At 41.0% G+C, this 115,343-nt stretch carries 116 protein-coding genes and 1 other RNA gene (2 of these 117 cut by a window edge); 64 read left to right on the top strand and 53 right to left on the bottom strand.

All coding sequences use genetic code 11. From position 1 onward, the window contains the following. A protein-coding gene (locus D7Z94_RS11185) for a hypothetical protein (RefSeq protein WP_120712031.1) crosses the window boundary here: on the top strand, positions 1 to 598 show its 3' portion. The gene continues 122 nt to the left of window position 1, outside the view; only the last 598 of its 720 coding nucleotides appear in the window; the start codon falls outside the window, past its left edge; the stop codon is at positions 596 to 598. 65 nt (positions 599 to 663) lie between these two features. On the opposite strand, the gene D7Z94_RS11190 is transcribed toward D7Z94_RS11185, so the two are convergent. Next, on the bottom strand, positions 664 to 1,809 hold the full coding sequence (locus D7Z94_RS11190) for a hypothetical protein (protein WP_120711632.1): 1,146 nt from the start codon (positions 1,807 to 1,809) through the stop codon (positions 664 to 666). A 26-nt stretch (positions 1,810 to 1,835) separates the two neighbouring features. After that, complete coding sequence (locus D7Z94_RS11195; RefSeq protein ID WP_120711633.1) at positions 1,836 to 3,464, bottom strand: ABC-F family ATP-binding cassette domain-containing protein; 1,629 nt, start codon at positions 3,462 to 3,464, stop codon at positions 1,836 to 1,838. A 181-nt stretch (positions 3,465 to 3,645) separates the two neighbouring features. On the opposite strand from D7Z94_RS11195, the gene D7Z94_RS11200 reads away from it, so the two are divergent. After that, the gene (locus D7Z94_RS11200; protein WP_120711634.1) at positions 3,646 to 5,031 is read left to right on the top strand and encodes a transaldolase; all 1,386 of its coding nucleotides are present in this window, start codon (positions 3,646 to 3,648) and stop codon (positions 5,029 to 5,031) included. A gap of 64 nt (positions 5,032 to 5,095) precedes the next feature. Here D7Z94_RS11200 and fsa read toward each other — a convergent pair whose 3' ends face one another. The 3 genes from fsa to ffs form a co-directional block, all read right to left on the bottom strand. After that, positions 5,096 to 5,749, bottom strand: coding sequence for a fructose-6-phosphate aldolase (fsa, locus tag D7Z94_RS11205; RefSeq protein WP_120711635.1), 654 nt, complete (start codon positions 5,747 to 5,749; stop codon positions 5,096 to 5,098). A gap of 64 nt (positions 5,750 to 5,813) precedes the next feature. Further along, a complete protein-coding gene (locus D7Z94_RS11210) occupies positions 5,814 to 6,623 on the bottom strand; it encodes an SDR family oxidoreductase (protein ID WP_120711636.1) in 810 nt (269 codons plus the stop codon). Positions 6,624 to 6,757: 134 nt separating this feature from the next. Further along, positions 6,758 to 6,856, bottom strand: an RNA gene (gene ffs / locus D7Z94_RS11215) — signal recognition particle sRNA small type. A gap of 202 nt (positions 6,857 to 7,058) precedes the next feature. Here ffs and D7Z94_RS11220 point away from each other — a divergent pair. The 8 genes from D7Z94_RS11220 (at position 7,059) to D7Z94_RS11250 (ending at position 14,927) form a co-directional block, all read left to right on the top strand. Then, positions 7,059 to 8,105, top strand: coding sequence for a glutaminyl-peptide cyclotransferase (locus D7Z94_RS11220; protein ID WP_120711637.1), 1,047 nt, complete (start codon positions 7,059 to 7,061; stop codon positions 8,103 to 8,105). Next, positions 8,102 to 8,494 (top strand): acyl-CoA thioesterase, encoded by a 393-nt coding sequence (locus D7Z94_RS11225; protein WP_120711638.1) that lies wholly within the window; start codon positions 8,102 to 8,104, stop codon positions 8,492 to 8,494. Before D7Z94_RS11220 ends, D7Z94_RS11225 begins: the two co-directional genes overlap by 4 nt. 70 nt (positions 8,495 to 8,564) lie before the next feature. Beyond that, positions 8,565 to 10,094 carry a choice-of-anchor Q domain-containing protein gene (locus D7Z94_RS26260; protein WP_245967182.1) on the top strand — a complete coding sequence of 510 codons (1,530 nt, stop codon included), beginning with the start codon at positions 8,565 to 8,567 and terminating at the stop codon, positions 10,092 to 10,094. Between the two features lie 148 nt (positions 10,095 to 10,242). Further along, the gene (locus D7Z94_RS11235; RefSeq protein ID WP_120711639.1) at positions 10,243 to 10,974 is read left to right on the top strand and encodes a LytR/AlgR family response regulator transcription factor; all 732 of its coding nucleotides are present in this window, start codon (positions 10,243 to 10,245) and stop codon (positions 10,972 to 10,974) included. Positions 10,975 to 11,113: 139 nt separating this feature from the next. Further along, positions 11,114 to 11,272, top strand: a complete 159-nt coding sequence (locus D7Z94_RS25645; RefSeq protein WP_158594624.1) for a hypothetical protein — start codon at positions 11,114 to 11,116, stop codon at positions 11,270 to 11,272. A 92-nt stretch (positions 11,273 to 11,364) separates the two neighbouring features. Further along, positions 11,365 to 13,452, top strand: a complete 2,088-nt coding sequence (locus tag D7Z94_RS11240; RefSeq protein WP_120711640.1) for a tetratricopeptide repeat-containing sensor histidine kinase — start codon at positions 11,365 to 11,367, stop codon at positions 13,450 to 13,452. Between the two features lie 5 nt (positions 13,453 to 13,457). Then, complete coding sequence (locus tag D7Z94_RS11245; RefSeq protein WP_120711641.1) at positions 13,458 to 14,126, top strand: response regulator; 669 nt, start codon at positions 13,458 to 13,460, stop codon at positions 14,124 to 14,126. A 243-nt stretch (positions 14,127 to 14,369) separates the two neighbouring features. Then, complete coding sequence (locus D7Z94_RS11250) at positions 14,370 to 14,927, top strand: hypothetical protein (RefSeq protein WP_147415876.1); 558 nt, start codon at positions 14,370 to 14,372, stop codon at positions 14,925 to 14,927. A 9-nt stretch (positions 14,928 to 14,936) separates the two neighbouring features. On the opposite strand, the gene glyA is transcribed toward D7Z94_RS11250, so the two are convergent. Beyond that, the gene (gene glyA, locus D7Z94_RS11255; protein ID WP_120711643.1) at positions 14,937 to 16,214 is read right to left on the bottom strand and encodes a serine hydroxymethyltransferase; all 1,278 of its coding nucleotides are present in this window, start codon (positions 16,212 to 16,214) and stop codon (positions 14,937 to 14,939) included. A gap of 111 nt (positions 16,215 to 16,325) precedes the next feature. Here glyA and fahA point away from each other — a divergent pair, with 111 nt between their 5' ends. Then, positions 16,326 to 17,615, top strand: coding sequence for a fumarylacetoacetase (fahA, locus tag D7Z94_RS11260; RefSeq protein ID WP_120711644.1), 1,290 nt, complete (start codon positions 16,326 to 16,328; stop codon positions 17,613 to 17,615). A 118-nt stretch (positions 17,616 to 17,733) separates the two neighbouring features. Next, positions 17,734 to 18,921, top strand: coding sequence for a hypothetical protein (locus tag D7Z94_RS11265; protein WP_120711645.1), 1,188 nt, complete (start codon positions 17,734 to 17,736; stop codon positions 18,919 to 18,921). Positions 18,922 to 18,953: 32 nt separating this feature from the next. Here D7Z94_RS11265 and ytxJ read toward each other — a convergent pair whose 3' ends face one another. Then, complete coding sequence (ytxJ, locus tag D7Z94_RS11270) at positions 18,954 to 19,349, bottom strand: bacillithiol system redox-active protein YtxJ (protein ID WP_120711646.1); 396 nt, start codon at positions 19,347 to 19,349, stop codon at positions 18,954 to 18,956. Positions 19,350 to 19,518: 169 nt separating this feature from the next. Between ytxJ and clpB the strand changes: the two genes are divergently transcribed. Then, positions 19,519 to 22,119: an ATP-dependent chaperone ClpB gene (clpB, locus tag D7Z94_RS11275; RefSeq protein ID WP_120711647.1), complete on the top strand. Its 2,601-nt coding sequence runs from the start codon at positions 19,519 to 19,521 to the stop codon at positions 22,117 to 22,119. A gap of 118 nt (positions 22,120 to 22,237) precedes the next feature. Next, positions 22,238 to 22,834, top strand: coding sequence for a TetR/AcrR family transcriptional regulator (locus D7Z94_RS11280; RefSeq protein ID WP_120711648.1), 597 nt, complete (start codon positions 22,238 to 22,240; stop codon positions 22,832 to 22,834). Between the two features lie 15 nt (positions 22,835 to 22,849). Here D7Z94_RS11280 and D7Z94_RS11285 read toward each other — a convergent pair whose 3' ends face one another. Continuing rightward, the gene (locus tag D7Z94_RS11285) at positions 22,850 to 24,562 is read right to left on the bottom strand and encodes a PorP/SprF family type IX secretion system membrane protein (protein ID WP_120711649.1); all 1,713 of its coding nucleotides are present in this window, start codon (positions 24,560 to 24,562) and stop codon (positions 22,850 to 22,852) included. Between the two features lie 203 nt (positions 24,563 to 24,765). Here D7Z94_RS11285 and D7Z94_RS11290 point away from each other — a divergent pair, with 203 nt between their 5' ends. After that, a complete protein-coding gene (locus D7Z94_RS11290; RefSeq protein ID WP_120711650.1) occupies positions 24,766 to 25,314 on the top strand; it encodes a SixA phosphatase family protein in 549 nt (182 codons plus the stop codon). On the opposite strand, the gene D7Z94_RS11295 is transcribed toward D7Z94_RS11290, so the two are convergent. Then, complete coding sequence (locus D7Z94_RS11295) at positions 25,286 to 26,038, bottom strand: DUF6503 family protein (protein WP_120711651.1); 753 nt, start codon at positions 26,036 to 26,038, stop codon at positions 25,286 to 25,288. The two genes, D7Z94_RS11290 and D7Z94_RS11295, sit on opposite strands and share 29 nt — an antisense overlap. 116 nt (positions 26,039 to 26,154) lie before the next feature. Between D7Z94_RS11295 and smpB the strand changes: the two genes are divergently transcribed. Further along, positions 26,155 to 26,616, top strand: a complete 462-nt coding sequence (gene smpB, locus D7Z94_RS11300) for an SsrA-binding protein SmpB (RefSeq protein ID WP_120711652.1) — start codon at positions 26,155 to 26,157, stop codon at positions 26,614 to 26,616. Positions 26,617 to 26,618: 2 nt separating this feature from the next. Here the strand turns inward: smpB and D7Z94_RS11305 are convergent, their stop codons facing one another. Continuing rightward, a complete protein-coding gene (locus D7Z94_RS11305; protein WP_120712033.1) occupies positions 26,619 to 27,260 on the bottom strand; it encodes a protein-L-isoaspartate(D-aspartate) O-methyltransferase in 642 nt (213 codons plus the stop codon). Positions 27,261 to 27,423: 163 nt separating this feature from the next. Here D7Z94_RS11305 and D7Z94_RS11310 point away from each other — a divergent pair, with 163 nt between their 5' ends. The 8 genes from D7Z94_RS11310 to D7Z94_RS11345 all read left to right on the top strand — a co-directional run bounded on the left by D7Z94_RS11310 (position 27,424) and on the right by D7Z94_RS11345 (position 34,944). Further along, a complete protein-coding gene (locus D7Z94_RS11310; RefSeq protein ID WP_120711653.1) occupies positions 27,424 to 28,383 on the top strand; it encodes a Gfo/Idh/MocA family oxidoreductase in 960 nt (319 codons plus the stop codon). Positions 28,384 to 28,457: 74 nt separating this feature from the next. Then, positions 28,458 to 29,345 carry a 3-hydroxyacyl-CoA dehydrogenase family protein gene (locus tag D7Z94_RS11315; RefSeq protein WP_120712034.1) on the top strand — a complete coding sequence of 296 codons (888 nt, stop codon included), beginning with the start codon at positions 28,458 to 28,460 and terminating at the stop codon, positions 29,343 to 29,345. Positions 29,346 to 29,352: 7 nt separating this feature from the next. After that, positions 29,353 to 30,588 (top strand): DUF1015 domain-containing protein, encoded by a 1,236-nt coding sequence (locus D7Z94_RS11320; protein WP_120711654.1) that lies wholly within the window; start codon positions 29,353 to 29,355, stop codon positions 30,586 to 30,588. 28 nt (positions 30,589 to 30,616) lie between these two features. Continuing rightward, positions 30,617 to 31,276, top strand: coding sequence for a YggS family pyridoxal phosphate-dependent enzyme (locus D7Z94_RS11325; protein WP_120711655.1), 660 nt, complete (start codon positions 30,617 to 30,619; stop codon positions 31,274 to 31,276). A 50-nt stretch (positions 31,277 to 31,326) separates the two neighbouring features. Continuing rightward, positions 31,327 to 32,694 (top strand): exonuclease domain-containing protein, encoded by a 1,368-nt coding sequence (locus tag D7Z94_RS11330; RefSeq protein WP_120711656.1) that lies wholly within the window; start codon positions 31,327 to 31,329, stop codon positions 32,692 to 32,694. A gap of 3 nt (positions 32,695 to 32,697) precedes the next feature. Next, positions 32,698 to 33,534: an ion transporter gene (locus tag D7Z94_RS11335; RefSeq protein ID WP_120711657.1), complete on the top strand. Its 837-nt coding sequence runs from the start codon at positions 32,698 to 32,700 to the stop codon at positions 33,532 to 33,534. Continuing rightward, positions 33,534 to 34,454 carry a tRNA (adenosine(37)-N6)-dimethylallyltransferase MiaA gene (gene miaA / locus D7Z94_RS11340; protein ID WP_120712035.1) on the top strand — a complete coding sequence of 307 codons (921 nt, stop codon included), beginning with the start codon at positions 33,534 to 33,536 and terminating at the stop codon, positions 34,452 to 34,454. Before D7Z94_RS11335 ends, miaA begins: the two co-directional genes overlap by 1 nt. Next, positions 34,447 to 34,944: a gluconokinase gene (locus D7Z94_RS11345; protein ID WP_120711658.1), complete on the top strand. Its 498-nt coding sequence runs from the start codon at positions 34,447 to 34,449 to the stop codon at positions 34,942 to 34,944. The genes miaA and D7Z94_RS11345 overlap by 8 nt, the downstream gene beginning before the upstream one ends. Before the next feature lie 56 nt (positions 34,945 to 35,000). On the opposite strand, the gene D7Z94_RS11350 is transcribed toward D7Z94_RS11345, so the two are convergent. The 13 genes from D7Z94_RS11350 to D7Z94_RS11410 form a co-directional block, all read right to left on the bottom strand. After that, complete coding sequence (locus tag D7Z94_RS11350; protein WP_120711659.1) at positions 35,001 to 35,711, bottom strand: response regulator transcription factor; 711 nt, start codon at positions 35,709 to 35,711, stop codon at positions 35,001 to 35,003. Positions 35,712 to 35,717: 6 nt separating this feature from the next. Continuing rightward, complete coding sequence (locus tag D7Z94_RS11355) at positions 35,718 to 37,298, bottom strand: sensor histidine kinase (RefSeq protein ID WP_120711660.1); 1,581 nt, start codon at positions 37,296 to 37,298, stop codon at positions 35,718 to 35,720. Between the two features lie 82 nt (positions 37,299 to 37,380). Beyond that, the gene (coaE, locus tag D7Z94_RS11360; protein WP_120711661.1) at positions 37,381 to 37,965 is read right to left on the bottom strand and encodes a dephospho-CoA kinase; all 585 of its coding nucleotides are present in this window, start codon (positions 37,963 to 37,965) and stop codon (positions 37,381 to 37,383) included. After that, positions 37,962 to 38,918, bottom strand: coding sequence for a CdaR family protein (locus D7Z94_RS11365; RefSeq protein WP_120711662.1), 957 nt, complete (start codon positions 38,916 to 38,918; stop codon positions 37,962 to 37,964). The genes coaE and D7Z94_RS11365 overlap by 4 nt, the downstream gene beginning before the upstream one ends. Positions 38,919 to 38,922: 4 nt before the next feature. After that, on the bottom strand, positions 38,923 to 39,930 hold the full coding sequence (locus tag D7Z94_RS11370; protein WP_120711663.1) for a glycosyltransferase: 1,008 nt from the start codon (positions 39,928 to 39,930) through the stop codon (positions 38,923 to 38,925). Positions 39,931 to 39,994: 64 nt separating this feature from the next. Then, positions 39,995 to 40,807 (bottom strand): enoyl-ACP reductase FabI, encoded by an 813-nt coding sequence (locus tag D7Z94_RS11375; protein WP_120711664.1) that lies wholly within the window; start codon positions 40,805 to 40,807, stop codon positions 39,995 to 39,997. 106 nt (positions 40,808 to 40,913) lie between these two features. Then, positions 40,914 to 42,566 (bottom strand): DNA repair protein RecN, encoded by a 1,653-nt coding sequence (recN, locus tag D7Z94_RS11380; protein WP_120711665.1) that lies wholly within the window; start codon positions 42,564 to 42,566, stop codon positions 40,914 to 40,916. A 59-nt stretch (positions 42,567 to 42,625) separates the two neighbouring features. After that, positions 42,626 to 43,513 carry a type IX secretion system protein PorD gene (gene porD, locus D7Z94_RS11385; RefSeq protein ID WP_120711666.1) on the bottom strand — a complete coding sequence of 296 codons (888 nt, stop codon included), beginning with the start codon at positions 43,511 to 43,513 and terminating at the stop codon, positions 42,626 to 42,628. Beyond that, positions 43,506 to 44,711, bottom strand: a complete 1,206-nt coding sequence (gene coaBC / locus D7Z94_RS11390) for a bifunctional phosphopantothenoylcysteine decarboxylase/phosphopantothenate--cysteine ligase CoaBC (protein ID WP_120711667.1) — start codon at positions 44,709 to 44,711, stop codon at positions 43,506 to 43,508. The genes porD and coaBC overlap by 8 nt, the downstream gene beginning before the upstream one ends. A 3-nt stretch (positions 44,712 to 44,714) precedes the next feature. Beyond that, positions 44,715 to 45,047 carry a DNA-directed RNA polymerase subunit omega gene (locus D7Z94_RS11395; RefSeq protein ID WP_211341777.1) on the bottom strand — a complete coding sequence of 111 codons (333 nt, stop codon included), beginning with the start codon at positions 45,045 to 45,047 and terminating at the stop codon, positions 44,715 to 44,717. 11 nt (positions 45,048 to 45,058) lie between these two features. Continuing rightward, positions 45,059 to 45,913, bottom strand: coding sequence for an outer membrane protein assembly factor BamD (locus tag D7Z94_RS11400; RefSeq protein WP_120711668.1), 855 nt, complete (start codon positions 45,911 to 45,913; stop codon positions 45,059 to 45,061). A gap of 119 nt (positions 45,914 to 46,032) precedes the next feature. Then, positions 46,033 to 46,923 (bottom strand): 4-hydroxy-tetrahydrodipicolinate synthase, encoded by an 891-nt coding sequence (gene dapA / locus D7Z94_RS11405; RefSeq protein ID WP_120712037.1) that lies wholly within the window; start codon positions 46,921 to 46,923, stop codon positions 46,033 to 46,035. Between the two features lie 2 nt (positions 46,924 to 46,925). Continuing rightward, positions 46,926 to 47,456: a DUF6913 domain-containing protein gene (locus D7Z94_RS11410; RefSeq protein ID WP_120711669.1), complete on the bottom strand. Its 531-nt coding sequence runs from the start codon at positions 47,454 to 47,456 to the stop codon at positions 46,926 to 46,928. 105 nt (positions 47,457 to 47,561) lie between these two features. On the opposite strand from D7Z94_RS11410, the gene D7Z94_RS11415 reads away from it, so the two are divergent. From D7Z94_RS11415 to D7Z94_RS11450, 8 genes are all read left to right on the top strand, one after another. After that, positions 47,562 to 48,326 carry a 5'-nucleotidase C-terminal domain-containing protein gene (locus D7Z94_RS11415; protein ID WP_120711670.1) on the top strand — a complete coding sequence of 255 codons (765 nt, stop codon included), beginning with the start codon at positions 47,562 to 47,564 and terminating at the stop codon, positions 48,324 to 48,326. Between the two features lie 180 nt (positions 48,327 to 48,506). Beyond that, on the top strand, positions 48,507 to 49,415 hold the full coding sequence (locus D7Z94_RS11420; protein ID WP_120711671.1) for a metallophosphatase: 909 nt from the start codon (positions 48,507 to 48,509) through the stop codon (positions 49,413 to 49,415). Positions 49,416 to 49,594: 179 nt separating this feature from the next. Next, a complete protein-coding gene (locus tag D7Z94_RS11425) occupies positions 49,595 to 50,578 on the top strand; it encodes a helix-turn-helix domain-containing protein (RefSeq protein WP_158594625.1) in 984 nt (327 codons plus the stop codon). Positions 50,579 to 50,681: 103 nt separating this feature from the next. Further along, positions 50,682 to 52,022: a carboxypeptidase-like regulatory domain-containing protein gene (locus tag D7Z94_RS11430; protein ID WP_120712038.1), complete on the top strand. Its 1,341-nt coding sequence runs from the start codon at positions 50,682 to 50,684 to the stop codon at positions 52,020 to 52,022. 82 nt (positions 52,023 to 52,104) lie between these two features. Then, on the top strand, positions 52,105 to 53,856 hold the full coding sequence (locus D7Z94_RS11435; protein ID WP_120711673.1) for a beta-alanine-activating enzyme beta-propeller domain-containing protein: 1,752 nt from the start codon (positions 52,105 to 52,107) through the stop codon (positions 53,854 to 53,856). A gap of 137 nt (positions 53,857 to 53,993) precedes the next feature. Then, positions 53,994 to 54,539, top strand: a complete 546-nt coding sequence (locus D7Z94_RS11440; RefSeq protein ID WP_120711674.1) for a PH domain-containing protein — start codon at positions 53,994 to 53,996, stop codon at positions 54,537 to 54,539. Beyond that, a complete protein-coding gene (locus D7Z94_RS11445) occupies positions 54,536 to 55,009 on the top strand; it encodes a GNAT family N-acetyltransferase (protein ID WP_120711675.1) in 474 nt (157 codons plus the stop codon). The genes D7Z94_RS11440 and D7Z94_RS11445 overlap by 4 nt, the downstream gene beginning before the upstream one ends. Further along, on the top strand, positions 55,006 to 55,773 hold the full coding sequence (locus tag D7Z94_RS11450) for an NIPSNAP family protein (RefSeq protein WP_120711676.1): 768 nt from the start codon (positions 55,006 to 55,008) through the stop codon (positions 55,771 to 55,773). Before D7Z94_RS11445 ends, D7Z94_RS11450 begins: the two co-directional genes overlap by 4 nt. A gap of 443 nt (positions 55,774 to 56,216) precedes the next feature. On the opposite strand, the gene D7Z94_RS11460 is transcribed toward D7Z94_RS11450, so the two are convergent. Next, complete coding sequence (locus tag D7Z94_RS11460; protein WP_245967183.1) at positions 56,217 to 56,609, bottom strand: hypothetical protein; 393 nt, start codon at positions 56,607 to 56,609, stop codon at positions 56,217 to 56,219. On the opposite strand from D7Z94_RS11460, the gene D7Z94_RS11465 reads away from it, so the two are divergent. Both D7Z94_RS11465 and D7Z94_RS11470 read left to right on the top strand, forming a co-directional pair. Beyond that, positions 56,590 to 57,816, top strand: a complete 1,227-nt coding sequence (locus tag D7Z94_RS11465; protein WP_147415878.1) for a hypothetical protein — start codon at positions 56,590 to 56,592, stop codon at positions 57,814 to 57,816. The two genes, D7Z94_RS11460 and D7Z94_RS11465, sit on opposite strands and share 20 nt — an antisense overlap. A gap of 170 nt (positions 57,817 to 57,986) precedes the next feature. Continuing rightward, positions 57,987 to 58,235: a hypothetical protein gene (locus D7Z94_RS11470; RefSeq protein ID WP_120711679.1), complete on the top strand. Its 249-nt coding sequence runs from the start codon at positions 57,987 to 57,989 to the stop codon at positions 58,233 to 58,235. Positions 58,236 to 58,393: 158 nt separating this feature from the next. Here the strand turns inward: D7Z94_RS11470 and ligA are convergent, their stop codons facing one another. From ligA to D7Z94_RS11485, 3 genes are all read right to left on the bottom strand, one after another. Next, positions 58,394 to 60,388 (bottom strand): NAD-dependent DNA ligase LigA, encoded by a 1,995-nt coding sequence (ligA, locus tag D7Z94_RS11475; protein WP_120711680.1) that lies wholly within the window; start codon positions 60,386 to 60,388, stop codon positions 58,394 to 58,396. Between the two features lie 361 nt (positions 60,389 to 60,749). Further along, a complete protein-coding gene (gene prmC / locus D7Z94_RS11480) occupies positions 60,750 to 61,667 on the bottom strand; it encodes a peptide chain release factor N(5)-glutamine methyltransferase (RefSeq protein WP_120711681.1) in 918 nt (305 codons plus the stop codon). 68 nt (positions 61,668 to 61,735) lie between these two features. Beyond that, the gene (locus tag D7Z94_RS11485) at positions 61,736 to 62,224 is read right to left on the bottom strand and encodes a GNAT family N-acetyltransferase (protein WP_120711682.1); all 489 of its coding nucleotides are present in this window, start codon (positions 62,222 to 62,224) and stop codon (positions 61,736 to 61,738) included. Between the two features lie 101 nt (positions 62,225 to 62,325). Here D7Z94_RS11485 and ribD point away from each other — a divergent pair, with 101 nt between their 5' ends. Genes ribD through D7Z94_RS11505 form a run of 4 tightly spaced genes read left to right on the top strand, consistent with a single transcriptional unit; the run spans position 62,326 to position 65,431 of the window. Next, positions 62,326 to 63,357, top strand: coding sequence for a bifunctional diaminohydroxyphosphoribosylaminopyrimidine deaminase/5-amino-6-(5-phosphoribosylamino)uracil reductase RibD (ribD, locus tag D7Z94_RS11490; protein WP_120712040.1), 1,032 nt, complete (start codon positions 62,326 to 62,328; stop codon positions 63,355 to 63,357). Beyond that, positions 63,350 to 63,973 (top strand): HAD family hydrolase, encoded by a 624-nt coding sequence (locus D7Z94_RS11495; protein ID WP_120711683.1) that lies wholly within the window; start codon positions 63,350 to 63,352, stop codon positions 63,971 to 63,973. The genes ribD and D7Z94_RS11495 overlap by 8 nt, the downstream gene beginning before the upstream one ends. Then, a complete protein-coding gene (locus D7Z94_RS11500; protein WP_120711684.1) occupies positions 63,954 to 64,817 on the top strand; it encodes a DMT family transporter in 864 nt (287 codons plus the stop codon). Before D7Z94_RS11495 ends, D7Z94_RS11500 begins: the two co-directional genes overlap by 20 nt. Then, positions 64,817 to 65,431, top strand: a complete 615-nt coding sequence (locus D7Z94_RS11505) for an IMPACT family protein (protein ID WP_120711685.1) — start codon at positions 64,817 to 64,819, stop codon at positions 65,429 to 65,431. Before D7Z94_RS11500 ends, D7Z94_RS11505 begins: the two co-directional genes overlap by 1 nt. On the opposite strand, the gene D7Z94_RS11510 is transcribed toward D7Z94_RS11505, so the two are convergent. Beyond that, on the bottom strand, positions 65,428 to 65,829 hold the full coding sequence (locus tag D7Z94_RS11510) for an acyl-CoA thioesterase (protein ID WP_120711686.1): 402 nt from the start codon (positions 65,827 to 65,829) through the stop codon (positions 65,428 to 65,430). The two genes, D7Z94_RS11505 and D7Z94_RS11510, sit on opposite strands and share 4 nt — an antisense overlap. Positions 65,830 to 66,036: 207 nt before the next feature. On the opposite strand from D7Z94_RS11510, the gene dnaA reads away from it, so the two are divergent. From dnaA to D7Z94_RS11525, 3 genes are read left to right on the top strand one after another with little or no spacing between them, the layout of a single operon-like run. Beyond that, positions 66,037 to 67,461: a chromosomal replication initiator protein DnaA gene (gene dnaA / locus D7Z94_RS11515; protein ID WP_120711687.1), complete on the top strand. Its 1,425-nt coding sequence runs from the start codon at positions 66,037 to 66,039 to the stop codon at positions 67,459 to 67,461. A 6-nt stretch (positions 67,462 to 67,467) separates the two neighbouring features. Then, on the top strand, positions 67,468 to 67,917 hold the full coding sequence (locus D7Z94_RS11520; RefSeq protein WP_120711688.1) for a low molecular weight protein-tyrosine-phosphatase: 450 nt from the start codon (positions 67,468 to 67,470) through the stop codon (positions 67,915 to 67,917). A gap of 19 nt (positions 67,918 to 67,936) precedes the next feature. Beyond that, positions 67,937 to 68,650 carry an SAM-dependent methyltransferase gene (locus D7Z94_RS11525; protein WP_120711689.1) on the top strand — a complete coding sequence of 238 codons (714 nt, stop codon included), beginning with the start codon at positions 67,937 to 67,939 and terminating at the stop codon, positions 68,648 to 68,650. Between the two features lie 58 nt (positions 68,651 to 68,708). On the opposite strand, the gene D7Z94_RS11530 is transcribed toward D7Z94_RS11525, so the two are convergent. The 4 genes from D7Z94_RS11530 to dapF all read right to left on the bottom strand — a co-directional run bounded on the left by D7Z94_RS11530 (position 68,709) and on the right by dapF (position 71,818). After that, positions 68,709 to 69,338 carry a hypothetical protein gene (locus D7Z94_RS11530; RefSeq protein ID WP_120711690.1) on the bottom strand — a complete coding sequence of 210 codons (630 nt, stop codon included), beginning with the start codon at positions 69,336 to 69,338 and terminating at the stop codon, positions 68,709 to 68,711. Positions 69,339 to 69,483: 145 nt separating this feature from the next. Next, a complete protein-coding gene (gene mltG, locus D7Z94_RS11535) occupies positions 69,484 to 70,527 on the bottom strand; it encodes an endolytic transglycosylase MltG (RefSeq protein WP_120711691.1) in 1,044 nt (347 codons plus the stop codon). After that, the gene (locus D7Z94_RS11540; protein ID WP_120711692.1) at positions 70,527 to 71,048 is read right to left on the bottom strand and encodes a GNAT family N-acetyltransferase; all 522 of its coding nucleotides are present in this window, start codon (positions 71,046 to 71,048) and stop codon (positions 70,527 to 70,529) included. The genes mltG and D7Z94_RS11540 overlap by 1 nt, the downstream gene beginning before the upstream one ends. Beyond that, positions 71,042 to 71,818, bottom strand: a complete 777-nt coding sequence (gene dapF, locus D7Z94_RS11545; RefSeq protein WP_120711693.1) for a diaminopimelate epimerase — start codon at positions 71,816 to 71,818, stop codon at positions 71,042 to 71,044. The genes D7Z94_RS11540 and dapF overlap by 7 nt, the downstream gene beginning before the upstream one ends. Before the next feature lie 135 nt (positions 71,819 to 71,953). On the opposite strand from dapF, the gene D7Z94_RS11550 reads away from it, so the two are divergent. The 9 genes from D7Z94_RS11550 (at position 71,954) to D7Z94_RS11590 (ending at position 83,761) form a co-directional block, all read left to right on the top strand. Continuing rightward, on the top strand, positions 71,954 to 73,354 hold the full coding sequence (locus D7Z94_RS11550) for a S1C family serine protease (protein ID WP_120711694.1): 1,401 nt from the start codon (positions 71,954 to 71,956) through the stop codon (positions 73,352 to 73,354). A gap of 123 nt (positions 73,355 to 73,477) precedes the next feature. Continuing rightward, on the top strand, positions 73,478 to 74,917 hold the full coding sequence (locus tag D7Z94_RS11555) for a glyceraldehyde-3-phosphate dehydrogenase (RefSeq protein WP_120712041.1): 1,440 nt from the start codon (positions 73,478 to 73,480) through the stop codon (positions 74,915 to 74,917). Positions 74,918 to 75,074: 157 nt separating this feature from the next. Next, positions 75,075 to 75,695 carry a tRNA (guanine-N1)-methyltransferase gene (locus D7Z94_RS11560; RefSeq protein ID WP_120711695.1) on the top strand — a complete coding sequence of 207 codons (621 nt, stop codon included), beginning with the start codon at positions 75,075 to 75,077 and terminating at the stop codon, positions 75,693 to 75,695. 52 nt (positions 75,696 to 75,747) lie between these two features. Next, positions 75,748 to 76,191, top strand: coding sequence for a GNAT family N-acetyltransferase (locus D7Z94_RS11565; RefSeq protein WP_120711696.1), 444 nt, complete (start codon positions 75,748 to 75,750; stop codon positions 76,189 to 76,191). Positions 76,192 to 76,211: 20 nt separating this feature from the next. Beyond that, entirely contained in the window at positions 76,212 to 76,886 is a 675-nt protein-coding gene (trmD, locus tag D7Z94_RS11570) for a tRNA (guanosine(37)-N1)-methyltransferase TrmD (protein ID WP_120711697.1), read from the top strand. 147 nt (positions 76,887 to 77,033) lie between these two features. Next, complete coding sequence (gene rplS / locus D7Z94_RS11575; RefSeq protein WP_120711698.1) at positions 77,034 to 77,384, top strand: 50S ribosomal protein L19; 351 nt, start codon at positions 77,034 to 77,036, stop codon at positions 77,382 to 77,384. 713 nt (positions 77,385 to 78,097) lie between these two features. Continuing rightward, complete coding sequence (locus D7Z94_RS11580; protein ID WP_120711699.1) at positions 78,098 to 80,317, top strand: NADP-dependent isocitrate dehydrogenase; 2,220 nt, start codon at positions 78,098 to 78,100, stop codon at positions 80,315 to 80,317. Positions 80,318 to 80,487: 170 nt separating this feature from the next. After that, entirely contained in the window at positions 80,488 to 82,863 is a 2,376-nt protein-coding gene (locus tag D7Z94_RS11585) for a TonB-dependent receptor (RefSeq protein WP_120711700.1), read from the top strand. Between the two features lie 4 nt (positions 82,864 to 82,867). Beyond that, on the top strand, positions 82,868 to 83,761 hold the full coding sequence (locus D7Z94_RS11590; protein ID WP_120711701.1) for a DUF4249 family protein: 894 nt from the start codon (positions 82,868 to 82,870) through the stop codon (positions 83,759 to 83,761). A 36-nt stretch (positions 83,762 to 83,797) separates the two neighbouring features. Here the strand turns inward: D7Z94_RS11590 and D7Z94_RS11595 are convergent, their stop codons facing one another. Next, positions 83,798 to 84,934 carry a glycerate kinase gene (locus D7Z94_RS11595; protein ID WP_120712042.1) on the bottom strand — a complete coding sequence of 379 codons (1,137 nt, stop codon included), beginning with the start codon at positions 84,932 to 84,934 and terminating at the stop codon, positions 83,798 to 83,800. Positions 84,935 to 85,001: 67 nt separating this feature from the next. Here D7Z94_RS11595 and D7Z94_RS11600 point away from each other — a divergent pair, with 67 nt between their 5' ends. Further along, positions 85,002 to 85,238, top strand: coding sequence for a DUF6095 family protein (locus D7Z94_RS11600; RefSeq protein WP_120711702.1), 237 nt, complete (start codon positions 85,002 to 85,004; stop codon positions 85,236 to 85,238). 30 nt (positions 85,239 to 85,268) lie between these two features. On the opposite strand, the gene D7Z94_RS11605 is transcribed toward D7Z94_RS11600, so the two are convergent. Beyond that, entirely contained in the window at positions 85,269 to 85,961 is a 693-nt protein-coding gene (locus D7Z94_RS11605) for a DUF4294 domain-containing protein (RefSeq protein WP_120711703.1), read from the bottom strand. A 103-nt stretch (positions 85,962 to 86,064) separates the two neighbouring features. Between D7Z94_RS11605 and D7Z94_RS11610 the strand changes: the two genes are divergently transcribed. Together D7Z94_RS11610 and D7Z94_RS11615 are read left to right on the top strand one after the other, a co-directional pair. Further along, positions 86,065 to 87,153 (top strand): M42 family metallopeptidase, encoded by a 1,089-nt coding sequence (locus D7Z94_RS11610; RefSeq protein WP_120711704.1) that lies wholly within the window; start codon positions 86,065 to 86,067, stop codon positions 87,151 to 87,153. 48 nt (positions 87,154 to 87,201) lie between these two features. Then, entirely contained in the window at positions 87,202 to 87,750 is a 549-nt protein-coding gene (locus D7Z94_RS11615; RefSeq protein WP_120711705.1) for an NUDIX hydrolase, read from the top strand. Here the strand turns inward: D7Z94_RS11615 and hisS are convergent. The 5 genes from hisS to rpsF all read right to left on the bottom strand — a co-directional run bounded on the left by hisS (position 87,745) and on the right by rpsF (position 90,959). Continuing rightward, a complete protein-coding gene (gene hisS / locus D7Z94_RS11620; RefSeq protein WP_120711706.1) occupies positions 87,745 to 89,121 on the bottom strand; it encodes a histidine--tRNA ligase in 1,377 nt (458 codons plus the stop codon). The two genes, D7Z94_RS11615 and hisS, sit on opposite strands and share 6 nt — an antisense overlap. Before the next feature lie 185 nt (positions 89,122 to 89,306). Further along, entirely contained in the window at positions 89,307 to 89,783 is a 477-nt protein-coding gene (locus tag D7Z94_RS11625) for a DUF6495 family protein (protein ID WP_120711707.1), read from the bottom strand. 69 nt (positions 89,784 to 89,852) lie between these two features. Continuing rightward, on the bottom strand, positions 89,853 to 90,305 hold the full coding sequence (gene rplI, locus D7Z94_RS11630) for a 50S ribosomal protein L9 (RefSeq protein ID WP_120711708.1): 453 nt from the start codon (positions 90,303 to 90,305) through the stop codon (positions 89,853 to 89,855). Positions 90,306 to 90,318: 13 nt separating this feature from the next. Then, complete coding sequence (gene rpsR / locus D7Z94_RS11635; protein WP_100868856.1) at positions 90,319 to 90,615, bottom strand: 30S ribosomal protein S18; 297 nt, start codon at positions 90,613 to 90,615, stop codon at positions 90,319 to 90,321. A 5-nt stretch (positions 90,616 to 90,620) separates the two neighbouring features. Then, positions 90,621 to 90,959 carry a 30S ribosomal protein S6 gene (rpsF, locus tag D7Z94_RS11640; RefSeq protein ID WP_120711709.1) on the bottom strand — a complete coding sequence of 113 codons (339 nt, stop codon included), beginning with the start codon at positions 90,957 to 90,959 and terminating at the stop codon, positions 90,621 to 90,623. A gap of 231 nt (positions 90,960 to 91,190) precedes the next feature. Between rpsF and D7Z94_RS11645 the strand changes: the two genes are divergently transcribed. Next, positions 91,191 to 91,883 (top strand): LytR/AlgR family response regulator transcription factor, encoded by a 693-nt coding sequence (locus D7Z94_RS11645; RefSeq protein WP_120711710.1) that lies wholly within the window; start codon positions 91,191 to 91,193, stop codon positions 91,881 to 91,883. Positions 91,884 to 92,042: 159 nt separating this feature from the next. Here the strand turns inward: D7Z94_RS11645 and priA are convergent, their stop codons facing one another. From priA to nadC, 4 genes are read right to left on the bottom strand one after another with little or no spacing between them, the layout of a single operon-like run. Next, positions 92,043 to 94,499, bottom strand: a complete 2,457-nt coding sequence (priA, locus tag D7Z94_RS11650; RefSeq protein ID WP_120711711.1) for a replication restart helicase PriA — start codon at positions 94,497 to 94,499, stop codon at positions 92,043 to 92,045. 14 nt (positions 94,500 to 94,513) lie between these two features. Further along, positions 94,514 to 94,951, bottom strand: coding sequence for a DUF2147 domain-containing protein (locus D7Z94_RS11655; protein WP_317125777.1), 438 nt, complete (start codon positions 94,949 to 94,951; stop codon positions 94,514 to 94,516). After that, on the bottom strand, positions 94,941 to 95,915 hold the full coding sequence (locus D7Z94_RS11660) for a YihY/virulence factor BrkB family protein (protein WP_120711713.1): 975 nt from the start codon (positions 95,913 to 95,915) through the stop codon (positions 94,941 to 94,943). Before D7Z94_RS11660 ends, D7Z94_RS11655 begins: the two co-directional genes overlap by 11 nt. Further along, positions 95,916 to 96,773, bottom strand: a complete 858-nt coding sequence (gene nadC, locus D7Z94_RS11665; protein WP_120711714.1) for a carboxylating nicotinate-nucleotide diphosphorylase — start codon at positions 96,771 to 96,773, stop codon at positions 95,916 to 95,918. A gap of 120 nt (positions 96,774 to 96,893) precedes the next feature. On the opposite strand from nadC, the gene rlmH reads away from it, so the two are divergent. Beyond that, positions 96,894 to 97,367 (top strand): 23S rRNA (pseudouridine(1915)-N(3))-methyltransferase RlmH, encoded by a 474-nt coding sequence (gene rlmH / locus D7Z94_RS11670; RefSeq protein ID WP_120711715.1) that lies wholly within the window; start codon positions 96,894 to 96,896, stop codon positions 97,365 to 97,367. Between the two features lie 7 nt (positions 97,368 to 97,374). On the opposite strand, the gene serA is transcribed toward rlmH, so the two are convergent. Continuing rightward, entirely contained in the window at positions 97,375 to 99,258 is a 1,884-nt protein-coding gene (gene serA, locus D7Z94_RS11675) for a phosphoglycerate dehydrogenase (RefSeq protein WP_120711716.1), read from the bottom strand. A 203-nt stretch (positions 99,259 to 99,461) separates the two neighbouring features. After that, positions 99,462 to 100,250 carry an NUDIX hydrolase gene (locus D7Z94_RS11680; RefSeq protein WP_120711717.1) on the bottom strand — a complete coding sequence of 263 codons (789 nt, stop codon included), beginning with the start codon at positions 100,248 to 100,250 and terminating at the stop codon, positions 99,462 to 99,464. An 89-nt stretch (positions 100,251 to 100,339) separates the two neighbouring features. Here D7Z94_RS11680 and D7Z94_RS11685 point away from each other — a divergent pair, with 89 nt between their 5' ends. Both D7Z94_RS11685 and D7Z94_RS11690 read left to right on the top strand, forming a co-directional pair. Next, positions 100,340 to 102,298, top strand: a complete 1,959-nt coding sequence (locus D7Z94_RS11685) for a glycoside hydrolase family 3 protein (protein ID WP_120711718.1) — start codon at positions 100,340 to 100,342, stop codon at positions 102,296 to 102,298. Positions 102,299 to 102,352: 54 nt separating this feature from the next. Continuing rightward, positions 102,353 to 102,739: a VOC family protein gene (locus D7Z94_RS11690; protein ID WP_120711719.1), complete on the top strand. Its 387-nt coding sequence runs from the start codon at positions 102,353 to 102,355 to the stop codon at positions 102,737 to 102,739. Positions 102,740 to 102,750: 11 nt separating this feature from the next. Here D7Z94_RS11690 and D7Z94_RS11695 read toward each other — a convergent pair whose 3' ends face one another. From D7Z94_RS11695 to D7Z94_RS11710, 4 genes are all read right to left on the bottom strand, one after another. Beyond that, positions 102,751 to 103,908: a glycoside hydrolase 5 family protein gene (locus D7Z94_RS11695; RefSeq protein ID WP_120711720.1), complete on the bottom strand. Its 1,158-nt coding sequence runs from the start codon at positions 103,906 to 103,908 to the stop codon at positions 102,751 to 102,753. A gap of 4 nt (positions 103,909 to 103,912) precedes the next feature. After that, positions 103,913 to 104,611, bottom strand: coding sequence for a DUF3307 domain-containing protein (locus D7Z94_RS11700; protein WP_120711721.1), 699 nt, complete (start codon positions 104,609 to 104,611; stop codon positions 103,913 to 103,915). Then, complete coding sequence (locus D7Z94_RS11705) at positions 104,608 to 105,219, bottom strand: SatD family protein (RefSeq protein WP_120711722.1); 612 nt, start codon at positions 105,217 to 105,219, stop codon at positions 104,608 to 104,610. Before D7Z94_RS11705 ends, D7Z94_RS11700 begins: the two co-directional genes overlap by 4 nt. 110 nt (positions 105,220 to 105,329) lie before the next feature. Then, positions 105,330 to 105,782 (bottom strand): methyltransferase family protein, encoded by a 453-nt coding sequence (locus D7Z94_RS11710; RefSeq protein WP_120711723.1) that lies wholly within the window; start codon positions 105,780 to 105,782, stop codon positions 105,330 to 105,332. Between the two features lie 43 nt (positions 105,783 to 105,825). Between D7Z94_RS11710 and D7Z94_RS11715 the strand changes: the two genes are divergently transcribed. From D7Z94_RS11715 to D7Z94_RS11730, 4 genes are all read left to right on the top strand, one after another. Further along, entirely contained in the window at positions 105,826 to 106,416 is a 591-nt protein-coding gene (locus D7Z94_RS11715) for a non-canonical purine NTP diphosphatase (protein WP_120711724.1), read from the top strand. A 239-nt stretch (positions 106,417 to 106,655) separates the two neighbouring features. Beyond that, positions 106,656 to 108,419 carry a DEAD/DEAH box helicase gene (locus D7Z94_RS11720; RefSeq protein ID WP_120711725.1) on the top strand — a complete coding sequence of 588 codons (1,764 nt, stop codon included), beginning with the start codon at positions 106,656 to 106,658 and terminating at the stop codon, positions 108,417 to 108,419. Between the two features lie 123 nt (positions 108,420 to 108,542). After that, on the top strand, positions 108,543 to 109,280 hold the full coding sequence (locus tag D7Z94_RS11725) for a carboxypeptidase-like regulatory domain-containing protein (protein ID WP_394347429.1): 738 nt from the start codon (positions 108,543 to 108,545) through the stop codon (positions 109,278 to 109,280). A 51-nt stretch (positions 109,281 to 109,331) separates the two neighbouring features. Continuing rightward, entirely contained in the window at positions 109,332 to 111,026 is a 1,695-nt protein-coding gene (locus tag D7Z94_RS11730) for an alpha-amylase family glycosyl hydrolase (protein WP_120712043.1), read from the top strand. 160 nt (positions 111,027 to 111,186) lie between these two features. Here the strand turns inward: D7Z94_RS11730 and D7Z94_RS11735 are convergent, their stop codons facing one another. From D7Z94_RS11735 to D7Z94_RS11745, 3 genes are read right to left on the bottom strand one after another with little or no spacing between them, the layout of a single operon-like run. Then, on the bottom strand, positions 111,187 to 111,573 hold the full coding sequence (locus tag D7Z94_RS11735; RefSeq protein WP_317125778.1) for a VOC family protein: 387 nt from the start codon (positions 111,571 to 111,573) through the stop codon (positions 111,187 to 111,189). Further along, positions 111,570 to 112,094 carry an SRPBCC family protein gene (locus tag D7Z94_RS11740; protein WP_120711727.1) on the bottom strand — a complete coding sequence of 175 codons (525 nt, stop codon included), beginning with the start codon at positions 112,092 to 112,094 and terminating at the stop codon, positions 111,570 to 111,572. The genes D7Z94_RS11735 and D7Z94_RS11740 overlap by 4 nt, the downstream gene beginning before the upstream one ends. 50 nt (positions 112,095 to 112,144) lie before the next feature. Next, positions 112,145 to 112,795: a TrmH family RNA methyltransferase gene (locus D7Z94_RS11745; protein WP_120711728.1), complete on the bottom strand. Its 651-nt coding sequence runs from the start codon at positions 112,793 to 112,795 to the stop codon at positions 112,145 to 112,147. A 35-nt stretch (positions 112,796 to 112,830) separates the two neighbouring features. On the opposite strand from D7Z94_RS11745, the gene D7Z94_RS11750 reads away from it, so the two are divergent. Continuing rightward, positions 112,831 to 113,526, top strand: coding sequence for an SIR2 family NAD-dependent protein deacylase (locus D7Z94_RS11750; RefSeq protein WP_120711729.1), 696 nt, complete (start codon positions 112,831 to 112,833; stop codon positions 113,524 to 113,526). Here D7Z94_RS11750 and D7Z94_RS11755 read toward each other — a convergent pair. Beyond that, entirely contained in the window at positions 113,489 to 113,962 is a 474-nt protein-coding gene (locus D7Z94_RS11755; protein ID WP_120711730.1) for a heme-binding domain-containing protein, read from the bottom strand. The genes D7Z94_RS11750 and D7Z94_RS11755 overlap by 38 nt on opposite strands. Positions 113,963 to 113,999: 37 nt before the next feature. Here D7Z94_RS11755 and D7Z94_RS11760 point away from each other — a divergent pair, with 37 nt between their 5' ends. Together D7Z94_RS11760 and purB are read left to right on the top strand one after the other, a co-directional pair. Then, positions 114,000 to 114,560, top strand: coding sequence for an adenylosuccinate lyase (locus tag D7Z94_RS11760; protein ID WP_120712045.1), 561 nt, complete (start codon positions 114,000 to 114,002; stop codon positions 114,558 to 114,560). Between the two features lie 164 nt (positions 114,561 to 114,724). Continuing rightward, positions 114,725 to 115,343, top strand: the 5' portion of a protein-coding gene (gene purB / locus D7Z94_RS11765) for an adenylosuccinate lyase (protein WP_120711731.1). It continues 725 nt past the right edge of the window; 619 of the gene's 1,344 nt are visible here — the first part of the coding sequence; its start codon is at positions 114,725 to 114,727; the stop codon falls past the right edge of the window.

Consider the following 115,343-nt stretch of genomic DNA (forward strand, 5'->3'; position numbering starts at 1 on the left):
GCGGATACAGCTAAGCTTATCCGGTGGTAAATCCAATATTATAAATCATTTCGATTTCGATTTGCTGGATACCCATAAAATTTACCACCTAGCGCAAATCAAGCAAATTTGTATCGACTACCGCTTGCGTTTTCTGGACTCAAAGTATTTCAAGGGCGAAATCCCCAATGAAGTGGTTGCCAAGATCAAAAAATTGGAAAAGGAGCACGGAATTGAAATTAAAGGGTACAAAATCATTGCCCCTTCGAAGCTTTTTAAATTGGCGGACAAGGACGACCCCCTGCTTTTGGTGCCCATAGGAAACAACTACTTTTACTTGATCCATAAATGGGGAAACGATCTACACCCCTTTAGGAAGTCACTTATGTGGCCATTTAAAAGTATTTTAAATCTTACCGCCCTTATTTTGGTTGCCAGTTATTTGGTAACCTTCTTGGTTCCCAATGGATTGTTTTCAAAGTCTAGTTCCAGCGCCGAATTTTGGATTATCTACTTTTTTATGTTCAAATCCATTGCAGCCGTTGTAATTTTTTACGGGTTCGCCTTAGGGAAGAACTTCAATCCGGCGATATGGAACAGTAAGTATTTTAATGCCTAGTTTTTGTTGAAAGAAGTACTAAAAATGCCCCTATTTAGGGGCATTTTCTTTTATATCTTAAGACTCTATTCTACGAATATTTGGATGGGTATTCCGTCCAGGTCTAAATTATCAATAAATTCCGGATTGGGTAAAGGTTTAATCCTTAGAAGGCCGCCTTTACTGTCACCCGAGGATTTCTTATACCCAATCAAAATTAACTCATTCTCCTCATCGTAACTTACCATGGAGGTACTTTCTATTTCAAATTCTACATTGCGCTGTGCTTCCGTCAAGAAATTTTCAAAGGCGTAAAGTACCGCCAGATTTTCATTAAAATCGTAAACTGCCGGAATTAAAGGGTAAATACTATTAGATTCTGATAGCATTTGGTAGTACATTTTTCCAGTGTTATCAAAATAATCAAAATCGGATTCCGTGAAATTGGGTTCTGTATCCTCCCCATATTGGGTATACTCAAATGACATGGTTGCACTATCCAATGTAGTATGCAATTCGTCATAACTTATAATAATATCCTTTTCCGGGGTTTTGAAAATACGGCGAACATCAAAGCCCAAGTCCATTTCATATATTAACAAATTGGTACTTGTATCCATGACGGATAGGCTATATTCATCGGTTATCTCCTCATCTAGGGTAAGTATAAACAACCGATTGTTCGCAATAACCATTTGTACCGGTTTTTTGTCTAGCTCAACATCCATAAATTCGGATTCCTCCGAATTCAAATCCCAGAACCGAACAAAATAAGTCGTCGCTTTGGAAGTGACCTCTAATTGGTAGGCCACAAAAAAAGTGTCTTCCGAACGAGCAATGGCATTGGCCGTAAGGTTGCAATCCCCCAAGTCCGAGAATACCTCCATTTCCTGTGATAGGTCTTCTTTGAAATCATAGGCCATAATTCTACCACTACAAGGAGTTTTTTTCTGATATAGGGCCATTAAAACTCCATCCGTATAGGTTAGCTGTGGAAATGTAATATCTGGGAAAGGGCTTTCCGAAGGGTTTAATGTTATCACCTCTGCCCCCGCATTCAATAAAGAACTTGTAAGCATTTCTTCTTTTTGAAGAAGTAGGGTGTAGTCTGCTTTTGTCTCTGGAGGATTGGGAGAGTTGTCCCCATCCAAAGCTCCTCCGTCTTCTGATTTGCTGCAGCCAAAAACGACCCAGCATGCCAATAGCACGTAAAAAATCTTGTAGGTCTTCATGATGTAGGAATTTGGGATGTACAAAACTAGACCGGAACCGCGTACATCTTTTCTCGCTGCTCCCGTATGGTCTTGTCCGACATATATTCATCAAACGTCAAATATCTGTCAATGTTGCCTTTAGGGGTCAATTCTATAACCCTATTGGCCACTGTTTGGGCAAATTCATGGTCATGGGTAGTAAAAATTACCGTTCCCTTAAAATTTTTGAGAGAATTATTGAACGTGGTAATACTTTCCAAGTCCAAATGATTGGTGGGTTCGTCCAAAAGTAGAACGTTGGCCCGGAGCATCATCATCCTACTGAGCATACACCTTACTTTTTCGCCTCCGGACAGCACCGTGCATTTCTTTAGGGCCTCTTCCCCACCGAATAACATTTTTCCTAAAAATCCGCGGATATACACTTCTTCCCGCTCCTCTTCGGTCTTGGCCCATTGCCGTAACCAATCTACTAAATTGATGTCTTCTTGGAAGTATTCCGAATTATCCGCCGGCAGATAGGATTGTGTAGTAGTAATACCCCATTGATATGTGCCATTTTGGGCCTTTCTCTTCCCGTTCAGGATTTCGTAAAACGCAGTGGTAGCCCTGGAGTCCTTTGAAATCAGTGCCACTTTATCTTGTTTGTCCAAGTTGATATTAACTTTCTCAAAAAGTATTTCGCCATCCTCCGAAGAGGCCTCCAAATCGTTAATATTCACTATCTGGTCACCCGCCTCACGTTCCCTTTCAAAAATAATGGCGGGGTACCTTCTACTAGAGGGTTTTATATCTTCTACCTTAAGCTTTGAAAGCATTTTTTTTCGGGAAGTAGCCTGCTTGCTCTTGGCTACATTGGCACTAAACCGCGCAATGAACTCCTGTAGCTCCTTGGCCTTTTCCTCCGCTTTTTTATTTTGTTGCGCTCGTTGGCGAGCGGCCAATTGACTACTTTCATACCAAAAGGTGTAATTCCCGGAATACAAGTTTATTTTGCCAAAATCTATATCTGCAATATGGGTACAAACCGCATCCAAAAAATGACGGTCATGGGATACCACGATGACCGTATTTTCGTAATCCGCCAAAAAGTTTTCCAGCCATTGTATGGTATCGTAGTCCAAATCATTGGTAGGTTCGTCCATAATCAATACATCGGGACTACCAAAGAGGGCCTGCGCCAAAAGGACGCGCACCTTTAATTTAGAATCCATTTCGGCCATTGTGGTGTAATGCAATTCTTCGGAGATTCCCAGATTGGACAACAAGGCGGCCGCATCGCTATCGGCGTTCCATCCGTTCATTTCTTCAAATTGAACCTGTAGTTCCCCTATTTTATCCGCATTTTCATCCGTATAGTTGGCGTATAGGGCATCTATTTCCTGTTTTATGGCAAAAAGGGGCTTATTGCCCATAACTACAGCTTCCAAAACGGTAAACTCATCATAGGCGTTATGGTCCTGCTCCAAAATGGACATACGCTTGCCAGGTTCCAATTGTACATGTCCGGATGTGGGCTCGCTTTGATTTGAGAGTATTCTAAGAAATGTGGATTTCCCTGCCCCATTGGCCCCAATGATCCCATAACAGTTTCCCTGTGTAAAGGCCACATTCACCTCATCGAACAATACTCTTTTTCCAAACTGCACCGATAAATTTGATACGGATAACATAAGTTGCTTTTAAAAAATTTTGTGCAAAAATAAAGAAATTAATGGGTCTGGGGCCAATCATCTTTTTAAACCTGTCGTTTATTGATGACCTTAACGCAACTGTCTAATTTTTAACTCGCTATTAACAGCCTTGCGCATACCGGTTTATTAATTTTGTTCGTTGCACAATAGATACTTTTATATGCATAAACATTTACTTTATCTATTTCTTTTCTTATTGGTGGGTTGCAGTGTGACCGAAAAAAAATCGGACAACGTCTTTTTTGCCGGAGAAGTTGTAAACCCTACAAGCAAATACATTATTCTCTACAAGGGCGAAAATCTTATCGATTCAGCTCAATTGGATGCAAATAATAGATTTTCCCTTCAACTGGACTCCCCTGAGAACGGTCTATATCATTTTAAACATAGTCCTGAATTTCAATATGTTTATTTGGAGAGGGGAGATAGTCTATTGATACGACTCAACACCATGGATTTTGATGAGTCCTTAGTATTTTCAGGTTCCGGTAGCGAAATCAACAACTTCCTTCTGGAGCTTTTTTTAGCCCGTGAGGCCGAGGAGTCCATGATTTATGCAATGTATAGATTGGCCCCCAAGGATTTCAATAAAAGAATCGACTCCTTAAAACAGTCAAAACTGGACGAATTGGAAATTTTGGTAGAGGAATCGGAATTATCCAAAAAGGAAAGAGAGATTGCAGAGGCCAGCATTGTTTATAACTATTATACCTACAAGGAGAAGTATCCTTTTAAGCATAAATCATATACAGGCAACAAAGTTGTTGACGAACTTCCTTCCAATTTCTATGATTATAGGAAAACTGTCACTTATCAAAACAAGGATTTTACATATTTAAGGCCTTACTACAACTTTATGATCAACCATTTTGGGAATCGCTCCTATATGAGCTGCTCCAAAAAATGTGGCATAAAAAACGATGTGGTCAAAAATCATTTGCATTTTAATATGCACAAACTTAACCTCATTGATAGCCTGGTAAAGGAGAAAGATCTAAAGGATAATTTATTTCGAAACGTGGCTTTTGACTACCTTTTACAAATACATGATACTGAAGAAAATAATGAAATTTTCATCAAGGAATTTCATAAACTTTCTGGGAATAACAAACATATTTCGGAAATCGACGAACTGTATAAAGGCATACTCAACATACAGCCGGATAAGGAGATTCCTAATATTAATGTTTTAAATGGTGAGGGAGAAAGGATTTCCCTGAAGGAAATTGCCAAAGATACCAAGACCGTCTTCTATTTTTGGTCCGGAACCGATAAAAGACATTTCGACAATATTACGCGCAGGGCGGACTACTTGTCCTCAAAAATGCCCGAGTATAGGTTTGTAGGTATAAATCTAAAAACAGATGATCTCAAGTGGAAGATCATGATAGAAACCAAAGATTTGGATAAGGAGAACCAATATAGGGCCGAGAATTTTGAGGAAGCCACAAAAGCCCTGGTCATCTATCCAATGAACAAGTGTATTATAACGGAAGATGCCAAAATTGTAGACGCCTTTTCCAACATGTATGCCTCCTCCTTCTAAAAATAAAAAACCTTTGGAAACCAAAATTCCCAAAGGTTTTATCAGATTTCCTTTTTGACCTATCTCAATTTCCTTTTTTGTAATCAGCTAGAAATTTTTCCAGACCACTATCGGTTAACGGATGCTTTAAAAGCCCTTCTATGGAGGATAAAGGTCCGGTCATAACATCCGCCCCAAGTTTGGCACAATCTATAACATGCATCGTATGCCGTACGGAGGCCGCTAAGATTTGTGTCTCAAAGCCATAATTGTCATAGATGTGACGGATTTCAGCAATCAAGTTGAGCCCATCCGTAGAAATATCATCCAATCTACCTATAAAAGGGGAAACATAGGTGGCTCCGGCCTTTGCGGCCAAGAGAGCTTGCCCCGGGGAGAAAACCAAAGTACAATTGGTACGTATGCCCTTATCCGAAAAATATTTCAATGCCTTTACGCCATCTCGTATCATCGGGACTTTTACAACAATCTGCTCATGTAGTTCGGCAAGCTCCTCGCCTTCCTTTATAATACTGTCAAAATCCGTAGAAATAACTTCAGCGGAAACATCGCCATCTACTATGGTACAAATGTCCACATAGTGCTTCAAGATATTGTTGCGTCCGGTTATGCCCTCCTTTGCCATCAGGGACGGATTTGTGGTTACACCATCCAAAACCCCTAATTCCTGGGCTTCCCGTATTTGGTCCAAGTTGGCCGTGTCTATAAAAAATTTCATTTGCGTCCTCGTTTTAGGGTTATAAAAATACCTTTTGAAATATTAAAATTATCAGAGGTTAAAATTACAACTTATAATGGTTAAGTAGCAACTTCTCGTATACTTTATCCGGTAATAATTTCTTCAGTATCAGGGAAAATTTTTGCATAAAAGAACCCACCTTATAATGCACTTTTGGCTTCTCTTTTTTAATAATTTCCCACACTTTTTGTGCAACTTCCATCGGGTTGCCTCCCTGCTCCACTCCTTCGTTCATCAACGTAAGGGTACGACTATAGGCCTCCTCGTAAGGTGAATTCTCCAATACAGGTGCATGATAACGGCCCGAAGCAATGTTCGTGGCATAGTCCCCAGGGGCCAAACTGGTGATTTTCACGCCAAAACCCCTCGTTTCCATACGCATCGCCTCCATTACAAGTTCCAGGGCTCCTTTTGTGGCTGAATAGACTCCTCTATAAGGAAGTCCCATGTAACCAGCTATAGAAGTAATATTTAGGATTAGTCCCGATTTCTGTCTCCGCATTTGGGGCAATACCGCCTTGGCCATATGTAAAGGACCGTTAAAATTGGTGTCAAATGCCTTTAGAATCTCTTCATGCGGTGTCTCCTCAACTGATCCGGTAATGCCTATCCCGGCATTATTCACCAAAATATCCAAACGTCCTTCCTTTTCAATAAGTGCTTTGAGGGCAACTTCAATGCTTTTTGGATCACGGACATCCAACTCCAGTAAATTAAAAGCCTTAAAATCCGGATACTTTTCCAAATTTCTTGTAGTACCATATACCTTTAATCCCTTTGATACCAAGTACGACCCTATTGATTTTCCGATACCAGATGAGCCCCCTGTTATAAGGACAATTTTTTGCTCCATAATAGTTGCAAATTAACAAATAAATATAGGGACCATGCAAGGAACTCAGGTTCGGTTATTGAAGCCAATCCTAAAATGAGTATCATGCTCGAAAAATCAAATGGGAAGCTAGCGACCTAAATTCAGCGCATAAAAAAAGGCAAGCTACCTACATCGCACCGCTACGACCGTATACCCTTGCTGCGTTCCCACCCTGGGGGATTCTACAGGAGCTGGTCGTGTAGGACTTGCCTAGCTGCAAATATACAACCTTTTAAACCTTTGCCAATTGTTTTATGCTCTTAAATTATTGGCCTAAATTGACCGGAATTCTAGGTTTGCTATTATTTTTGTCTAAATAAATCGAATATAAACAATGGGGTAACGGACATGAAACAATACATCGCTTTAATGTGATTACTGTTCCCCAAACTGAAATACAAGAAACATAACAGAATGAATATTCTCAAGTTTATAACAATTAATAGTTTTTGGCTGCTTTTCCTTGCCTGTGGAAGTGGCAACACCAAGCCTTCATCATTATTCGCCATTGAATTGGAGGGAAACAAAAACAAGTTCAAAAAAAATGAAACGATAACGGTAGGCCTAAAGAACAAAAAGGAAAAAACAATCCATAAAGTCACCTACTCCGTAGATGGGAAGGAAATGCCGATATCGGACAATGCCATCACCTTGGATATTCCCACTCTGGGCAATAAGTTGCTAAAGGCAACTGTAGACTATGACGAAAGTTCCGTAGAAATTACCAAAAAGATAAAAGTGCTGGCTTCCAAGGCTCCTGAAATTTACACCTATGACATTATAAACGAATATCCCCATGATATCAATGCCTATACGCAAGGTTTGGAATTCCATAACGATACACTCTATGAGAGTACCGGCCAACCGGGAACATCCTGGCTACGAAAGCTGGATTTTGAAACGGGGGAAATCCTACATCAAATAGATTTGGATGACACCTATTTTGGAGAAGGTATCACCATTTTAAACGGTAAGATCTATCAACTTACCTGGCGGGGTAGAATAGGCTTTGTCTATGACCTAAAGAGCCTAAAAAAGTTGGATAATTTTCAATACGGCAAAAGTAAGGAAGGCTGGGGGCTAACAAATGACGGTGAAAAAATATTCAAGAGCGATGGAACGGAAAAAATCTGGTTTCTAGATCCAGAAACCCTTACCGAAATCGGTAACATAGAAACGGTAACCGATAAATCAATCTTTAACATGGCCAACGAACTGGAATATGTTGATGGCAAGATTTACGCCAACGTATATCAAAAGGAGAGCATGATGATCATCGATGCCAGCAGCGGTGCCATTGAAGGCGTGGTCAATTTTGGTGGATTAAAGAAAAAGGTTACCCAGCATGAGAAGTTAAATGTGCTCAATGGGGTTGCCTATCATCCAAAAAGAAAAACTTTCTTTGTGACCGGGAAAAATTGGGATAAACTTTTTGAAGTCCAAATTGTAAAAAAACAATGAGGGCTTTTGAGAAAACCATTACCGTGGTTCCAGAAGATTTGGACGACCTGAACCATGTAAACAATGTACGCTTTGTCCAATGGATACAGGATGTTTCAAAGGAACATTGGCAAAAGGTAGCGACTCCGGTAATGCAAAAAGACGTGGTTTGGGTGGTTATGAATCATAATATTACCTACAAGAATGCGGCCAAATTGGACGATGTTGTTAGAATACGGACCCATATTGCCCAAAGCAGGGGCGCCACTTCGGTCCGAGCGGTTGAAATGTATAATGATAAAACAAATCAGCTTTTGCTCCGTTCAATTACCGAGTGGTGTTTATTGAATGGCATTACGCTTAGACCCATGCGAATATCCCAAGACATCATTCAACTATTTTCTGAATAAAGGAATATTCTTTTTATCTGTCTTTTCCACAATTGGATGGAAAACACAGAAATTGGAAACAAACCAAAGGATGCGTCCATACTTATACGTTATATCGCTACTCTGTGCTGTTGTTCTCTGGACTTCCTGTAGAAAGGATTTTGAATATGCCCCAAGTGCAGGAAACCTGGAATTTTCAAGGGATACTGTTTATTTGGATACCATTTTTTCAAATATCGGTAGCAGCACCTATTCCTTAAAGGTATATAACCCCACAAGGGATGATGTTTTGATTCCCTCGATCCGATTAGATCAAGGGCAGGAAAGCGGGTACCGTTTAAACGTGGACGGTATGGCCGGTAAAGAATTTAGGGATGTTTCCCTACTTGCTCAGGATAGTCTCTTCATCTTTATCGAAACCACATTGGATATTGCCAATACCAATGAAACCGCCTTTCTATATACGGACGCCATTTTATTTGATTCGGGAAGCTTTTTACAGGAGGTACAATTGGTCACTTTAGTGAAGGATGCCGTTTTTTTGTATCCTAATACCCTAACGGATGGTACCACGGAAACCATAACAGTAGGGCTTGATGGTGACGGAAGGGAGATAAGGGTCGAAGGTTTTTATCTTTCGGATAGTCAGCTCAACTTTACCAATGAGAAGCCTTACGTCGTTTATGGGTATGCCGCTGTTCCTCCGGACAAACAGCTAAGCATGGACCCGGGTACCCGTGCCCATTTTCATAAGGATTCGGGAATTTTTGTAACCGAGGGCGCTTCCATTCAAATCAACGGCGCACTAAGTACGGACCCCCTGTTGCTGGAAAACGAAGTTGTTTTTGAAGGGGACCGTTTGGAGCCTGAATTTTCAGATATCCCGGGGCAATGGGGCACTATTTGGATAAGTCCCGGAAGCGCCAACAATACTATTGAGTATTTAACCATCAAAAATGCCACCGTAGGGTTGTTGGTAGAAGGCAATAGAGAATTACAGTCCCCTACCCTTACCTTGAACAACTCGCAGATACATAATAGCTCTAGTGTTAATCTTTGGGCAAGGCATGCATCTATAGTATCCGAAAACTCAGTGTTGGGTACTGCGGGTAATACATCCCTCTATTGCAATGTTGGAGGTGACTATACTTTTACCCATGCCACCATTGCCAATTACTGGACCCAGGGGTTTAGGCAAGGGACCGCCCTACAGATCGACAATTTTTCACAATCAACATCGGAAGACCTCATCAATGCATCTTTTGTAAACTGTATTATCGATGGCAATATGGCTTTGGAGCTCTCACTGAACAGCAATGGTTCTAACGAATTCAATTATTCCTTTATCAATTGCCTATTAAAGTTCAGGGACAATAACGAAGACTTTTCCCAAAACCCATTATACGATTTTGGGAATACGGATATTTATGACCAAATACTCCTAAATCAGGAAGTTGATTTTATAAATACCAGTGACAATAATTTCAATATCGGACAATCATCCGCCGCTATAGATAATGCAAATTTTGAGGCCGCCCAAGCCGTTCCATTTGATATAAAGGGCATTAATCGCGCCACTGCCCCGGATATCGGTGCCTATGAAAACATTACTCCTGAATAATTTGTAGGGGCTCTCCGTCAAATGAAGGTCTTTTCTTTCAAAAAACTCATTTTCAGCGAATTATACACAAAAACCTCATTTTTTATAAGGTTTTTCTACGGTCGATTATGAACAACTATCACTAATTTGCATTAAATTATCTTGGCCCGTGGAGTATACCTATGCCATAATCGATTCTGATGCTACTTCCAATTTGCAGCTACAGCATTATTTGGACGAGTACGGTGATTTTAGCTGCACCGCTATGGCCAGAAATGACGATGAAGGGTTAAATGCCATCTTAAAATTCTCTCCGGATGTCGTTTTCATCAATCTCAATGAGAAGGCGCGTTCTTTCTTTAGAATGATTATGGAGTTGCATCAATATGTAGAGCAGATTCCTTTGCTTATCGGGATATCCAAGACTACGGATTACGCCTACGAGGCCATTAAGAACAGTTTTTTTGATTACTGGCTTCTGCCTTATAACGAGTTTGACATCCGTAAATCGCTGCTCCGGCTTAAAAAACGGATGCCGAAAGAGGCCGAGCCCCAGACCATTTGCCTAAAATCCTATTCCGATTTCCAATACCTAAATACGGATGATATCCTATACCTACAGGCCGACAACAACGCCACCGAGTTCATTATGAAGGATGGTTCGGTCACCAGTGCATTTAAGACCCTTAAAACCTTTGAAAACCAGTTGCCAAGGAATTTTGTTCGTATTCACCAAAGCTATATTGTAAACACCAATTACATCTCGCGTATCAATTATGGCAAGTCCATTTGTGCGCTTCGATCCGGGCAACAACAACTCCCTTTTTCCAAGTCTTACAAACAGAACATAGACGGCTTAAAAAAGCTGCTTTCAAAAAACACCATTTCTGCCCTGAATTAAAAAAATCCTCGCAGATTTCGGTCAAATACTTTCAAAACCCTGCTGTTCACTATCATTTAACGTTTCATCAGCTTCTTGCCTACTCACTTTATTAGTTTAGCAACATAATAATTATTTATAACCATTTAAAACTAAGAAGATGAAAAAGGCAGCAAGTATTTTAGCGATTGTGCTAATGGGAATGGGAATGGTTTCCTGTGAAAATGATAATGCGATGGAAGAGACACAGGCATTATACGAGACTTTGGAAGAAGATGCAACGGATGGAAACAGTACAAAAAGTGATCCACGGAATTAAATTGTTGTATTTATAAGAATTCGTGCCTCAAATGGAAACATTTGGGGCTTTTTTTTTACCTTGTATAGAGTAGGTTAAAGTGCCGCCAGATTATGATGTATAAGTATGTTTTAATATTAGGTTCGGTTTTCTTTATTTCCTTTACCAATCCACGGGATACTACTCCTGAGAAAAATTCGGCAGGTTCATCGACACAGGATAGCGTCCTTTTCTGGATACAGGGAGGACGAAACCCTACGAATTCCCAAGAAAAACGAGTGGACTTCCTTAGAAAAGCCCTTATCGCGGCTGAGGCCAATTCCAATGATTCCCTAAAGACCAAATACTTTTCACAACTTTCTTTGGCCTATCAACAATTACCAGATTCCCTGTTGTTTCGGAAAACCAATAGAAAAACATTGCTATTGGCTCGGGAAACCCAGGATTCCGTGGTCCAGGCCGAGGCAAACTGGGATTTGGCCATATTTTACAGAAGTATTGCCATTCCGGACAGTGCTTATTACCATTATGGGGAGGCTCTTAAATTATATGGTGCACTTAAAAATGATTTTAACACCGCCCGAATGTTGTACAACATGGCCGTGGTACAAGCCGATGTAAAGGACTATACGGGTAGTGAAATTACGACGATACGGGCCATAGAACTGCTAAAACCCTTGGATAAGTATCAACAGCTCTATAACTGTTACAATAATTTAGGAGTAATAACAAAAGAACTTCAAGAGTATGAAAGGGCAATTAGTTATTTTGACATGGCTTTGGATTACCTCTCAAAGCTCGATGAGGAAAACACATTGAATTACGAAATACTAAACAATATTGGGACGGTATATCAAGAACAAGGATTCCATAAAAAGGCCATCCCATATTTTCGGCAGGTCTTGGCTGCTGACAACCTCCATGAAAAGGATTCCCAGCTTTTTGCAAAGGCCATTAACAATCTGGCCTATAGCAAATTTAAAGCTGAAGATTACACAAATATACCTGGACTGTTCATTGAGGCGATAGAGATACAGGACAGCATTCGAGATATCGTTGGCATTTCAAGAAGTTATTACAGTCTAGCCGAATATTATTTGTCCCAAGGTGATACTGCCCAAGCCATGGGTCAGGCCCAAAAAGCCAAAACCTACGCGGAGCAGGGCAGTAACAACAAACGCTTGTTACAGACCCTACAGCTTATGGCTCGTTTGGAGCCGCAAAATGCCCTAGAACATACCCAGCGCTATATGGTCCTGAACGATAGCCTAATGCAAGAAGAACGTAAGGCCCGTAATAAATTTGCCCGTATCCGTTTTGAAACGGATGAGTTTATCGCGGAAAACGAAATTTTAACCCGTGAAAAACAACTCTGGGCAGGGATAGCTGTTGGGCTTCTTCTTTTGGGATTGGCCATTTATATTATTGTGGACCAACGCACAAAGAACCAAAAGTTGCGGTTTCAGCAGCAACAGCAGGCCAGCAACCAGGAGATATTCAATTTGATGCTTGCACAAAAGCAGAAAGTGGAGGAAGGCAAAAAAATAGAGCAAAAACGTATCTCAGAAGAATTGCATGACGGTGTCCTCGGTAAAATGCTCGGTGCACGCATGTTGCTTACCGGTCTTAATAAAAAAGCAGATGAGGCAGCCATAGCCCAAAGGGCCAGGGCCATCTCGGCCTTACAGGAAGTAGAAGGGGAAGTCCGATCAATTTCGCATGAATTAAGCCACGCTGCTTATCAAAAAATCCATAACTTTATACATTCCATTGAAGATTTGTTAAAATCTTTACAGGAAAACACCACCATAGCACATAGTTTTAGCTATGATGATACAATTGATTGGGACGGGCTAACGGGAGACATTAAGATAAATCTGTACCGTATGATTCAGGAAACACTCCAAAACAGTGTAAAGCATGCCCAATGTAAAAATGTATCCGTGGATTTTGCAAAGGAAGAAAATGACTTGTTGATTACCATTGCCGATGATGGTAGAGGTTTTAGTACCAAAAGAGGTAAAAAAGGCATCGGAATGCGTAACATAGCATCGCGTATGGCAAAATTGGGAGGATCCTGGGATGTTACAAGTACCCAGGGAAAAGGAACCACAGTATTGTTCAGGATTCCTATTAAAAAGCCTACCACCCCTGAATCGAACAATGGGCAACTGGAACTTGAAAAAGTAAAAACAGCATAGCTATCATGAAGTATGTTCGCATTTTGGCAATAGACGATCACGAGATGACACCCCTGGGTTATAAATACGTACTGGAAGACAAGGACTTGGGTGGTTTTCAAGTAAAAATGGATGTAGCTTCCAACTATGAGATGGGAGAGGAAAGCATTCGGTCCTCCGCCAGAGGGCTCAAATACGATATCATTTTATTGGATATTCGGTTGTTTCCCACCGAGTCCCATGAACCAAGGAGTGGGGAAGATCTGGGCATTTTGGCCCGTGAACTGGTCCCAGAGACCAAAATCGTGTTCATGTCCTCTTTTAGTGACAACTATAGAATCAATAGTATATTCGCCTCGGTCAATCCCGATGGGTACATGGTAAAATCGGAAATCGATGAAAAATCCTTGATTGCCATGGTACAAACGGTAGTCACAAACCCGCCTTATTATTCTGCCGGTGCGTTGTCCGCCATCCGAAGAAAAATGGCCAACGATGTTGTTTTGGACGAGCAGGATAAAAAAATACTCTATTACCTTTCCATAGGAACCCGCACCAAGGATATTGGTGAATTGATTTCAGCGGCCAATACTACGGTGGAATCCAGAAAGCGTCAGCTAAAGACCTTATTTGGCGTTGAAAATGGCAACGATTTGTCCTTAGTAGAGGAGGCAAAGAAAAGAGGTTTTTTATAAACCAAAAGATTCTTTAGATTATTTATTTTTTCAAGGTGTTGATTTTCAGTACCTTAATCAATTATTCTTTATTTTCTACGAAAACCTCTTTTTTTATAAGGTTTTTTTGTGGTCATAACCAATGGGTAAAAAGTAACTTTGATTGTATAAGCTTATTTTTTCCGATTGCATATGCCCTTCTATCTGGATAACTTCAAGGATAACCCTCATTTTAAATTCAATAAGGATTATAAAATTCGGGGGGTGGAATCATTTAAAAATGATTTGGAAAGACACTTTTTTGCAAAAGCAGGAGTATGTAACTATACTTCCGACAAAAACGAATCCTTACTGGCTATTGAATTGAACTGTAACCTGGCCTTGGTAGAACTTTTGTTTTATTTTAACCGGGGGGATTGGGGAAAGGACGGATTCCTTAGGACTCATTTGCAGGATTTGGTCAAAAATAATGGTGTGACGGTTGACATTGATGAACTTTCCATTCACCTAAAAGACACCTCAATTGTCATCAACAGGATTTACGATCAAAGTATAGCCCAACAATTTGAAAATGTCCTTACCGAGATAGCGCATCACTATGTGCATTTTACCAAGGGACTGTCCGAGGTACCTTATGAAATATTTGTTCCGGTCTTTGAAGAAACCAATACTTCGTTTCTGAATATGGCACATGGAAATAATACCAAGAACGATTATTTCAAATATTGGGGGGCGTACTACCTGTCCCAGAACGACCCTTCCATCTATGATCTGGATAGTTTGTCTTTGATTTCGGGAGACTTATATATGCTTAATCACTAAAAAGGATTTTTAGGAGGCATTGAACAGTGCTCTTCCTTGCATCAGCGCATGCACTTTTTCCTTTACTTTTTCTATTTTTTTCTCGTCTTCAGGGCTTGAAATAACCTCATCTATAAGATCTACAATAGTCGCCATATCACTTTCCTTTAGGCCTCTAGTAGTGATTGCCGCTGTACCAAAGCGTATTCCAGAGGTCACGAAAGGAGACTTGTCATCAAAAGGCACCATGTTCTTATTTGCAGTGATATCGGCCTGTACCAAAACTTTTTCTGCTTCTTTGCCGGTAATATTTTTATTGCGTAAATCAATGAGCATCATATGGTTGTCCGTTCCACCCGAAATAATATGATAGTCCTTGGCTACAAAAGCCTCCGCCATGGCAGCTGCATTTTTTTTGACTTGGAGCATATACTGCAAAAATGAATCGGATAGTGCTTCCCCAAAAGCAATAGCTTTCGCTGCTATGATATGCTCCAAAGGGCCTCCTTGATTTCCGGGAAATACTGCTAAATCCAAAAGGCCAGACATTTTCCTAAGATTTCCATTTTTTAATCGGATTCTAAAGGGGTTTTCAAAATCATGGCCCATAAGAATCAATCCACCTCTAGGTCCACGCAACGTTTTATGTGTGGTGGTGGTAACAATGTGGCAATGCGGAATGGGATCGTTCAAAATACCTTTGGCAATCAATCCCGCCGGATGCGCTATATCTGCCAATAAAAGGGCGTTTACACTATCCGCTATTTCCCTAAATCGCTTAAAATCCATATCCCTGGAATAAGCGGATGCCCCGGCAATGATCATCTTAGGTTTTTCTCGATCGGCTATTTCCTGTATTTGATCATAGTCCAATCTTCCGGTTTCTTTATCAACCCCATAAAACACAGGATTGTACAAACGACCCGAAAAATTCACCGGAGATCCATGGGTAAGATGTCCTCCATGTGAGAGATCAAAGCCTAATATGGTATCACCCGGTTTCAAGCAGGCATGATATACCGCAGCATTTGCCTGTGATCCGGAGTGTGGCTGAACATTGGCATATACCGCTCCAAAAAGTTCCTTGGCCCTTTCAATGGCCAATTGTTCAATTTGATCAACCACTTCGCAACCGCCGTAATAGCGTTTCCCGGGATATCCCTCGGCATACTTATTGGTCAATACGGATCCGGCCGCCTCCATGACCTGGGGGCTTGTAAAATTTTCCGAAGCGATTAGCTCAATCCCATTGAGTTGGCGTTCCTTTTCGGCTTGAATCAGCTTAAAAACCTGATCATCTCGTTGCATAGTAACCTCGTTTGTTAAATGAGGCGTAAAAATACAAATTGCCCCTTGTTCAAGTGCATAAAATAATATATTTGATACAAAATTTATTAAACGTGAATTAACAATTGAACTATGCCTGCTAAAACCAATGACCCCAACAAAAAGACCTGGCTTACCGTATCCGAGAACTCGGATTTCCCCATACAGAATATTCCTTTTGGTGTTTTTTTGACCAGGGACGATATTATTACCATAGGCACACGTATTGGAGATTATGCCATTGACCTTGGGGCCTTGCATCAGTTGGGGTATTTTGAAGGCATTCCATTAACTGATGATATTTTTTTGCAGGACACTCTCAATGATTTTATCTCTGACGGAAAAAAGACCTGGCGATCGGTGCGCAATCGTATCGGTGAAATCTTCGATATAAGGAATGATATCTTGCAAAATAACGAAGATCATAAAAAAGCAGTCCTTTTTTCCATGGAGGAAGTAGAGATGAAATTGCCTGTTCAGATCGGTGATTATACAGATTTCTACTCCAGCAAGGAACATGCCACCAATGTGGGGAGTATGTTCCGAGATCCGGAAAATGCGTTGCTGCCCAATTGGTTACACCTTCCCGTGGCCTATCACGGGAGAAGTTCTACTATTGTACCCAGCGGAACACCGGTGCGAAGACCCTTGGGACAGACCTATCCGAAGGGAGCAAATACTCCCCTTTTTGGCCCCTCAAAGTTGGTTGACTTTGAACTGGAAATGGCTTTTATTACCACGGATGCGAATGCATTGGGGGAACCTATTCCGCTAGAAGAAGCAGAAGATTACATATTTGGTTTGGTTTTATTCAACGATTGGAGTGCCCGGGACATTCAAAAATGGGAATATGTGCCATTGGGCCCATTCTTGGCCAAGAATTTTGCATCGACCATATCGCCATGGATCGTTACCTTGGATGCCTTGGAACCCTTTAGGGTACAAAGTCCAAAACAAGATCCAGAACCCCTGCCCTATCTGAGACAGTACGGCGAACATAGTTTTGATATTACCTTGGAGGTGGATCTTACCCCTAACAATGGAATACCCACTACGGTGACGCGATCTAACTTTAAGCATATGTATTGGACTATGGCACAACAGATGGCCCACCACACCATAAATGGTTGTAAGGTAAACAGTGGTGACATGATGGGTAGCGGTACGATCTCCGGACCTAGCCCGGATTCCTATGGATCCCTATTGGAATTGAGTTGGCAAGGAACAAAACCCGTTAAATTAAAGGATGGTTCCGAAAGAAAGTTCATTGAGGACAATGACACGGTTACGCTACGTGGTTATTGTCAAAAAGAAGGTATCAGAATCGGTTTTGGGGAAGCTTCTACCCAATTACTGCCCGCTTTAGAATACAAAAGGAAATGAAAGTATGATGAATAGGCTTTTGAACGGATCTATACGATAGTTCATCGTTTTACGTTAAAACTAAAAGCCGTTTTGGCACGGCTGTTGGACTTAACAAGAAAACGATAAAAACAAAGCCATGAAAAAATCCATACTATATTCTGCGATTTTGGTTCTATTCGTAGCCTGTGGTGGTGTTAAGAAGACACAAAAAGCTATCAATTCCGGCAACTACTACAACGCGATAAACAATTCTATCCAAAATTTGTCTCAGAACAAGACTAGGAAGAGCCATCAGCCCTATGTTATATTATTGGAAGAGGCCTTTCAAAAAAACACGGAGCGCGAATTGGAACATATCAACTTTCTAAAGAAAGAGGGTAATCCTGCAAATTATGAGGCCATTTATAAGGGATACAACAGGTTAAAGGACATCCAACAACGCATAAGACCTTTATTGCCTTTGGTAATCCTTGAAGAGAACAGGCAAGCCCAATTTTCCTTCGAAAACTATGATGATAAAATTATAGCAGCAAAAGAACAGTTATCGGACTATCTATATCACAATGCAACTACCCTCTTGTCCAATGCCACTCAAAAACAGGATTACCGAAATGCCTATGAGGATTTTAGCTATTTATCAGAAATAAATCCTGGATACAGAGACCATAAAGAGAAGATGGAAGAGGCCTATTCCAAAGGGCTAGACTATGTGAAAGTAGATATGGTAAACCATACCGATCAGATAATTCCGGCCAAATTAGAAGAAGAGCTACTCAACTTCAACACGTATGGCTTAAATAATCAATGGACAGAATACCACACCAATCATTTGCCACAAATACAATATGATTATATAATGGATGTGGCCTTACGGGAAATTAATATATCCCCCGAGCAGGTAAGCGAAAAACAGATTATCAAAGAAAAACAGATCAAGGATGGCCATGAATATGCGCTGGACCGAAATGGGAATGTGGTAAAGGATAGCTTGGGAAACAAAATAAAAATCGATAAATTCCGGACGGTACGCTGCAGTTTTTATCAATTTACGCAATTCAAGACCGCCCAGGTAGTCGGTATGGTAAGTTTTACGAATCTACATACCAAACAACAGGTGAATTCCTATCCCCTATCCAGTGAATTTGTATTTGAGCATGTTTACGCCAATTACGACGGAGACCGGAGAGCCTTGGAAAATGACCTGGTCGCATTACTTGATTTGGCAGCGGTGCCCTTTCCCACCAACGAACAAATGGTATACGATGCCGGCGAGGATTTAAAATCAAGACTAAAATTCATACTGACACAACAACGCTTCAATTAACAAAAAAGCCCGGCCATAGTGCCGGGCTTTTTTTATACAAATTTTTCCAAGTCCAATTCGTTAATGGCCCCATGGGAATCATGTGCCACGGTTATTCCATTTCGTATGACCAAAATTTGAGGTGATTGGTGCAACACCTGAAACCTATAACCTACCTCATCGGACACTTGCCGATACGCATGCAAATCGAGAAAGTAGAAATCCATTTGATGTTTCAAAGCATTCAAATTCCTCCCGAACATATTCAGTACCATTCGACTTATACCACATGTAGTTGAATGCTTAAAGATTACTTGGGCCTTTGTATGTGATTTTTCCTCTATTTCGTTCAATTGATCCAAAGAGGTAAGGGGAATCCACGGGATTGGGTCTTCCGTACCCTTTGTTTCCTTTTCCCCACTCCCAAATAAGTCCTTGAAAAATCCCATTCTAATGTGCTGTTTTTAAGAATTCGTTTGTTCCGGCAAAGCATAACGTCTGCCGAAATGTCTTGTGTTTATTGGTTTTTACCGTCATTTTGTCCGGCATAGACCATTGGTAAGGTTATTGACCTAAGGTTACCAAAAATAGGCATTAACTATAAAAATAGTACGCTATATGAACTTTAATAATTTCACTATAAAATCACAGGAAGCTCTTCAGCAGGCCCAACAATTGGCTCAGGCCAAGGGCCATCAACAAATAGAGAACGAACATATTTTCAAGGCTATTTCAGAAGTTGAAGAAAATGTATTGCCATTCATCTTGAAGAAACTGAATGTTAACGTTTCAATGCTAAATCAAATTCTTGACAAAGAATTGGAAAGCTTTCCGAAGGTATCCGGAGGTGATATCATGCTTTCCCGTGAGGCCGGAAAAACGGTAAACGAAGCAAGTATTATTGCGAAAAAAATGGAAGATGAATTTGTTTCGTTAGAGCATATGTTGTTGGCTATTTTTAAATCCAAAAGTAAAATTTCCCAAATCCTCAAAGATCAAGGGGTATCCGAAAAAGATTTGAAATCCGCCATAGAAGAACTTCGGAAAGGTGGGAAAGTCACCTCACAAAGTGCAGAGGACACTTATAATTCCCTGGACAAGTATGCCAGAAATCTTAACCAACTTGCGGACAACGGAAAACTAGACCCCGTAATTGGCAGAGATGAGGAAATTAGACGTATTCTACAGATTTTATCACGAAGAACAAAGAACAATCCTATGTTGGTGGGAGAACCTGGTACGGGTAAAACAGCCATAGCGGAAGGTCTTGCACACCGGATTATACAAGGCGATGTCCCCGAAAACTTGAAGGATAAGGTAATTTACTCCTTGGATATGGGTGCATTGATAGCGGGTGCCAAATACAAAGGTGAATTTGAGGAGCGCCTTAAATCCGTAATTAAGGAAGTGACCGCATCAGATGGTAATATCGTACTTTTTATTGATGAAATCCATACCCTTGTTGGTGCAGGTGGTGGACAAGGTGCCATGGATGCTGCCAATATCCTAAAACCAGCTTTGGCCAGAGGAGAACTAAGGGCCATTGGCGCCACAACCTTAGACGAGTATCAAAAATATTTTGAAAAGGACAAAGCCTTGGAACGAAGGTTCCAAAAGGTAATGGTATACGAACCAGATACGGAAAGTGCCATTTCCATTCTTCGCGGCATCAAGGAAAAATATGAAGCACACCACAAGGTACGCATCAAGGACGAAGCCGTTATTGCCGCAGTGGAACTTTCACAACGGTACATCACCAATCGGTTTTTGCCGGACAAGGCCATTGATTTAATAGACGAATCTGCCTCTAAACTCCGGATGGAAATTAATTCCAAGCCCGAAGAATTAGACGTGTTGGATCGAAAAATAATGCAACTGGAAATTGAGATAGAAGCTATAAAGCGGGAAAATGACAAGGCGAAATTAAAATCGTTAAATAGTGATCTGGCCAATCTGAAAGAGGACCGCAATGAAATCTTTGCCCAGTGGGAAAGTGAAAAAAGTGTAGTGGACAATATTCAGAAGACTAAAAAGGATATCGAGGATTATAAACTTGAGGCGGAGCGTGCAGAACGCAACGGCGACTACGGCAAAGTGGCGGAATTACGTTATGGAAAGATAAAGGAAGCTCAGGAAAGATTGGAAAAACTTCAAAACGAGCTGCAGGAGCAACAGCAATCGGATACCCTTATCAAAGAGGAGGTCACTCAAGAAGATATCGCCGAAGTTGTCGCCAAATGGACCGGGATTCCAGTAACCAAAATGCTCCAGAGCGAACGAGAGAAATTGTTGAAGTTGGAAAAAGTTCTTCACAAACGTGTGGTGGGACAAGAAGAGGCCATACAGGCCGTGTCCGATGCCATCCGTAGAAGTAGGGCCGGATTACAAGATGCCAAAAGACCCATAGGTTCGTTCCTGTTCTTGGGTACAACAGGGGTAGGAAAAACCGAGTTGGCCAAAACCTTGGCCGATTATCTGTTTGACGACGAGAACGCCATGACCCGAATTGATATGAGCGAATACCAGGAAAGGCATTCGGTAAGTCGATTGGTAGGTGCGCCTCCGGGCTATGTAGGCTACGATGAAGGAGGACAGTTGACAGAGGCTGTACGGCGCAGACCCTATTCGGTAATATTACTTGACGAAATAGAGAAAGCACATCCGGATACCTTTAACATATTACTACAGGTCCTTGATGAAGGAAGATTAACGGATAACAAAGGTCGTGTTGCAGATTTCAAAAACACGATCATCATCATGACCAGTAATATGGGAAGTCATATCATTCAGGAAAAGTTTGAGGACAATCCGGACATCTATAGTGCTACAGAAGCGGCCCGGGTGGAGGTTCTTGGACTGCTGCGTAAGACCATCCGTCCGGAATTTTTGAACCGTATAGATGATATCATCATGTTCACCCCACTGAACATGGAAAACATTGTTGAAATCGTAAGGCTTCAATTGAACTATTTAAAAAAGATGATTGCCAAGCAGCATATCACAATTGATGCCACGGACGAGGCCATTACCTATCTGGCCCAAAAGGGATACGACCCACAATATGGGGCAAGACCCATAAAGAGGATTATCCAGAAAGAAGTACTCAACAATCTGTCAAAGGAATTGTTAAGTGGGAAAATAAAGGCGGATAGCGTTGTTCTCATTGATTCATTTGACGATTCACTCGTTTTTAGAAACCAGGATCAGTTGGTAGAATAAAGTTTTATCCGTTAAAAAAGGGGCGGTTTCCGTGGTTCTTTGGAAACCGCCCCCTTTTTTATCAACATATATACCATACAGTATGTAGTTTTTTTATATTCGTATAAAATTGATTGCCATGACCACCAAAGCCGAAAGAACCACTGCCTACATCATAGAGACCGTTGCACCTATCTTTAACAAATTGGGCTATATAGGTACGAGCATGAGCGATCTTACCGAAGCTACAGGTCTCACAAAAGGAGCGCTCTATGGGAATTTTGAAAACAAGGAGGCACTGGCTTTGGCCGCTTTTGAATATAATCGTGGTAAATTACTTTCATCCGTGGAGCAGTATCTAAACATTGAAGGTACATCATTGGAAAAGATTTTCAACCTTCTAAAATTCTATAGGAATTATGATGTATATACTATGGATATGGGAGGGTGCCCGATTCTGAATGTTGGTGTGGATGCGCAGCATAACAATACCTTGTTGGCTGCTGCAGCAAAAGAAACCATAAAAGAAATTGAAGGAAAAATTGCTTTGGTCCTTGAAAATGGAATCAATGGAAATCAGTTGAATCTTCCAGTGACCCCGCTACAGTTCGCCAAACAATTATTTACGATGTTGCAAGGTGCCATTGCCATGTCCACCATAACCAATGACCGGAAATACCTGGTAAATACAGTAGCTTACCTGGAAGTTCTCATACAAAGGGAAATCAAAAAATAATTCCCTACTTCTACTTTAATTGCCCACTACCCTAAAAATCCAGGTTTTATCAAGATATTTCCCATTGAAATTACTGTCCCGGGCGTTTCGGGCCTCATTCATTGTATTATAACGTTCCAAATACACGTAGTTATAGTTGTTCTTGGCCCTAACAAATGATTTTGGAGCAAGACCTTGGTTTTGCAGATCCTTCATAAAAGCATCGTAGTACTTTTTGGTTCCAAATACGTTGGTAATAAGATAATAGCCGGGTTCCAAGTCCCCTTCAGCCTTGACTTCCTCATATTTTTCTCCGGCTTTTGGCTTATCCTGCTCTTCTTGTTGGGCCACCTGATCTTGTTCAATTTGTTTTTGGGCAGCTTCGGCTTCAGCAATTTTTATACTTTCCAAGGAATCCTTTTTCTTTTGCTGCCGAAGTTTTTGAGCCGCTGCCAATGCCTCTGCACGTCTAACGTCGTTTATTGAATCTAGTTTTCGTTGCTGCTCATCCTTTGCTTTGGCCAGGTCTTCTTCCTTCTTGGCTTGTTCAATAGCAGCTTTGTTACGTTCTTCTTCAAGTCTTGCCGCCTCCGCCAAGGCTTCTCTCTCCCCTTTAGCCGTAGCTATGGAATCGCGTCGTTTTTGTTTGGCCAATGCTTTTTCTTGTGCCGCCAGTTCTCTTGCTTCCTTCTTGGCCTGTTTTTGTTGGGCCCTTTCAGCGGCTTCCTCCTCTTCGGCAATTGCCTCTGCTTTCTCTATCTCCTCCTTGGTTTCTTCTTCGGTAATCAATTCTTCTTGCTTCGGTTCTTCTTCCTCCTCCAAGACACGTATTTTACGACGCTCCTCAGGCTTTCCAATGAAATAGGAGGCCACAATCTCAAAAGAAGGGTCTTCGGAACTAATGGCCGAGTTTGTTCCGAATTCCACCAAGGCCCCCACGGAAAATCTTTTGAAAAAAGTGCCTCCCCCGCCAAGGGAAATACCGTAAAAATTGTTGTACCCTATTTGCGCCCAATAGGTGGTCTTGCTAAGAAGTACATTAAGACCCACTTGGTTGTCAAGTTCAGGTATAGTACGTAAATACAACAACGGTCTAAGAAAAGCCGTAGGATCCCTACTAACACCTATGGGTATGTCATAAGAAACCATCCCCATATAAATCTTATCGGCTGGAACCGTATTTCTACCCTTGTCCGTGAAGTTATAATCAAAAAGATTTTCCGATGCCAGGCCAAAAGAAAAATTTTCGACCGACAACCGGACTCCCGGGGCCAATTGCAAGATAAAATCCGTCGAGGGTTGTAGTATAGGTATAGGGATATTCGGATCTATCTGAAACCGATCATCCGCCAGCTCTTGCTGAAACCCAAAAAGGTTAAACCCAAAACCAAGGCGTATAAGGGAATTCAACTTTATCTCCTGGGCGTAATTTAGAATTCCCCCGGTATTAAAAAAAATACCGGTATTATGCTGAAAAAATGCAACACTTGCTGCTGAGGATTCATTAATCTTTCGGGTATAATTCAAAAACAAGGTGGTAGGGTCGGCATCTATACTTTGCCATTGCCAACGTGTCCATAAAGAAACAGACTGGGGATTATTGCGGTCCAGAGAAAAGGCCGGATTAAAAAAACTGGAATTATACTCGGTTAAATTATGTTGCCTAAAATCCACGGGAAGAGAAACCTCCTGTGACCGGGCGAAAAAAAAGGTGGCGACAATAAGAAAAGGGGTACCAAATTTAACCATACGCAAAAAAACAAAAAACTAGCTGGTTTACATACTATTTAGCGGTAATTTTAGTTACAGTAAAAAGAAAATTCCCCACAAGGGGAAAACTCAATGTTTTTATCCAAAGGCGAAAATGGTAAAACTAGCAGGTGGCAACACGGACAAAATGAGGGTGTTATTTGCTGTTCTGGGGCAATCAAAATAAATAATCAAGCCAATTGATGAAATCGATAAAATTAGTATTAGCATTAGTTGTACTCTTCCTTTTTCAAGCTTGCAATGAAGATAAAAAACCGGAGGAGTCCTATTCGGATGGCGTATCTACTTTTTACTTTATCCGCCACGCGGAAAAGGATCGTTCAAATCCTGACAATGTAGATCCCGAGCTCAATCAAAAGGGGCTGGGGCGTGCTATGCATTGGGCGGAAATATTTGACGATGTACCTTTGGATGCCATTTACACTACGGATTACGAAAGAGCAACGATGACGGCCGCGCCAACATCTGTAAAGCAGGATATCTTAGTGCAATATTATGTTCCCGAAGAAATTGATATTGAGCAATTTAAGATGGACAACCTCAATAAAAAGGTTTTGGTCGTCGGGCACAGCAATACCACCCCACAATTTGTTAACCTAATGATAGGGGAAGATAAATATGGGCTTATGGACGATTACGATAACGGCAGTTTGTATATCGTACAAATGGTTAACGGTACGGTAACGGACATGCGATTACAATTTAATTGTAATTGCCCGGAAGGACGGTAATATTCTTCAATTCTATTTCTGACAGCAACTCCAATTGACCGGCCATAAATAGGCTATCCATTTTTTGAACCGCAATCGTCTGGTCAATAGGTTTGTAATTTTTGTAATCAACAAAACGTATTCCATTTACATAGCGCTCGTTATAGGCTTGCCTAAAACGCTTACCGCCTCCATCAACATGAAACTCGTAAGCAATATAATCAGGTTTTAGGGTGGTTACATCAAACCAGTACACGTAGATATCATCATAATCATCACCCCCGTCCTCTTTATCAAAAGTTACCTGTATCTCGTGATAATCCTTCCCTTTAATTCTTGATCTGCCTAAATATTTCTTATTTACTGCGGGATCATTAAGTCCATATGGCAAATAGGCAAAGTAATGTACGGAATTAACGGAATTGCCATACTTGTTTGCCATGGAATCCGGCAGATGCACCAAACTGTCGTTGACGAAACGTTGAAGTCCATTATGTTGTTTAACATCCAAAACTGTATTGGAGTCTATTTGGGAAATGCGTTTTAAAATTTTCCTGCCAGCCTTGCGTTCCATCACATACGATCTTCCTCTAAAGTCAAAGGAAAAGGTGTTTTTTTGGTATCCCTCACCCCCACTTATCTTAATGCTCTCATTTATAATGTCCTGGGCCGAAAGTTCCGTTTTGGCCTTTTGGCCACAGGCCAAGATTATACTAATACAAAATAAAACGATTGCCTTGTTCATACGATGACATTGTGCTATTATGGTACGCAAAAGTGCATTAATCTTACAAAATATCCGTGGTATATACTTTTTTAATGAATTGTTGTACGGATTATTGTTCCTATTTTTGTCGTCCCATGCAACAGAACATCAATATAAAAAATAAAAGAGCACGTTTTGAATACGAATTTTTGGATACCTATGTTGCTGGAATTGTGCTCTCAGGCACTGAGATAAAGTCCATTCGACAAAGTAAGGCTTCCATTTCCGAAAGCTTTTGTGAATTTAATGACCGGGGCGAACTCTTCGTAATCAATATGCAAATTGATGAATACTCGCATGCATCGCATTTTAATCATCGCCCAAAAGCGGAAAGAAAGCTTCTACTGAATAAGCGTGAACTCAAAAAATTGGAAAAGGAAGTAAAAACCTCCGGACTGACCATAATTCCCTTAAAACTTTTTCTAAATAATCGGGGGCTTGCCAAATTACAAATTGCCCTGGCCAAGGGTAAAAAGCTTTATGACAAGCGGGAAACCATTAAGGACAGGGATAACAAACGGGACCTTGACCGGATAAAAAAGAGTTTTAATCGTTGAACTTAATTTTTATCTTCCAATAAAGGAACAAACCGAAAAGAGCCATATTCCTTTTTTTCAAATTCCTTTTCGGATTTTCTTTGGTATACCGTCATAATCTGTTCATCGATTCCTACGGGTATAACCAATCTACCCCCAATCTTTAATTGGGACATGAGTGCCTTGGGAACTTCCGGAGCACCTGCTGTTACAATAATACCATCAAATGGAGCCTCTTCCGAAAGGCCTTTGTACCCATCACCAAAAATGAACTTCTTAGGGCGGTATCCCATTTTTTTGAAGAAAATATTGGTCTTTTTAAAAAGTGTCAATTGGCGTTCTATGGTAAAGACCTTTGTCTTAAGGTAGATGAGAATGGCGGTTTGGTATCCGCTCCCTGTGCCTATCTCCAAAATTTTTTGATTCGGTCTTATGTTCAACAATTCAGTCTGAAATGCGACGGTATAAGGCTGTGAAATGGTTTGTTCGGCCGCAATGGGAAAAGCCTTATCCTGATAGGCGTGCCCTTCAAAACTGCTATCCATAAATAAATGTCTGGGTATCGTACGGACGGCATCCAACACTTTTTGGTCTTTGATGCCCTTAGCGATTAATATATTCGCCAGTTGGTTGCGCATTCCCCGATGCTTTAAGGTATCCTTCAATGGTTTGGTTTTATACGACGAAGTTAGAACGGAAAATATCAAAATACAAGTTCCAAATTCCAATTCTCTTTCGAAACAAAAAATTCCAATATGGAACTACAAACAACATTCAACAAACCTTTAAACTCACAAACTATCCTTACTTTTGAAAAAATTAAAACGTATGCTCAAAGTCGGTGTTTTGGGAGCAGGACATTTAGGAAAAATACACCTGCGGTTACTTAATGAATCCTCGAAATATGAATTGATCGGTTTTTATGATCCAGATGCCATAAATGGGGAAAAAGTGGCCACGGAATTTGGTTATTCCTATTTCGAAAACATGAACTCTCTCATAGATGCCGTAGACGTTGTGGACATTGTTACCCCCACCCTTTCCCATTATGATTGTGCCAAAAAGGCAATGGAAAAGGGCAGGCATGTGTTTATTGAAAAACCGATTACCAACACCTTAAAGGAGGCCCAAGAACTGATAGCTCTGGAGGAAGAGTTCAATATAAAGGGACAGGTAGGACATGTAGAGCGTTTTAATCCGGCCTTCTCAGCAGTTAAGGATAAAATAAAGAATCCTATGTTCATTGAAACGCACCGGCTGGCCGAATTTAACCCTAGGGGTACGGACGTGCCTGTGGTGCTTGATTTAATGATACACGATATCGATGCCATTCTTAGTGTGGTGGACTCAAAAGTAAAACAGATAAATGCCAGCGGCGTATCGGTCATAAGTCACTCGCCGGATATTGCCAATGCGCGTATTGAGTTTGAAAATGGGTGTGTAGCCAACCTAACGGCTAGTAGGATTTCTTTGAAAAACATGAGGAAATCACGGTTTTTCCAAAGGGATGCCTACATTTCGGTTGACTTTCTGGAAAAAAAGGTCGAGGTCGTTAAGATGAAGGACGCACCCGAAAGCCCCGGACAATTTGATATGATTTTACAAAATGCCGAAGGAGAAAAAAAACAAATCTATTTTGAAAACCCTGAAATTCAGGTGAACAATGCCATTTTGGACGAGTTGGAAACCTTTGCAGAAGCCATAAATAAGGATACCGTTCCGGTAGTCACTTTGAAGCAGGGTACCCATGCGTTACAAGTAGCACTACAAGTAATCGAGTGCTTCTAGAAATACCTAAGGGGCAGAAGTAAAAAATCGAGGGCGACGGGAATAGAAGAAATCTTTAAATGTTTAACAACATTATGAGTAAGATAGCAGTCATAGGTTCTGGAACCATGGGAAATGGAATCGCCCATGTATTTGCCCAAAATGGAAGTAAGGTGAATCTAGTGGATATTTCCAGTGATGCCCTAAAGAAAGGGCTTGCTACCATCTCCAAAAACTTGGACCGCATGGTTGCCAAGGAAAAAATTGATGCGGAAACAAAAAGGGCCACCTTAGACAACATCAGTACCCACACTTCCCTTACCGATGGAATACAAGGTATTGACGTTGTAATCGAAGCCGCTACCGAGAACTTGGAAGTTAAGCTCGATATTTTTAGGAATCTTGATGAAAACTGCGGTCCAAATACGATTTTGGCAACCAATACATCCTCAATATCCATTACCCAAATCGCCGCAGTGACCGGTAGACCGGATAAGGTGATTGGGATGCACTTTATGAACCCTGTACCCATTATGCCCTTGATAGAAATAATCCGAGGATATAGTACTTCGGATGCAACTACGGATAGCATTATGAAACTTTCGGAAAAGTTGGGAAAAACACCCGTCGAGGTAAACGACTATCCGGGGTTTGTCGCCAACCGCATCCTAATGCCGATGATCAATGAGGCCATAGAGACCTTATTTAATGGAGTGGCCGGGGTAAGGGAAATCGATACGGTTATGAAGTTGGGAATGGCACACCCTATGGGTCCTTTGGAGCTTGCCGATTTCATCGGATTGGATGTTTGCCTGTCTATTCTCAACGTAATGTACGATGGTTTTAAAAATCCAAAATATGCGCCTTCTCCCCTATTGATAAACATGGTCACTGCAGGAAAATTGGGTGTAAAATCCGGAGAAGGGTTCTATTCTTATTCAGAATCACGAAAAGCGGAAAAAGTTTCTTCCCAATTCAAATGAATTTCAAATGGCAATAGTAAAACCCTTTAAGGCCATCCGCCCTGCCAAGGATAAGGTTCCTTTTGTGGCCTCTCGTTCATATCAGGAATATTCAAAAAAAGAGCTTGAAGCCGTATTGAGTTTTAATCCGTTTTCATTTTTGCATATTATCAATCCTGGATACAAGTTTGATAAAAGAGTTTCCGGGCCCAAGCGTTTCAAATTGGTTTACAATAGATATTTGGAATTCTTGGAAGACAACATCTTTTTAAAGGACGCTCAGGATAGTTTTTATTTGTACGAAGTCAAAAAGGACAATTTCCAATGTTGCGGACTCTTCTGCGCTACTAGTGTTGAAGATTACCAAAACAATATCATAAAAAAGCACGAGGATACCATCCGTCCACGGGAAGAATTATTCGCCCACTATTTGGAAACGGTGAAATTCAACGCAGAACCCGTTTTGATGACCTATAAGGATGATAAAACTATTTCGGGAATCATAGAAAGTGAAAGGCAGACCGATCCAGAATATCACTTCACCACTACGGATAAAGTTACCCATAAGTTGTGGATCATGTCAGAAAAGGAAATAGTGAATCAACTGGAAACCGCATTCACCAAATTAAAGGCCTTGTACATTGCCGATGGACATCATAGAAGTGCCTCATCAAATCTTTTGGCGGAAATATGCAAAAAAAACAATCCGGACCATACAGGAAGGGAGCCGTATAACCGTTTTATGAGTTACCTTATTCCTGAATCTGAAATTAAAATCTATGAATTCAATCGTATGGTCAAAGATTTGAACGGGTTGACCAAAAAGGAATTTCTCATACGGCTGGATGGTTCCTTTAGAATCGAAAACAAAGGAAACACCTTATACAAGCCTACAAAAAAGCATCATTTTAGCATGTATTTGGACGGGGAGTTTTATTCCCTCTATTTGCGAAAAAAGGTATATCGTTTTACCGATGCCCTTAGCAAATTGGATACCCAAATTCTTTTCAAAACTGTTTTGGGGCCTATTTTGAACATACAGGATCTACGCAATGATAAGCGTATCCAATATGGCTATGGAAAACATAATATTATCCATATGAAGGATGAAGTGGACCAAGGTAATTTTGCCGTAGGTTTTAGTCTCGTCCCTATTACCATGGACCAAATCAAGGCCATTGCCAATGCGGGATTGACCATGCCTCCCAAAAGCACCTATATAGAGCCAAAACTTAGAAGCGGGCTCACCATTTATGAATTATAACTAAAAATCCTTAATCCTTCGATAGCTTATGTCCATAACCGACAACCTCAAAAAAATAAAGAGTGCCCTGCCTGATGATGTTACCCTTGTAGCGGTCTCCAAGACCAAGTCCATTTCAGAAATTAGGGAAGCCTATGATACCGGCCATACAGTCTTTGGTGAGAATAAGGTCCAGGAGATGATCCAAAAATGGGAAAACATGCCCAAGGACATCCAATGGCATATGATTGGACACGTACAGCGCAACAAAGTCAAGTACATGGCAGGATTTGTCTCTTTGATACACGGAGTGGACAGTATCAAATTGCTGGGAGAAATAGACAAAAGGGCCCAACAAAATAACCGGGTAATAAACTGTCTTTTACAAATTCATATCGCAGAGGAGACTACCAAATTTGGATTAAGCGCCGATGAACTGGACGGACTAATCCATTCGGATGAATTTCATAATATGAAAAACATTGCTATTGTAGGCTTAATGGGCATGGCTACTTTTACGGACGATACAAATCAAATTAGAAGGGAGTTCAGGTTTTTGAAAACGCTTTTTGATTCTACCAAAAAAATAATTCCCGATATTTCCATTCTTTCCATGGGCATGAGTGGTGACTATGAAATAGCCATTGAAGAGGGCAGTACCATGGTACGTATAGGAAGTAGTATCTTTGGGGCAAGAAACCGAAATTAAAAACGTATCGGGATTAAACTTCTTTCGAATCCGGCAAAACAGCTTATTGCATGTATGCAGTTTTAGATATTGAGACAACAGGTGGCAAATACAATGAAGAGGGTATTACAGAGATTGCCATACATAAATTTGACGGCCATCAAGTAGTTGATAAGTTTATAAGTTTGGTAAACCCGGAAAGAGAAATACAACCCTTTGTCGTAAATCTTACGGGTATCAATAGTAAGATGTTGCGGACTGCCCCAAAATTTCATGAAGTGGCCAAACGCATTGTGGAAATTACGCAGGATAGTGTATTGGTGGCCCATAACGCACAATTCGATTACAGAATTCTCCGGACCGAATTCAGAAGGTTGGGGTATAACTTTGAACGTAAGACATTGTGCACCGTAGACTTGGCCAAAAAGCTAATTCCCGATGCTGAATCGCATAGCTTAGGTAAACTGGTGCGCTCATTGGGAATTCCCGTAAGCGATAGACATCGGGCCAATGGAGATGCACTGGCCACACTGAAACTCTTTAAGGTACTACTTTCAAAGGATTTGGATAAATCCATACTTAACCACATTGTACGTTCGGAAACATTGGGTGAGCTTTCTCCAAGACAATTGGATATTGTTGAGCAAATGCCTTCGGAAACCGGGGTTTACTATATGTACAACAAAGAGGGGGAGCTAATATTTCTAGGGAAATCCAACAATATTAAAAAAAGGGTAAACGAGCACTTCATTAAAAATGGTGAACGTGCAAGGCAAATTCAAAAAGAAACCAAAAAGGTAATTTTTGAAAAAACCGGGAGCGAATTGGTCGCCCTATTAAAAGAGAACGAGGAATTAAGACGTAATAAACCCAAGTATGCCCAACATAGGAGACAAAAGTTATTTTCCCATGCGGTTTATCAAGTTATGGATAATCGGGGTTATGTTACCCTAAAGGCAGCATCACATACTTTTTCTAAAGGGATGGTGACCACTTTCAATAGTTTTCAAGGAGCACGGAATTTTATTCATCAAATCACTGTCGAAAATGAATTGTGTGAAAAATTAAATGAGCTTGCCGAAGCTAAAAACAAATGCCCGGAATCCGAAGATGGCTGTTGTAAAGGAGCCCATAAGAACGGAGAAGATATTTTAGATTACAATAAAAGAGTTCTGGATGCCCTGGGAAAGTTTTCGCTGGCGAATAAAAATATGGTTATCGTGGACAAAGGAAGGGAAACAGGGGAATACAGCGCCATTCTTATAAAGAATGGAGTCTTTCAAGGGTTTGGATACTATGACCTGAACCATCAAATTAATAATATTCATATCTTAGAATCCGTTATAACACCTATGAAGGGTGATGCGAACACCACCCATATCTTGGAATCGTATCTCAGAAAAAAAAGGGTTATAAAGATTTTGGACTTAAATTCTTGATGTTTGGAAAGTCAAAACACGGATAAGAATTGGAGATATAAGCTTCATGCCATCATTTACGGAACTCATACCCGAACCGGTAAGTTATTCGATATAATCTTGCTGGTTGTAATTGTCTATAGCATTATAGTCGTTATGTTGGAAAGTGTTCCCCGTTTTGATGTGAAGTATCATAGATTTTTAGATATCTCGGAATGGGTAGTTACCATACTCTTTTCCATCGAATATATTTTGCGTATTGTTTGTATAAAAAAACCTAGTAAATACATTTTTAGCTTCTTTGGAATAATTGACCTACTCTCCACCATTCCAAAATACCTCTCTTTTTTCCTTGTAGGTTCGCAATACCTAACGGCTTTTAGAGCCCTCCGTCTGCTTCGAGTATTTCGAATATTGAAGTTGGTACGGTTTGTAGGGGAATCCAATAATCTCGTCAGGGCGTTAAAGGCCAGCCGTACAAAAATTTTCATCTTTGTCTTTTTTGTCCTTGTTATCTCCATTCTATTAGGCACCACCATGTATTTGATAGAGGGACCCCAGCATGGTTTTAACAGTATTCCCCACAGCGTTTACTGGACCATAGTAACATTAACCACTGTGGGTTATGGGGACATATCACCGGAAACGGGTTTGGGACAGGTAATTGCTACGCTGATAATGATTATTGGGTATGGAATTATTGCTGTACCCACCGGTATAGTCTCCGCAGAATATGCGTCTTCCAAAAAAAACCTTAAAAATGTAGATGAGGGCAGATGCTGCCAAAATTGTAGCTCAGAAATTATGAGAAGGGACGCACATTACTGCCGGGTATGCGGTCATAAACTAACGGATGATTGATGACCGACAAGTTCTTGATCAGCGTGGTTGGACCGACCGCTATAGGAAAGACCAAAATGGCCATTGCCCTAGCCCAATATTTTAATACGGAAATCATTTCGGCGGATTCCAGACAGTTCTACAAGGAAATGCAAATAGGAACTGCAGTACCTTCCATCGAAGAATTAAATGCAGTACCACATCATTTTATACAGTTTAAAAGTATTTTTAAACCGTATTCCGTAGGGGATTTTGAACAAGATGCCCTTTCCCGCTTAGAACGGCTTTTTGCCGAAAAAAATACAGCGCTTCTAGCAGGAGGGAGTGGATTGTATGTAAGTGCCATTACCAAAGGTCTGGATAAGTTTCCCAAGGTTGCTCCGGAAGTCCGTAAGGAATTAAACCAGCGCCTGGAGGTTGAAGGTATTGAAAGTCTCCAAAAACAGTTGGGACGACTGGATCCTATACATTACGGCAAAGTAGACCTTGAAAATCCACATCGCCTTGTGCGGGCGCTGGAGATTTGTCTTGGAACTGGAAAACCCTACTCCTCTTTTTTGAAAGGAAAAAGTCAAAAAAGATTTTTTTCTTCAATTACTGTGGGACTTGAAGCAGATAGAAAGGTGATTTATGACCGCATTGATAAGAGAGTAGACTCTATGATGGAAGAAGGGCTTTTGGAGGAGGCACGGTCATTACATCGCTATAAAAGGGAAAATGCACTACAAACGGTTGGATACAAGGAGCTTTTCAACTACTTTGAAGGCATTTGGGAGTTGGATTTTGCGATATCCGAAATAAAAAAAAATACCAGAAGGTTTGCCAAAAGACAGCTTACCTGGTTCCGAAAGGATGAATCCATCCTTTGGTTCCCTTATGACTGCGATGTACACCAAGTCGTTGAATCTATAAAAGATAAAATGAAAAGCGACAATGGTTAAAACTACTGTTTTCTTCATTATGGGCGTGTCCGGTTCAGGTAAATCTACCGTTGGCAAGCTATTGGCAGCAGAGCTTAATGTTCCCTTTTTTGACGGGGACGACTACCACCCAGATGAAAATGTGGCAAAAATGGCCGCTGGAAACCCTTTAAATGATACCGACAGAAAAGAGTGGTTATCTCGGTTAAATTCTTTGGTTTACGAAAATTTAGATTCAGGAGCCGTTATTGCTTGCTCAGCTTTAAAGGAAAGCTATCGTTCCCAACTCTCCGATGGTGTATTGGAAAAAATCAGGTTTGTACATCTAAAGGGTAGTTTCAAAGAGATTCGGGATAGAATGCAAAAAAGAAAGGGGCACTTTATGCCTGCGGCGTTGTTAAGGTCCCAATTTGATACTTTGGAGCCCCCGCAAAAGGCTATTTCGGTTTCGATAAAACAAAGTCCTTCATCCATTGTTCTGAAGATTCTTGAACATCTCAACCAAAATTAAAAAGGGGCGGATATTCAATATCCGCCCCTTTTTAATTGGTGATGTCAACGAGAAGGTTAGCTTTCGGTCTTCACGACCAACCTAAATCCTTCTCCATGAATATTCAATATTTCTACTGTATCATCCAGCTTCAAATATTTTCGCAGCTTGGCGATATATACATCCATACTGCGGGAAGTGAAGTAGTTGTCATCCCTCCAAATTTTTGTCAGGGCCAATTCCCTGGGCATCAAATCGTTTTCATGCAAAGCCAATAAACGCAATAATTCGTTTTCCTTAGGAGATAGCTTTATGGCCTCTTGATCCCTATATTTCAAAAATCTTAATTTTGAATTCAAATGAAAATTTCCAATTTGAAACTCAAATTTCTTGCTATCTGCCAACGAATTGGAGGCTTTTCTTTGAAGTATCGCTTTAAGTTTCATCAGAAGCACCTCCGAATCAAAAGGTTTGTTCAGATAATCGTCCGCACCCGCCTTATATCCCTTTAGGACATCTTCCTTCATGGTTTTTGCCGTAAGAAAGACTATAGGGACATTCTCGTTCTTTTCACGTATTTCCTTGGCAAGAGTGAATCCATCCTTATAGGGCATCATAACATCCAGGATGCAAACATCATAATTGTCCTTTTTAAATTTCTCAAATCCCTCCATCCCGTTTTTGGCCAAGGTCACGTCAAAATCGTTCATGGATAGGTAGTCCTTTAGAACAATCCCAAAATTCGGGTCGTCCTCAACCAAAAGTATTTTCTTATTTACTGTTTCCATAAGTTGTTAAATTAAAGGTAGTTTTATGTAGAAAATGCTTCCTTTTTCTTTTTCACTTTCTGCATAAACCTCTCCTTGATGATCTTCAATTATTTTTTTTACATAGGCTAGACCCAAGCCATGTCCTTTTATATTGTGTATGTCTCCTGTATGTTCCCTATAAAACTTCTCAAAAACCTTTTTTAATACCGCCTTGCCCATTCCCGCGCCTTGATCTTGAATTTTCACTATAATGAAGTTCTTGGCAACTTCAGAATACACATCGATTTTCGGTGCTTCGGGTGAATATTTAATGGCATTGTCCAAAATATTCACTATTACATTGGTAAAGTGCACATCATTGGCTAAAACCTCTGTTCTGTCGGCATCTAGGTGGGTCTTTATATATCCTCCACGATCAGCGACTATAAGTTTCACATGTGCAATAGCCCTTTGGATTATGTCGTGTACATCAACCCTGTCCTTACTGATATCCAATTGGTTTTTTTCCAGTTTGGAGATGCGAAGTACATTTTCCACTTGGGCGTGCATACGTTTATTCTCGTCCCGTATCATTTGCAGGTATCGCTGTACCTTTTCCTTATCATTGAATGCCTTAGGGTTTTTTATGGCCTCTACGGCCAAATTTATGGTAGCTATAGGCGTCTTGAACTCGTGGGTCATGTTGTTGATAAAATCCGATTTTATTTCGGAAATCTGCTTCTGTCGAATGAGTTGGTATATTGCACTTGAATAGGCCACTACAATAACCAAGGTGAACAAAAGCGATAAAGCCGCCATTCCCAAAACAGATTGCACCAAAAACCGCTTCTTTTTCGGAAAGGATATCAAAAGGGAAAAATTGGAATTGCCCTCGCTATCCTTAAAAATGGGACCTTCGTAAAATTTTCCCTCCTCAAATTTGAATTTTCTAGATTTTACTTTAGTAGGAAGTCCCTTGCTGTACACCCCATATTCGAAAACAATTTCCATCCCGCGGTTTCTTAGTTCGCGATCTAAAAGCAGTTCTATCTCCTGTTTGGAAACCCTTTTATGAATGGGCACTTGTTTTGCAAACTCACCGAAAACTTCCTGAAATTGAGCCTTTTCAATAGAGGAAAGCCCTCCTATCTTTTGCAATTTTTGTATAGGGTTAAGCTTATACTGTTTCCCGTCCAGACCAAAATCCTCCTTGAAAATGGTCTTTGTCCGCTTGCTGGTATAACTTTTAATTGTAGTGGTATCGTTTCCGCTACCATTGTCAAAGAACGTAGATGCTATATCGTAATCTTCTTCCAAGATACCATGGGAGTAAAAAAGTATCTCATTGGAATTTATATCACGGTCAATAAAAAAAATGTTTCTAAGGTGAGACCCTTGGAGCTCCCCAATACTATCTTTCTGATTAAGGTACCTGTCAAAATAATCCTTGGTTTCCCTTTCGGTTATTTTGTCCGTTACCTTGTTAAGTATCTCACCAATGGTATTGGAGAATTGTTCCTCCCTGTCCTCTACCGATTTTTTTATCCAAAATACTTGAACGAAGATTATCCCGATTAGAGATAGGCTCATTAGGATAACCAAAAGAACAAACAATCTCTTATTCATCTTCGGGTAAAATTAAATATTTAACAACTAGTATTTTGTACGTTTAACCTAACCTTAACAAAAATGTTAAAATGGCAAACTATCAGTTATTATCAAGGAGAAGGCTGTGTATTTCCCTAACTTTTAAACGCGTTTCATCTAAATTTTCGTTGTTTATCACGAAATCGGAAAGTGGAATTTTTTTCGAATCGGGCCATTGATTACCCATTCGTTCCAATATTCTTTCACGGGAGGAACCATCCCGTTTTAAAATCCTATCTATCCGCACTTCCTCTGGAGCGGTAACCAAAACAATTTTATCGTAAAAACCTTGGTTTTCATTTTCAAATATAATAGCCGCTTCTTGGATAACATAACAGAATTTTTGTCTGCTTGCCCAAGACTTAAAACTTTTTCTCACTAACGGGTGGACTATCTCGTTGAGTTTTTTTAGCAATTCCGCATCCCTAAAAACCTTCTTCGCTATATAGGAACGATTCAGTTTCTTGTTGGAATAGGCTTTCTCCCCCAATAATTCGCTTATCTTCTGCCTCGCCGTTTTGGAGGAAACCATCAACTTTTTGGCCCGTTCGTCCGAATTGTATACGGGCGCCCCCAACTCTTTGAACATCCTGGAAACGGTACTTTTACCGCTTCCTATCCCACCTGTTAGACCAATAATCCTCATTCCCGTTTCAATATGAATTCCACCTCGGCTTCCAAAAGATTGGCGCTGTAGATGTCCTTTGGACTTTTCGCTAATTTCAGGGAAAGTGTTTTTGCGTTATCTTCTTTTACCACCCCATAATCCGCTATAACTTGAAAATTGGATTTTTCCAAATTCCTTAGTTCCTTAATCTTGGCCTTGCACAAAATGGAGACGCTATCCGGGAAAGTTCTGATCTGGGTTCCTGCAGGTAGGTTTATCACCTCTATAGGAACTTGAATCACTTTTTCGGAAAAACGAGCAACCTTACCCTTTATGGAAACAGATTCGGAAGAAAACATGGTATGCTTTAATTGCTGAGGCCTAATAATCATTATTTTTCTAGAGAAGTCGCTAGTAAGTTCGCTCAATTGTAATTTGGAGCTTTTGACACTTCGGATGGTATCAATTTCCTCCTTGGGTCCTGTTATTGTTATTTTTTCAGGCTTTATCTCAAGGTCGCCATCCAACAAATAGTTCTGCACAAAATCCAGCTTTATCTGGGGGCTTACGGGAACTTCCTTGGATGAAAGTTTTAGGAAATCAAAGAAAAGAGTATCCCTGTCCATTTCCAGAAGGGTCATTGAGCCGGAAAGTTGTCTTTCAATCTGCCTGCGATAAACTTCTTGTGGGACATAAAACTTAGAATGGGCCATTTCAATCTGGGATAAATCGATCTTTACGGATTTATTCTTAAAATTGAAACCGAGAAATTGGAATCCAACCGCTCTCAATTTTACGTTTACCATATTCTTAGAGGCCTTATCCAACAAAAGGCTGTCCGGCACCTTCACATATTCCAAATTAAAAACCGCGTTACTCACATAATCCTCGGACAAATTACTGATAAACCAGGCCAACCCTGAGCAAAGCAAAAACAATAGGAATATTTTTACCTTTCGTTTCTTTAGGCTCCGCTTTATCTTGTTTATCACCTTATCAGTCTGTTTTAAAGAACAGTTTTGGGAAGAGTTCCCAAGGTTGCCGTTTGCTAAAATTAACCCAAATGGTCGACTTTAGAAAACCGTACCCATAACCGAAAAATTGTATGCACACCGCCAACAGGGAAAGAAAGGCCACTGACAAGTTTTTCGTTTTTAGCAACGCATCAAAAAAGAGTAGTAGGAAATAAATACCGTAACATAGGATGGGAAGAAATAATCCGACCATTATTAACAGTAAAGACATCAACAAACCCAAGCAAAAAAAAGTGGGGAACCAATAGGTCATTTTTGCAGTCTTGGGATGCCATTTGTTTAAAATTGGGCGAACCATTCCAAACTTGTTCACCTGTATATAAAATTTGTTCCAATCAATTCGGCGTTTGTGGTATACATAAGCTTCCGGAATCAATTTTGTCCTGTACCCCTTATCCCAAATACGGATGGTAAGATCGGGGTCTTCTCCTGGATGGATATTGCCAAATCCCCCAACATCCTCAAATGCTTTTTTGGAAATTCCCATGTTAAAGCTTCTGGGTTGAAATTTGCCCAGGCCCTTTTTGTTGCCGCGTATTCCTCCCGTGCTTAAAATAGAGGTCATGGCGTAATTGATCGCTTTTTGCACCAAACTAAATGATTCATGGGCAGCATCGGGTCCACCGAAGCAATGCACGAACTCCCGTCGAAGTGATTTTTCAACTTCCTCCAAATACCCTTGCGGCAAAATACAATCGGAGTCCAGTATTATGAAATAATCGCCTTTAGCTTTGCGCATGCCATAATTTCGAGAATCCCCAGGTCCTGAATTGACCTTTTCAAAATAGGAAATTGTAAGTCGGTCACTAAATTCCAAGACTACACTTTTAGAGTCCATTGTGGAACCGTCTTCAACAATTACAACTTCGTAAGGTTTGATATAGGTCTGTTGCGCCATACTCTCCAATAGCTCCTTTATTTCGTCCGGGCGATTATATACGGGGATTACAAAGGAAAATGAGAGGTTCATATGGGAATTCTAAAAAAGCAAAAGCCATGCACTAAGTGCACGGCTTTTAAAGGAACTATATGTTTTATTTTGAAAATGCATCAACAACTTCTTGACTCACGCCCGTATGGGAAAAGCCCCCGTCGTGAAAGAGGTTCTGCATGGTCACTTTTTTAGTAAGATCGGAAAATAACGATACCGTATAATCAGCACAATCATCGGCAGTAGCATTACCCAAGGGAGACATTTTTTCCGCATAACTGATGAATCCGTCAAACCCTTTAATTCCTTGCCCTGCCGTGGTAGCCGTGGGAGATTGGGAAATAGTATTTACCCTTACTTTTTTCTCCTTCCCGAAAAAATATCCAAAGCTGCGGGCTACAGATTCCAAATAGGCCTTGTTATCCGCCATATCATTGTAATCCGGAAAGCTCCGTTGTGCGGCAATATAGGTCAATGCCACAACACTCCCCCATTCATTCATAGCATCTGCCTTGTAGAGGCTTTGCATCACCTTGTGAAAGGAAAGTGCGGAAACGTCCCATCCCTTAGCGGTAAAATCATAGTTCTCATCTGTATACTGCCTGCCTTTACGGACATTAACGGACATCCCGATCGAATGCAGTACAAAATCCAATTTTCCGCCAAGGATTTCCATGGACTTGGATACCAAATTGTTCAAATCATCCTCGTTGGTGGCATCGGCCGGTACTATTTCCGAGCCTGTACTTTGGGCCAAGTCCTTAATTTGACCCATTCGCATGGCAATAGGTGCATTGGTCAGTACAAAGGTCCCGCCTTCCTCATGAACCCGTTGTGCGGTTTTCCATGCTATGGAATTGGCATCCAATGCGCCAAAAATAATTCCTTTTTTGCCTTTCAGTAAGTTATAAGCCATATATACGGTTTCTTAGGTTGATGCGCAAAGATATTAAAATTAACTACGGCTTTCGTTTGCGAAAACATGGAAAAAATTCAAATTCAAATGCGCTACCTTGCCATTTTTAATTTAAGAGTTGCCTGGCATGTGCCATGGCCGAATCCGTTAAATCCTTCCCCCCTAACATTTCAGCAAGTTCCACTACCCTATCGTCCAAATTCAACTTTTTCATTTGGGTACGGGTAGTTCCATTTTCTTCGGTTTTATAGACCTTAAAATGATGGTCGCCCTTTGAGGCTACTTGTGGTAAATGCGTAATTGAAAAGACCTGCATAGTTTTGCTCATGCCCTGCATAATATCCCCCATCTTATTGGAAATTTCCCCAGATACCCCTGTATCGATTTCATCGAACATGATGGTCGGCAAATTTTCGTATTGCGCCAAAACAGCCTTTATGGACAACATAATACGTGAAAGTTCACCGCCTGAAGCTACTTTTTTCAAGTCGCCGAAGTCCGTCCCCGCATTGGCCGAAAAAAGAAAAACCAAGTCGTTCTTTCCATTGACCTTAAAATTTTGCGAATCCTGTATCTCCAATTTAAAGGTTGCACTAGGCATGCCCAAAGAAGCCAAACTCTTTTCCAATTGCTGCTTTAATTCGGGGAGAACTTTCAATCTACGTTTTCCCAAAGTATCGGAAATTTGTACCAGAGCCTCTTTTTTAACTTCCAATTGTGCCTCTTTTTCTGCTATGGAAGCATCCAAATTTTCAGTAGCCGATACTTTTTGGTCCAATTCCGATTTGATAACCAAAAGCTCGGTTACGTCTTGGGCTCCATGCTTTTTCTGAAGGTCGTATAGCAATTGTAGCTTTGCACTTGTTTCTTCCAACAATTTTGGATTGGCTTCTACTTGCTCAAGATAGGATTCCAGTTCGGAACCGAGATCATCGATTTCTAAGTATATGGATTGTATCCGCTCGTCCAATTTGCCAAATTGATTACCAAAACTTGACAACTTGCCAGAAACTTGTTTTAATTCCAACAACAGATTAATGACCCCGACCTGCTCATCGTTCAACAGTTGATGTCCCTTTGAGAGTTGCTCCAAAATGGTCTCCACATTGCTCAACTGTTCGTATTGTTCTTCAAGCTTTTCCTGTATTCCAGTTTCTAAAGGCGCTGCTTCCAATTCCTGCAATAAAAAATTATTGTAGTCGTGTTCCTTTATGGCATTCTTCTGAAATTCTAAAAGCTGTTCCAGTTCTTTTGAAGTATTTTGATAGTCTCTCAACTTATCGGAGTACTCGGAAACGATTTTTTTGTTGTCTGCTAGGGCATCGATTACCTTTAGCTGGAAATCGTTTTCCGTGAGGCGTAAGGTCTGATGTTGCGAATGTACATCGATTAGGCGATCCCCCAACCGGGAAAGTATACCCAAAGTAACCGGAGTATCGTTGATAAAGGCCCTGGACTTGCCACTGGGCAAGATCTCACGACGTATAATAGTCTTGGGTTCATAGTCCAGGTCATTTTCCTCAAAAAGTGTTTTTAAATTGTATTTCTCAATTTCAAATTCTGCCTCGACGATACATTTTTTTTCCTCGTTCCTAAGAGAGGAAAGATCGGCGCGCTTACCCAGGACCAAGGACAATCCACCCAATAAAATGGATTTACCTGCTCCGGTTTCCCCGGTAATACAACTGAAACCTCGCGTGAAGGAAACGTTTATATCATCTATAAGGGCGTAATTTTTTATAAGAAGGTTGTTGAGCAAGGCACTGGTCTATTAGTGCAGCAAAGATAATTGATATTCCGATGAAAAAATGGGAAGGATCAGTATTTTATATCATTCCAAGTACTGGAATATAATGGAGCTATACGGTTAAGGGTTTCCTTTAACTTTACGATATCCACTTTTGGACCATCGGAAAATATATTTTGAATTTCCTCGGATTTAGCATCAAAAAAAGTCTGAATTAAAAACGCGTTGGGTCTACGTTTTACCATGGTCTCGAACAAATTCATGGTGCCCGCGATAACCTGTTTCCCGGTACTGTTATTATCGCCAAAAATATCCAGGCCCTTTCTGTGATAGTTGTACATCGCTACACGATATTCCCGATACGTGTTGGACAGCAGGTTGTCCACAAGTTCAAAACGGCTACGATTAGAGGATTGACTCCACCCTGCCGAATTACTTCCTTGCGCCTGGGTAACAATACCTTGGGCCGTTCTGTAGTATTCAGTTCCCCCCTCCAGTGAGAAGGTATCCGCATCCAACCCTAAAATAATATAGACGTAATACGAGATAACACTCACCAAGTTGGACTCATATACATTTTGGTTGAATACAAGGGGTTGAAATTCGATATATTCAAAATTAAATTGATCATCCTTGTAATTGAAGATCGGTGTTTCATAGGAGGTGTTGAATACGGGACGAGAGGACTGAATCTGTATATTGGCTTCAAATCGATTATTCTCAAAATTGGTTACCGTGATGAACATTTGGGCATTGACCCTTTCGTTTTCCTGATATGACCTATTCGTCCATTTGTTTTTGTTGATGAAATCGCTCAACGAGCGCTCCAAAGTCTTGAATATCTGCTGGTTGGTCTGCGAAACCTGATCTGAGTTAACCGTAACCGTACAGGTCAACTCTTGTGCCATTGCACTTGAAAAAAATACAACACAAAATAAAACTAGTAGAATATTACGCATAGATCCTATTAATAATTTCTTTGAGGATGTCTGAGGCCACTTCCGACTTCTCCTTTACATCAAACGCGGTTAAGTTTAAATTCTTGTCTATAAAGGTGATTTTATTGGTCGGTTTCCCAAAACCGGCCCCGGAATCGTTTAGGGAATTCAATACTATGGCATCCAAATTCTTTTTTTTCAGTTTTTTCTTTGCATTCTCAATTTCATTTTCGGTCTCCAATGCAAATCCCACCAAATACTGTTTTTGCTTTTGTTCTCCCAAGGACAACAAAATATCCTTGTTCTTGACCAATTCAATGGTCAGATCATTTTCTTTCTTTTTTATTTTTTGCTTGACCACTGTTTTTGGTCGATAGTCAGATACGGCTGCCGCAGAAATGACAATGTCCATTTCCGGGTAATGGGAATGCGCCACATCGTACATCTGTTCCGCGGAGACTACCTTGTGAAGATCTATCCCTGAATGGCTTATACTTAAATGCGAAGGTCCCGATATCAGAATTACCTGGGCGCCCAGATTGGCGGCCGCCTTTGCAATTTCATAACCCATAAGACCAGAAGAATGGTTTCCAATAAACCGCACAGGGTCAATAGCCTCATATGTGGGCCCTGCCGTAACTAGTACTTTTTTATTGTGCAACGGTAATCCTTGTACCAGATGCTCCTGTATAAAGGCAAGAATGTTCTCCGGCTCTGCCATTCGTCCTTCACCGTACAGTCCGCTGGCCAATTCTCCGGAAGTGGCCGGTATAAGTACATTGCCAAAAGATTGCAATTTATCGAAGGATGCCCTTGTGGTGGGATGTTGGTACATATCCAAATCCATGGCCGGGGCGAAGAAAACCGGACATTTTGCGGAAAGATATACCGCCAATAATAGGTTGTCGCAAACACCATTGGCCATTTTGGATAAGGTATTGGCAGTCGCCGGGGCTACTACCACTAGGTTTGCCCATAATCCAAGTTCTACATGATTGTTCCAGTCCGTTGTATGGTCTTCCTCTTTAACAAATGAGGTCAATACCGGATTCTTGGAAAGAGTGGCCAAGGTCAGGGGGGAAACAAAAGAGCTGGCCCTCTCCGTCAAAACAACTTTGACATTAGCACCAGCTTTAATCAATAAACGGACGAGAAAGGTGGTCTTATAAGCTGCAATCCCTCCGGTAATACCTAAGAGGATGTTTTTGCCGCTCAGCATGGTCTAAGCGTCTTTCTCCGTGTTTCTATGATATATTTTATCCTGTAGCCATTCGTCTATGGCCAGAGCGTGTGGTTTTGGTAGTTTCTCATAGAATTTGGACACCTCAATTTGTTCCTTGTTCTCAAAAACCTCTTCCAAACTATCACTATAGGTGGCGAATTCCTCCAGCTTTTCCAACAGTTCCTTTTTAATTTCAGAGTTTATCTGCACCGCTCTTTTGGCGGTTATGGAAATAGCCTCATAAATGTTATCTGTTTTTTCATCAAACTCGTTCTTGTTGATGGTAATGGTTGAGACTGGAGCCTTCGAATTTTTTAAATCATTCATATTCATCTGGAATAATGTTATTTAGCTTCCTTACTTGTATTTATTAGCCTACTGTTATTGAGTTCCTTTTCTATGGTCTCCAAAAGATCATCAGCTTTTTCTGCATATTTGGTTTCCGGATATTGCTTTTTCAGCGCGTTGTAAGCCGCCTTCGCAGTTTGCAATCGCTCAGATTTTAAGGATTCAAAGCTATTCAATGCCAAATTGGTGGTGGCTTCGACCTTAACATAAAAGGCCTCTTCACGATAAATGGAACCCGGAAAGTCCGAAACAAAATTGTCCAAGGAGGCAACAGCGGACTTCAGCATGTCATAGTTAAATTGACCCAATTTATTGTACTGCTTGGCAATCTCAAAAGCCTTTTTTTCCTTTTTCGTAGTAAGTTCCTGGGCCATGTCATTGGCCTGTCCAAAAAACTCAGAATCTGGATAGGCATTTATAAATGTCTGTAATTTTGCCAAAGCCTTGTCCGTGTCCGTCTGATCCAAGGAATATTCTGGAGATAGCTCATAATAGCTTTTGGCGCCCAAGAAAGAAGCCTCCGGAACTTTTTCACTTTTGGGGTAGGATTTTATGAACCGCTCAAACTGGTAGCCGGCCATGTTAAAATCCTCTCGTTGAAAATAGGTATTCGCCAAAAAGAACAGAACCCGTTCCCCCTGTGGCTTTCCTACATATTTGGGTGCAATTTGTTCGAAGAGACGATTGGCGCGTTTATAATCTTCCTCCTCATAGTACTTCTGGGCCAAATCATACTTTGGCTTCACTTCTTCGTTTTTAAGTACTTTTTGATATTCACTACAGGACTGAAGGGCAAATACAAAACTTGCTACCATCAAAAAACAGGAAAGTCTACCGATTTTCGAAAACATTTTGCAAAATTAGGGATTCTCAATGGATATAAAAAACAAATTATATAACGCTAAAATAACGCCTTGTTTTATGTTCTCTATATTTTTAGCTAAGATTTAACGTTCTGAATCCAAATGATTTAGGCATGGACCCTGCTAAGAGGCAAGACAAAATCCTTCAAAATTCGCTTTAATTGTGGCGTTGCCTCAACAAGTGGTAGACGGACGGTGGCGGCGCACAAACCTAATATCTCAAAAACTGCCTTGATACCCGCCGGGTTGCCTTCCTGAAAAATAAGGGACATTCCCTCTTGAAGTTTGTAATGTAGCGCATAGGCCTCGTCCGATCTGTTTTCAAGACCCAAGCGAATCATATTGGAGAATTCCCGTGGGATACCCTGTCCTAAAACAGAAATCACTCCAGATCCTCCCGCCAATACGGTTGGCAATGCGGTGATATCATCTCCAGATATCACCATAAAATTCTTAGGCTTGTTCCGTATAATGTCCATGACCTGGATCATATCGCCAGAGGCCTCCTTAATACCAACAATATTTTCAAAATCATTGGCCAACCTAAGCACCGTACTTGGCAACATATTACTGCCCGTTCTACCCGGGACATTATATAATATTATAGGCTTGTTCGTCACCTCGGAAATGGATTTGAAGTGCTGGTAAATCCCTTCTTGGGTAGGTTTGTTATAATACGGGGAGACTGAAAGTATTGCTTCAAAATGATCCGACTCAAAGGCCTTTACCTCATCAACGATCCGGTAGGTGCTATTTCCACCGATACCTAAAACCAAGGGTAGCCTACCTGCATTTGCAGAAATAACAGCCTCCATGACTATTTGTTTCTCGGCCTTGTTCAAGGTAACGGATTCACCGGTAGTACCCAACACTACCAAATAATCCACTCCCCCATCGACACAGTAGTCAACAATACGTTCCAGGGCTTTGGTGTCTATAGAAAAATCCTCATTAAACGGGGTCACCAATGCAACACCAGTACCTTTTATACTATCCATCATCAAATCTCGTTAAGTACACCCAAATACTTTTTCAGTTCCATCTTAAAAGTCTTAAAATCCTTCAGGGGTAAATTCAATATGATATCATTAAAACTTTGATCTACAGTTTTAAATCCCACCCTAACACGGGCCTTGGTCTTTATACTCATCAACTGGATGAGCAAATTCTCTTCATCAAAATAATTAATCAATAAATCATATTCCCTGCTCAAAAATTCAAGGGCATAACTGTTTTCAATATTTCCGTTCCAACCCAAATCCTTATCCGAAAAAACGGGTGTGGAATAGGGGGAATTTTTATCGTAATAGCTTTTGTATCCAATGATTTTTACCGCATTGGGCCTTAGCTTATACTCCTCTACAAGTTCAAAAAACATCTCGGCCTTATCAAATTTATCTAAATCTACGATACAGCCTACCGAGGTGATGCCACTGCTCCGATTTACGACCGGTGCAGGTTTGTCCATTTCTTCCTTTAGGAATTTAACGGCGGATTTATGCTTGAATTTATCTTTTATTCCCTTAAACATTTACTTTTACATTTTGTAGGTGTTCTAGTCCTTGGTTTAAAAAAACGGGGTTCTACAAATGTAAAGAATATCCACGCATATCCATTTGCTAAGATAGAAAGGTTTATGGTTTTAAGAATTAAACATTTTGTTGTATTCATAACAATTGGTTGTTTGTTTTCTTGCAATGAAAAGCAACCTAAACTATCTCAAATAGTAGCGAGTCAAGTACAGATTGATAGCTCCTTCGCTACTTCAGATTCCGTAGAGGCCTTTCTGCATCCATATAGTAAACGCCTGAACCGAGTGTTGGACAGTACCTTGGCCTATGCTCCGAAAAAAATTTCCAAAGGGGATGGCGAATACAATACTACAGCCGGAAATTTGTTGGCGGATATTATGCTATCTGAAACCCAACCCATTTTCGAATCACGCACTGGCAAGGATATCGATTTTGTTTTGTTCAATCATGGAGGTATCCGGTCTATCCTGTCCAAGGGCAAGGTATCAGCCAGGAATGCTTATGAAGTAATGCCCTTTGAAAATACAGTTGCGGTCGTAGCACTCAAAGGGTCCTCGGTCCATGGTCTGGTTTCCTATTTGGTGCGAACCAAACGCGCACATCCCATTTCCGGAATGCAGGTTATTTTGAACCGGAACGGAAGTCTTAAATCGGCCACAATCCAAGGAAAACCCATTGATGATAGCCGTGTCTATTATGTCGCAACATCCAATTATCTGGTTTCGGGCGGAGATAATATGATATTCTTTAAAGAAGCTCTTGAAGTCTTCGAAACGGATTACAAAATCCGTAATATGTTAATTGACTATTTTGGCAAAGTGGATACGCTAAATCCGAAAATAGATGACCGTTTTGTGAGGTTGAAATGAAAGTTCAAGTTCAAGCCCAAATACCGCTTCTCTTGAATGAAGTTGAGCAATTAATTAAAATAATGGCAACCATTATAAAACAAAAAGTAGTATTTCTCAATTGGGTTTAGTTCCAAGCTCAAAAGGCATCTAAGCTCGCATTTGAACTTGATACTTGAACTTGACACTTGAACTTTGAAAATGAACCGAAGAAATTTCATCGCAAAGACTACAGCATCCTCCCTGCTTATGGGTACGGGAGCATTCATTGTTGGTTCATGTTCCTCCCGGCAGAGGCATATCACCATTCTGCATACGAATGACTTACATAGCCATATTGAACCTTTTCCGAAAAGTCACTCGGATTATCCAAATCTGGGCGGGGTCGCCCGAAGAGCTGCATTGGTACAAAGTATTCGCAAAGAAAACCCGAATACGCTCTTGTTCGATGCAGGTGATGTTTTTCAGGGAACTCCTTATTTCAATTTTTATGGGGGCGAGCTGGAATTCAAGCTTATGAGTATGCTAAACTATGATGCCGCCACTATCGGGAACCATGATTTTGATAATGGTATCGAGGGTCTATTCGCACAACTACCCAACGCCAATTTCAAGTTGCTTTCAGCCAATTATGATTTTAGCAATACCTTAATGGATGGTCATGTAAAACCCTATGAAATCTATAAGGTGGACGGAATCAAGGTCGGGGTGTATGGCCTTGGGATAAAATTAGAAGGATTGGTTACCCAAAAACTCTACAAGGAAACCCGGTATCTAAACCCTTATGAGATAGCCTTGGATAATGAACGGATCTTAAAGGAGAACGAACAGTGTGATTTAGTCATTTGCCTATCTCACTTGGGATACAACTATAAAGACCAGCGTAGACCTAACGACTTGAAATTGGCCGCCTCTACCTTATACACCGATTTGATCATCGGCGGACATACCCATACATTTTTGGAAAAACCAGCCGTGGTCAAAAATCGTGACAATAAGGAAGTATTGGTAAACCAAGTAGGTTGTTTTGGTATTAATTTAGGCCGTATCGATTTTTATCTGGATACAACAAAGAACGTTGAGGCAAATGGAATATCCATAAAAGTTTAATGCTTACTTTTAAAGGCAAACCTTAACCATTTTTCCAATTACCCTTGAACTTCGACGGTTACGATATTATTCATATTCTTTCCATTTTTGTGCAAATTCCCTTATTAACCGTTTTATTGTACAAAGGAAAAAATAGGTTGTCCAATACATTGATGGCTTTCTTTTTCTTCGCCCAAATCATGGGTTCATTAGAGCAGCTCAGTAGATCACATTTTAACCTAACCTATGGCGTATATCCTTATCTGGCCTATATCACTATTCCCTTTTTTACAGTTTGGGGACCTACGATGTACCTTTATATAAAAGCGGAAACTTCCAACAACCTTAAGCTTTACCCTAAAGACCTTCTTCATTTCCTTCCATGGATACTCTTCACTCTGTATTTTTTGATGGTCTTCCATGTTCATTCCATAGAAGAAAAAAGACAGCTTTTGCTGTCCCATGAAATCGACCGATCTTTTAGAAAGGTTCTTGATATTTTTATCCCTGTCCAGGTATTCGTTTACAACATGCTCTCCATTGTTGCCGTAGAACGATTTGCAAAAAACAACAAGTCAAAACACCGCGAAGTCCTTAAAAAAATCAAATGGAACCGGTTTATTATTTATGGTTATTTCATTGCCTGTGTCTGCAATAATATTGCAAAAATATCGCTAATTCACGGCGAGAGTCCCAATATCAAGACCTACCTGTACACTTCTTCCCTGCTTTTTTTTCTTTACTTCTCCGTAATACTCGGCAATGCCTTGTTGGGCTCCCATTTTGGAGGAACGGTAAAAAAGACCCAAGGGTTGGAAATGGATAAAGATGAATTCAATGACCTGAACAATCGTTTGGAAACATTTATGAACCAACAAAAGCCATTTTTAAAGTTTAACTTAGCACTTTCCGAGCTGGCGGATGGCATAGGCCAAAAAAAGAGGTACCTATCCCGATTCATCAATACCTACCACAAACTAACATTTCAGGACTATGTGAACAGCTATAGGATCGAAGAGGCCAAAAGACTTATCGAAGAAAGTAGGGAAACCGGAAAGACCATATTGGAAATTGTCTACGAATCCGGATTCAATTCAAAAAGTGCCTTCAATTTTGCTTTCAAGAAACATACAAACACCACGCCTACTGCTTACAGGAAATCCTTTTCGAAAAAGGACAACTAATTCTTTTCGGCATATTTAAAAAAACGTCCTGTTTCATGATACCGGACATTTGCACCGGTCATATACCTTTAATTTGATGGGTAATCCAACAAATCATTCCATCATGGAACAATGTATTCAATTTTCTATCAAACAAGTTTCGGCCTTGCTGACCTTACTTATCTTCCTGATCGGAGGAAAAACAGAAATGCAGGCATCTGTTTTTTTTCAAGAAAACCTGCAAGCAACAATCACGGATTTTAATCAATTCAAGGGTAAGGTTTTGGACAACAACAATAAGGATCCTTTGATATTTGCTACCCTTTCCTTGGAGGGGACCAACATTAGTACGGTAACCAATACCGAGGGCGATTTTCTTCTAAAAGTTCCCAAAAGTGTATTGGAGGGCCAACTAATTGTGTCTTTTTTAGGTTATAAGACCAAATCGATACCACTAAACGATCTTAAGGCGAACAACAACTTTATAGTGCTTGAAGTATCCATAACCGAGCTTACGGGAGTAAACCTCAATGCGCCCAAAGATGCCAGGGCCTTGGTGGAAGAAACATTGGCCAAAAAAGGAGAGAATTACTTCGGGGATCACACCTTAATGACCGCTTTTTATCGAGAAACCATCAAAAAACGAAGAAGAAATGTGTCGTTGTCCGAAGCCGTATTCAACATACACAAGATGCCCTATACCTCGAGCCGGAAGGATGAGGTGCAATTGTACAAGTCAAGAAAGAGTACGGATTACAACAAATTGGATACCCTGGCCCTTAAACTCCAAGGAGGCCCTTTCAACACTCTTTTCTTGGACATCATGAAGTATCCGGAATTTATTTTTACCAAGGAAACTTTATCATACTATAGTTTTAATTTTCATAGTTCCACGCGGATTGATGACAGATTGATTTTCATAATAGAATTTCAACAGCGCCAAAACATAGATCAACCTCTTTACAGGGGAAGGCTTTATATAGATGCCGCACAAAAAACCCTTAGAAGTGCCGTTTATTCCCTTAACGTTGAAGATAGGCAAAAGGCTTCTAGACTCTTTGTTCAAAAAAAACCGGCAGGAGCCCGTGTTTGGCCCTTGGAGGTAGCCTACAGAGTAGATTATAGGGAGAAAAACGGTAAATGGTTTTATGGTTACAGCAATGTTTTAATGGCATTTAAAATCAATTGGGACAAAAGGCTTTTCAACTCCGTTTATAGAATGAACTGCGAAATGGCCGTGACGGATTGGAAAAAAAGCATCGCCCGGAAACCGGAGAAATACAAGAATAGACTGCGGCCATCCATAATACTCAGTGATGAGGCCATTGGTTTTTCAGATCCAGACTTTTGGGGCGAACACAATATTATAGAGCCGGAAAAATCAATTGAATCTGCCATCAAAAAAATTCAAAGGCAATTGAGAAAGTCTAAATCCAAATCCAGCGGTAGCGCATCGGCCCCTTAAGCTTTTCATTTTCTGGAAGTGACAAAAACCAATTCTGTTGCTCACAATAAGGGCAATACACCTATAATTCGTAATAGAAGGCATGCATAAGTTCCTATTTTTACTACTCATCGGTCTATCCAGCTTAGCCATGACCGGGCAAGATATTGACAACCCCAAAACAAAATGGAGGTTCAAAACGCAAGGGCCTATACGTGGTTCATCGGTAATAGTTGAAGACAAAATCTATTTTGGAAGTTCGGATGGTTTTGTCTATTGTCTTGACAAGGAAGAAGGTAATCTGATCTGGAAAAAGCAAACGAACGGGGCAATTACCACAGCCCCTACCATAGCCGGGTCTTCCCTCTATATTTCCAACAGGGATAATTCCGTCTGGGCCATGGATACCCAAACGGGTCGGATACTCTGGAAATTTAAAATGCAGCCCATTCTCACTGATCTTCATGCAGGATGGGAATACTTTATGGCCTCCCCGGTAGTGTTCGAGAATAGTGTATTCATTGGTTCCGGGGATGGCCATTTGTATGTATTGGATGGCAAAAATGGAAAACTAAAATGGAAATTCAAGACGAATGGAAGAATAAGGGCCTCTCCCCTTATCGATTCGGGAACAGTATATCAACCCAGTAACGATGGATATGTATATGTACTGGATGCAGGTAACGGAAATCTCCTTTGGAATTTCGAGACTCAGGGAGCGACTTATAACCCCAAAGATTTTAATTTTGATCGAAGTTCCATTTGTACCCAACCGCAGATTCGTAAAGGCATACTTTATTTTGGGTCCAGGGATGGCAATACCTATGCGGTGGATTTAAAAACGCGCAAAGAAAAATGGAACTTCTCCTATGGCCCTACCTGGGCCATGGCAACTACCATCTCCAATGATGCAATTTTTGTAGGATGGTCTACCAATAATCTCACTTGCGCCCTGGATTTGGAAAATGGTACTGAAAAGTGGCAATTTAAATCCGGAGGTCATGTCTATACTAAACCATTGGTATTGGATAATGGTGTCTATATCGGTTCCGCCGATGGAAAAGTATATCGTCTAGACAAGGATTCCGGGGAAAGGATATGGGAATATTCCGTAGGACGTGAGGTATATTCATCCATCATACACGATGCAAATACCATTTTCTTCGGGAGCGATAATGGGTTTTTCTATGCTTTTGAAGAAGGTGTTGAGCCCTATAAAGCTGTGTATCAACCTTCAAAAATCGAAGGCAATTCACAATTTGTAATAGTCGATAAAAAAATCGCACCTTATTTGACCAAAAAAGGGTTCGAACAACTGGACAGTGATGGATTGTCCCGGTTCATTTCAGAAAGAATAAAGGATGGAAGACCCAGTGTCGTAGTCTTTGCATTTCCAGTTGTGCCAAAAGATGTTATGGGGGACGAGCCGGAAAATGGACTGCTAAGACAGTACCTAAAAACTGGTGGTAAAATAGTTTGGCTAGGCGATGTACCCAATTTTTATGAATTGGACAATGCCGGGAATTTTAAAAGAGACCCGGCCCAAGGTGCCAACCTTCTTGAAATCGAATTTATAAACCCAACGGACTCCGGAAACTATTATGGTAAAGTTACACAACAGGGACTGAATTGGGGTTTGCCCACTTGGTTGAAAACAACGGGATCAATTATAAATCCTAAAACCACCATTCCCTTGGCATATGATGAATACGGTCGTGTCAATACTTGGCTAAAAAAATTCAATCCAAGACCCGGCTCCGGGTTTGTTTCCTGCCGTACATGGGCCTGGAATGTGGACATTAAGGAAAAAGACCTTCAGCTTATATACCAATTGGCCACTTATCAATTGGAGTAATACTTCTTTTTAAATACATTTAGGGCAAATTAAACAATATCCCCTTAACCTTAAACAAATTCGTTTAGGACAAATTCATGGAGGTTGGATATTGATCAGAAACAGGGTCTACCGAGCCCCCAAAAGAATAACGAATCATGTCCGTAACTGTGCCTATGGTGGAAGAAGCCGCCTTCAATCCAAAAATCAAGACCTATGTTCTACTCACAGTTGCTTTTTTCCTGACCATTTCCTTTGCCGGAATCCCTTTACTCCTGCCCTGGTTCCTAGGTTTGGGACAGGCCATATCCAAGCGGTATTATGAAAACCTAAAATGTTCGTTGAGCCAAAAACATTTGGAATTTAAAAAAGGCGTGTTGTTCAAGGTCGAAAAAACCATCCCATTGGAAAACATACAGGATCTTACCTTTATTGAAAATCCCTTATTAAAGTATCTGGACCTTCGGATCCTAAAAATAGAGACTGCCGGGAACAGTAATCCCAAGGGGAGCGACATGAAGTTGATAGGGATCGTTGGCGCATCGGATTTCAAAAAGCAGGTACTGTATCAAAGAGAACTGCTCGTCAACAAAAACAAAAGGCCTGAACATCAAAACGGGGAAGACACCCAAAAAGAAACCCTCAAGGTACTTGGGGAAATTCGAGATATTTTAGAAGATATGAGAAATACCAGTTCAAAATGATTCGACTAAAAAGGACGGATTGTGATAATCCGGATTTCATTAAACTCGTGGCCCTACTCGATGCAGACCTGGCGATTCGGGATGGGGAAGATCATTCCTTTTATGACCAATTTAACGGTATTACTGGCATTCGCCAAGCCGTTGTGGCCTATTCCGGAGAGGTACCTGTAGGTTGTGGGGGGATAAAGGAATTTGACGCGAATGCCATGGAAGTCAAACGCATGTATGTGGTTCCGGAAGCCCGTGGGCAAGGTCTTGCCGGTAAAGTGTTGCAGGAATTGGAACTATGGACCGCAGAACTCGGGTACACCTATTGTATTCTGGAAACCGGCAAACGGCAACCCGAGGCCATTGCATTGTACAACAAGCATGGGTATCAGGTAATCCCCAATTACGAGCCGTACACCGACATGATCAATAGTGTCTGTTTTAAAAAATCTGTATCTTTCACGAAAAACCAATACCCATGAAAAAAATAGGCCTTTTTGTAATTACCGTAATCTTTTCCCTTTCCCTACATGCCCAGGCCCGGGAATATTATCAGCTTAAAATTTATTCCTTTGAAACGGACGCGCAGCAACAAACTACGGATGATTATCTAAAGACTGCCTTCTTGCCTTCCCTTAAGCGTTTGGGTATTCAAAATGTAGGGGTCTTCAAGCCCCATCCGACAGATGAGGGAACGCCAAAGCAGACCTATGTACTGATTCCGTTTAAATCCATTGTTGAATTCGGGTTGCTGGATGATACCCTGGCTAAGGATAAGACCCACCAAGAGACCGGAAAAACCTATCTGGAAGCGGCACACGACAAAGCACCCTATACACGTATAGAATCCATTTTCATGAAGGCCTTTGTGGATATGCCGCAAATGGAACCCTCAAAATTGGAGGGCCCTCGTAAGGACCGTATCTACGAACTACGTAGCTACGAAGCCGCCACCGAGAACCTATATCGGAAAAAGGTTGATATGTTCAATGCAGGCGGCGAAGTAAACCTTTTTGACCAATTGGATTTCAATGCCGTATTTTATGCCGAAGTACTCTCCGGGGCCAATATGCCCAATTTGATATATATGACCACCCATGCCAATCGTGAAATCCGTGATAGCAATTGGAAGGCTTTTGTAGAATCCGCTGAATGGGAAAAATTAAAGGTGATGCCCAAATATCAAAATACTGTTTCCCGTAACGATACGCGACTGCTGTATCCTACGGAGTACTCGGATTATTAGTGACCCCTTCCGTCATTCCGATGGTGTGACACTTTCCCCTACTAGGAGAAGGATTAAACACGTGTGTTTTAGACCAGGTTTTTGATAGCAGCAATCTTATTGCCTACTTTTCAGTTTCGTTGGAAATCAAAGTGTTTTCAATTGGGAAGTGGGAAACCGTCCAAAGAGCATTTTGTGAAACAAAAGCGGTCTGGGCGGTGCGGTCTTGGAAACAGGCACGATTTCTAGAAACTGAAAATAAGCCTAGCGTTTCCTGCCTACCGGCAGGCAGGTTTCTTTCTTTTTTGGGCGATGCAAAAAAGAAAAGGTACACCAGCTTCTATTTCCTGGCTTGTGCAAAGAAATTAATCCCACCTGCCTGCAGGTCACCCCTTCCGTCACGCTCGCGGCGTGACACCTTCCCCTAGCAGGGGAAGGAACAAACATATCCTCATAAAAAAGTACTACGAATTCTGGACTACAAACTCAACAATCCCTTTAAGCTCTTCTTCCAAACTGACTTTAGGAAAAGGTTTCCCGGCCCTACGGTACCAATACCCAGCATTCCATTCGTCGCCCTCCTTGCGGTGGAGATAGCCATGGATCCAACTGCCCATATCCGTATGCATTTCTTGGGCGATATCATGGGAAGCCCCCCAATCACCCCTGGCATCGTACCAAAGGGCGGTAAGGGCCTCAGGCCAATCGGGTGTGGGTTGTGCCTGCGTTAGGGTGGTTAAAAAATCATCATAGTCTTCGGGCTTTGCCATGCTTTTTCGATTGCGTACAATTTCCATTCCCAAAATGCCTATTTTCACGGGAACAAAATCGTAGCGGTTGTTCCCAAAAGTAACCATACCACCTCAGTTTTCCAAAGGCCTGCCTTGGGTACTATCCTTCTTGTTTACATTGTTCATTTACAAAATCCATATGACCCCGAATGTGGACAGTATGTTGAACGAGAACAACGACCGACTTTCCCTGGTCTTCCTGAAATCCCAAATCCGATACCACCAGGAATTTGCCCCCTTTGCCCGGCGACCTTTAACGAGCAATCTTATTGAAACCACAGCACAAGTTTTTGATATCCCCTTGGGAAAGGCTTTTGTCTGGGTCAATTTCTTTTTTCTGTTCCTGAGTGGTGTTCTCCTCTATACCTTATCCAGGGCATTGCATGCCAGCCAGAAACAGGGATTAGGAAATATGGTAGTCTATTTTCTAAGCTTTTCGGTGCTGTTTAGCTTTTTCCCACCGGTATTTAGTTATGACGAACCTTTACAGTATTGTCTGATTCTATTGGCGTTATGGGCTTTTGTACAGCGGCGATGGCTACTCTATGTGCCCTGTTTTACCTTGGCCCTGATATGCCGGGAAACCTCGGTATTGCTGCTCCCGGCCCTCTTCTTTTTTTGTCCTGGATTACCGGATGAGAAGAAGCCATGGCATACCCGTCTGAAAAAGTATGCCCCCTTGTTTTTACCCTTGCTGTTCTATGGGTTATTTATTGGATACTATTTGGAAGCGAACGACTTATGGGGCGCTACCCAAAACGAAATGAGCTCCCGTTTTGGCTGTTTCCTGGAGAATTTTGAAAACACCAAAAACACGATAGAATCTCTGACCTCCCTATTCCTGAGCTTGGGGCCTTTTCTTTATCTGACCTATGTGGTCTTAAAAAGAAAAGCGGTTTCCGGCTTTGATAAAAAATGGCTCCATGCCTTTTTGTTGACCGTAGCCTTGAATACCCCTTTGGTGTTCCTGACTTCCTTTGCCCGGGAATCCCGACTCTTTGCCCTGCCCCTCTTTTTTCTCTGGCCGGTCTTTGTCCAGCTTTTTAGCAATGAACTGCGCTTGTTGACTAAATGGAAAACTTATATTCAACTCGCAAAAGATTATAGATACATTCTTCTCTTTTTGGGACTTACGCTTTTAAATTATCTCCTTTGCTTTAAGATGTATAAAAAATTGGGGTTGCGAGAAAACAATTACTTTACGGAATATCTATTTGTACTTCTACTTCTGCTAAGTGTGCATTTCATAGTAAGGCGGTTAAAAACTTTTTGACAATTCCCGGATTTAAACTTTATATTCTTTAGTATGTCTTAGGATTTATAGAGTGTCTTAGTTACTGCCTATCAGCCCTATATAGTTAATAGCTCTAACCTATGTTTAATGAATATTGTAACACACTTCTGAATTCGGAGACCAACAAAATGAACAAAAAAGCTGATTAGATGAGCAATGATTCGAAGGAAAGAAAGGCCGAAAAAATTGAAGAATTAAACTGGCAAAATGAGGCCGACTCTGAACTTAATTCTTCAGAATGGTTTGGTGCGATTATCAGATATTTTTGGCATCTTGGAAGAAGAAAATTTGATAGTTTTTATAACCAAAAAGAGTTAAAGAAAAATGCAATAATTGGATGGTTATTTAAAATGATTGTAATTTTTATACTCATCTATATTGGATATCGATATATATGAGTTTAACCTAAAAAGGCATCATAACAAGAAGCATAGCCCATTACCATTAAATTCCTTAGTAACACATTTTATAAGATTTACAATTTAGCAACTCATCGGGACGTTTCTTTCAAAAATTCAACAAAAAACCATTAACAAAATTGTATATAAGTTGCGCCCTACACCATCCCAAAAAACTCGGTCTCTGAAATAATAGGGACGCCCAGACCCTCGGCCTTGGTCCGTTTACTGGGGCCCATATTGGCTCCGGCCACCAAGTAGCTGGTCTTAGAAGATACCGAGGAGGCTACCTTGCCTCCATTGTCCTCGATCAGTTTTTTGAGTTCGTTTCGGCTTATCGTTTCAAAGACCCCCGAGACTACAAAAGTCTGTCCCTTTAAGGTGTCCGTTTGATTTTCCAACTGGGCCTCGGACAAGGAAAATTGGAGCCCATAGCTTTTGAGTCGGTCCACGATTTGCAGGTTTTCATCTTGGGCAAAGAACTCCACTACGCTTTGGGCAATACGCTCCCCAATTTCATCCACGGCCACCAGTTCCTCTTCCGAAGCGGTCATCAGGGCATCGATATGTTTATAGGCCCGGGCCAGTTTTTTGGCCACGGTCTCCCCCACATACCGTATTCCCAAACCGAACAATACCCGTTCAAAGGGAATCTGTTTGGAGGCGGTCACCCCGTTTACCAAATTCTCGGCGGATTTCTCCGCCATCCGTTCCAAGGGCATTACCTGTTCCTTGGTCAAGGTATAGAGGTCGGCATAGTTGGCAATCAGACCTTCTTTGAACAGCAGTTCCACGGTTTCGCTCCCCAAACCTTCAATGTCCATCGCCTTCCGGGAAATGAAATGTTGAATACGTCCTGTAATCTGGGGCGGGCAACCTGTATCATTGGGGCAAAAATGTTGGGCCTCGCCCTCCTTGCGTTCCAATGTAGTTCCACATTCGGGGCATTTGGTAATGTATTGCGTAGGCTGGGAATTTCCCGGACGCTTGGTAAAATCCACTCCCATAATCTTAGGGATAATCTCGCCCCCTTTTTCCACAAAAACGGTGTCTCCTTCACGGACGTCCAGCTTGGCAATCTGATCGGCATTGTGCAAGGAGGCTCGCTTTACGGTAGTCCCGGCCAACAAAACCGGTTGCAGATTGGCCACAGGGGTTATGGCCCCTGTACGGCCTACCTGATAGGTGATTTCGTTCAATACCGTAGAGACCTGTTCCGCCTTAAACTTATAGGCCAGGGCCCATCGTGGGGATTTGGCCGTATAACCTAACTCATCCTGATACCTGAGGCTATTTACCTTCACCACTACCCCATCCGTCTCATAGGGCAGTTCATGCCGTTGGATTTCCCAATACTCCACAAATTGCAAAACCTCGTCCGTGGTGTTGCACAATTTTGCAATGGCAGGTACCTTAAAACCCCATTCCCGGGCCTTTTCCAACATTTCGAATTGGGTGGTGATATTCAAATCTTTCCCGACGATACTATACAACAGACACTCCAACGGCCGTTGGGCCACCAGGGCACTGTCCTGTAGTTTTAAACTACCAGCCGCTGTATTTCGTGGGTTCATATAAGGTTCCTCTCCATTTTCTACCCGCTCGGCATTCATTTTGGCGAAGCCCTCAAAAGGCAACACGATTTCACCTCGAATATCGAATTTGGGCGCATAATCACCTTGTAACTGTAAGGGAACGGAACGGATGGTCTTTACATTGGTGGTCACATCATCACCTTGAAAACCATCTCCGCGGGTCACCGCTCTTACCAATTGGCCCTCCTCATAGGTAAGACTAATAGAGGCCCCATCATATTTGAGTTCACAAGTAAATTGGACTTCTACATCGCCCAAAATACGTTGGATACGCTTTTCCCAATCCATCAAATCTTCTTTGGAGTACGAATTGTCCAAAGAATACATGCGCTCATCATGGGTCACTGTTTCAAAATTCTTGGTGACCATGCCCCCTACCCGTAAGGTGGGCGAAGTTGGGTCATGGAATTCCGGATGTTGTTCCTCCAGGGCCTGAAGTTCCTTGAGCTTCATATCGAACTCATAATCGGATATTACTGGTTGATTCAACACATAGTAATTGTAATTGTGTTGGCGAAGCTCTTCGCGGAGGGTTGTTATTTTTTGTTGGGTGCTCATATGTGTGGTTGTTCGTTGATGGTTGTCAGGTTTAAGGTTTAAGGTTTAAGGTTTAAGGTTTAAGGTTTAAGGTTTAAGGTTTAAGGTTTAAGGTTTAAGGTTTAAGGTTTAAGGTTTAAGGTTTAAGGTAAATAAAGTATAATTTCTAAATCTTGCGTCCTTATCCCTTTAATCTCTAGTCTTACGTCTTACATCTTTTGACTGATGTCAGTTCTAAGTTTCTGGTTTCTAGTTCTAAGGTTTGAGTTAGCCAATACAAATTGTTTATTGTTAATTGGTTATTGTTCATGGAAAATTCTCACTTCGTACTTTTCTCCTTTCACTTTTTACTTCCCACTTCTTACTTCTTACCTCTTACTTCTTACTTCTTAAATCTTACGTCCAAAATCTTCCCTTTCAGCATTCGATCGTTCCCAAAAAGATCCTTTCGGAGTTCAATATCCGTAAAATTTTGGTCTTCCAAAAGTTGTTTTGTCTCCTGGGCCAGGTACTGGTTCACTTCAAAGTATAGACTACCACCTTCCTTCAAGCTGTTTTTTGCAAAACGGACAATCGATTTATAAAATAGCAACGGGTCGTTGTCTGGAACGAACAGGGCTTCCTTAGGCTCATAATCCGTTACATTGACCTTCATTTCCTTTTTCTCCAACTCCCGAACATAAGGCGGATTGGAAACGATAATATCAAAGGGTACGTCAAGCGTATCCAAAGTGAGGATATCCGCTTTTATAAAGTTGACTACTACTTCGTTTTGTTCGGCATTGCGTTGGGCCACTTCCAGGGCTCTAGCAGAGACATCCAAAGCGTACACTTGGGCTTCCGGATAGTTTTTGGCCAAGGCCAAGGCAATACACCCACTACCCGTGCCGATGTCCAGGATTGTTGTGCTTTGATTGCCACCTATGCTTCGACTGCCTGCCCGACGAACCCGTTCAGGCGGGCGCTCAGCATGACAGTCGGTTAAAATCCAGCGTACCAGTTCCTCGGTTTCCGGGCGGGGAATCAATACATGTTTATTGACGGTGAGTTCCAAATCCATAAAATGGGCCTTCCCCATAATATACTGTACCGGTCTTTGTAGCCGCAATTCGTTCAAGGCTTCAAACAAAGGTTGTTCCTCCTGCTTGGAGACAATAAAGTTAGGCTGTAGGGCCAGTACAAAACGTTCCAGCCCTAAATGGTGTTCTATAAGCAGGTAAAAAAAGCTATCCACCTCTTCCTTGGGATAGATGGTATCCAGTTCCTTGTGGAAAATGTTCTTGATCTCTTTTAACAACATCTGTTAAATTCAGTTGAGGGTTGGCGGTTGACGGTAAATAGTGTTATAGCACTTCTCACTGCTACAGCCTACTGAATACTTTTTAGCATCCAGACCGGACAGGAATAATGGCCAGTATCGCCCATGGGGGCATCTATATATTCAAATCCAGCTTTTTGATAAAGTTTTTGTGCGGCCTTCATGTAGGGCATGGTTTCCAGATAACAGCTTTCAAAACCAAAATCCTTGGCACGGTCGAGGCATACTTCCATCAATTGGGCACCCAATCCCCTTCCTCTAGCTTCTCCTAACAAGTACATCTTTTGCAGCTCGCATACATTGCCTTCATAGTTTTCCAATTGGGCGATTCCGGCACATCCGATAATCCGCCCTTGATCCTCTACTACAAAATACGCAGCCTTAGGTACATCATAGGTTTCGTACATACGGTCCAGGGCCGTATCTGCGTAAGCCGTTCCCACCTTGGGCACACCCATTTCTATTAAAATATCCCGGACAACGCGAGCCACTTCGGCATTGTCCTCTTTTTGGATTTCCCGTATGATCGCGGTTTCCATATTTTTTAAATCGGTCTGTTTTAAAGTTCTATTTTTGCGAGGTGAAGATACAGCAAAAGGATATATCCCAAAAGACAAATGCGGCTACCCATGAACGCTATATGCTGCGCTGTATCCAATTGGCGAAAAACGGTTTGGGCACTACCGCTCCCAACCCTACGGTAGGCTGTGTCATCGTTCATAACAACAAGATAATTGGTGAAGGTTTTACAAGTCCGTATGGCGGACCCCATGCCGAAGTGAATGCTATTGAAGCCGTACTAGATAAATCACTTTTACGGGAAGCCACACTCTACGTTACCTTGGAACCCTGTTCTCATTTTGGAAAGACCCCCCCCTGTACCGATTTAATCATCAAGCATACGATTCCCAAGGTGGTTGTCGGGGTTTTAGACCCTCACGATAAGGTTTCGGGAAAGGGAATTGAACGATTACAGGATGCCGGTTGCGAAGTGCTAGTGGGCGTTCTGGAGGAAAAGTGTAGGGAACATCACAAACGTTTTTTGACCTACCATGAAAAGGCACGGCCCTATGTCATCCTAAAATGGGCCCAAACCTTGGATGGCTATATTGCCCCGGATAAATCGGTTCGAAATACAGCTCCGGAACCTTTTTGGATCACCAATACACATTCGCAGCAACGCGTGCACCAATGGCGTAGTGAGGAACAGGCCATTTTGGTAGGTACCCAGACCGTTTTGGAGGACAACCCTAAATTGGACGTTCGGCATTGGAAAGGGCAGTCCCCATTACGAGTGATTTTAGATCGAAATTTGAAAATCGGAAAGGATTTCCACGTCCTGGATGGTAACATCCCAACCCTATTTCTTACCTCGGTCTCTGACCGTTCCCGATACGAGGAAGGGATGACCTATGAAGTCCTTAATTTTTCAGCCGACCTAGTAGAAAAAATTTGCGGTATTCTTCATAAACATCAGGTTTTAAGTATTTTAATTGAAGGAGGCGCACAAACACTTCAAGCTTTTATTGATTCCGGTCTATGGGACGAGGCCCGGGTGTTTACGGGTAACCGAACCTTTAAAAATGGAATTGTCGCCCCAAAATTTTCGGGGAGTCTTTTACAAACAGCGTCTGTTGGCACGGACACTTTACACATCTATCAAAATGATTAAGAATATTATTCTAGACTTTGGAGACGTTTTCATCAATTTGGATAAGGAAGTTGTCTTTCGGGAAATCCCCAAATGGGGCGGCAATCGCTTTACTACCGAATTATGGGCGCTCAATGAAACCTATGAAGTGGGCGGTATAAGTTCCGAGGAATTTGTGCAGGAATTACAATCAGCTTTTCCAAAAGCATCGGCAGATCAAATCATAGCCACATGGAATGCAATGTTGCTGGACTTTCCGGATGAACGATTGGATTTCATTGAAGCTTTGGCCCAAGAGAACCAGTATCGACTATTCCTTCTTAGCAATACCAATGCCCTGCATATTCCCCATGTAGAGCAAAAAATGGGGACACAAAAATACTTTCGGTTCAAGAATTCCTTCGAGCAATTCTATCTTTCCCATGAAATACACCTAAGAAAACCTAATGCTGAAATTTTCCAATTCGTTCTTGACGAAAACGGACTATTGCCCGAAGAAACTTTCTTCGTGGACGACACCGCGGAAAATACGGAAGCTGCTGAAAAAATGGGTATCCATACCTGGAACCTAAAAGTGGGGCAAGAGGACGTCCTTCAATTAAAAAGCAAACTGAAGGATGCTCTATCTAGCTCTTAGTATACTTTTTTCCAGCCTTATTTTTGTCATCTTTAAACTTTTCTCGGTGTATAAAGTGAATACCTTATATGCCATCATCATAAATTATATCATCGCCTTCGTCGTGGGGATTCTTTTTTATGAGGGGGATGTTGCCTCAAACGAGATTCCGCAAAAATCATGGTTTTGGGGCACTCTACTTTTGGGATGCCTTTTTATTGTAGTATTTAATCTTATGGCAGCAACGGCCCAGCGCGTGGGTGTGTCCGTAGCATCAGTAGCCACAAAAATGTCCTTGGTAGTTCCCGTGCTTTTTGGGGTGCTGGTCTATAGGGAACAATTGAGTACATTACAGGTAATGGGTATTATACTGGCCCTTGGGGCGGTATATTTTGCTTCGGCAAAAGGAAAATCGATGACTTTGGGAAGATCTTCGTTTTGGTTGCCGTTGTTGGTCTTTCTGGGCTCGGGCATTATAGACACCAGCCTTAAATACGTTCAGGAAACCCATATAGAAGCAGATGAATTTCCTTTGTTTTCGGCTACCGTCTTTGGATCCGCTGCAATAGTGGGCCTACTGCTTTTGACCATAAAAAGTTTTAAAATACCATTAAACCTGGGGTTGAAGGACATATTAGGTGGTGTTGCACTTGGCGTGCCCAATTATTTTTCCATCTATTTTTTGCTCCATGCCCTGCAGCATCCGAGCCTTAACAGCGCTGCGGTATTTACCATCAATAATGTGGCCATAGTTATGTTTTCCACGCTATTGGGTATAGCTCTTTTTAAGGAACATATGAGTACAAAGAATTGGGGCGGTATAGCCTTGGCCGTAATCAGTATCGTTTTAGTCGCTCTATTTTGATGGAACAAAAACCCCACAGCTACAAAACCCTGGCCCGGCCCTCGGAGGCTGTGCTCTTTACAGACCGGAAAAGTAAATTCTATGGCTATGCTTTTCCCATCAACAAAATAGAAGCCATAAAACCGTTGATCGAAGATTTATGGGAAAAGTATCCTAAGGCCAATCATGTCTGCTATGCTTGGCAATTGGGTGTGGAGAACGTTCAATATCGCACCAATGACGATGGGGAGCCTAGAAATTCTGCTGGATCCCCCATTTATGGGCAGATACAGTCTTTTGAAGTTACCAATGTGTTTGTAGCCGTAGTCCGAATTTTTGGAGGCACCAAATTGGGTGTCGGAGGGCTTATTCATGCCTATAGGACCACGGCCAAGCTGGCCCTGGAAGCTTCAACTATTATTGAAAAAAGATTAAAAGTATGTTTGGAGCTTACATTTGAATATCAGACGTTAGATCAAGTGATGCGTACAATAAAACGCCAAAAACTAGAGGTAATCTCCCAAACCTTGGAAATGCATTGCAACGTTGTAGTGCAGTTGAACAAAACAGAGGCCGAAAAAATACAAGAAATCTTGGGGCGAGTCCCTGGGCTAGTAACAAAAAAACTAGATTAATCCTTACCTAACTTTTCCAAGATATAATTCGGGCATCTAAGGGGGCGTTTGGTTTCCTTATCCATAAAGGCCAAAACTGTGTTTGCCGTGGCCAAAATCTCATTGGAATTTCGATAAATAACATAGTCGAATTCAATCCTTGCCATGGGTGTTTTTGTCAGTATGGTTTTGACCGTGATAAGGTCGTCATAAACCGCCGATTTTTTGAAGTTGATCTGCAAGGAAATTACAGGTAACAATATTCCGTTTTCTTCCATGGACTTGTAGGAAATACCTAGGGCCCTTAACCACTCAACCCTTCCCATCTCCAAATATTGCGGGTAGTTGCCGTGATAGACAATCCCCATTTGATCGGTTTCACCGTAACGAACGCGAAAAGAAATTTCGTAAAAATCCATATTTTTTCAACTAAAAAGTATATATTTAAATGCTTTGCATAAATAGCTCGGAACATGCAAAAAAAAAAGAGTAAATTCAAGGGGGATTGATTTTTTTTTTAGGATTATTGTTCACATATTTGTCCCACTCAGAAAGTATGGTTCGCTCCGACCAATTTTCGACCAACTAGCGAAGTCACTAACCAACAAAATAAGATAAACTTAGAAATGAGTGTTACTGCTAATTCCGTATGGAACAATTGTTTGGCCTTTATCGAAGATAATATCCAACCGCAGGCATTCAAAACTTGGTTCGAACCGATAAAGCCGGTCAAATTAGCTGATAACGCGCTGAGCATTCAGGTCCCCAGTAAGTTTTTCTACGAATGGTTGGAGGAGCACTACGTAAAGCTCCTAAAGGTTGCCCTTACCAAAGAATTGGGAGAAACGGCCAAATTGGTCTACATCATACGTATGGAAAACACCTATGGGAACCGGGAGCCTTTTACGGAAAAGATACCCAGCTCCAATAGAAGTCATGTAGGTGCACAGGAAATGGATGTTCCTATTAAATCCAAAAATCCGGAATTACGAAATCCCTTTGTCATTCCCGGAATCCGAAATATAAAAATAGAATCACAACTTAATCCCAACTACAATTTTGATAATTTTTTAGAAGGGGACTCCAATCGTTTGGCCCGTTCGGCCGGTATGGCCGTGGCCAATAAACCAGGAGGCACCTCCTTTAATCCGCTTTTGGTATTCGGTGGTGTAGGCTTGGGAAAGACACATTTAGCGCACGCCATTGGGGTGGAAATTAAAGACAAATATCCGGAACGCACCGTACTCTATATTTCCGCCGAAAAATTTACACAACAATATATTGAATCAGTAAAAAAGAATACACGAAACGACTTTATCCATTTTTATCAGCTAATCGATGTTTTGATCATTGATGACGTACAGTTCCTATCCGGAAAATCGGGTACGCAGGATGTATTCTTCCATATATTCAACCATTTGCATCAAAATGGAAAGCAGGTTGTTCTTACTTCGGACAAGGCTCCTGTAGATATGCAGGATATTGAACAGCGCTTGTTGTCCCGTTTTAAGTGGGGGCTTTCCGCGGAATTGCAGAATCCGGATTATGAGACAAGAATATCCATCCTTAAGAATAAGTTGTACCGGGATGGAGTAGAAATGCCCGACGATATCGTGGACTATGTAGCCAAACATATAAAGACCAATATCCGGGAACTGGAAGGGGCTATTATATCCTTGATCGCCCAGTCTTCCTTCAATAAAAAGGAGGTGACCTTGGAACTTGCCCAACAAGTGGTGGAAAAATTCGTAAAGAACACCAAAAGGGAAGTGTCCATTGACTACATCCAAAAAGTGGTGTCCGACTATTTTGAAATGGATGTTGCCACGTTACAATCCAAAACCCGGAAAAGACATATTGTCCAGGCAAGGCAATTGGCCATGTTCTTCGCCAAAAAATTCACCAAGGCCTCTTTGGCCAGTATCGGTTCCCAAATTGGGAAACGTGATCACGCTACGGTATTGCATGCCTGCAAGACTGTGGACAACCTTGCGGAGACGGACAAGCAGTTCCGTAAATATATAGATGATCTAACCAAAAAGCTTTCCTGACCGTTTATGGCCAAAAGGATATTAATGGTCTGTCTGGGAAATATCTGTAGGTCACCATTGGCCGAAGGTATATTACAAAGCAAAGTAGATCCCGAAAAAGTTGTTGTAGACTCCGCAGGCACGGGCAGCTATCATATAGGTAACCGGCCGGACGAACGCAGTATCGAGGTTGGCAGAAAATATGGAATAGACATTTCCCATCAGCGATGCAGACAATTTTCCTCCAAGGATTTTGATAATTTCGACATCATTTATACCATGGATCAAAGTAATTACAGAAATGTAATTTCATTGGCACGAAATAAAGAGCAGGCCCAAAAAGTAAAAATGTTGTTGGAGGAGATGGAATCCGGAATTCGGGAAGTTCCCGATCCCTATTATGGCCCCGGGGACGGTTTTGAAAAAGTGTTCCATCTTATTGACAAGGCCTGTTCCGAAATTGTCAAAAAACTATAAAACCAACCTTTAATTGCAAATGGCCAAGGCCGCAGGTAAATTGTATTTAATTCCATCCACCCTTGGGGATATTGCTCCCCTTGAGGTATTGCCCATTTCCATAAAACGAGCAGTGGAGGATATTGATCACTACGTAGTGGAGAATGAAAAATCCGCTAGACGCTTTATCAAAAAAATAAGCCCTAGAAAACATCAGTCCAATTTAAGGATACAGGTTTTGAACAAGTACACGGAACCCCAAGAGATTCCCAGTTTTCTTTTGCCTTGTCTTGATGGTTTTGATGTAGGCGTCCTCTCAGAGGCCGGATGTCCTGGAATAGCCGACCCTGGTGCAGAGGTGGTCCGAATAGCCCATGAAAAAAAAATCCAGGTTATCCCATTGGTAGGGCCATCGTCCATAGTATTGGCCATGATGGCCAGTGGTCTTAATGGTCAGAATTTTGCCTTTAACGGTTACTTGCCCATAGATGCTCCCGAGCGGAAGAAAGAGGTAAAACGGTTAGAGCGACTCTCCATTGAGAAACAGCAGTCCCAACTATTTATTGAGACTCCTTATAGAAACGATAAATTGTTCGGTGAACTTTTGAGGTCCCTTTCCATAAAAACACTTCTATGCATTGCTTCGGATATTACACTTCCTACAGAGTTTATCCTTACACAGTCCGTTAGAGATTGGAAAAACGATAGTGTGGAACTTCACAAAAGACCCACCATATTTATCATACAGGGCTAAAAAATAAGTCCGATCGTTTCCGACCGGACCCACCCATTTTCATATATAACTAATATTGTTAGATTTTTGGGTTACGTTTTGAAGCAACATAAGAAACATCATAGCCCGAGAATTTTCTAATATAGTGGGCAATATTTGTTCCGTATTCATCCGCTACATCAACTTGTCCGTAAGACCTAAGGTACTTTTTTACATTACCTGGTCCTGCCAAATGTGCTGCTGCCAACATTCCGGATTCGGTAATCTCCACTCCTCCAATTCGCTTCCCTACAAACCGCTTTATATCCCTTCTAAGAATCCATTTGTTCCTGGACATATTGGTGTAGAACACTTTTTCCTGTAGAATGGGGTCGTTCAGAAAACGTGTGGCACTGTACACTCCCATAAGTTGAAGTGTTCCAATACCAAACTGATATTTTCCCAAATATCCCAAGGTATTGGTCGTAAAGTAATCCCCTTGCGACTCTTTAAAGGCCAAGGCCTCCTTAAAGCCAATATAGGAGCTTCCCAGAAAGGGAGGCGCGACCATAGCCGCAGTAATAGCAGTTTTGTTTTTGGGGAACAAAACTTTAGTAGGTTCTTTTACTTTAAGGGTTTCCGGAACTTTCACCGTTGAGGCCTTATTCCCAAAACTCGTTAAAATAAAAAGTAAGATCAGGGGACAAAAAAAGATTATACCTCTTTTCATACCATGATTTTCTTAAGACTTACAGCCAAAACGGCTAGCTTAAATTTCACGGGACAAAGATAAATCCCATTTCGTGGTTGTTTTCCAAGACTTTGTTAAAAATATCCAATTTTAGTTAACATGTCCTAAAAATTGGATTAGTGGCCTATCGGGTAATTTTTTGCGCATTGATCCAGCGGATATATTGCACCTTATTTCGGTTGTGTTGCGCCAAAGTCTCGGCAAATTTATGATAGCCAAAATTCTCTATGTTCGCCACAAAATAATAGTAGTCGTGTTTTTCCGGATTTAAGACCGCGTTAATAGCGGAGATATCCGGCATGGTTATGGGTCCTGGAGGTAAACCCGCATATTTGTAGGTATTATATGGGGAATCTAGCTCCAAATCCTTATACAATACACGTTTAATCACCATATCAAAGTCTCCGGCGTGCTTCTTCATAGCAAAGATTACCGTGGGATCAGCTTGCAAGCGCATATTCTTGCGCAGTCTGTTCAAGTATAATCCCGCTACCTTGGGCCTTTCATCAATTTTAGCGGACTCCTTGTGCACAATGGAGGCCAAGGTTACCACTTCCTTTGGAGTAAGCCCTAATTCCTTGGCCCTTTCCAAACGTTCTTCATTCCAAAAGCGATTATATTCCTTTAACATCCGTTCACGAAATTCCACTGCGGAAGTATTCCAAAAGAACTCATAGCTATTGGGGATATACATGCTTAGGCTAGAGTCTTCATTGAATTTATTGGACTTTAAAAATTCGTTATCTCGAAAAGCACGCGCCAAAGAGACACTGTCCGCTTCAATTTGGGAAGCTACCCTACCTGCCAAATCTTCCAAAGTTTCTTGATTATTAAAGGAAACCTTTACAGGCATATTGGCACTGCGGAGGGAGTTTATGATTTCATTGTTGTTCATTCCTTTTTTAATGGCATATTTTCCTCCTTTAACATTAGCGGCATACCCCTTTCTTTTGGCAATCTGTTTAAAAGATCTCAAGTCTTTTAATAAAGGGGCTAAAGCCTCCTGTACTTCTTCAAAGGAGGCATCGGATTTTATGTATACAAAGGCTTCTTCATTGACAAAAGAGGTGTTTGGGGAGAAAATAGCGTTATATACCTTATAGGCGAATATTCCTCCTACAACGAGGCCGATCAATGCGATAGCCAATAAAATCTTTTTGATGTACATTATGTATTTATCTTTTGAAGCAAAATTTCATCCGTGTAGCGCCCATTAAAAAAAATCCAGTCTTTCTTTACTCCTACCTTTTCAAACCTCATTTTCTCAAAAAGATACAAACTCTTTTCATTATCAGGGGTTACATTGGCATACAACTGTCTTACATCCAAGACGGAAAATGCATAGTCACATAATAGCTCCAGGGTTTGACCACCCAAACCTTTGTCCCGCTCTCCTTCTACGAGAATAATCCCAATACCGGCTCTTCTATTCTTAGGATCAAAATCAAACAAATCCACTAACCCTATAACCCTATCCTCTGTATTGCATATACATAAGCGCAATTGCCTTACATCGTAGATATCGCGATGGGCGTTTTCCAAATACTGTTTTAAAACATGTTTGGAATATGGAGTTGTGGTTCCGCTGATTTCCCAAACCTCGGGATTATTTTCCAATTGGTACAAAAAATCCAAATCTTCTGGTTCCAAAGCTCGTAAATAGATATGTTTTCCCTTGAGGTTTAACATTCTATTTCCCCTTTAAAGACTTGTTTGGCAGGGCCAATAAGATAAACATCCGTGTACTTCCCGTCATTTACGTCAAAGGTCACCTTAAGTTCTCCTCCCTGAGTCTGTATGCTTGCCTCATTGTGCTGTAATCTTCCCGTGCTGTGCAAGGCCAGAGCTACAGCGGTAACTCCGGTACCACAGGATAGTGTCTCATCCTCAACCCCCCTTTCATAAGTCCTTACGGCAAATGAGCCGTTCTCTGTGGGTTCCACAAAATTGATATTGCTTCCAGGCTTACCATAAATACCATAGCGCAATCGGGCCCCTTCCTTGTACACCTGAAAATCGGACAAACCCTGAACCCATTGTACGTGGTGGGGAGATCCCGTATCCAAGAAAATAGCATTTGGCTTCTCCCTTATGTCCGATACATCCTGCATCTTCAGGCTTACGACATTCCCCTTAATACTTGCTGTATGAATACCATCTGCCGCTGTAAAACGCATTTCATCATCGATCAGGCCCAAATGTTTCGCAAAGGTTACAAAACACCTTCCACCGTTACCACATAGACTACCCTCGTTTCCATCGGCATTGTAGTACACCATTCCAAAACCGGAATCTTGATCTCCTTCCAGCAAAATAAGTCCGTCCGCGCCAATCCCAAATCTTCTATCACATAAGGAAGAAACCAAATTGGAATCCTTTTTAGGGAAAGTTTTCTGCCGATTATCAATCATCACAAAATCGTTCCCAGTTCCCTGATATTTGTAAAAAGTAAGTTTCATATCACTATTTGCAGTACAAAGATAGGACTTTATTTAAGCTAATTTTGGGAGTTAAAAAGTCGTTAAACGAATACCAATACATTTGGAATTCTGTTAATTTTATGCCGTATTTTAAAATTTTTAGAAAAATTACGTATGAAAAAAATAGGAAGTTCTTTATTGGTCGCCATTTTTGCAGGGGTAATTACCCTAGGTGCCTATAAACTCTTTTTTGAAAAGACCAGCTACGCAGTGGTTTCAGAAAATAATGAAACACCAATTTTTGCTACTAGTACGAGCTATACACCAACATCTGCCAAAGGCTCCGGTATCAACGAAGTGGATTTTACAATTGCAGCAGAAAATACGGTAAATGCCGTGGTGCACGTAAAAAACCTGACCCTGAGCAGGGAACCCAGTAGCCTATTCGACTTTTTCTACGGGTCAGGAGGGAGTCAAAAAGCACAAGTAGGTTCCGGGTCCGGAGTTATTATTACTCCAGATGGCTACATCGTTACCAATAATCATGTGATTAAAAATGCAAGTCAATTACAGATAACGTTGAATAATAACACAACATATGATGCGGAACTTATAGGTGCCGATCCCAATTCTGACATTGCCTTGCTAAAAATAGATGCGGACCGCTCCCTACCCTATTTGGCCTTTGGGGACTCCAATGATACTAAAATTGGGGAATGGGTTTTGGCCGTAGGCAACCCTTTTAACCTTACTTCCACCGTTACCGCCGGAATTGTAAGTGCAAAGGCGAGAGCTTTGGGAAAAGCCGACCAATCCTTTATTCAAACGGATGCAGCGGTAAACCCCGGGAATAGTGGTGGGGCATTGGTAAATACCAATGGAGACCTTATTGGCATAAATACAGCAATAACCTCACAGACAGGTTCTTATGTAGGGTATTCCTTTGCGGTTCCCAGCAATATTGCCAAAAAAGTAGTTGAGGATATTATGGAATATGGCAATGTTCAAAAAGGTCTGTTGGGGATTACCCCAATCCGCCTAAATACCCCTTACGCCGCTGAGAAAGGCATAAAAAATATCGATGGTGTTTATATTGATGGAATTGAGAAAGGAATGGGGGCCGATGAAGCAGGTTTGCAGCGCGGGGATATCGTAAAACAAATCGATAATATTCAAGTACATAAATTACCCGATTTAACCGGATACGTTTCTACCAAAAGACCTGGGGACAAGGTAGAGGTAATCGTTGATCGTGATGGGGAAACCCTACAAGTTGAGGTCTTACTCAAGGAAAGACAGACCTTGGTGGTTCCGGTTATGGGATTTGTAGTAAAAAACCTTACCGATCAAGATAAAAAACGGTTTAGGACAAAAAAAGGCGTAAAAATTGTCGGGGTCCCTGAAACCTACCGAGGATATGGATTGTACGGTAAGATATTACTTGCCGTGGATGGCGAGGAAATTAATGATATACAAGAAGCCCGAACCCTATTTGGAGGCATTAGTAGATATGGTAAAACAAGTATTACCATGCTAAACGAGGATGGGGAAAGGGAACGCCTCATCTTTCAATAAAATAGCATCGATTAAAAAACGCCCTTTAAAGGGCGTTTTTTAATTGCATTTTCTACGCATTACAACCTTGAAAATCAGTATTTTTGCAGGGTACATACATCAAATATGTTCAAAACTCCCCCAATGGAACATACGAAATCTTACGAAAAAGAATTGGCATTTCAAGCTGATAGAAGAAAGGCCACCACCGAGTTCATTAAGATAATAAGTGATTTGTGGTATGATAAGGCCATTGAGGTGGTTTTGTTCCAAAATCAAACTATCGATAAAAAAGTAAGTGACATCATTCACTTGCACGAGTATGCCGGTGAATTTGTACAAAAACCAATTTCGATTTTTGATTCTTTAGAGATCCTAAGGGCCATAAATGATTTAAAATTACCCCCGTCCAAGTTGGATATAGGGAAACTTACTTATGAGTACCATTCGGACGAAAATAACTTCCAGGACGTAAAGTCTTTCGTTATAGACAAATTGAAGGGAGCAGGGAAAGGTAAGCGCCAGCAGCCTAAAAATGTTGTTCTCTATGGTTTTGGAAGAATCGGAAGGCTACTGGTACGAGAGCTTATGGCAAAGACCGGAAAAGGTGACCAGTTGCAATTGAAAGCCATTGTTATAGGCGAAGAGCTAAATGCCGGGACATTGATGAAAAATGCCGATCTGCTATGTATGGATTCCGTATATGGAAGGTTTATGGGTACGGTGGACATTGATCCGGAAAATAATCTGCTGATAATAAATGGAACGCCGGTATATTTTATCCAAGCAGAAAAACCGGAAGATGTAGACTATACAAAATATGGGATCTCCAATGCTTTGCTCATAGACAATACGGCTTCGTTCCGCTGCCAACGTGAACTCAGCAGACACTTGAAATCCAAAGGAGTGAATAGAGTTTTGCTCGCTGCCCCGGGTAAGGAAGTACCAAACATAGTATACGGGGTCAATCACCATGATTACGACCCGAATAATACCAACATGTATTCTGCAACTTCCAGCACCACAAACGCCATTACACCTATTCTTAAGGTTTTGGAGGACTCGTTAGGTATTAAAAAAGGGCATTTGGAATTCATCCATACCTGTACCGATGACAGCGATAATACACCAGAAAAGTATAATCGCAGAGGAATCGGGGCACGGCATATGGTCATTGCAGAAACGAGTGCAGAGTTAGCTGCGGCAAAGGTTCTACCCTCTTTAAAAGGTAAACTTACCTCTAATGCCATACAGGTGCCGGCCCCAAATGGTTCCTTGGCCATTTTAAATCTAGAGGTAAAAAACAGGACTTCCTTGGACGGTATAAATACCATAGTAAAGAAATATGCACTCGAAGGCGATTTGGTAGAACAAATTAAATATTCCCTCAATAAACAAATGGTGTGCTCGGATATCGCAGAAACTTCAGCCCCTGCTGTTTACGACAGTAGTGCGACCATAGTTTCGGGAAATGGGAAGAACATCGTGTTGTATATCTGGTATGACAATGCGTATGGTTATACACACCAGATTATACGACTGGCCAAGTACATTGCCAAGGTAAAAAGGTATACCTATTACTAATCAGGATTACACTAGAAGTGCAAACATCTTGATTGAGCTGGGGAAATTCTGTACAAACCCTACCTAATCATCAAATTTTTTTCTTAATTAATAATATTGGGTTACTTTAGTCCCACTCTAAATCATTAATTTAACATTACTTAAGAATTACTTAAAAATGAAAAGTTTTAAGATACTGTTTACCATCATGGTCTTATTTGCATTTCACCTACAATTTGCACAGGATCAAGGCACTCAACCGGAATTGTCCTTGGACAAAGGTCCGATAGACAATCAATTCGAATTTATATATAAAAAATCAGGAAATTACCGTGCTGATGGCAAACGGTATGAAGTGGTTCGCGTTATCTCCTTGGACAAGCTCCGCAAAAATGTTCTAGATACCTTGGACTCCTACAACAAAAGGGCCAATGAACTTAGGGCCACAATCTCTGGACATGAGACGACCATAGCATCCTTGAACAAAAAATTGGATGAAACTACCAACAGCCTTACCACCGTTACGGGAGAAAAGGACAGCATGTCGTTTTTGGGAATTCAAGTTTCCAAGGGAACCTATAATTTCATCTTATGGACGGTCATACTCGGTCTTTTGCTTTTGCTGTTGTTGTTTATCTATAGATTCCGGAAAAGTAATATTCTGACCCAAGAGGCCAAACAAAACCTTTCTGAATTGGAGACGGAGTACGAAGATCACAGAAGAAGGGCCTTGGAGCGCGAACAGAGGATTAGCAGGCAATTACAGGACGAAATCAACAAATACAAAAAATCCAAATAAGGCACTACTTTGGTATTTTCAATGCCCGGTCGGGGCTTATTCGAAAAATTAAATGCTTTCCATAGTTAAGGCCGATAAGACCCATATACCCCTAATCGTTCCTTTATTCGATGGTTATCGGGTGTTTTATGGTAAGCAGTCCGACTTAACCGCTGCCCGGAAATTTCTAGAAGAGCGGTTCGATCGTAACGAATCGGTACTATTTCTTGCATTGTATCAGGAAAAACCTGTTGGCTTCACCCAATTGTATACTACATTTTCCTCTGCTTCCCTACAGCCCGTTTTTATTCTCAACGATCTGTTTGTAAGCAAGTCGTTTAGAAAGATGGGAATCGGTGAGGCCCTTTTGCAAAGGGCAAAAGAGCACTGTTTGAAATTGGGTTATAAAGGGCTGGCCTTGGAAACGGAAACGGACAATCCCGCTCAAAAGTTATACGAACGATTGGGCTGGACAAAGGATTCGCGTTGGTTTCATTACTTTTGGACTCCGGAATAGATCCATAAAATTAATTCCCAATGCGTATCGATATCATTACCGTCCTACCAGAACTACTTCGTAGTCCTTTTGAGGCCTCCATCTTAAAAAGGGCCATAGAGAAAGGACTGGTAGAGGTGCATTTTCATAATCTAAGGGACTACACGGACCATAGTTACAACCAAGTGGATGACTACCAATTTGGTGGAGGTGCGGGAATGGTACTCATGATCGAACCTATAGACCGATGTATCTCTGCCCTTAAGTCGGGTCGCGAATATGATGAGGTCATCTACATGACGCCCGATGGTAAAACATTGAATCAAAAAATGGCCAACGGACTATCCCTACTAAAGAATGTTATCGTGCTATGTGGTCACTATAAGGGAGTTGATCAAAGGGTAAGGGATACCATGATCACCAAGGAGATTTCCATAGGAGATTATGTATTATCCGGTGGTGAGTTGGGAGCCGCTGTTCTATGTGATGCCATCATCCGATTGATTCCCGGTGTACTCAACAACGAAACTTCGGCCCTGACGGATACCTTTCAGGACAATCTTCTAGCTCCACCGGTGTATACCAGACCATCCGACTATAAAGGGATGAAGGTCCCTGAAGTTCTCTTAAGTGGTAACTTTCCAAAAATTGAGCGTTGGCGGGAAGAAGAGGCCTTAAAGAGAACGGAAAATCTTAGACCGGACCTCTTGGAATAGTATAGCATTAGGTTGCGGACCCCTATTAAAATTTATAAGGAATAGCTTGTAGTTTCTAATTTATAAACTATTTTTGCACACTGTTAAATTAACCTCTGACGAAAATCGTGAATGTTGATTTAAAAATTACAATAAAGATAAGAGACCATGGAATCACTATTAAAATTTGTTGAAAACGAGTTTGTTCCTAAAAATGAATTTCCGGAATTTTCCGCAGGAGATACCATTACGGTGTACTATGAAATAAAAGAAGGTGAAAAGACACGTACCCAGTTTTTTAGGGGAGTTGTAATACAGCGAAGAGGTTCTGGTACAACAGAGACCTTTACCATTCGCAAAATGTCCGGTACAGTCGGTGTAGAGCGAATATTTCCAATTCACATGCCCGCCCTACAAAAGATTGAAATAAACAAAAAAGGCAAGGTACGCCGAGCACGAATCTTTTATTTCAGAGGCCTAACCGGTAAAAAAGCAAGGATAAAGGAAGTTCGGTCATAGAATTTTTGAGAAATTATAAAATAAAGCCCTATCCATGTATGAATGGATAGGGTTTTTTGTTTATGAACAATTGTTAATAATAATAGTTCATATCATGTTGATTTTTAATTTCTTACAAATTTTTGCGATTACGGATATTTGTGGTATATTTAAGTGTGAGTTAAATGAAATGTTTGGAGAAATATGAGTTTAATTCACTATAAAGTTTACGTTCTTTATATTGTTGTTTAGCTGTATTGGAATTTTGAGTTGCAATGTAAATTGCTTCCAGTTTTTTAAATAGGTGAGCATAATAGCCGAGGGCTGTCGTTCTTGGTAGATTTATGTGGATGTTCTTTACGTTAAATGCAAAGTCTCGGCTCTGTATTTAAGATAAGTCCATTAAAATAGCAAGAAGAAACATGGAGTAGTTGCTTGGTTTGATAATTAAGAACAAAAGATGTTTCAAACGTTTGAGCAGTGATGTAAATGCAGTCAATGGCTGCGGTTTTGTTGTAAATACAAAACACAAGGTTTACTAGCTGTTTCTAGAAAGCCATGTCAATGTATCCGTACAATGATATGGCTTTTGTTCTTTGTTATAAATCCTGCCCTACCCCATGTATATCTCTCGACCTATGTTTCAATTGCCCATGGATAAATCAAATTTTGCTGCCCGCTAGGCATGTTTAAAATTGTATATTTGCTCCGCTTAATACAAAACGAGAGTTTAAATGCCAAAAATTTTATATACCCAAACTGATGAGGCTCCGGCCTTGGCCACCCAATCCTTTCTTCCCATAGTAAAAGCGTATGTTAAAACATCCGGAATAACCATTGAGACCAAGGATATTTCCTTAGCAGGAAGGATTATTGCGAAGTTTCCGGATTTTTTAAGTCCGGATTTACAACTACCCGATAATCTGCAAGAACTCGGAAATTGGGCCAAAAATCCAGAAGCCAATATTATTAAACTGCCCAACATCAGTGCATCTATTCCACAACTAAAGGAGGCTATTGAAGAGCTTCAAGGTAAGGGATATTCCCTGCCGGATTACCCTGACGAACCCAAAAACGAAAGGGAAAAAGAAATTAAATCCCGCTATGATGGAATTAAGGGTAGTGCGGTAAATCCAGTATTGCGTGAAGGAAATTCGGACCGCAGGGCACCAAGAGCCGTTAAGAATTATGCCAAGAAGAATCCTCATCCCATGGGAGATTGGAGCCCGGATTCCAATACCCATGTAGCTACAATGAACCAAGGAGACTTCAAGTCCAATGAAAAATCCTTGACCTTGGCCCGCGCTACGGATGTGAAGATAGAATTGCTGAAAAACGACGGTTCATCCATTGCGCTAAAAGATAAGATTTCACTCCTGGAAAAGGAAATTATCGACGCCACGGTAATGCGTAAAAAAGCCTTGGTTGCATTTTTAGAAGAACAGGTAAGGGATGCCAAGGAGAAGGGTGTATTGTTTTCCCTTCACATGAAAGCCACAATGATGAAAGTTTCAGATCCTATTATCTTCGGCCATGCGATGAAGGTTTTCTTTGCGGAAGTATTTGAAAAACACGGAGGTACATTTGAAACCATTGGCGTGAGTGCCAACGATGGACTGGAAAATCTCCTCAACAAATTAAAGGACCTTCCTCAAGATCAAAGGACAGAAATTGAATCCGATATTGAGAAGACCATTGCCGAGGGACCGGATTTGGCCATGGTAAATTCCGATAAGGGAATTACCAATCTTCATGTACCTAGCGATATCATTATTGATGCCTCAATGCCCGCAATGATTCGTAATTCCGGGCAAATGTGGGACTCAGAGGGCAAATCAAAAGATACAAAGGCTGTTATACCGGACAGCAGTTATGCTGGAGTTTATGAGGCCACCATAGAGTTTTGTAAAGAAAATGGTGCTTTTAATCCCAGAACCATGGGCACTGTTCCAAATGTTGGGCTAATGGCCCAAAAGGCCGAAGAATATGGGTCCCATGACAAAACCTTTGAAATTCCATCCGATGGTATCGTAAAGGTAATCGACCTAAATTCAAATGAAACATTGCTTCAGCATACCGTTGAAAAGGGTGATATATGGCGTATGTGCCAGGTAAAGGACGCTCCTATACAAGATTGGGTGAAATTAGCCGTGTCACGTGCCAAGGCTACCCAAAACCCAACTGTATTTTGGTTGGACAAAGATCGGGCCCACGATGTCGAATTGATCAAGAAAGTGAATGAATACCTTCCACTTCACGATACCACAGGGTTGGACATAAGAATCCTATCCCCGATCGAGGCCACAAAATTTACCTTACAACGTTTAAAGGAAGGCGAAGACACTATTTCGGTCTCGGGAAATGTATTACGGGACTACCTTACCGATCTTTTCCCAATATTGGAAGTAGGAACCAGTGCCAAGATGTTGTCCATAGTACCTCTAATGAATGGAGGAGGTCTTTTTGAGACCGGTGCTGGAGGATCTGCACCCAAACATGTTGAACAATTTTTGGAAGAAGGTCATCTGCGATGGGATTCTCTGGGAGAATTTCTTGCCCTTGGCGTTTCCCTGGATTTCTTTGGAGAAAAGAACAATAATGAAAAGGCCCGCATACTTGGGGACGCTTTGGACACAGCTACCGAAGTATTCCTTGAAAATAACAAGGCACCCTCCAGGAAGGTTAATGAACGTGATACGCGAGGAAGCCATTTTAAACTTGCCATGTATTGGGCACGGGCATTGGCCGATCAAGACAGGGATCAGGAGTTAAAGGCCATCTTTATGACCATTGCAAAGGAAATGGAGGGAAATGAGCTCAAGATTAAAAACGAGTTATTGGCGGCCCAAGGAAGTCCGCAGGATATTGGTGGTTACTACAAACCCGATTATAAAAAGGTTTCCGATGTTATGCGGCCAAGCAACACATTGAACCAGATCCTTTCTACAATTTAGGAAATATGTCAATATTGTGTATCCAAAGGTGTTGGGCTCCTAAATTGGTCCTTTAAAGAAATGTTAACATTCTTTCGGATAGAACAAGACTGGTAGATTTTTCGTCTAAAGAAATGTTAACATTTTCCCGATCGGTTTTTTTCTCTTTACTTTTAGAAAAAATTGCCTGAATGAATCGACTTTCGAGAACGCTTTTGTTTGTTCTTTTCTGTTTTTCCTTTTTTACCTATGCACAACAAAAATTCACCTTAAGCGGTACCATCTCGGAAGCGTCCAGTAATGAGACTCTAATCGGGGTAACCATAGTGGTTCCTGAACTGGGAACGGGCGTTACTACCAATGAATACGGTTTCTATTCCATCACCCTTCCCGAAGGTGAATACGATGTCTTGGTGAGTTATTTGGGCTTTCAGGATATCGTTACAAAGATCTCATTGTCCGAAAACCAAAAATTCAATTTCCAAATGGTAGAGGAAATGGAGCAACTGGAAGAGGTGGTTGTTACCGAAAATGCCGAAAAACTGGATATAAAAAAACCACAGATGAGCGTAAACACCTTATCTGTTGGAACCATTAAAAAAATCCCTGTAATCCTTGGGGAGGCCGATGTAATTAAATCCATTCTTCTGCTCCCAGGAGTAACCAATGCCGGTGAAGGGGCATCTGGCTTTAATGTCCGGGGCGGAGCAGTAGATCAGAATCTAATATTATTGGACGAAGCGATTATATTTAACTCCTCCCATCTTTTTGGTTTTTTCTCAGTATTCAATCCAGATGCCATTAAGGATATTAAGCTGTATAAAGGAGGGATTCCTGCCAGATATGGTGGCAGGGTTTCTTCGGTACTGGACATCTTTCAAAAAGAGGGGAATAGCAAAGAACTTAAAATAAATGGAGGTATAGGGGCCGTGGCCAGCCGTCTGCTTGTAGAGGCCCCAATAATAAAGGACAAGGCCGCATTTCTCATAGGTGGCAGGGCCTCCTATGCACATCTTTTTCTGCCATTATTTGATATTGACAATACGGCCTATTTCTATGATTTGAACACCAAGATCAATTTTAAGCTTAATGATAGGAACAACTTGTATCTATCGGGCTATTTTGGTAGGGATGTTTTTGGGATCAGTGATAATTTTGTAAATACCTATGGTAATTCAGTGGGTAATTTAAGGTGGAACCATTTATTCTCGGACAAACTCTTCTCCAACCTATCGCTTATCTATTCCGATTACTATTACGGTCTAAAGCTTGATTTTGTAGGCTTTAATTGGAATTCGGGTATTCAGAATTTCAATATCAAATACGATCTTAAACATTATATCAGCGATAAATTGCAGATCAATTATGGGGTTAACAATATCTACTATAGCTTTAATCCTGGCAAAATAGAGCCTAGTAATACAAATTCAGGAATTGTAGAAGATCAATTGACGGAAAAGTATGCCAACGAATTTGCGGCCTATATAGACTTTGAACATCAGATAACCGAAAACCTTAGCCTTGGTTATGGGTTTCGGTTTAGCAATTTTATTCGCCTGGGACAGGATGAACTATTAGTTTATGAGGATGATAATCCCGTGTTTTTCAATCCTCTATCATTAATCTATCAAGAAGCTATTCCGATAGATGTCACTAATCCCGGAAGAAGCAGTAGTTTAGCCACTTTTAACAATTTTGAGCCTCGTTTTTCACTGGCCTATACCTTAAACCCAAACAGCTCTATAAAGGCAAGCTATACACGTTTGGCACAATATCTACATCTGCTCTCCAATACTAGCTCCCCTACCCCATTGGATGTCTGGACCCCAAGCGGACCTTTTGTAAAACCACAATTGTTGGATCAATATGCCCTAGGCTTTTTTAGGAATATAAACGGAGGGGAATACGCACTGGAGGTGGAAGGTTTTTACAAGGACATACAGAATCGTATAGATTATATAGATGGTGCCAATCTTATTGCCAACGATGCCATAGAACAAGTAATCCTGAACGGGACGGCCCGGGCGTATGGTCTTGAGTTCCTGTTGCGAAAGAATGAAGGCGATTTTCAGGGCTGGCTGGCCTATACCCTTTCCAAATCGGAGCAGCGTACCCCAGGGCGAACACCGGAGGAAACAGGTATCAACAATGGGGATTGGTACAGAACTCCCTTTGATAAGACGCATGATGTATCCTTTTTTGGAAGTTATAAATTGAATGAAAAGTGGAGTTTCAATACCAATTTTGTCTATCAAACGGGTCAACCTACCAACTATCCCATAGGTCAGTTTGAATTTCAAGGGCTCACCGTCCCTTTTTACGGTCCTCGGAATGCAGAACGTCTGCCCGCTTATAATCGATTGGACCTTTCGGCCACACTTACCCCTCGTAAAAACAAGAGCAGAAAGGTTAAGGGCGAATGGGTCTTTAGCATTTACAACGTTTACAATAGAAGAAACGCCGCATCCATAAATTTCCAAAGAAACGTGGATACAGGCGTTAATGAAGCCATACGTACCTCCATATTTGGTGTGGTACCCGCGGTTACCTATAATTTTAAATTTTAAGACCATGAAAAAAATTGGGTTCCTTTGGTTGGTATTCTTAGTTTTGGTCGGGTGTGAGGATGTCGTAGAAGTGGATCTTCCAGAAGTTGATTCGCGTCTTTTTGTGGATGCCTTTATACGAGTAGACGAAAATAATCCAATTACACGAATCCGTGTTAATGCCGGACTGACCAGTTCTTTCTTTGATGATATTCCACCTGCGGACCTGCAGGACATTACTATAATAAATCTTGATCGACCTAGCGGCTCGGGTATTCCAAGTTTTGTTACTCTTACCCAGACAAGTCCAGGAGTATACGAAGCGCAAGAGGGTACTTCATTTTTTACTTCAGGGCGATTGCTACTCTCCATAACCCATGAGGGTCAAAGCTATGCAGCACTTACGAATTACATTCCGGCCGTTCCCATTGAGCAAGTTTCCCAAGGTGATCAAACTCTTTTTAGCGGGGATGAAACCGAAATAATAATCTCTTTTGTAGATGCACCGGATAGGGAGGATTATTATTTGTTCGATCTAGATTTTAACGAATACCTGGTCACGGAGGACCTTTTTTATCCGGGCCAACGATTCGAGTTCTCCTACTTTTATGATGATGGTCTGGATGAAGGGCAAGAATTACAAATAAGTCTAATGGGGGTGGATATCGGGTTTTACAATTATATGAATCAACTCATTGTGCAAAGCGGTGGGGACCAAGGTCCTTTTCAGACGCCGACCGCTACAGTTCGTGGTAACATTATTAATGTTACTGGCGTGAATATTGATGATATTGATTTTGAGAATATCAATTCCTTGGAAGACTTGGAAGGTATAGATCCGGAGAATGTCAGAGAGGGATTTCCTCTAGGCTATTTTGCCGTAAGCCAAACTTATAGCTCATCAATAATCATTGAGTAAACATTAAGGTTTTCTCTATTTTTAATTCCAATTTTCTTAAGTCTCGGTCAAGTTTTCAAAAAAAGTAAGAACGGCTTTTTCCGTTAATGCTGCCGCATTTTCCATATTATATTCTAAAGGCTTGGACGCATCACTAATTTCTAAAACCTCGGTTATATGTAATGAGGCAAGTTTTTCGGTAGCGACCTCTGATTGTCCGCAGACCACTATCACTGGAACCCCATGGTTTTTTCCTAAATCCACGACCCCGTTAATTAATTTTCCATGTAAGGTTTGATTATCGAATTTTCCCTCACCTGTAATTATGTAGTCTATTTTTTTCGTTTGGAGCAGTTCTTCCACATGCGCCAGATTCAACATAAAGTCAATTCCGGAGACAAATTCGGCATTTAGAAAAGCTTGTAGCCCATAGGCGGTTCCACCAGCCGCCCCTGCTCCTGGGCTCTGTGCCACATTCTTGCCCAAATTGCCCTGAACTATGCCATCCAGATTACGTAATCCCTCATCCAATGCATCGATTTCCGAATCATTGGCTCCTTTTTGTCTTGCATAAATATGCGCGGCTCCCTTTGCTCCAAACAGCGGGTTGTCCACATCGTTTACGGCATAAAAGGAAATATTATTTAGGTCTTGGACTACTTCCTTTTTCTTAATAGCCCTTATTTTGGATAGGTTTTCCCCATTGGAATCTAAATCGTTCTCTAAACCATCCAAAAACTGATAACCCAATGCCAGGGCTATTCCAGTGCCCCCATCATTGGTAGCACTACCGCCCAGACCTACGTAAATGGAAGTAGCGCCTTTTGAAATGGCATCCCTTATTTGAAGCCCGGTGCCATAAGTAGAGGTTTTCATTACACTGAGCTCGTGAACCTGTAAGAGTTCCAAACCGGAAGATTTGGCCAATTCAATATAGGCAACATGATCTGCACGGTTTAAAAGATAGTCGGCCCTTATTCTCCTACCGAGTGGGTCAACTGTATCCGTGGTAACCACCTCGCAATCCAAGTTTTCGGCTACGGCATTTAGAAAGCCATCGCCACCATCCGATGACATAACAGAATGCAAATTAGCATTTGGCATTACTTTTTGAATCCCATTTGAAATTGCCGAAATCACCTCACTTGCCGCAAGGGAGCCTTTAAATTTATCCGGAATAATGAGTATGTTCATAATAGTCTTTCGAACATCTAAATATAGGCCATATTCCTTACATTTGGTTATTGATTTATCGTCAACGATGGGAACCAACAAAAATTTGCTGATTAAAGGAGTTAAGTCTCTTTTCTATACCATTATCCTGATGTTCACGGCTCCTGTGGTGCTATTTCAGGCCTTTAAAAATCAGGAACACCCTTGGTTTTGGCCCGTGTTGATTTTAGGTCTCATCCTTGCTATAGTGGCCGTTTCTTTAGGATTCTACAGCATTAAACTATTTGTTGATGCCTTATTCAACAAAAAGGTTCAGGATAATTAGTAGTCTAGCAGTTGTAGTGCCCTAAAAAATTTAATCTTTCTTTTGCTTATCCACCACATTGTTCCACTTGTTATTTAGCGCAGCGTAGTCGTAATCCAAAACCGATTCTTGTCGTTCCAATCGGTATGAAGCAAAGGCACGTTGTAAAATATCTTCGATCAAATAATCTTCATGTACCAAATCCGGGTGGAATTCCTCCTTAATACTGATCTTGAATAATTTAGCCGTGGTTTGATACCAAAAAGCACGCCACCCACTTCGGAGTTGTTTTACCAGGTCAAAAGCCGTCTTTCCGGTTTGGCGATAGATTAGTTTTACCAGGATTTGCCCTTCTGTTCGTGTGAGCTTTTTGAGCTCTTCAGAAAATTCCCCTTCAATATATTTTTGGACTTTCTTCGTGTATTTTTTTCGTTTCCTCTTTTTTTTGATTTTTGAAAGACTATCATTCAACTCTACCAGACGTTCCGCCGCCAATTTAGCATAAGGGTAAACTTTAAGCGTTTTACGCCTAAGTATGTAGTAGCGGAGTTTTTCCTTATAGGAACCAAATTCGAGTTTACTGAATACATAAACCTCATCCAAGGCTATAGAGCTCTGCAAAAGGGAATCGCCTTCTACAATAATCAACTTTTCAGCAACCGAATCCAAGGCCTTCTCTTTTATTTGTGCGTTCGCAGAAATAAAAACCAAGGAAAACAGGATCCATACAATTCTTTCTCTCATAAATTCAGTTCGGCAATAGCCTCGGCAAAATTAACGATAAATAATCGCGCGTATTATTAATTAAAAGTGAATATTGCTAAGTTTGTATTCAAACAAAGACTACATGAGCGAAAAAAAAATATTGACTAAAAAGTCCCTCGATTTTTTTGAAAAATATCTAAACAATGCCTCTCCAACAGGATATGAATGGGAAGGTCAAAAACTATGGATGGACTATTTAAAACCCTATGTGGATACTTTCATCACGGATACCTATGGGTCGGCAGTTGGGGTCATCAATCCCGATGCTGAATACAAAGTGGTCATTGAAGGGCACTCCGATGAGATTTCATGGTATGTAAACTACATTACGGATGATGGTCTTTTGTACGTTATCCGAAATGGGGGAAGCGACCACCAGATTGCTCCTTCCAAATGGGTAAACATCCATACCAAGAACGGTATGGTAAAAGGTATTTTTGGATGGCCAGCCATCCATACTCGGGACAGAAGCAAGGAACAACCCCCAAAACTGGATAATATTTTTATAGATATAGGCGCCAAGGACAAAGAAGAAGTAGAAAAAATGGGAGTTCATGTGGGTTGTGTGATTACCTATCCTGATGAGTTCCATATTCTGAACAAGGATAAATTCGTTTGTCGTGCCATTGACAATCGGGCCGGTGGATTTATGGTGGCAGAAGTAGCCCGTTTACTCCATGAAAACAAGAAGAAATTGCCTTTTGGACTCTACATAACAAATGCTGTTCAGGAAGAAATAGGGCTTCGAGGAGCCGAAATGATTACCCAGACCATACAACCCAATGTGGCTATCATTACGGACGTATGTCATGACACTACTACCCCCATGATCGACAAAAAGACGCAAGGCCATACCGAAATCGGAGCTGGACCGGTTATTTCCTATGCACCGGCCGTGCAGAACAAACTCCGGGAACGTATTATAGAAACGGCAGAGAAGCACAAAATCCCTTTTCAGCGTTTGGCAGCTTCAAGATCCACAGGGACGGATACGGATGCCTTTGCCTATAGTAACGGTGGTGTGGCATCCGCTTTAATTTCATTGCCCCTTCGGTATATGCATACTACGGTGGAAACCGTTCACCGGGATGATGTAGAGAATGTAATCCGACTGATTTATGAAACTGTTCTGAATATTGAGAGTGGAGAAGCATTTAGCTATTTTGAGTAAACATGTTCCAACCCTTCCCTAAAAGGGAGCCATATTTTGTAGCATAACATGGATGAGCTTATTGACATTCTGGATGACATGGGTAACCTAACGGGAAAGACGGCGATGAAGTCCTTGGCCCATGCCAAGGGATGGTTTCATCCTACCATTCACGTTTGGTTGTACACCAAAGATGGAAAGGTCCTCATACAGCAACGCGGCAAGGACAAGGATACCCATCCCCTACACTGGGATGTTTCCGTGGCTGGGCACATTGGTGCCGAGGAAGATATTGAGGTCTCTGCAATCCGTGAAGTGGAGGAAGAAATAGGACTTTCCATTTCCAAAATGGATCTGGAGAAAATAGGTGTTTTTAAATCGGTCCATAAACATCGTAAGGATTTGGTCGATTGCGAATTCCATCACACCTTTTTGTGTGAGTTGAAGCTTCCTTTGGAAAACCTTCAAAAACAGGAAAGTGAAGTTGAGCGTTTGGATTTGATTCCACTAATTCAATTTTCCGAGGAAACTAGGAATCTGGCGAATGCAAAGAAATATGTAACTTACAAAATCGACTATTACCAAATAATAGTAAAGGAAATACGGAAAAGGCTATAGCGAGGCAATAAAATCTTCTATAGAATCAATAGAAAAAGTTTTCTGCTCCCCATTAGCCATATTCTTCACTACAAAAGCGTTTTCTACAAGTTCTTTATCACCGAGCAAGATAACATAGGGTACATTCCGATTATTGGCGTATTTAAACTGTTTTTGGATTTTAGCTCCCGTAGGATATAAATCAGCTTTGATTCCTGAATTTCGAAGCGTGCTAATCAATTTTAGGGAGGCCAGTGCTTCCTTCTCCCCAAAGTTAAGACAGAGTACTTGTACAAACTGTTCCAAGGTTTTAGGAAAAAGGTTTAATTCTTCCAATACCAAATAAATGCGATCCAACCCAAAGGAGATTCCTACACCGCTCACATCCTTTAAACCAAAAATCCCGGTAAGGTCGTCATATCTGCCGCCACCACCAATAGATCCCATTTTTACACCTTCTGGGGGACTTACCTCAAAAATAGTCCCGGTGTAGTAATTGAGCCCGCGAGCCAGGGTAAAATCCAGTGAAAGTTGTGCCGATTGAAGCCCTAATTGCTCAACCATATCTATTATAAATTCCAACTCCTCAATACCCTCTAAACCTTGTTCCGAATCTTTCAATAATGCTTTAAGAATACTCAGCTGTTCCCCTGTATCCCCAGAAAGCGAAAACAAGGGGGCGGCCTTGGCAATGGATTTTTCGGAAATACCTTTTTCCAACATTTCCTTTTTTACCCCTTCCTCTCCTATTTTATCCAACTTATCAAGGGCAACGGTGAAATCTACCAAGAGTTGTTTTGCTCCTATGATTTCTGCAATGCCGGCCAAAACCTTTCTATTGTTCAATTTAATATGAACACCGTCCAGTCTTAAATCGGTAAAAACGGCATCGTATAATTGTATCAATTCCACTTCCTGCAAAAGTGAATTTGCACCGACTACATCCGCATCACATTGGTAAAATTCGCGGAACCTTCCTTTTTGGGGACGGTCTGCCCGCCATACAGGTTGAATCTGATAGCGTTTAAAAGGAAAATCTATTTCATTTTGGTGCATCACTACATACCTTGCGAAAGGAACGGTCAAGTCATAGCGAAGGGCTTTTTCGGTTATTTTTGGGGTCAATGAAGCTGAATTTTTGGTACTGTATGTCCCATCATCAACCTTGCTTAGAAAATCCCCCGAATTCAAAATCTTAAAAATCAATCGGTCACCCTCGTCCCCGTATTTCCCCATCAAGGTCTCGGAGTTTTCAAAGGACGGAGTTTCTATAGGTTGAAAACCAAAGACCTGAAAGTGTTTTTTGATGGTATCAAAAATGTAATTGCGCCTATTGACCTCGGCAGGCGAGAAATCCCTTGTGCCTTTGGGTATACTTGGTTTTTGTGCCATTATAAATTTTTATTCAGACCATGCCTCGGGCATAGACCTGGAAGTCGCATTTTGAAATCTGAACAAATATAATTCTTTACGGCTTGTTACCAAGTTCTTTGATTGTTATGGAATCTTCCGGGCCATCCTTTCAGGTATCCTTATTGGAATTTAAGATTAATCCGAATGGGTTTTTACTTTTCTACCTACGGAGCCTGTATTGCCTTTTCAAACCATTGATACAGCTCACCCCTGGTAATGACAGCTCCTTGTTTTATCAAATTGAATTTATCCAAGTTTTGGTCTTCGGAATAGGCCTTGGATGCGGTGAGGTACTCTACAAAATCTGATTGCCAGTTCTTCTTAAACCAGGAGAACCCTTCTTTAGTGGTTAAATCCGCCTCCGGGTTCATAAGCTTTACGGAAATTAATTTCATCTCTTTTTCCGAACAATGAAACAAGTGCATATGTTGCGCAGAAACATTTTCCAAGTACCCAACCTTGGTCAAAACACCCTCCCAAATAAGATCGCTAAAGATATCCAACTCTTCTTCGGCGACTTCAGGTTTCTGTTCTTTTAAGATTTTCCATTCGTCCGATGTTATGGACTGGGTAGCCAGAAAGTTTATAAATTCCCGATGCAGCTCTTCAAACTGTTGCCTGGTAAGTCTAGAATACTTCATGATTCGCCATATCATAAAAAAGCCTTTCAGTCTTGTACTGAAAGGCTCGTTATTTGCGTTTTTTAACTCTTACTTCTGCTCAGCAATGACTTCAAAAGGAAAATCAACAACTACTTCGCGGTGCAATCTAACTTGTGCGTTATAGGGTCCTGTACGTTTTACGGTACCTCCCTGAATGGCAATGTACTTTTTGTCTATTTCGTGACCTTCTTTCTGAAAAGCCGCGGCTAGATCAACTGTGGTAATAGAACCAAAAAGTTTGTCTCCTCCTCCTGTTTTAGCCGGTATTTTAAGTTCTAGCCCTTTCAATGCTTCTGCTGTCTTATTAGCAGCATCTACAATAGATTTCTCTTTATGCGCCCGTTGCCTTAAGGTCTCTTCCAAAACCTTTTTGGCAGAAGCGGTGGCCATAGTGGCCAATCCATTGGGAATAAGGTAATTTCTACCGTAACCATTTTTTACGCTTACCAAATCGTCCTTGAAACCCAAGTGTTCTACGTCTTGTTTTAATATAACTTCCATCTTCGGTCTCTTTTTATTTTAACAAATCTCCCACATATGGCATTAAAGCCAAATGACGGGCACGTTTTACGGCTTGTGCCACCTTTCGTTGATATTTCAAAGAAGTACCGGTAAGCCTCCTAGGAAGTAATTTCCCTTGCTCGTTGACCAATTTCATCAAGAAATCCGGGTCCTTATAATCAATATATTTAATACCGGATTTTTTGAACCTACAATACTTTTTCTTGGTATTGGTCTCAATGTTCAAAGGGGTCAAATACCGGATTTCCCCATCTTTTTTGCCTTTTGCCTGTTGTTGTAATGTTGCCATTTTCTTTACGCTTTAGCTTTTAACCTTGTTCTTCTTTTTTCTGCCCATTCAATGGCGTGCTTATCCAATCTCACCGTTAGGAAACGCATTATGCGCTCGTCCCTTCTAAACTCCTGCTCGTATGGGCCTATAGCCTCGCCCGGAGCGGTAAATTCGAACAAATGGTAAAAGCCACTTTTTTTGTTTTGTATGGCATAGGCCAATTTTTTGAGCCCCCAGTTTTCCTTGGAGACCATTTTGGCGCCATTCTTAATTAAGAAATCCTCAAATTTCTTAACTGTTTCCTCTATCTGCGTATCAGATAGAACGGGATTTAAAATGAAAACAGTTTCGTAATGGTTCATATGAATCTATATTTTTTAGGAGCGCAAAAATAAGAATATTTAGCACACTTCACAAGAAAACGAAAAAATCTTCGTTATAGACTAACAATCGTTAAAATTGAACTTAACCAAATCTTAAACTATGGTCATTGCCAATTACACAGGATTCCGTACAATGTTTACAACTTTTGTTGTAGTTGAACGGGTTTTTTCAGTAATTTGTCGATGATTTAACCCCACAAATCAACCTTTATGAAATTAAGAAGCATTATTGTTGACGATTCGTCGATGCAGCGAATGGCAGTCGCCAAGCTAGTCAACAACCACCCAAATCTTGCAATGGTTGCCGAATATAGCAATGCGATAGAGGCTAAAAATGGCATTAAGAATAATGAAATCGACTTAATTTTTCTTGATGTTGAAATGCCTATCATCAATGGATTTGACCTACTCGAATCCCTTGAGAACAGTCCTCAAGTAATTTTAATTACCGGAAAACCGGATTATGCCCTTAAGGCTTTTGACTACGACGTTACGGATTATTTGCACAAACCCATTACTATGGCCCGTTTTGATGCTTCCGTAAGACGAGCGGTAGCCAAGTATGAGCAGATGCATAGGGTGAATGAGGATGAGGAGCACATTTTCGTAAAGAGTAACCTCAAAAAGAGAAAAGTTGTTCTTAACGACATTAAATGGATAGAAGCATTGGGAGATTACATTAAATTGGTAACGGATGAGGCCAATATTGTAATTTTATCAACAATGAAATCCTTTGAAAAACAATTGCCCCAAGAAAAGTTTCTACGAATCCATAAATCCTATATTGTGAATTTGGAAAAAGTAGAAAAGTTCAACAGTAAAAATGTTGAAGTAAGTGGCCGATCTATTCCGTTAAGTCGAAACAAGAAGACAGAACTAGCCGAAGCACTGAGCAACGTCTAGCAATTCTACTTTATTACAACATATGAAACCGCCGCTTCTTACCGGAAGCGGCGGTTTTGGTTTATAACCAAAAGTCTCAGTAACACATTCCCAATAGAGTTTGTATCCTATTTGTACATTGATAATTGAGGTTCGATTCCCGGAGATTATGTCGATAGGTTAAATATGGTCCACATTGTAGATTACGCGTACACCTCTATACTGCGAAATGGCATTGAACGACCTTTCTATTTTTTTGATGCTGTCCTTAGTCCGTGAAATTGCCCAGTCCCTATTGATTTTTATCAACACGTTTTTTAGATATTGATTTCGGATCCGGGCCACAGGGGGATATTCGGGTCCTAATACACTTTCGCCAAAAACATTCCTAAGGGACTTGGCAAACCATTCGGTCGCTTCGTTCAGGATGTTGAAATTTTTGTGCTTAAACGTGATTTTGATTATTCTATTGACTGGTGGGTATTTATACAGTTGCCGTTCATAAATTTGTTCGGAATACATGCCTATGTAATCATTTGTGGACACTTGTTTTAAGATTTGATGATAAGGATTATAGCTTTGAATAATGACTTTACCCCTTTTCTTAGTACGTCCTGCTCTACCGGCCACCTGGGTCATTAATTGAAAGGCCCTTTCATGCGCCCTGTAATCCGGAAAATTGAGCAGTGAATCCGCATTCATGATTCCCACCAAGTTTACGTTTCTGAAATCCAATCCCTTGGTCAACATTTGGGTGCCCACAAGAATATCGATTTCCTGCTGTTCAAAAGCCGTGATTATTTTTTCATAACCATGCTTTCCCCTAGTGGTGTCCAAATCCATACGAGCCGTTTTGGCGTTGGGAAACAACTCCTGAAGTTCTTCCTGTATTTGTTCAGTTCCAAAACCCTTGGTATCCAGAGTAGGGCTACCACACGCTTGACATGTTTCCTGTAGCGCCATATGATAACCACAATAATGACAGCGCAATTGCTTCCTATATTGATGATAGGTTAGACTAACATCACAGTTGGGACATTGTGGCGAGTGTCCACATGTGGTGCATTCTACAATTGGGGCATAACCCCTTCTGTTTTGGAAAATGATAATCTGCTCATGGGCATCCAAGGTTTCGGTAATTTCCTCCAATAGACGTTCCGAAAAATGTCCTTTCATTTTTCGTTTACGAGTTTGCTCCTTTAAATCTGTCAATTCAATATCCGGCATAAGAACATTACCAAAACGTCTGTTAATACTGGCATAACCATATTTATGGGTCTGTACATTGTAAAAACTTTCAATACTAGGTGTAGCAGAACCCAAAAGGACATTAGCCCCATGAAGGTTTCCCAATACTATCGCCGCATCCCTGGCATGATATCTCGGTGCCGGATCAAATTGCTTAAAGGAGCTTTCATGCTCTTCATCAACGATAATTAGGCCTAAGTTTGTATAGGGGAGAAACAAGGCGGACCGGGCACCGATTATAATTTGGGCCTTTGCTTCCATGGACAACACATTGTTCCAGACCTCTACGCGCTCGTTTAAGCTATATTTGGAATGATAAACCGATACTTTTTCACCAAAATAATCCCTTAACCTAGCTATAAGCTGTGTGGTAAGGGCAATTTCCGGCAAAAGATACAAGGCTTGTTTTCCTGAAAGAATACTTTGCTCTATCAACTTTATGTAGACTTCGGTCTTGCCCGATGATGTTACGCCTTGTAATAAGCTGACTTTTTGTTCCTCAAAACTCTGCAAAATATCATCCAAGGCGCTTTTTTGGATTGGGTTTAGCGATTTTATTTCTGAATTTCCATCGTTCCCTTCATAGACCACCCGATCCGTACGTATAAAATATTCTTCCAAAACCCCTTTTTCTACCAATGCCTTGATTACGGCTTTAGAGCTATTACTAGCTTTTTCCAAATCGGTAACTTTTATGGGTGCCTTTTGGGTGGCCTGAAGCTGAAATAATGCTAGCACTACCTGACTTTGTTTAGGTGCCCTGGTAAGCGATGCCAATAAGCCTTCCAGTTTTTCCTCGGAAAGATGTTCATTGCCAAGTCTTACATAGCGAACCAATTTGGGTCTATACTGCTGATAAACTTCTTCTTTTAGAAGGATGACATTTTTCTTTAACAATCGGTTTAGAATGGGCAGTACCCTTTTTCGATCTATAATGGCAGCTACCTCATTGGCCTTTAATGAGGATTGGTGTTGCAATGCTTCAAATACCAGAAACTCATCGTCCCTAAGGTCATTCTCATTTACTTCGACATCTTGATTTTTCAAAACCAATGTTTCGCTTTCCAATAAAAAGGCACTGGGTAAAGCGGTTCTAAAGACCTCGCCTAATGTACACATATAGTAGGCGGCGATCCATTTCCAATGTTGTAACTGTATTGGATTTACTATGGGCCGTTGATCTAATATTTCATGAATTTCCTTGGCTTCATACACTTCTGGAGGGGTAGTATGAATTTCATAGACCAAAGCGGTGTATATCTTGGATTTTCCAAAGGGTACGGTTACCCGAATTCCAGGTGTCAACCATTCGGCTTCGGCTTGGGAGATTCGATACGTAAAAAGTTTTTCTAAAGGAATCGGTAAAACTACATTGATAAAGTGCTGCATAGTACCATCGCCTTCTATCCTTCAACCCTTACCCAAGTCTGGGTTCGGTATAAAAATGCCAAATAACCGCGCACCTTTAGTTCATCCCCATTTTTCGGGTTCAACCAAATTTTACACCTAAAGGTCATTCCCTGCTCAGGATCGAACAAGGTCTTGCCTTTCCATTCCCCATCCGTATTCTTCTTAAGGCTATCTATGATTTTCATTCCTATGATGGGCTTGTCCTTCCGTTCTCCATCACATTTTATACATAGGGCGTCCTCCTTGCCTTCCTCCAGAATCTTGATAATTTTTCCGTGCATCAATCCATCCTTTTCATAAATATCAATAACGGCCTTGGGCTTTCCCGTTCTATCATCAATGGTCTTCCATTTTCCGAAGACACTTTGGGAACTTGCCACATAGTAGGAAAACAAGTAAATGCCCATCATAAAGAGTCTTCTAATTGCCATTCTTTTCATAGTTTTTTCTTAGGGAATTCAGAGAAGCGTTCAATTCAAAGCCAAGTAGCAATATATTGGAATTTAACCATATATATACCATTAAAATCAACAATCCGCCTAAAGCTCCGTATAATTCGTTATATCGGGCAAATTTTTCCACATAAACCCCGAATAAATAGGAGGTTAGAATGAACAATAAGGTAGTCATAAGGGCTCCAGCCGAGAAAAAACGGGCTTTTTTTCCTTCTGCTGTACCAAAGTAATATAGCGTGGCTACGGTTAAGTAGGACAAAATAATAAAGAACAAAAATTTAGCGATCTGGACCCCCATAATATCGTCCTCCTCTAAAACATAGCCCCCGGTCCTCGCCGCAAATTCGTTTAGATAGCCTAAAACATAAACTTCAAAATAGACAAATGCTACAAAACCCACGATTATCAGAATAGATAAGATCAAACCTACCATCAAAGCATACCCATATTGCCTAATAAAATTACGGGTAAGGTCTACATGATATGAATTTTCGAATCCTCCAAAAATGGCATTCACCCCATTGGCCATTAAAAAAATAGAAATCAAAAAAGCAGAGGACAACAGCCCGCCCCGTTTTTGATCCTTGATCTGTTGATAAATCTCCCCAAAGTACTCACCGGTTGCCGTGGGAAGGAACGACTCCAGAAAAGATAGGAACTCGGTATCAAAATCGGCATTTCCCAAACTGAGATAGGAAACCAAAAAAGGGACTAGTGTTACCATAAAAATCAAAAGGGGAAATAGGGCCATAAACAGACTAAATGCAATGGCGCTGGCACGGGCGGAAAGCGCTCCCTGGAAAATCCCGACAATGTACATTTCTATGAGATCGTATGAAGAAAGCCCTTCAAAGCCAGGAAGCTTTATATGTTTTAGGAGGACCGCCAATTTATTGATTATCGGAATCTTCTCGATTTTTTCCTCAATTTCCAACGACATCTATACTGCTTTTAGGCTTAAATCCATATTATGGACCGAATGGGTCAAGGCCCCCGAGGAAATATAGTCGACCCCGCATTCGGCATATTTACGAATGGTGCTTTCGTTTATACCTCCAGAAGATTCAGTAAGACAATTATTTCCTATGGTAGCAACTGCTGTTCGCGTATCTTCATAATTAAAGTTGTCCAATAAAATTCGATACACCTTTCCAGATTCCAAAATTTGGTTTACTTCCTTCAAATTTCTGGCTTCCACAATGATTTTTAAATCCCTCTCCGTTTCCTTTAAATAGGCCTTGGTCTTGTGGATTGCCTGAGGTATGCCTCCAGCAAAATCTATGTGGTTGTCCTTGAGCATTATCATGTCATACAAGGCAAATCTGTGATTCTCCCCTCCCCCTATTTTTACGGCCCATTTTTCAAGAGCACGAATACCTGGAGTGGTTTTTCGTGTATCCAAAATTTTGGTCTTTGTGCCTTCCAACAAATCGACATAAGACCTTGTCTTAGAGGCAATGGCACTCATACGTTGCATTGCATTGAGTACCAATCGTTCTGCTTTTAAAATGCTTTGTGAACTTCCAGAAACATAAAATGCAATATCTCCATATTTTACCGTCGACCCGTCCTGTATTAAAACCTCTACTTCCATTTCCTTGTCCACAAAAGAAAAAACCCGTTTGGCAAAATCCACACCGGCTAAAATACCAGTGTCCTTTACTAAAAGTTTGGCTTTACCTTTAGCTGAATCTGGAATACAGGCCAACGAACTATGGTCACCATCGCCCACATCTTCTCGGATGGCGTTCCAAATGATAATTTCCAACTCTTTTTGAAACTGTTCTTCTGAAATCATTAAGGAAAATTTGGTTTGGATAAAATTAGTGAAATGTTTTTTGGGTATTTGATTTAAGTTCCAAAATGGATAAATGAATTTTAAGTTATACTTTCAATCTCCAGCCATTACATTTGCAACGTGAAAATTAAACTCCTTGTCGTCGGGAAAACCGACAGTAAGCCACTGCTCCAACTAATTTCCGATTATGAAAATAGGTTGAAACACTATGTGAAATTTGAACTGGAATCCATTCCTGATGTAAAGAATGCCCAAAAGCTATCAGAGTCACAACAAAAGGAAAAAGAGGGCGAGGCCATTCTAAAAAAATTAAGCTCCACCGATATTTTGGTTTTATTGGATGAAAAAGGGAAGACCTACACTTCGATCGAATTCTCGGAATTCCTACAAAAAAAAATGAACTCCGGGATTAAACAATTGGTTTTTGCTGTCGGTGGGCCTTATGGTTTTAGTGATGCTCTGTACCAAAGAGCCAACGGAAGCATCAGTCTTTCCAAAATGACATTTTCACATCAAATGGTGCGTTTATTCTTTATTGAACAGATATACCGTGCTTTTACAATTTTAAGGAACGAACCCTATCATCACAGATAAGTCCTTCTCAATATAATACCCTAAATTTAATGGTATGTTCTACCTTCTTTAGCGCCTTCATTACATCTTTATTGTATTCCTTGTCCAAATCGGTAATCACATAACCTACCTCACTATCTGTAGAAAGATATTGTCCTACGATATTCATTTCGTACTTGGCCAAAACCTCATTGATATGGGCCATGATACCTGGAATATTTTTATGTATGTGCAAAAAACGGTGTGCGTTGTTCTGTTTCGGCAAACGAATATTAGGAAAGTTGACTGCATCCACACTATTACCCGAGTTGATGTAATCCATAATCTTATTGGGTACAAAATCGGCGATGTCCCTTTGGGCCTCTTCCGTACTTCCTCCAACATGGGGAGTTAGAATCACATTTTTAAGCCCTTGTAGATCTGTCTTGAACTCGCCATTGCTCCTAGGTTCTTCGGGATACACATCTATTGCCGCACCTGCCAATTTTCCGCTCTCGAGTGCTTCGGTAAGTGCGGCAATATCAATAACAAATCCACGGGAAAGGTTAATGAGCATGGCCCCATCCCGCATCTGATTAATTTCACGCTCACCAATGAAGTTTTTATTCGCTTGATTGTCATCAATATGTACCGTAACCACATCGGAAACGTTCAAAAGGTCCTCTAGCGTATCACATTTAATCGCATTACCTAAGGCCAATTTATCCTCTATGTCATAATAGTACACCCGCATACCAATAGCCTCGGCCAAAACGGATAATTGCTTACCAATATTCCCGTACCCGACAATGCCCAAATTTTTTCCTCGGACTTCCCGGGAGTTTACAGCGGTCTTGTTCCATTGGCCTTGGTGTATCTCCGTACTACGTGGAAAAACATTTCGCATCAGCATAATAATTTCGCCTATGGCCAATTCCACCACGGAACGCGTATTGCTATAGGGTGCATTGAAGACAACTACGCCCTTCTTTTTGGCATAGTCCAATTCTATTTGTTTTGTCCCAATACAGAAAGCGCCAACGACCAACAATTTATTGGCTGCATCCAGAACCCGTTTCGTAACTTGGGTCTTGGAACGAATTCCAAGGACATGGACGCCCTTTATCTTTTCTACCAATTCCTCCTCACTAAGACTGTGTTTTACCAACTCTACAGAAAAACCATCCTCAGAAAGGTTTTCAAAAGCGGCTGGATGAACATTCTCCAGCAATAGGATCTTGATGCGGTTTTTGGGATAGGATATATTCCTGGGTAAATCGTTTACAAACAAAAATTCGTCCAAATTAGGTGCAATATGATCTGCGTTGCTAGCCGCTTTCTCCCTGTGTACATTCTCAGTGTACGCAAAAAACTTATGGGCTATTCCTGCTTCCCTCATCACATAATCGCTATATCCATCGCCTATTACTTGTACCTCTCCATCCAAATCCAATTCCTTTAGACACTCTATCTTTCCGTTATGGGAGGACAGCACGTTGGTTTCATCAAAACCAATAATACTTCCAGATTCGTCAAATTTAAAGGTGTTGGCATATACACGATCGGAAGGGATATTGTATTCTGCAACAATGGGATCTATAAATTCCTTAAAACCACAGGAGATGACATAAATATCATCAGAAAACTTTTCAAAAAACTCTTTATTTGATGCTATGGATTTAGAGATTTTTTGACGAAGTTCTACCACCAATCCATCTAGGTCGTCCTTTTTTGCATTTAGAAGTTTAATGCGACGTTCCAAGGACTCTGTAAAGGAAATATCCCCGTCTATTCCCAAATTGGTGATTTCCTGAATCTTGTTGACGATTTCCTCCCGATCCGACCTTCCTTGTAAAGTCATTTCGGCCAGGACATCCAATGCCTCTACCCTAGTAAGGGTACTATCAAAATCGAAAACATATTTTCGGCCCATTCGAAAACTTTTAAATAAATTAATGGGCAAAAATAAAGATTAATTTTGTCCCGTTGGGAAGAACCGGAAAATAAAACAAATTGCGCCTAGTTTTGTATAATTTCATTATCGTATTCGCCTTTTAAAACACTGCCTTTATTGAATTCTTGGCTCATCGATAAAACTAATCTGAGTAGTTGGAACAAAAGTTTTACTTTATCAACTTAATAAGAAAACCCAATACCTTTACTTACCAACTTGTTGTATTTGACCTTATCAAAACAATAAAGGTAGGGCGCTTTGTTGGCGGCACCGGTCAATTGCTTCTCTAAACGGATAAAAATTCCCAAACTCAACATTTTTCGTTGAAAATTGCTGCGCTCCAGTTTTTTCTGCAATAGGGCCTCATAAAGCTTTTGAATATCTTGCATAGTGAATTTTTCGGGCAATAAAGAAAGGCCAATAGGCAAATAATTCAGTTGGATCCGGAGGTGTTCCAAAGCTTTTTCAATAATTTGTCCGTGATCCAAGATCAATTCGGGTAAATCATCAAGAGCTTTCCACTCACATTTTTCACTGAGGAAGTCAGGTTGAGGATGGGTCTTTCTAATGTCAGTGAGCGCAAAATAACCGGTTGTAATAAATCTACCCTGAATCCAATGGACAAAACTAGGATTGTCAATTTCCAATTCCCTAAGCATCTCTTGGGTTCGTTTTGCCTGTATAACTCCATTCATTTGCGATCGCTCCCTGCTTCCAAACGTATAAAACTGATTCAAAAAAATAGATTTTAAACCTGTTCGTTCCTCAAGAATTCGGTGAGCTGCCTGATCTATGTCCTCATCTTTTAGAATAAACCCTCCTGGAAGAGACCATACATCTTTATTCTTCCATTGCAATAGCAAAATCTTTAATTGTTGATTTTCATAACCCAGAATAACACAATCGATAGAGTTTCCGGGCAGGCAATCATTGACTAATTGGGCAACGTGTTCATTCAGTTCTTGATTCATGGAACAAATGTAAATTTTTATTGTGTCAAAATAGTACAATAATTCTCTTTTTCGTAATATTGTGTCAGAATAACAAAATAAGAATAGAGATGAAAAAATTCCTCAAAATCCTGAAGTATGCCTTGTTATCCATCATCGGTCTTATGCTCATATCGGCATTGATCGTATACATCAACATGTCCAACTCATCAAAGAACAATATGGCCCTGTTGGGTGATGAAGCCCCGACATTAACTAAAAACGGTGCCACTTTTCGAGATTTGAACAAAAATGGAAGATTGGATATCTATGAAAGTCCTACTGCAAACTTGGAGGAACGGGTAGACGATTTGGTTTCCCAAATGAACTTGGAAGAAAAAGCCGGTTCCATGTTCGTTACCATGATCGGTACCACTCCTGACGGCGAGCCTATGGAAACCCCTATTCTCTCTACTGAACCACTAAATCTAATCATGTCCTTGGTACTACCCTCAAATTCGGAGATGATCGCTAGAAAGAAGATGAACAGTTTTAATATTCTAGCATCGTTGGATGCGGATAAAATGGCCAAATACAATAATACCATTCAAAAAATGGCCGAGCGTACACGGCTTGGTATTCCAATTACCATTGCAACCGACCCAAGACACGGTACAGAGAATAATCCGGGCGCTTCATTGTATACCCCTTCTTTTTCACAATGGCCAAGTTCTCTGGGGTTGGCGGCGACAAGAGATACCCTGTTGGTAAGGGAATTTGGTGATATTGCCCGCCAGGAATACAATGCCGTAGGTATTAAAGTAGCCTTGCATCCAATGGCCGATCTGGCCACGGAACCACGCTGGGGAAGATCTAACGGTACTTTCGGGGAAGACGCCCATTTGTCAGCAATGATGACCAAGGCTTATGTTTTAGGGTTTCAAGGCGACTCCTTGGACAAAAATAGTGTAGCCTGTATGACCAAACATTTTTCGGGAGGGGGTCCGCAAAAAGATGGTGAAGATCCACATTTCCCTTATGGAAAGGAACAGGTATATCCAGGCAATAATTTTGATTATCATGTCATCCCCTTTACCGAAGGAGCCTTTAAAGCCAATACGGCCCAAATAATGCCGTATTATGGAATTCCTGTAGACCAGACCAGTGAGAATGTAGCTTTTGGTTTCAATAGGGATATCATCACAGGATTATTAAGGGATTCCTTGAATTTTCAGGGTGTGGTATGTACGGATTGGAACATTATAACCGATTCAAAATTAGGTGAGGGTCGTGCTTGGGGCGTCGAGGATTTAACAGTCAAACAACGGGTTAAAAAAGTATTGGATGCGGGTTGCGACCAATTTGGAGGTGAAAACATACCCGAGTTAATTGTTGAATTGGTAAATGAAGGTCTTATTCCGGAAAGTAGGTTGGATGTGTCCGTGAAGCGCATTATGCTGGACAAGTTTCGTTTGGGCCTTTTTGACAATCCTTATGTAAATCAGGAAAAGGCAAGTGAAATAGCCGGTAAGGAAGAGTTTCGCAAGAAAGGGCTCATAGCACAAAGTAAAGCAACGGTTCTGCTTAAAAACAAGGAGCTATTGCCTTTAAAGAAGGGAACAAAAATCTATGCCGAGGGCATGTTGACCCCTGAGGCACTCAATACCTATGGAACTTTGGTAAACCATCCAGATGATGCCGATATTATTCTCTCCCGGATACGGACTCCGTTTGATGAACGTAACGAATACTTCCTGGAAAGCTTTTTTCATCAAGGAAGATTGTATTATACGGAAGAGGAGAAAAGGGAAATCCTAGACCTAATCTCCCAAAAACCATCTGTAGTAGTGGTCAATTTGGAACGCCCGGCGATATTAACGGACATAGCGGAAGCCAGTAATGTCCTTTTGGCCGAATTCGGCACGAGCGATGAAGTCTTGGCCGATATTTTATTTGGGAAGAAAAGGCCCATGGGTAAACTTCCTTTTGAACTGCCCTCGTCATGGGAGGCCGTAAAGAATCAAAAAGAAGATGTACCTTATGATTCCAAAAAACCCCTATATCCTTTTGGTCACGGTTTGAGCTATTAATTTTAGCCATATCTTTAGAAAGGACATCGGTTGTTCATTTCTCAATAATTACTTATGAAATTTGACAGAACAGGAATCATACTATTTACGATAAATTACGAACAATGTGTACGTTTCTATGAGGATGTTCTCGGTTTGCCAAAGCTTTTTCAAAAAGAAAAACTTACCTGTTTTGAGTTTGGGGAATCCTATTTGATGGTTGAAGTGGAAGACGAATACGTAGGTCCGGAAAGTATGGATAACCGAGTAAAAACCTGTTTGCGGATGAATGTCCAAAATGTCAAATCTTTGGTAAGACAGCTTGAAAGCCTAAATATTCAAGTAAATTACCAGGAGCATTCATGGGGTACCATTGCAAAATTCCATGACCCAGATGGCAATTTATGTGCATTCAAAGACTCCGAAAAGTTTGAACAACAAATTTTGGATTATAAAAATTGAGGTGTTGTCCATCAATTCTCTTTGCTAACAATGTCTTTTATAAACTCAACTTCTTTTTGGGAATAGGGCTCGCCATCTTGCCGTAATATGTCGTGATGCCATATTTTAGGCTCTGATGTAAAGGTTGAATCCCAGCTCTTCCAAGGATAAATCGTATTACTTTTTCCTGAGACAAAACCCCAATTTATGGCCGCTATTTTATTTTCCTTTAAGATGGGCATCACACTTTCAAAAGTATTTCCGGTTCCCCTTGCTACATATTCCGTACACAGAAGTGGTCTCTCATAATGCTTCAATAAGCTTATTTTTTTTTGAACATCATTCATATCGCCGTCATAAGCATGGAAAGAGACCACATCCGAATTTTCGATCATGTATCGATCTACCTCAGGTAAACTGTCCAAGTGACCCCAATGGTCAATATTGCCTCTCCATATTCCTGTGGTCAGAGGTTGTTTTGGGTTTACCTCCCTTGTCCATTGAAATACCTTTTTTAAAAGTGCCAAGGAGTAGTCATGTTTATTCTTCACTTCCAAAGAATCCCTACCTGGCTGGCTGGCTACATTATCAGGCTCATTGTATACATCCCAGACCAAGACCCTGTCATCCGTTGCAAAATGCTTGGTGACGCCTTTTATATAGCCTTTCAGTTCATCATGTCTTGTGGTATCGCCTAATATCTCTGCCCCAGGTGCCTGTACCCAACCTGAATTGTGGACATGGGGAACCGGTTCGGGCTGTTTGCCCAATTTAGGAATAGGGTGCCAAACATCGTCCAAGAGTACAAACATCGTTTTAATACCATATGAATCGGCTATTCTCAAATAATCGTCAAGTCGTTTCAAAAACCCGACGGAATCTTGTTCCCATAGTAAATTATGTAGATATACTCTATGCAAGTTCATTCCTAGGTCAGCGGACCACTTCAACTCACGATCAATAGTTTCTGGATCAAAGGTGTCCTCCTGCCAGAATTCCAACTGGTTTATGGAGGTGCTTGGATTAAAATTGGCCCCAACCAACCAAGGTTGTTGATCGTACCACTTCCAAGCTTTTTCCTTGGACCAGCGCTGGGCTATTTCTTGCGGGGTCGGTTCTGGTTTTGTTTCCTTCTTCTCAGCACAGGATAAAATAAAAAGGGCTAATACGGCCAGGAGTATTCTTTTCATAATTCTAAAATTTTATATAAATAATTCCGGTTACTATGGCAATACCGAAGCTCAATAAGGTCCCTATCAAGATGTACTCGGTAAGCTTTCTGCTATTGCTGTCCTTTAAATCGTTAAAACGAAAAACGGATTTTGCGGTTATCAGTAGGCCTATGACCTCCCATCGGCCTAGAATAATAAACGCCAAAACGAACAATCGCTCTATAATGCCAATATATTTCCCTGCACCAGGAAGGGATTTGTGATCCAGTTCGATCCTATCCGACATTCCTTCTAGCAATTTGCCCATGATAATGGCCGCCGGATAGCTGACAAAAACTATGGCCGTAAGCAAGGCCCAGTCAATTTTTTCCAATAAAAAAATGGTTTGCCCGATTAAATTTCCGGAATATGCACATATATACAGAACTAGAATGTGCAATGCCTGATCCATAAAAAAAGGAATGCTCCTTAATTTAAAAAAGGGATTGGTATACAACTTGGCCAGATCAATAAAATAATGGGATATAACAATGGCCAATACAAGTTTCCAGTATTGAAAATCCCATAACAAGAACATGGTAACCACAAAATGAACCAATACATGAACATAAAGGTACTTGGAGGTCACTTTGTTTACCTCCTTATGAATCACCCATCTATTGGGCTGTAATAAAAAATCCCCTATCAAATGGGCCAATACCAATTTTATAAAAAGAATCATGATCGTAGCTCTTTTACAGTTTGTGTATAGTATTCCAAAAGTTCATACACCAAATCCAATCTGGCCCTTTTTTGGCGTTGGCTTACCGCAGATTGTTGAATATTAAGTTGCTTGGCAATTTCTTGCTGCGAAGTCTGTGGGTTTTGCAAGGCCAAAGCCACGATTTCTGCCGAAACCGTACTCCAATCATCCATGAAATCCAAAGCTAATTTTAGCATTAAGTTCAACGTGCGGTCGTAAAATTCATGGCCAGTAGCAATAGTTAAATTGGTTTTGTCTTCCTTAAGGGATTCGAAAGTCCTACCCGAGCGTTGATATGCCGGGCCGTTGGATTCACTTACCCGATTACTGGCATACGTTTCAGTACCCAAGCCTATACCCATACGAACATCAAGATTCTTTATAGCTTTAATCAATGCCTTTATATGTATGGATATTTCCAGTGCCCGTTCTTCCGAAACCCTTAACTGAAACTCATCACCCCTATAGATTTCCCAGTCATAGGGAGACTTGCCCAACTGTAATAGATAGTCTTTTAGAACACCCATCCACTCTGAGGTTTCATGCTCTTCCGAATTTATGATATCTCCTGTGATTATTGCAATCATATCTATATAAGCTAAAATGCTAATATATGAAAATATAAGTAGATTTGCTAATATTTAAAAATATAAGCAAAAAAGCTTATATGATAGCGGTATAAGTGATTCCACTTATATCAGAACCATCGGCGCACATTGATACAGTACCGGCTATATTCTTTTCCAAAAATCTTGAGCAACGCTTGCTCCTCAGGTATGATTTGAAATCGGTTCATATAGGCTACAAATCCAGCAGCGACCAAAGTATTAAAAGCATTGCCCAAAAGTAGGCCCAAAGCCAAGAGCAATAATAACATGGCCAAATACATTGGGTTTCTAGAATATTTGTAGAGTCCGGTTACTACCAAAGCCGAAGCCTTTTCAGGATTTGAGGGATCCACTGTGGTCCTTGCCCGATAAAACTGGAATATGGCCAAAACCGTAATAATAATGGCCATACCCAATAGGAAACTTATCAAGTACTCACGTCCAAAAAAATCAAAAGAACCAAAGGTCAGAAATTTGGTCACCAAATACATTAACAGTCCAAAGGATAAAAAGACAAGAACAGGCGGTACTTTCAGCTTCACAACAAATAATTTTCAGAAGGCTAAAATTAGTATTTTTGAACTTATGCGAATAGTATTTGCCACACATAATCCAAATAAAATAAGAGAAGTACTTCATTTACTACCAAAACATATTGACCTTTTGTCCCTCACCGACATAGGTTGTGTTGAAGAAATTCCGGAAACAGGACAGACCCTTGAGGAAAATGCCCTATTAAAAGCACAATATGTTGTTCGTAATTATGGACACCCATGTTTTGCGGACGACACAGGACTCATTGTAGATGCCCTAGATGGGGCCCCCGGGGTATACTCAGCCCGATATGCCGGAACAAATAAAAATGCCGATGCAAATATGGCCAAGCTTCTTTCGGAAATGAAAAAAAAACCAAACCGTTCGGCACGGTTCAAAACCGTTATTGCTTTATTCCTAGAAGGAGAACAACAGCTATTTACTGGAAAAGTAGAAGGTGAAATCATACATGAAAAAAAAGGCGAACAAGGTTTCGGTTATGATCCTGTTTTTAAACCTGTGAATTTTGACAAAACCTTTGCGGAGCTTCCCCTATCAGTAAAAAATAAAATTGGACATAGAGGAAAAGCCATCCGGAAATTGGTGGATTATCTAAAGAATATAGACAATACTACGGAATAAGACGCGCTAGATTGTCGTAAAGGTATTTGTCGTACCTGGTACACCAAAACCATTGAGAACCTGAATTAACTTCTACAAACCTCAAGGGCATTTCACAGCCCTTTCCATATTAATAAATAACCGTATCTTTGCCGCTTAATTAACGCCGCCGGTATGGCAGGTGTTGCGCTGAGTCCAATGGGTTATATACGATAATCGCTCTATGCAACACACATATTTGCGATTAAGTAAAACACATTATGACAAAATTTGAAGCATTGGGGCTGCAACAGTCCCTTTTGAATGCTGTTTCCGATATGGGCTTCGAAACCCCCTCGGAAGTACAGGAAAAAGCAATCCCAATTTTATTGGAGGGAGAAACCGATTTGGTAGCCCTGGCCCAGACGGGAACGGGAAAGACAGCAGCATTCGGGTTTCCCCTGATACAAAAAATCGACAGGGAAAGTAGAACTACCCAAGGACTTATCCTATCCCCTACCCGAGAACTCTGTTTACAAATAACCAATGAAATGCAATCGTATTCCAAATACGAAAAAAGCATAAACACGGTTGCCATCTATGGAGGAGCGAGCATTACCGATCAGGCCCGACAAATTAAACGGGGGGCACAGATTGTAGTGGCAACGCCAGGAAGAATGAAAGATATGATAGGCCGTGGTCTGGTGGACATTTCAAAAATTGATTATTGTATTCTGGACGAAGCGGATGAAATGCTCAATATGGGCTTTTATGAGGATATTAAGGATATCCTTTCCAATACACCTAAAGAAAAATCCACATGGCTGTTTTCCGCAACCATGCCAAGAGAAGTGGCCCAAATTGCCAAAAAGTTCATGCACCATCCACAGGAAATAACTGTTGGCGCTAAGAATTCCGGGGTGGATACGGTACAGCACGAATTCTATGTAGTTGGCGGAAGGGATCGTTACCCAGCCTTAAAACGATTGGCGGATGCCAATCCCGATATATTTTCGGTTGTTTTTTGTAGAACCAAAAGAGATACCCAGAAAGTAGCCGAAAAGTTGATAGAGGACGGCTACAACGCAGGAGCGTTGCATGGTGACCTTAGTCAAAATCAACGTGACTTGGTGATGAACGCCTTTCGCAAGAAACAGATACAAATGCTAGTGGCAACAGACGTTGCCGCAAGAGGTATAGACGTCGACGATATTACCCATGTAATCAATTACCAACTTCCCGACGAAATTGAAACTTACACGCACCGAAGTGGAAGAACTGGAAGAGCTGGAAAATCAGGGGTTTCCATGGTCATTATCACCCGCAGTGAAATGCGCAAGATAAACGCCATCGAGAAAAAGATAAAACAGCAGTTTATTTCCAAAAAAATACCTACAGGTATGGAAATCTGCGAAATACAACTGTACCATTTGGCCAGTAAGATTAAAAATACGGAGATCAACAAGGATGTAGAAAACTATCTCCCTGCAATATATGATGTCCTTAATGGCATTGATCGGGAAGAGCTCATCAAAAAAATGGTCTCTGTAGAGTTCACGCGCTTTTCCAATTATTACAACAAGACCAAAGACCTGAATTCATCCGATTCAGGGGAAAGAAGGGGAGGGAAGGATAATAATGCTTCCTTTTCCTCAAATGGATCCGTTCGTTATTTCATAAATGTCGGCGAAAGGGACGGATATGATTGGATGTCCTTGAAAGATTTTTTACGCGATACCGTTGGCCTGGACAAAGAAGATGTATACAAGGTAGATGTAAAGGAAAGTTTTTCCTTTTTCAATACGGATAACGGTGTGTCCGAAAAAGTATTATCCACCTTTACAGATTTTAAGGTAGACGGACGGTTTGTGAATGTGGAAGTTTCCAACAACCCTGGAGGTGGACGTGGCAATCGAGGCGGCAAAGACAAAGGTCGTAGAAGGGATAAAGACCGGGGACGTGGTAAAAGAAGAGATCGCGGTCAAGGCCAGGCAACCTATTCGGGCAAAAGAAGGAGCAAAAAGAGAAAAAGTGATTTCTTTTAGTTAATTGTATATTAAAAAATACGCCTAGGCGTATTTTTTTGTTTTGTTTCGTAGATTTATTTTGGAATTTTAAGGTTAATGCGGAAATATCAAATATTTATCTTCTTTGTTTTTTTAAGCCTTATGGGGATTTCCCAAGAAGAGGAGGAACAGTTAGAAGATGGTAAAATATCCGCAACGGTCATTAATGCACAGACCAGTGTACCCATGGAAAGTGTACATGTAGTAAACCTTAACCAAGTCCGGGGTACCATAACTAATGAAAATGGCCAATTTTCCATTACTGCCACTGTTAACGATACCCTGTATTTTTCTTTTTTAGGTTTTAAGTCACAGAAAATCCGGGTAACCAATGACATGTTCAAGTTCAAGGACACCAAAATTGCGCTTACGGAGCTGGCTTATGCATTGGAGGAGGTAATTGTTACACCTTACCAACTCACGGGCTATCTGGAGATTGATGTGAAAAACCTTCCTATAAACAATGCATATCAATACAGTATTTCAGGACTTTCAGTTAGCTACGAAGCGGGCAATAAAAACCCTAGCGCCGTTACCAAAGTATTAGGTGCCATATTGAATCCAGCCGATTTACTTCGAAACCTCTTTGGCAAAAAGCCAAACCAGATGCGAAAATTGCGGAAGATGAAGGAGGACGATGAAATTCGGAATCTTTTGGCCTCAAAATTCGATAGGGAAACGTTGAGGGAATTCCTGCAACTGGAGAAGGTGGATATAGAGGATATCCTTAATAGTTGCAATTATTCCAAATCTTTTATAAGGACCGCAAACGATCTTCAGATTCTGGATGCCATAAGCAGCTGTTACGAGGAATTTAAGGTTCTGAACAGAAAAAAATAATTTTTTTGATTTCCCCACTGCATTTTATAGCTTTAGACAAAATAGATGCCCATGAGAAAACTGCTTATTGCTAGTATCGTGCTCCCCATTTTTTTTGCCTGTAAAAACGAAAAAAAAGAATCCCCTCAAGAGACTATCGTTATGAGAGATTCCCTCCCCGAACCTAGGAATGAAAAGCCCTTTGTTTGGGAGGGTGCCAATATTTATTTTTTATTGACCGATCGTTTCAACAATGGAAATCCAAAAAACGACATCAATTTTGAAAGAACCGATTCCACAGGTACACTAAGAGGTTTTATGGGTGGGGACCTTGAAGGAATTACCCAAAAAATTGAAGAAGATTATTTTTCAGAGTTGGGCATAAATGCCATCTGGTTTACCCCGGTAATCGAACAAATTCATGGTGCTACGGATGAAAGTACCGGTAACACCCATGGGTATCATGGGTATTGGGCAAAAGATTGGACGGCTCTGGATCCGAATTTTGGCACAAAGGAAGATTTGGAAAATTTGGTCAAAACCGCCCACAAGAAAGGGATCCGGGTTCTCATGGATGTTGTTTTGAACCATACGGGGCCGGTGACACCAAAGGATTCCGTTTGGCCTGAAGAATGGGTACGGACGAATCCCACCTGCGAATTTACTACGTATGAGAATACCACCGCTTGCACTTTGGTGGATAATTTACCCGATATACGAACAGAATCTGATGAACCGGTAGAACTTCCAGATGCTTTGCTTGCGAAATGGAAAGAAGAAGGAAGGTTGAGTCAGGAATTGGATGAATTGCAATTGTTCTTTGAACGTACAGGATATCCCAGGGCCCCAAGATTCTACATTATAAAATGGCTTACGGATTATATACATGACTTAGGAATTGATGGATATAGAGTGGACACGGTGAAACATGTGAACGAAAATGCTTGGGCCGATCTATACAAAGAGGCTACGCATGCCTTTGACACTTGGAAGAAAAAACATCCCGATGATATTCTAGATGATGCCCCTTTTTATATGGTGGGTGAAGTTTACAATTACGGTATCTCAGGCGGAAGGGAGTTCGATTTTGGCGATAGGAAAGTGGATTTTTTTAACTACGGTTTTAAAAGTCTTATCAACTTTGAGTTAAAAGAGGATGCCCAACAGGGCTACGAAACAATTTTTAAAAAGTATAGCAGCCTCTTACACACCAAACTAAAGAATAAGAGCGTGGTAAACTACCTCACCTCACACGATGATGGGGAACCGTATGACATGGAAAGGAAAGACCCCATAAGGTCGGCCAATGTACTTTTACTTACCCCAGGCGCATCTCAAGTATATTATGGGGACGAAACTGCAAGAAGTCTTGTCATTGATGGAAGTGTGGGGGACGCTACCTTACGTTCATTCATGAACTGGGAAGAATTGGATAGTCTATCCACAACCCAAAACACCCTTGTTCATTGGCAAAAATTAGGGAAATTTAGGCGAGATCATCCAGCAATTGGAGCGGGAAAACACAAAAGATTGGGCAAAAAACCATATGTTTTTAGCAGAACCTACATGGATGGGGAATTCAAGGACAAGGTGGTTATAGGTTTGGATCTTCCTAAAGGGAAAAAATCACTTTGGGTCAAAGGTTTCTTTGGAGATGGCACCAAACTTTACGACACCTATTCCGAAACAGAGGTTGAGGTACGGAATGGCAAAGTCCTTTTGGAAAATGACAATACTATTGCATTATTGGAATTGGCAAACAATTAGGTGAAATTTTTTTTATTAATCCAAGAAAGAAACAAGTTGTTTAACTGATTTGCTATAGTACCTTTTCCGTCAATGAGTTACAAATCACGATACGCGAACCCTAATAATTTTTGAATAAGGATTCAAATATATCTATCTCTGACGCCTATTCCAGAAAAGTTCAGCTTCTGGAATGAAAAGCAATCCTATTGTTTTCAGTGTCCTCTACCAGGGCCATAAAGCCGTGGCCGTCTCCAATTTCTGTTTTTCCCTTTAAAATTGTACCACCTACCCCTTCTACCCTAGCGAGTTCTATGTCAACATCTTCGCTCGAAAAATAAATTAAGGGCCCATGGGTAGGGCTGGCATTATACATTTCATGCTGGACCAAAGAACCTGTCGCCCCGGGCTTATTAGGTGCATTTGGAAACCACCCCATTATAAATCCATCCAGGTCATGGACGGAAATTGTGATATCAAAGACCGTCTCATAAAATTTCTTGGCCCGCTCCATGTTGGTCACGGGTATTTCAAACCACCCTACCATATTGTAATCCATACCTTTCATTTTTCGAGATTTGACTTCAGGGTAGCAAGCCCCTCTTCAAAATCCTTTCCTACCATTTTGTCCATGCTCATAAACAACATCATAATACTCATAGGAAACTTGTTTTTACCAGTAAATCCCCAGGTAACTTTGGTTTGCCCATCTCCACCCTTGACCTCCATATAACAATCCGAGGTGGATTTCCATGGCTTTAAAAAACGTAGCTCGGATTCTACTCGCTCACCTTCTACAATTTTGGTAATTTCCTGTTCTCCTTCCCCCACATCTTTATTGCCGTTCCAATAACTCGTTGCTCCAACTTCTCCATCCGTTCCCGTGAATTTCTTCTCCATATTGGGATCTTTCTTTGCCCATGGAGACCACTCATCCATCTTTTTCAACGATCTTAGGTATTCAAAAACTTCTCCTTTTGGCCTGGAAATATTGATTGATCTGGAAACATCATAGGTCTTTGGTGCCAATAATGCCAATACTAAAAGTAATAAAATGATTCCCGCTAGAATGTAAAGTATAATAGTCATTTGCTTAATTATTAGTTAGTTATTGGAACAATGTAAGAAAAAAATCAATTCTAGCTATGGTATCTTTTTAATATTTCCTCTATGCTTTTAATAGACTTTTTGGTCCAGTCCAATCGTTTTTCCAATTTTTCCTTTTCCGTCAATTGCCAGGAAAGCTTTGATTTTCTTAACTTTTCGGTAAGGACTTGAAGCAATATCGCGGCGGATACCGAAACATTTAGACTTTCAGTAAATCCGACCATAGGTATTTTCAAAAACCCATCTGCTGCATGGATAACCTCATTGCTAAGCCCTTCCTTTTCGGTACCGAAGAATAGTGCGAGCTTAGTATTAATTTGGAAATCTTGCAATAAACAGGAATCTATATGAGGTGTTGTGGCAATAATTTGGTAACCGTCTCCTTTTAACCTAGCCAGGCAATCCTTGGAATCATCATAACGATGTACATCTACCCATTGCTGCGCTCCCATGGCAATATTCTTGTCCAATCGTTTTCCAAAGCGACTTTCGATAACATGGGCCTCTTGTATCCCGAAAACCTCACAGCTACGAATTATTGCACTTGTATTGTGGAACTGGAATACGTCCTCGATGGCAACGGTAACATACTTGGTGCGCTTTTCCAAAATCTCCAAGAATCGATTCTTGCGCTCAGGACTAATAAACCCCTCCAAATACGTTAAAAGTTTTGGGTCTGTCATATGCCGAATATAATAAAAACCTTATTTTTAAAACGATGAGGAAAAAAGTAGTCGTCTTGACCGGGGCAGGTGTAAGTGCCGAAAGCGGTATCAAAACATTCCGTGATGCAGATGGCCTATGGGAAGGGCACGATGTTATGGAGGTGGCATCCCCAAATGGCTTTGCCAGCAACCCGAAATTGGTATTGGATTTCTATAACCAAAGACGTAGACAACTTTTAGAGGTGTCCCCCAATGAGGCGCATATGGCATTGGCAAATTTGGAGGCACATTTTAAAACAACGATCATTACCCAGAACATAGACGATTTGCATGAAAGGGCGGGAAGCACTGATGTGGTGCATTTGCATGGAGAATTATTCAAAGTACGAAGTACAGGAAACCAAAACCTGATTCTAGATTGGAAAAAGGATTTGAACTGGGGTGATGTATGTGAGGATGGCCATCAATTGCGCCCCCATATCGTATGGTTTGGGGAACAGGTGCCTATGATAGAGAAGGCCATCGAAATCACCCAAAATGCCGACGCATTGCTTATAATCGGAACTTCCATGCAAGTATATCCGGCAGCGGGATTAATACAGTACACCCCAGACGGAATACCCATTTACTTCATTGATCCAAAGCCTAACCTAGCGTCGAACAATCATGAAAATCTGGTAGTTTTAGCAGAAAAGGCTTCGGTAGGAGTGCCTATTGCGGTATCTCGTTTAATTGATACAATAACCTAGTCTTTTTAGCCCATGCGATTATAGACTCGCGTTGCTCGTTGGTCAATCTTGCATTTTCGTGAGTCCAGGTATATTCTTTTAACGGCATTTCGTCATTCTCTATCATCTCAATTACCTCTTCTAGTTTATGGTCCTTCTTTTTGACGGAATAATCATCCCAAGCAGAAAAATTCAAATGTTTTTTGCCATCCTTCACATGATTGGCCAACCAAAATGAAATTGGAGCAACGTTATTGTACCAAGGATATACGGTATTGTTGCTATGGCAGTCATAGCAGGTTTCTTCCAATACAATCCTTAATTCCGGCGCGGGGTTGGTCTCTGCTAGAAAAATTTCAGTGTGATTGCCATGTGCTAAGTTCTTTTCCGGCCTAAAAAACTGGATGGCTATTAAAATCGCCAATAGCGCTAAAGAAATTTTTTTTACTGTTTTCATGATTTTATATTTGAGGCAAGGTGAAAATACAATTTTTGTGACCAAAACGGAATTATATCAATCTTTAAATTATGTGGATGCCACAAGAGAAAAGCGTACCCAAATGGCTTCGCTGATTTTGGACAATCCAGATTTGATTCACCCACTTCTTGAAATTGTTTTTGAAGAAAAAGATCCCATTTCCAATCGGGCTTCCTGGGTCCTAGAGTATACGCTTAAAAAAAAACTGCATTACATTTATCCTCATCTCGACTTTTTAACTTCGAATATGAGTGATGTCCGCTTGGACTCTTCGGTAAGGCCTCTGGCCAAAATATGTGAATTCCTGGCAAAGGCCTACTTTTCAAAAACGAAAAACGAAGCGCAAAAAGCGTTACGGGAGAAGCATTTGGAAGCAATCGCCGCTGCTTGTTTTGATTGGCTCATAGGAGATTACAAAGTAGCTGCAAAGGCCTACTCTATGACATCCTTGCTCTTGCTAGGACGAAAATTCGATTGGATACATCCCGAGTTAAAAATGGTGTTGGAGCAGAACTATGCGGAAGGCAGTGCGGCGTACAAGGCCCGAGCCAGAATGATATTGGCAAAAATAAAATAGGAAGTCCCAAAAACTATTTCTTTAGAAAATGGACTTCCAAGCTTCAACCCATCACGATTTAAAAGCAGACACTTGGAAAGCTTAACTTATGGAGGATAAGCTTTTAAACTCCCCCGCTTATAAGTATCTTTGCAACTTGCTTTAACCCACCAATTTTAGAATTCATGTCCTTGAATCCATTAAATGCAATTTCGCCCATAGACGGCAGGTATAGGACCAAAACAGATGCTTTGGCCAACTTTTTTTCTGAAGAAGCCCTGATAAAGTACCGTGTTCGGGTAGAGATTGAATATTTCATTGCGCTTTGTGAGATTCCTCTACCGCAATTGGAATCGTTTGACCCTACAAAATTTGCTAGGCTCAGGGAAATTTATCAAAATTTTGACACTACACATGCGAACGATATTAAAGAGATAGAAAAAGTCACCAATCATGATGTAAAGGCCGTTGAATATTTCATCAAAAAAGAATTTGACACGCTTGGATTGGAAAAGTATAAGGAGTTCATCCATTTTGGTCTCACTTCCCAAGATATCAATAACACGGCCATTCCTTTATCCTTAAAGGAGGCCCTAAACGAAGTATATGTACCCCGATACCTTGAAGTTTTTGAAAAGTTACAAGAACTGGCGGAAGAATGGAAGGCAATCCCAATGCTGGCCCGTACCCATGGGCAGCCCGCCTCACCTACCCGACTTGGAAAGGAGATAGCTGTCTATGTGGAGCGATTAAAGGAACAGTTTAACCTTCTTAACGACATTCCCAGTGCTTCCAAATTTGGAG

It is taken from the genome of Ulvibacterium marinum (assembly GCF_003626755.1).
GTDB classification, from domain to species: Bacteria; Bacteroidota; Bacteroidia; order Flavobacteriales; family Flavobacteriaceae; genus Ulvibacterium; species Ulvibacterium marinum.

Bases quoted from the DNA above. Each gene is read 5' to 3' on its own strand.
- D7Z94_RS11190 (WP_120711632.1), bottom strand. From the start codon at position 1,809: ATGAAGACCTACAAGATTTTTTACGTGCTATTGGCATGCTGGGTCGTT.
- D7Z94_RS11195 (WP_120711633.1), bottom strand. From the start codon at position 3,464: ATGTTATCCGTATCAAATTTATCGGTGCAGTTTGGAAAAAGAGTATTG.
- D7Z94_RS11200 (WP_120711634.1), top strand. From the start codon at position 3,646: ATGCATAAACATTTACTTTATCTATTTCTTTTCTTATTGGTGGGTTGC.
- fsa (WP_120711635.1), bottom strand. From the start codon at position 5,749: ATGAAATTTTTTATAGACACGGCCAACTTGGACCAAATACGGGAAGCC.
- D7Z94_RS11210 (WP_120711636.1), bottom strand. From the start codon at position 6,623: ATGGAGCAAAAAATTGTCCTTATAACAGGGGGCTCATCTGGTATCGGA.
- D7Z94_RS11220 (WP_120711637.1), top strand. From the start codon at position 7,059: ATGAATATTCTCAAGTTTATAACAATTAATAGTTTTTGGCTGCTTTTC.
- D7Z94_RS11225 (WP_120711638.1), top strand. From the start codon at position 8,102: ATGAGGGCTTTTGAGAAAACCATTACCGTGGTTCCAGAAGATTTGGAC.
- D7Z94_RS26260 (WP_245967182.1), top strand. From the start codon at position 8,565: ATGCGTCCATACTTATACGTTATATCGCTACTCTGTGCTGTTGTTCTC.
- D7Z94_RS25645 (WP_158594624.1), top strand. From the start codon at position 11,114: ATGAAAAAGGCAGCAAGTATTTTAGCGATTGTGCTAATGGGAATGGGA.
- D7Z94_RS11240 (WP_120711640.1), top strand. From the start codon at position 11,365: ATGATGTATAAGTATGTTTTAATATTAGGTTCGGTTTTCTTTATTTCC.
- D7Z94_RS11245 (WP_120711641.1), top strand. From the start codon at position 13,458: ATGAAGTATGTTCGCATTTTGGCAATAGACGATCACGAGATGACACCC.
- glyA (WP_120711643.1), bottom strand. From the start codon at position 16,214: ATGCAACGAGATGATCAGGTTTTTAAGCTGATTCAAGCCGAAAAGGAA.
- fahA (WP_120711644.1), top strand. From the start codon at position 16,326: ATGCCTGCTAAAACCAATGACCCCAACAAAAAGACCTGGCTTACCGTA.
- D7Z94_RS11265 (WP_120711645.1), top strand. From the start codon at position 17,734: ATGAAAAAATCCATACTATATTCTGCGATTTTGGTTCTATTCGTAGCC.
- ytxJ (WP_120711646.1), bottom strand. From the start codon at position 19,349: ATGGGATTTTTCAAGGACTTATTTGGGAGTGGGGAAAAGGAAACAAAG.
- clpB (WP_120711647.1), top strand. From the start codon at position 19,519: ATGAACTTTAATAATTTCACTATAAAATCACAGGAAGCTCTTCAGCAG.
- D7Z94_RS11280 (WP_120711648.1), top strand. From the start codon at position 22,238: ATGACCACCAAAGCCGAAAGAACCACTGCCTACATCATAGAGACCGTT.
- D7Z94_RS11285 (WP_120711649.1), bottom strand. From the start codon at position 24,562: ATGGTTAAATTTGGTACCCCTTTTCTTATTGTCGCCACCTTTTTTTTC.
- D7Z94_RS11290 (WP_120711650.1), top strand. From the start codon at position 24,766: ATGAAATCGATAAAATTAGTATTAGCATTAGTTGTACTCTTCCTTTTT.
- D7Z94_RS11295 (WP_120711651.1), bottom strand. From the start codon at position 26,038: ATGAACAAGGCAATCGTTTTATTTTGTATTAGTATAATCTTGGCCTGT.
- smpB (WP_120711652.1), top strand. From the start codon at position 26,155: ATGCAACAGAACATCAATATAAAAAATAAAAGAGCACGTTTTGAATAC.
- D7Z94_RS11310 (WP_120711653.1), top strand. From the start codon at position 27,424: ATGCTCAAAGTCGGTGTTTTGGGAGCAGGACATTTAGGAAAAATACAC.
- D7Z94_RS11315 (WP_120712034.1), top strand. From the start codon at position 28,458: ATGAGTAAGATAGCAGTCATAGGTTCTGGAACCATGGGAAATGGAATC.
- D7Z94_RS11320 (WP_120711654.1), top strand. From the start codon at position 29,353: ATGGCAATAGTAAAACCCTTTAAGGCCATCCGCCCTGCCAAGGATAAG.
- D7Z94_RS11325 (WP_120711655.1), top strand. From the start codon at position 30,617: ATGTCCATAACCGACAACCTCAAAAAAATAAAGAGTGCCCTGCCTGAT.
- D7Z94_RS11330 (WP_120711656.1), top strand. From the start codon at position 31,327: ATGTATGCAGTTTTAGATATTGAGACAACAGGTGGCAAATACAATGAA.
- miaA (WP_120712035.1), top strand. From the start codon at position 33,534: ATGACCGACAAGTTCTTGATCAGCGTGGTTGGACCGACCGCTATAGGA.
- D7Z94_RS11345 (WP_120711658.1), top strand. From the start codon at position 34,447: ATGGTTAAAACTACTGTTTTCTTCATTATGGGCGTGTCCGGTTCAGGT.
- D7Z94_RS11350 (WP_120711659.1), bottom strand. From the start codon at position 35,711: ATGGAAACAGTAAATAAGAAAATACTTTTGGTTGAGGACGACCCGAAT.
- D7Z94_RS11355 (WP_120711660.1), bottom strand. From the start codon at position 37,298: ATGAATAAGAGATTGTTTGTTCTTTTGGTTATCCTAATGAGCCTATCT.
- coaE (WP_120711661.1), bottom strand. From the start codon at position 37,965: ATGAGGATTATTGGTCTAACAGGTGGGATAGGAAGCGGTAAAAGTACC.
- D7Z94_RS11370 (WP_120711663.1), bottom strand. From the start codon at position 39,930: ATGAACCTCTCATTTTCCTTTGTAATCCCCGTATATAATCGCCCGGAC.
- D7Z94_RS11375 (WP_120711664.1), bottom strand. From the start codon at position 40,807: ATGGCTTATAACTTACTGAAAGGCAAAAAAGGAATTATTTTTGGCGCA.
- porD (WP_120711666.1), bottom strand. From the start codon at position 43,513: ATGCGTAATATTCTACTAGTTTTATTTTGTGTTGTATTTTTTTCAAGT.
- coaBC (WP_120711667.1), bottom strand. From the start codon at position 44,711: ATGCTGAGCGGCAAAAACATCCTCTTAGGTATTACCGGAGGGATTGCA.
- D7Z94_RS11395 (WP_211341777.1), bottom strand. From the start codon at position 45,047: ATGAATATGAATGATTTAAAAAATTCGAAGGCTCCAGTCTCAACCATT.
- D7Z94_RS11400 (WP_120711668.1), bottom strand. From the start codon at position 45,913: ATGTTTTCGAAAATCGGTAGACTTTCCTGTTTTTTGATGGTAGCAAGT.
- dapA (WP_120712037.1), bottom strand. From the start codon at position 46,923: ATGGATAGTATAAAAGGTACTGGTGTTGCATTGGTGACCCCGTTTAAT.
- D7Z94_RS11410 (WP_120711669.1), bottom strand. From the start codon at position 47,456: ATGTTTAAGGGAATAAAAGATAAATTCAAGCATAAATCCGCCGTTAAA.
- D7Z94_RS11415 (WP_120711670.1), top strand. From the start codon at position 47,562: ATGGTTTTAAGAATTAAACATTTTGTTGTATTCATAACAATTGGTTGT.
- D7Z94_RS11420 (WP_120711671.1), top strand. From the start codon at position 48,507: ATGAACCGAAGAAATTTCATCGCAAAGACTACAGCATCCTCCCTGCTT.
- D7Z94_RS11425 (WP_158594625.1), top strand. From the start codon at position 49,595: ATGGGTTCATTAGAGCAGCTCAGTAGATCACATTTTAACCTAACCTAT.
- D7Z94_RS11430 (WP_120712038.1), top strand. From the start codon at position 50,682: ATGGAACAATGTATTCAATTTTCTATCAAACAAGTTTCGGCCTTGCTG.
- D7Z94_RS11435 (WP_120711673.1), top strand. From the start codon at position 52,105: ATGCATAAGTTCCTATTTTTACTACTCATCGGTCTATCCAGCTTAGCC.
- D7Z94_RS11440 (WP_120711674.1), top strand. From the start codon at position 53,994: ATGTCCGTAACTGTGCCTATGGTGGAAGAAGCCGCCTTCAATCCAAAA.
- D7Z94_RS11445 (WP_120711675.1), top strand. From the start codon at position 54,536: ATGATTCGACTAAAAAGGACGGATTGTGATAATCCGGATTTCATTAAA.
- D7Z94_RS11450 (WP_120711676.1), top strand. From the start codon at position 55,006: ATGAAAAAAATAGGCCTTTTTGTAATTACCGTAATCTTTTCCCTTTCC.
- D7Z94_RS11460 (WP_245967183.1), bottom strand. From the start codon at position 56,609: ATGGTTACTTTTGGGAACAACCGCTACGATTTTGTTCCCGTGAAAATA.
- D7Z94_RS11470 (WP_120711679.1), top strand. From the start codon at position 57,987: ATGAGCAATGATTCGAAGGAAAGAAAGGCCGAAAAAATTGAAGAATTA.
- ligA (WP_120711680.1), bottom strand. From the start codon at position 60,388: ATGAGCACCCAACAAAAAATAACAACCCTCCGCGAAGAGCTTCGCCAA.
- prmC (WP_120711681.1), bottom strand. From the start codon at position 61,667: ATGTTGTTAAAAGAGATCAAGAACATTTTCCACAAGGAACTGGATACC.
- D7Z94_RS11485 (WP_120711682.1), bottom strand. From the start codon at position 62,224: ATGGAAACCGCGATCATACGGGAAATCCAAAAAGAGGACAATGCCGAA.
- ribD (WP_120712040.1), top strand. From the start codon at position 62,326: ATGCTGCGCTGTATCCAATTGGCGAAAAACGGTTTGGGCACTACCGCT.
- D7Z94_RS11495 (WP_120711683.1), top strand. From the start codon at position 63,350: ATGATTAAGAATATTATTCTAGACTTTGGAGACGTTTTCATCAATTTG.
- D7Z94_RS11500 (WP_120711684.1), top strand. From the start codon at position 63,954: ATGCTCTATCTAGCTCTTAGTATACTTTTTTCCAGCCTTATTTTTGTC.
- D7Z94_RS11505 (WP_120711685.1), top strand. From the start codon at position 64,817: ATGGAACAAAAACCCCACAGCTACAAAACCCTGGCCCGGCCCTCGGAG.
- D7Z94_RS11510 (WP_120711686.1), bottom strand. From the start codon at position 65,829: ATGGATTTTTACGAAATTTCTTTTCGCGTTCGTTACGGTGAAACCGAT.
- dnaA (WP_120711687.1), top strand. From the start codon at position 66,037: ATGAGTGTTACTGCTAATTCCGTATGGAACAATTGTTTGGCCTTTATC.
- D7Z94_RS11520 (WP_120711688.1), top strand. From the start codon at position 67,468: ATGGCCAAAAGGATATTAATGGTCTGTCTGGGAAATATCTGTAGGTCA.
- D7Z94_RS11525 (WP_120711689.1), top strand. From the start codon at position 67,937: ATGGCCAAGGCCGCAGGTAAATTGTATTTAATTCCATCCACCCTTGGG.
- D7Z94_RS11530 (WP_120711690.1), bottom strand. From the start codon at position 69,338: ATGAAAAGAGGTATAATCTTTTTTTGTCCCCTGATCTTACTTTTTATT.
- mltG (WP_120711691.1), bottom strand. From the start codon at position 70,527: ATGTACATCAAAAAGATTTTATTGGCTATCGCATTGATCGGCCTCGTT.
- D7Z94_RS11540 (WP_120711692.1), bottom strand. From the start codon at position 71,048: ATGTTAAACCTCAAGGGAAAACATATCTATTTACGAGCTTTGGAACCA.
- dapF (WP_120711693.1), bottom strand. From the start codon at position 71,818: ATGAAACTTACTTTTTACAAATATCAGGGAACTGGGAACGATTTTGTG.
- D7Z94_RS11550 (WP_120711694.1), top strand. From the start codon at position 71,954: ATGAAAAAAATAGGAAGTTCTTTATTGGTCGCCATTTTTGCAGGGGTA.
- D7Z94_RS11555 (WP_120712041.1), top strand. From the start codon at position 73,478: ATGGAACATACGAAATCTTACGAAAAAGAATTGGCATTTCAAGCTGAT.
- D7Z94_RS11560 (WP_120711695.1), top strand. From the start codon at position 75,075: ATGAAAAGTTTTAAGATACTGTTTACCATCATGGTCTTATTTGCATTT.
- D7Z94_RS11565 (WP_120711696.1), top strand. From the start codon at position 75,748: ATGCTTTCCATAGTTAAGGCCGATAAGACCCATATACCCCTAATCGTT.
- trmD (WP_120711697.1), top strand. From the start codon at position 76,212: ATGCGTATCGATATCATTACCGTCCTACCAGAACTACTTCGTAGTCCT.
- rplS (WP_120711698.1), top strand. From the start codon at position 77,034: ATGGAATCACTATTAAAATTTGTTGAAAACGAGTTTGTTCCTAAAAAT.
- D7Z94_RS11580 (WP_120711699.1), top strand. From the start codon at position 78,098: ATGCCAAAAATTTTATATACCCAAACTGATGAGGCTCCGGCCTTGGCC.
- D7Z94_RS11585 (WP_120711700.1), top strand. From the start codon at position 80,488: ATGAATCGACTTTCGAGAACGCTTTTGTTTGTTCTTTTCTGTTTTTCC.
- D7Z94_RS11590 (WP_120711701.1), top strand. From the start codon at position 82,868: ATGAAAAAAATTGGGTTCCTTTGGTTGGTATTCTTAGTTTTGGTCGGG.
- D7Z94_RS11595 (WP_120712042.1), bottom strand. From the start codon at position 84,934: ATGAACATACTCATTATTCCGGATAAATTTAAAGGCTCCCTTGCGGCA.
- D7Z94_RS11600 (WP_120711702.1), top strand. From the start codon at position 85,002: ATGGGAACCAACAAAAATTTGCTGATTAAAGGAGTTAAGTCTCTTTTC.
- D7Z94_RS11605 (WP_120711703.1), bottom strand. From the start codon at position 85,961: ATGAGAGAAAGAATTGTATGGATCCTGTTTTCCTTGGTTTTTATTTCT.
- D7Z94_RS11610 (WP_120711704.1), top strand. From the start codon at position 86,065: ATGAGCGAAAAAAAAATATTGACTAAAAAGTCCCTCGATTTTTTTGAA.
- D7Z94_RS11615 (WP_120711705.1), top strand. From the start codon at position 87,202: ATGGATGAGCTTATTGACATTCTGGATGACATGGGTAACCTAACGGGA.
- hisS (WP_120711706.1), bottom strand. From the start codon at position 89,121: ATGGCACAAAAACCAAGTATACCCAAAGGCACAAGGGATTTCTCGCCT.
- D7Z94_RS11625 (WP_120711707.1), bottom strand. From the start codon at position 89,783: ATGAAGTATTCTAGACTTACCAGGCAACAGTTTGAAGAGCTGCATCGG.
- rplI (WP_120711708.1), bottom strand. From the start codon at position 90,305: ATGGAAGTTATATTAAAACAAGACGTAGAACACTTGGGTTTCAAGGAC.
- rpsR (WP_100868856.1), bottom strand. From the start codon at position 90,615: ATGGCAACATTACAACAACAGGCAAAAGGCAAAAAAGATGGGGAAATC.
- rpsF (WP_120711709.1), bottom strand. From the start codon at position 90,959: ATGAACCATTACGAAACTGTTTTCATTTTAAATCCCGTTCTATCTGAT.
- D7Z94_RS11645 (WP_120711710.1), top strand. From the start codon at position 91,191: ATGAAATTAAGAAGCATTATTGTTGACGATTCGTCGATGCAGCGAATG.
- priA (WP_120711711.1), bottom strand. From the start codon at position 94,499: ATGCAGCACTTTATCAATGTAGTTTTACCGATTCCTTTAGAAAAACTT.
- D7Z94_RS11655 (WP_317125777.1), bottom strand. From the start codon at position 94,951: ATGGCAATTAGAAGACTCTTTATGATGGGCATTTACTTGTTTTCCTAC.
- D7Z94_RS11660 (WP_120711713.1), bottom strand. From the start codon at position 95,915: ATGTCGTTGGAAATTGAGGAAAAAATCGAGAAGATTCCGATAATCAAT.
- nadC (WP_120711714.1), bottom strand. From the start codon at position 96,773: ATGATTTCAGAAGAACAGTTTCAAAAAGAGTTGGAAATTATCATTTGG.
- serA (WP_120711716.1), bottom strand. From the start codon at position 99,258: ATGGGCCGAAAATATGTTTTCGATTTTGATAGTACCCTTACTAGGGTA.
- D7Z94_RS11680 (WP_120711717.1), bottom strand. From the start codon at position 100,250: ATGAATCAAGAACTGAATGAACACGTTGCCCAATTAGTCAATGATTGC.
- D7Z94_RS11685 (WP_120711718.1), top strand. From the start codon at position 100,340: ATGAAAAAATTCCTCAAAATCCTGAAGTATGCCTTGTTATCCATCATC.
- D7Z94_RS11690 (WP_120711719.1), top strand. From the start codon at position 102,353: ATGAAATTTGACAGAACAGGAATCATACTATTTACGATAAATTACGAA.
- D7Z94_RS11695 (WP_120711720.1), bottom strand. From the start codon at position 103,908: ATGAAAAGAATACTCCTGGCCGTATTAGCCCTTTTTATTTTATCCTGT.
- D7Z94_RS11700 (WP_120711721.1), bottom strand. From the start codon at position 104,611: ATGATTCTTTTTATAAAATTGGTATTGGCCCATTTGATAGGGGATTTT.
- D7Z94_RS11705 (WP_120711722.1), bottom strand. From the start codon at position 105,219: ATGATTGCAATAATCACAGGAGATATCATAAATTCGGAAGAGCATGAA.
- D7Z94_RS11715 (WP_120711724.1), top strand. From the start codon at position 105,826: ATGCGAATAGTATTTGCCACACATAATCCAAATAAAATAAGAGAAGTA.
- D7Z94_RS11720 (WP_120711725.1), top strand. From the start codon at position 106,656: ATGACAAAATTTGAAGCATTGGGGCTGCAACAGTCCCTTTTGAATGCT.
- D7Z94_RS11725 (WP_394347429.1), top strand. From the start codon at position 108,543: ATGGGGATTTCCCAAGAAGAGGAGGAACAGTTAGAAGATGGTAAAATA.
- D7Z94_RS11730 (WP_120712043.1), top strand. From the start codon at position 109,332: ATGAGAAAACTGCTTATTGCTAGTATCGTGCTCCCCATTTTTTTTGCC.
- D7Z94_RS11735 (WP_317125778.1), bottom strand. From the start codon at position 111,573: ATGAAAGGTATGGATTACAATATGGTAGGGTGGTTTGAAATACCCGTG.
- D7Z94_RS11740 (WP_120711727.1), bottom strand. From the start codon at position 112,094: ATGACTATTATACTTTACATTCTAGCGGGAATCATTTTATTACTTTTA.
- D7Z94_RS11745 (WP_120711728.1), bottom strand. From the start codon at position 112,795: ATGACAGACCCAAAACTTTTAACGTATTTGGAGGGGTTTATTAGTCCT.
- D7Z94_RS11750 (WP_120711729.1), top strand. From the start codon at position 112,831: ATGAGGAAAAAAGTAGTCGTCTTGACCGGGGCAGGTGTAAGTGCCGAA.
- D7Z94_RS11755 (WP_120711730.1), bottom strand. From the start codon at position 113,962: ATGAAAACAGTAAAAAAAATTTCTTTAGCGCTATTGGCGATTTTAATA.